The sequence below is a fragment of the Eggerthella sp. BIOML-A4 genome, from assembly GCF_009875575.1.
GTDB lineage: Bacteria > Actinomycetota > Coriobacteriia > Coriobacteriales > Eggerthellaceae > Eggerthella > Eggerthella lenta.
The window spans coordinates 148,901-264,243 of the sequence record NZ_WWRX01000004.1; the positions used below are offsets into that span (position 1 = coordinate 148,901).

The window sequence follows — 115,343 nt, forward strand, 5'->3', positions numbered from 1 at the left end:
GTCCCGTCGAGCTGGACGAGCACGTCGAGCACATCTGGATGGAGAAACTCCTGGATGAGACAGGGGGACGGGGCTAATGCCTCATTCCCTGTCGATACGGATGCGGTATGCTTGCGGAATGAGGCACTAACCTCGTCCCCCTGTCTCATCCAGGAGTTTCTCCATCCAGATGTGCTCGACGTGCTCGTCCAGCTCGACGGGACCGTACTGCGCGTAGCCCATACGCCCGTAGAACGGCGTGACGCGGCATTGGGCGTGCAGGTGCATTTCGGTCGCGCCGGCCTCGCGCGCCAGGCGCTCGGACTCGGCCAGCAGCGCGGCCCCGAAGCCGCCGCGGCGCGCCTCGGGAAGCACGGCCAGGCGGCCGAACACCCAGCGACCCGGCTGATCGGGGCGGTCGGGATCGGGGAAGGTGCGTGCGCAGCCGACAAGGGCGTTTGCGTCGTAAAGCGTTACGTGGATGGTGCGCGGATCGTCGTCGATGTCGTCGAACTCGTCCTGGAAACCCTGTTCCTCCATGAACACGCGTGTGCGTACGATGCGCGCGTCATCGAAGTTCCCATGCTCGAATCGCAATTCCATGCCGGTCCTTTCTCTCGTCGGTTGCTGGGTCACTGTACCATATGTGCGCAACGAAACGGAGATTATCCGAGGTCGTGTGTATGTTTTCTGCATAACGGGCGTTCGAGTGAAACGCGTGGGGGCTGCGTGCCCCAAACGCTCGGGAACATGGTAGAATCGTGAGACGTGTAAACGAAAGACCCATCCGCTAAGGAAAGATGCGTACCATGCAAATTCGCGAACAACTTGAACAGCTGATCGACGCGGCCGTCGCGGCCGCGTGCGAGGACGGAACGCTCACGCTCGAGCAGGCTCCCGAGGCGGCTCTCGAGCGCCCGCGCGACGAGAGCAACGGCGACTGGGCGTCCACCGTCGCCATGCGTTCGGCAAAGCTTGCCAAGAAGAATCCTCGCGAGATCGCTCAGATCATCGTCGACCACCTGCCCGAGAACGACATGATCGCTTCCGTCGACATCGCCGGCCCCGGCTTCATCAACATTCGTCTGGCGAACGCCGTCCTGCAGGGCGTCGTGGCGGCGGCTCGCGCCGAGAAGGACGACTTCGGCAAGGGCGAGATTCCCGAGGGCGAGCGCAAGATCAACCTGGAGTACATCTCGGCGAACCCCACCGGCCCCTTGCACGTGGGCCATGGCCGCTGGGCCGCGCTGGGCGATGCCACGGCGCGCGTCATGCGCCATGCGGGCTACGACGTGTTCGAAGAGTTCTACATCAACGATGCCGGCACGCAGATGGACAACTTCGGCGAGTCGGTGGCCGTGCGCTACCAGCAGCTGCTGGGCCGCGACGTGGAGATGCCCGAGGCGTGCTATGCAGGCTCTTACGTGAAGGATATCGCGCAGACCATCATCGATGAGGACGGCGACAAGTGGCTCGATGCCGACCCGAAGGAGCGCATGGAGAACTTCCGCGAGCGCGCCTATGCCTACGAGTTGGCCGAGCAGCACCGCGTCACCGAGCGGTTCGGCACCACCTTCGGATGCTGGTTCTCCGAGCGCTCGCTGTACGTGCCCGATGAGGACGGCTTGAGCGCGGTGGACCGCAGCCTCAAGGCCATGGACGAGAAGGGCTACATCTACGTCGAGGACGGCGCCACCTGGTTCAGGTCCAGCGCGTTCGACGACGAGAAGGATCGCGTGCTCATCAAGGCCAACGGCGAGATGACGTACTTCATGAGCGACGTGGCGTACCACTACAACAAGATGGAGCGCGGCTTCGACCACCTCATCAACATCTGGGGCGCCGACCACCACGGCTACATCGCCCGCTGCGAGGCCATGCTGGCCGCGTGGGGCTGGCCCGGCGCGCTCGAGATCATGCTCGGCCAGCTGGTGAACCTGTTCCGCGACGGCGAGGCCGTGCGCATGTCGAAGCGCACGGGCGAGATGATCACGTTCGAGGAGCTCATCGACGAGGTGGGCGTGGACGCCACCCGCTACCTCATGCTGGCGAAGTCCTCCGACCAGCCCATCGACTTCGACATCGAGGTGGCGAAGAAGAAGGACGCGTCGAACCCGGTGTACTACGTGCAGTACGCGCACGCGCGCATCTGCTCGATCCTGCGCAAGGCGGCCGACCCGGCCGATGCCGAAGCGGCCGCGAACGGCGACATGTCGATGGACGAGCTGGCCTCGAAGGTGATCCCGGCGAACGTGGACCTCTCGCCGCTCACGCACGAGTCCGAGCTGGCGCTGATGCGCAAGATGGACGACTTCGGCCCGCTCGTGGCTCAGGCGGCTCGCGACCGCGCGGCGTTCCGTTTGACGCACTACGCTCAGGATCTGGCCTCGCTGTTCCATTCGTTCTACACGAACTGCCACGTCATCGGCGAGGAGGAGGCTGTGACGAACGCGCGTCTTGCCCTCGTGGACGCCACGCGCATCGTGCTGGCCAAGACGCTGGACCTGCTGGGCGTTTCCGCTCCGGCCAAGATGTAGGTTTCGTTCGAAGGAAGGCCGCCCGATGGGCGGCCTTTTTTATACGTTGTCCTCCAGGTCGACCTGCATCAGGGCGACATTCTCGCGCAGGCGCTTGTACGAGGATCGGCACAGGTCGCCTTCTGAAAAATTTAGGATAACCGTATAGCGTCCTTCGCTGTATGCGATTGCTTCTGGTGTACAATCATTGTTGCCATATGTTGATAGTTTGCAATGCTATGAAGGAGGAGGTTGTGAGCGATGACGGCAATGGAATTGTTGACGATCCCCGGTCTGGACAACAGCAAAAAGCTAGAGAACGTCCGAAAGGACTCGATGGAGAAAGCCGTCTCGAACTTGGCCAGGATGAAAAGGGCTCGAATATCGGCAAGCAAGAAGCGCTTGATAAGCGTTCGGAAGAGCTCCTAGCCGCTGTTGACATTCTCGACGCTGCTTCAGAAGATGAACTCGAATCAGCTGGGATTATTTTGAGTTCCGAAAGCAAGTCTGTGTCGTTTTCGGGTCTATTGCCCCATCCGGATGTTCATAAGCTGTATGATCCTGAGACACGTGAGCGAATATGCAGATGGAATGACGCTTTTACCATTGACGAGTCGAAAAGGCAGGATAGGCTTGTTGACAATGAAATAGAGCAGGCAAAAAGAGGCCCGATCCTATCAATGATAATGCTCACTATATTTTCGTTGCTGGCGTTTGTTTCGTTCTTAGTAACGCGTGAAACGGCATCGTTCTGGTTTTTGGCGGTACCGGTTGTTTCCGTCATTGGAAACTTGATCGTTCCCGTGTTTTCGAAAAGCAGTAGAGGCAGACGGCGATAAAGCATTGGGAAGGCCACCCGATGACTTGGCCTCAAAAGCTGGACGGTGAATAGCCTAATCTAGACGACGCGAATGGGCTGGCATCGGAATCTTCCGGTGTCGGCCCATTCGGCCTTTCTTGGCGGCAGCGCTTGTTTCGATAGACGTGTTTTTCGGAGAACTGTCGCTCGATCTTGTCGGATTCTCTCGGTCTCCGCGTGGCTCGCGGCGCATGAAGCCCAGAACGAACCTGTGCCGCCAATGGTTTAACAACGGACGTTTAGGGTATGGTCACAATTGATACCTCAAACAATGATCGAAACATCCGTTTTCCGTGTCGAGCACACTGAAGATATGGGGTGATTCGATTAGCGGATGGCGATAGCTCTCATTACTTGACTTTAGTTTTATTAAAGAGTATCTTTAATAAAACTAAAGGAGGTGTGCACGTTGAGCATTGAAGTGGTTCCCGAATGGATGGTCGATCTCGACGACGAGGATGTCGCGTTCGTCAAGCGGTTCTTACTTGCGTCCGGTTCCTTGAAAGAGGTCGCGCGTCAGTACGGAGTCACCTATCCAACGGTCCGACTGCGGCTCGACCGGCTCATCCAGAAGATCAGGATAGGGGAGGATCGCGAGACCGATCCGTACATCGCCCTGATCAAGCGGCTCGCAGTGAACGAGCGCATCGACTTCGACGCCGCCAAAGTGCTCATATCCGAATATCGCAAGGTTCGCCACTTTGAAGGAGGATGACATGCTTTTCGGACCTGCTGCCTTCGTCATGCTGCTCGCCGCTGTCGCGCTGTTCGCCGGATTGGTGGCGCTTCAGTTCGCGGCCTCGAGGGCGAGAAACGCGATTGCGGGCTTGGTGCTGCCGATAGCGTCCCTCGTGGCCGCCATCGGCTTCTCCGCCCCGAACTTCATCGAGGCGTTTCGCGTCATGTTCTCTGCGGGAGCCTTTTTCGCCTCCGTTCTCGCCCTTGCCCTGTACTGCCTTCCTGCGGTCGTCTTCACGCTGGTGTATGTGCGCCAGCGCCGCAAGATGGAGATGTCGCGGCAGCTCAACAAGATGAACGTGCAGGATCTGTAGTCTGCCGTCTCTCGCTCGGGACGACGGACGGAGGCCGCATCCTATACGTTGTCCTCCAGGTCGACCTGCATCAGGGCGACATTCTCGCGCAGGCGCTTGTACGAGGATCGGCACAGGTCGCCGTCTTCGTAGCGCGCTTGGATCTGCTCGAGCTCGAGGCGCAAGCCGTAGCGTTCGATGTCTTGGGCCTTGCTTGCCGTGTTCGTGAGGGCGGTGATGGACGGGTTGGCATTGCGCAAGGCCGTGATGGAACGCTGGTATTCCAGCAAGAGCGTGCTGACGTCCTCGGCCGGTTCGTCCGATTCGGGGGAGGCCAGCTTCTGCTGCAGGCGCTCCACCACGTGCTCGGCGCATTGCATCTGCAGATCGCGGATGGCCTGCACGCGTTCCGTGACGTTGATGCCGGGCAGTCCGGCGACGATGCGGTGCCATCCCGAGCGCGCTATGGCTCGCAGGCGCAGCATGAAGTTCTGAGCCGACCAGCGGCCTCGATGATGCTTCAGCATGTTCTCGATGCGGGCGAGGCGGCTGAGGTACTGGTAGCCGATGATGGGGTAGATCTCCTCGTCGTCGATGAGCTTGAGCGCGAGCTCCTGCTCCCAGCGCACCGCTTGCAGGCGCAGGGCCGTGTTCGGCTCGTCCTCGATGTCGTTGCGGCTTTTGATGCGCGCGATGCGGTCGTTGTAGGAGCGGATCACCATCTGCGTGGCCGCACGGTTCTCGGCGGTCTGGCGCGCGGCCAAGTCCTCGATGACGGTGCGCAGTATCTCGATGCTCACCTCGGTCTCGTCGCAGCGCAGGTCCTCGTCGGTGGGCGGCTTCTTCGGTGCCAGCAGGGGCACGACGAACGTGGCCAGAAGCAGGGTTACTACGATCACGCCGCAGGCCATGAATATCATGAGGTCGCGCTGCGGCACCGCGTAGGATATGGTGAACGCCACGGCCAGCGTGATGGCTCCTTTCGGGCCGCCCAGGGTCATGACGGCAGCCGTGCGCACGTTCTCCAACCCGAACGGGCGATCTGCGCGTTCGGCGCGGCTGTGCACCCATTCCATGGCCATCACCCAAACGAATCGTGCGAAGATCACGATGAAGGCGAGACCCAGCACGTACGCGATGAGCTTGTCGTTCGAAACGGCCGTGCTTTCCCATGTTCCTTGAAAGGCGAGCGGCAGCTGCGTGCCCAGCAACACGAACACCACGCCGTTGAGCGCGAAGGACAGCACCCGCCAGACGCTTGTCGAGACGATGTTCATGCGCGAGATGGACGGCCCGATGATGCGCGGCGAGATGACGTTCACGAGACCTGCCGCCACCACGGCCAGGATGCCGCTCGTGTGCAGCGCGTTGGCCACAAGGTACACGATGAACGGCGTGAACACCTCGAACAACACGTGGAAGGTCGTGTTCTCCAGGCCCCACGAGCGAACCTTGCGCACTAGGAAGTTGCCCAGGTAGCCCAGGGCGATGCCCATGAGGATACCGCCGAAGAAGCTGAACAGGAAGTCGGCTGTGGCGTCGACGAGGGAGAACGTGCCGGTGACGGCGGCTGCGATGGCGAATTGGAACGCCACGATGCCCGAGGCGTCGTTGATGAGCGACTCGCCTTCGAGAATGCTCTTGGAACGTGAGGAGATGCTCGTTTCCTTGGAAAGCGACGCTACCGCCACGGCATCGGTCGGGCCGAGCGCCGCGCCCAGCGCGAAAGCGGCGAACAAGCTGATGGACGGCACGAGCCAGTGGACGGCGAACCCCACGACGAGCGCCGTGGCAAGCACCAGTCCGATGGCCAGCGACAGCACGGGCTTGCGGTTGCGCCACAGCGATGCCTTGTCGATGTTCTTGGCCTCGTCGTAGAGCAAAGGAGCGATGAACAGCACGAGGAACAGCTTGTCATCGAGTTCGATCTTGATTTGCGAGGAAGCGAGAAGCGCGATGCCGAGGCCAAGCAGGATCTGTATGAGGGGCGAGGAGATCTTGGGCACCAGCTGGTCGATGACCGACGAGACGAGGACGGCCGCCAGCAAGAGCAGGGCGAGCATGAGCGCTTCCAAGGGCTCCTCCATTCGTTGGGATGGGATCAACCCTTTTATTGTAACCGAGCCGGTCGCATCCGCTCGGCTTTGCGCACGAAATGAGCGGAAGGCGTTATTTGGGCCGCCCGCCCGCTACGGCGATGCTCGCTTTGATGTAGAGCGTGTAGGCGACAGCCGCCGTGGAAGCCAGCACCAGATCCCGCTCGAAATCCCCCTCATTTTCTCCGCTCATCAGGCCTTTCGGGCTGGTTGGAAGGGCTGCGAACAACGCTCGCAGCGCGGCTTCGAACGCATCGCAGTAGTAGTCGTAGGCCACGCGCGTGTCGAAGCTGGCGATTTGCATGCGGATGAGCCGGTCGATTTCCGCTATGGAGAACGTCTGCTTAAGGGTGCAGATGACGATGAGGTATGCGATGTGGGAGCGCGTGTACTTCTTGCCTGCGGCCGATGCCAGCACGCCCTGCTTCACGTAGTTGTTCACCATGGAACGCGTGATGATCTTCTCGCCGGGCTGGTACAGCGGAGCCAGCGTGTCTTCGAGAAAACCCACCAGTTGGTCCATGTACAGGTCGATGGAGGGTATCTCGTCGTAGCGAGGGAGGTGCAGGGAGACGAGATGCTCGGCATAGGTCGATGTGCTGACGGATGCGTCGTTCATGAAGGAGCCTTTCGCGCGCGTGCGGAGGAAACAAAACGAGCATAGCAAGGCGACCGTTTGGAGTCAATCTTTAGAACTGCTTGACATAGTACGTTTCAACCAATAATCTAGTTATTGATACTAGATAGTAACCCGGGCGATGCCCGGACGAACGAAAGCAGGTCGCATGGACACCTCTCGCATCGCTCTCGTCATCGACTCGTGCACCGACGTGCCGCCGGCGGACGTCGAGCGGTACGGCATGTACGTCGTGCCGTTGCAGGTGAACTACGAACGCGAGAGCTTTCTCGATAAAGTGACCATCACGCCGCAACAGGTATACGACCGCTTCTCCGAGGAGATCCCCACTACGTCCACGCCGACTCCTGCGATTGCGCGCGAGGTGCTGCAGCGCGTCGTGGACGACGGTTACGAGCAGGCCGTCATCGTCACTATCTCGAGCGGCCTGTCGGCCACATGCGAGCTCATGCGATCGATCACCGTCGGGATGCCCGAGCTGGACTGCTGCATCGTGGACACGAAGAACATCGGCATGGGCGCGGGCTTGGTCGCGCTTGCGGTGGCGCGCAGGCTGGCCGACGGCGCCACGCTCGACGACCTGCGACGCGACAGCGAGCGCATCGTGGAGAGCACGAAGGTGTTCTTCTGCGTGGACACGCTGGAATACCTGCATAAGGGCGGCCGCATAGGCAACGTGACGTACGCGGTGGGCAGTCTGCTGGACATGCGCCCGGTGATCACCTGCAACGAGAAGGGCGTGTACTGCACCGTGGCGAAGGCCAAGGGTCGCCGTCAATCGCTGAAGAAGGCCATGCGCTGCGCCGAGGAGGCAGCGGCGCGGTATCCGCGTTGCACGATGGCCGTGGTGAACGGCGATGCCGCTGCGGAGGCGGCCGAAGTAAAGCACGAGCTGGAGCAGCGCGTGCACAACGTGGACGCCTGGTACGAAGGGCAGATCAGCCCCGTGCTCGTGGTGCATACCGGCCCCGGCCTCATCGGCATCGGCGTCTGCGGAGCGTAAACCCTTCCGTCGCTACGCCAGCGGGAGGGCGAGGGTCACGGAGAAGCCTTCGCCCGGCGCGCCGTCGAGGGAGAGCGATCCCTCGTGCGCGCGGGCGATGCGGTCGACCAGAACGAGCCCCAGGCCGTGATCGCGGTTGAACGACCCAGCCGCGCTGCGCGCCGTGCGCGAGCGCGCGAGGCGCGCTTCGAGCGCGGCGAGGTCGGCAGCCGCGATTCCAGCACCGTCGTCGCTCACGCGGATCGTGCAGTACGCGTTGTCTCGCAGCGCCAGTTCGACGCTGATCGTGCATCCCTGCTCGTTGTGCAGCCGCGCGTTGGAGATGGCGTTCTCCACCGCGCGCGTGAGCAGCCTCTCGTCCCCCAGCACCACCGCGTTCAGCGCGTCCTCTGCGATGTCGAGCTCGATAGGATGCGCTTCGTCCAGCCCGCTGTTCGCATGCGCGGCCGCCACGGTGCGCAGCAGGCGCGCCGCATGCACGCGTTCCAGGCGCATCGGCTGCATGTCGTAGTCCAGCTGCGAGGCGGTGTTGAGATCGGTGACGAGGTCCTTGATCTTGAGCCCCTGCGCTCTGATGACCCGCGCGCTTGCGCGCGCCTCTTCGGCTGCGCCCTCGTCCTGCACGAGCGCGTCGGCGTAGCCGAGAATCATCGACAGCGGCGTGCGGATGTCGTGGGAGATGCCGCGAATCCAGCTTGCGCGCGCGGCGTCCTTCTGCTCGATGACGGCGCTCGTCTCGGTGATCTGGTCGCCGATGTCGCGCAGATCCCCTTTGAGGTGCAGCTCGGCCGCGCGCCCGTCAGACAGCGCGTCGAGCGCTTCGGCGATGGGAGCCACGGCGTTTTGCGTCCGGCGACGCGACACCGCGTAGATGGTGTACAAGATCCCGAGGTCGACTGCGAATATCAGCAGCACGTACAGCGGGAAGTTGCGCACGGTCGACGCGGGGTAGGTGAGCGTCATCGTCCAGAACTCGTTCTTCGGGAAACCCACGACCAGCAGGCCGTCGTCCCGATCCCAGAAAAACGCCGGATAGTCGGCGACGGCCGCATAATGCGCTGCCATCGCCACGTCGTTCACGCTGAACCGGTCGGGCACGTCCTCCGGCTTGTCCTGCGACCAGGCCACCGCGCCGTCCGTCCCGATGACGAGCGCCCAGGCGTCCTGCTGGCCGAGCGCCTCCAGGCCGTTCTCCCCAAGCGTCCATGAGCCGTCGGCATCCTGCTCGAGAGCTTGGTCGACTGCGCGCGTCGTGGACGCGGGCGTGCCGTCGTTGAAGTTCGAGTTCGATTCCCGGTAGGCGATGACGGCGTACAGGAAGAAGTCGATGACCACGATGAGCAGCGCCAGCGCCACGAACAGCAGCAGCTGCTTGGTGAAGAAGCGCGCGAAGCCCGCCGGTCGCCTTGTGCGACGGTCTCGAGCAGATGTGCGAGGGGCGCGGCCCATGAGCTAGCCGCGCTCGACCAGCTTGTAGCCCAGTCCGCGCGCCGTGACGAGCGAAACCGGCGCCGACGGGTCTGCCTCGATCTTCTCGCGCAGGCGACGGATGTGCGCCATGAGCGAGTTCTCGTAGCCGAACGACGTGCCCCAGCACGCCTCGCACAGGGAATCGATGGTGACGATGCGCCCGGCGTTGCGCGCGAGCACGCTCAGGATCTCGTGTTCTTTGGCGGTGAGCGGCACCGTCTGCCCGTCGGCGCGCTCCACCTCGGCGGTGGCGAAGTTCACGCGGCTCGCAGCCAGCTCCAACAGCGGGTTCTCGGCGGCATAGCAGCGGCGCAGCACGGCGGCGATGCGCAGCACCAGCTCTTGGGGCAGAAACGGCTTCGCGATGTAATCGTCGGCGCCCAACGTGAGTCCCGACACGCGATCGAAAGGCTCGTCTTTCGCCGTGAGGAACAGCGCGGGCGTCGAGGTGTGCGCGGGCAGCTGACGGATGCGTCCGAGCAGCTCGAAGCCGTCCATGCCGGGCATCATCACGTCGAGCACGAACAGCTGGTACGCGTGCTCGGGGGAGGCGCTGCGCGCCGCGATCGAGGAGAGCGCTTCGGCGCTGGAATTCGCGATGTCGACGGAGGCGAACCCCGCGCCGTGCAAGATGGTGGCCACCATGTCGGCCAGCTCGCGCTCGTCGTCCACCAGCAGGATGCGCTTGCCGCGCAAGTGCGTCTCCACCATGCCGAATGCGCCGGTCATCGTCGAACCCCTTTCTCTTTCGTGCTTGCCAGTATGACACATGCGGCCGAGCGCGGTAATCCGCTTCTTCGTATCGTAAGGCAGCCGCAAGGTGCGGTAAGGAAGCCGCAAGGCGCGCTGCAAGGCGCTGTAAGGAGCGGCTCGTAACCTGGGAGCAGGAGCAAAACGAGAAGAAGGAGCTGAATATGGATGCAAGGGACGTCGGCGCGTCGACGGTGGTGGAGGTGCGCGCTCTCAGCAAGCGCTACGGCGCCGAGGGGCGCAAGCACGACGGCAGCGTGACGCAGGCGCTCGACCGCGTGAGCTTCGCGGTGGCGTGCGGCGAGTTCACCGGCATCATGGGGCCCAGCGGGTCGGGCAAATCGACGCTACTGAACTGCCTGGCCACCATCGACAAGCCGTCGAGCGGCACCATCGTCGTCGGCGGGCGCGACGTGACCGCGCTCGCTGGCAAGGAGCTGGCGAAGTTCCGGCGCGAGGACCTGGGCTTCATCTTCCAGGACTCGAACCTGCTGGACACGCTCACGGCGTACGAGAACATCGCGCTGGCGCTGACCATCCAGAAGGCGCCCGTGCGCGAGATCGACCCGCGCGTGCGTGAGGCGGCGCGCACGCTGGGCATCGAGGATGTGCTGCAGAAGTACCCCTACCAGATGTCCGGCGGCCAGAAGCAGCGCGTGGCCGCGGCGCGCGCCACGGTGACCCGCCCGCATCTTGTGCTGGCCGACGAGCCCACCGGCGCGCTCGATTCGAAATCGGCGCGCCAGCTGCTCGAATCGCTTGCGCACCTCAACGAGCGGGGATCCACCATCCTCATGGTCACGCACGACTCGTTCTCGGCCAGCTACTGCAACCGCATCGTGTTCATCAAGGATGGCGGCCTGTACGGCGAGCTGCGCCGTAACGGCACGGAGCGTTCGGCGTTCTACCGCCGCATCGTGGACGTGGTCTCCAGCATGGGCGGCGCGGGCGAGGACGATGCCGCGGACGAGGTGACGCGCCATGCTTGCTAGGCTCGCGCTCGGCAACGTGCGCAAGTCGCTGGCGGACTTCGGCATCTACTTCCTCACGGTCATGCTGGGCGTGGCGGTGTTCTACGCGTTCAACTCCATGACGGCCCAGCAGGGCGTGCTCGCGTTCTCCGAGACGCAAAGCAAGATGTTCGATCTGCTGGGCATGGTCATCGGCGGCGTGTCGGTGTTCATTGCGTTCGTGCTCGTGTTCCTCGTGGTGTACGCGAACAGTTTCCTCATCAAGCGGCGCAAGCGCGAGTTCGGGGTGTACCTCGCCTTGGGCATGAGCACGGGCGACGTGGTGAAGATCGTGGCGCTGGAATCGCTGATCGCGGGCGCGGCCTCGCTTGCGGCGGGGCTCGTCGTGGGCATCGGGCTGTCGCAGCTTCTCTTGCAGCTGACGAGCGCGCTGTTCCAGGCCGACGTGGCCGAGGCGGGCGGCTTCGCGTTCGTGTTCTCGGCCGACGCGTTGGCGAAGACCGCCATCGTGTTCGCGGCCATCTTCCTGACGGCCGCGCTGTTGAACGCGCGCACGGTGGCGCGGGCGAAGCTTATCGACCTTCTGCACGCGCAGCGTAAGAACGAGGAGATGCGGCTGACCAGCTTGCCGCTGTCGCTCGCGCTGTTCGCGGCGTCGCTCGTGCTGATAGGCGTGTCGTACAAGCTGCTCATCGACAACGGGCTGATGGAGCCCTCGCCCGAATTCGCGGCGGCCACGTTGCTCGTGTGCGCAGGCACGGTGCTGTTCTTCTACGCGCTGTCGGGCTTCCTGTTGAAGCTGGTACAGCTGATCAAGCCGCTGTACCTGCGCGGGCTTAACATGTTCGCGCTGCGGCAGCTGAACGCGAAGGTGAACACCGCGTTCGCGTCGCTGTCGGTGGTGTGCCTCGTGCTGTTCCTGGCCATCACCAGCGTGTGCGGCGGCATCGGCATCCGCAACGCCATCGACGGCTCGCTGGACAAGAGCACCGGCTACAGCGCCAGCGTGTCCACGTCGTTCGGCTCGTACAACGCCGAGGCGGGCTATCAGCCTGCCGAACTGGGTGAATTCGGGGCCTTCGCCGAGCGGCAGGGCTACGATATGGCCGCGGGGCTGCGCGCGAGCGTGGCGGCCGTGGGCGCGGGCGACTTCGATGCGGCGGCGTCCCGCACGGCGCAGATCGACTTTTTGGTCGATCCGGCCGACGGCCTCGTGATGGACGACGTGGAGCGCGCGAGCGGCCTCAAGCTGTCCGACTACGCGGGCGCGTCCGTCAACAGCGGTTACGGCGCGTACCCCGTGTACCTGGCGAAGCTGTCGCAGGTGAACGCCGCGCTCGAGCTGGCGGGTCGACCGGCGCTCGAGCTGGGCGCGGGGGAGTGCGCGGTTTTCAGCGACTCCGACATCACGAGCGGGTTCTACCGCGACGCGGTGGATCGCGGCACCGTGCTGTCCGTGGGCGGGCGCGACCTGCGCGTGGCCGAATTCCGGGGCGAGAGCCTGCAGACCACGCCGTTTCCGATGAACACGGGCACGCTCGTGGTGCCCGACGAGGCGGTGCCGGCAGGATCGGCGATCCTCCAGTCCGTCCTCGACGTGCAGTGCGCAAGCGACGAGGACGAGGCCGCGTTCGGCGAGATGATGGACGCCGTGGCGGACACCGACAACCCCGACACCTGGCCGATCACGCTGTCCATGACGCGCGCCGAGGTGATCGACCAGAGCATCAGCCTGTCCACCATTGTGGCGTACCTGGCCATCTACCTGGGCTTCGTGCTGGTCATCGCCTGTGCGGCCATACTCGCCATCCAGCAGCTGTCCGACGCTTCCGATAACGCGCAGCGCTACGGGCTGCTGCGAAAGCTGGGGGCTCCCGAGGGCATGATCAGCAGCGCGCTGTTCGTTCAGGTGCTCGTGTACTTCCTGTTCCCGCTGCTGCTGGCCGTCGCGCACGCCGCGTGCGCGCTCGTGGTGGTCACCGACGTCGTGGCCGTGTTCGGGCACCTCGACATCACGTCGATGGCGTTGGCCTGCGCCGGCGCGTTCCTGGCGGTGTACGGCGCCTACTTCGCGGTGACGTACGTCGGCGCCCGGAAGCTCGTGCGCGAATAGGGGGGGGGAGCGAAGGAGCCCCCGCAGGCCGAGTCTGCGGGGGCTCCGCGATGAAGCGGCGGGGCAGCTAGATCTGCCCGCCGAGGGAGAAGGCCTGGGAGAACGGGCTGCCGTCGTCGGTCGGCACGAGCACCAGGTTTCCGCTCTCCAGGACGTACGTGGGCAGGACGCGCACCACGGTCAGCTGCACTGTGCCGCCCGGCGCGATGACGACGTGCTGGGGGTCGTCGGAGGGCACGGTGTCGCCCGTTGCCTCGAAGTCCAGATCGTAACCCGTCCGCACCATGTCGAGCGTTCCGTCATCGTTGCGCAGGGCGAAATCGTAGAGCACGGGCGTCCAAACGGGGACGGCCGTATCTTCAAGGTTGCGCAGCGTCACCGTCGTGGACGCGTAACGGTAGTCGTCGCTCGTAAGCGTGCCGTCGTCGTTGTAGCCGTAGCCCCACACCTCGCGCGAGCATTTGTCCATGTAGCGCGCGTTGCCCAGCCATCCGTCCACGACAAAGAGGCAGTCGTCGAGCGCCTTTCCGCCCGGAAGAGTGTCGGAGAGCGAGATGGAAGGGGAGCTCATGGCCAAGCGCGCGGTCGGCTGTTGCGAGCTTTCGGAGTCTGGGTGAGAGGAGCCGGTGCTTTCGTATCCGAAGTCGAACGCGACTTCGCCGTCGGACGGTGTGAGCGCGTTTTCGGGCAGGGTCGCGTCGACGCGCGCGCCGTTCTCCTCGACGGTTGCCCGCCAGGTATCGTCCTGGCGCTCGATGGTCGACGCGGGCAGCACTTCGTCGGCGCGGTCGTTCGCGTCGTCGAGCGGGAAGGGGAACGGGCCGCTTCCCGCTTTCACCACGATGCCGTAGAGCGATTTCGCTGCCGAGGGGGCTTCGGCGTCGTCTGCGGCGAGACGGGTGGTCAGGCGGGGGGTGCCGTCGACCATTTCGGTCTCGAAGTTGGCCGCGTGCAGCTCGATGGCCTGGGTGGACGTGCGCCCGTCCTCGAACGTCACGGTGACGGTGAGCGTCTGTCCTTCGAACAGGTCGATGACGGGGGATTGCAGGTCGCCCATGATGTTTTCAGGAGGCTCGCCCTCGTTCGTCCAGAGGCCGAAACTCGTCGTGCCGTCCGCGATGCCGGGGTCGTCGCTTGCGGAGACGTCGATGGTGGAACCCATGAGCTTCGCGAGGCTCAGCTTACTCTCTCCGTTCCGCATGGAGCTTCCGACGAAATCGTAGCCGCCGTAGTACTCGCCGGTACCGCGCGCCGTGGGCTTCCAGCTTGCCAGCTCGCCCATGCGCGGGTCGTCGGGGTCGGTCGGTCCGTCTTCGAACGTCACGCGGTACAGGGCTCCGCCCGTCAGGTTCGCCTGCACGCGGGAGATGCCCTCGCCCTCAACGTGGAAGAGGCAGCCGGTGAAGAAGCCGCTCACTTTGTAGTCGTCGCCTCCTGAGAAGCGGTAGCCCAAGTCGCGGTCGAACGCAACGGTGCCCCCCTCGCCGGGCGCGAGCGGCGCGCTGCCGTCGGAGGCGTAGGCGCGCACGGCGAAGCCGCTTGCCTGTTGGGCGTCGCTCAGGGAGATGGCCGTATGGCCGTCCGCGTCCATCGCGCCCATGACCATGGGCACGCCGCCGGCGACGATGGCCGCGGCGACGAGGCAGGCTGCGGCGGGCAGACCCCAGCGACGCGCAACTGCGACGCCGCCGCTGCGCGATCCGGCGCGCCGATGTGGGCGCTTGGCTGACGCGGTCGCGACCGGCTGAGCGGAGGAGGCGAAGCGGTCGGCTGCCCGCTCGGCGGCGGCTAGCGTGCGTTCTTTGAGATCGGACGACGCGCGCACCTGGTGCTGCATGCGCTCGTACTCCTTGCGGAAATCGTTTTCGTTCATGAGTGCGCTCCTAGATTGATCTTGAGGGCCTTGCGCGCGCGGTGGAGGTGGGATCGGACGGTGCCTGAGCGCTCGCCGGTGATCTGCGCTATCTCGTCGGTTGCATATCCTTCGAAGTAGAACAGGTGCACGGCGGTGCGCTGCTGGGGCGTGAGGCGGGCGAGAGCCGCGGCCAAGTCGCCGGGCTCGAGGTTGCGGTTGCCGAAAGCGTCGTCGGGCGCTTCGCGTCCCGGCTCGTCCAGCTCGGAGGCGCGCAACGTGGACAGCGTGGCATCGTCAAGCTCGGCGCGGCGCTTGCTCCAGGGGCTGCGGTGCACGTCGTTGCAGCAGTTGATCGTCACGCGCAGAAGCCACGCCTTCAGATGCTCGTCGTCGGTGAACCGCTCTCTCGATTGCAGCAGGCGCATGAACACGGTTTGAAACACGTCCTCAGCGTCGGCGACGCTGCCCATGCGGCTGGTAGCCAAGCGAAGCACGGTGTCGCCCCAGCGCTCCATGGCGCTTTCGAGCGCCACGGCGTCGAGGACGTGCACGGTTCCGCTCGGCTGGCCAGCGTGCGGTTTTCGTCCGTTCGCTGCAGCAAGCGGACGGTCGCTCCGGGACGTTCCGGCTCCCAGAGCCTCGCAACCTACATCCATATCCCATCTCCTTTCCGCTACCAACACGCGCGAAGGAGCGTTTTGTCGCAGATGCTTCCGCCATCATACACAAGGTGCCCACAATTCAGAGGAGAAGGGGGAAAATGAAAAAGGCCAGACATGATGTCTGACCTTTAGAATTCAAATGGTGGACTGTCGGGGACTCGAACCCCGGACCTTGGGATTAAGAGTCCCCTGCTCTACCAACTAAGCTAACAGTCCAGAAATAACGCCTATGTCAAAGTTCCAAGTGCGCAAAGCGCTGGATTATTTTAAAGCATGTTTCCAGCAATTGCAAGTACTTTTTTCAAACTCGCGCTGGGGTGGATGATGGGACTCGAACCCACGACCTCCAGAGCCACAATCTGGCGTTCTAGCCGACTGAACTACACCCACCAAGGCGCAAGGTGGTAGTATACGGATTTTCTACCGGGAGTGCAAGAGGAATATGAGCAAAATGTATCAACCATTTTGCAAACGCCTGTCGATCGCTTGCTTTCAAGTAGTATAGAATCATCCAAGACGTCGAAAACGGCTGCCTAGCGCGGCGCCCGAAGAAGAGTCGACGCCCGAGGGGCAGGGCATCCGGCCCTCCCGCAATCGGAATGAGGAGCACTACGTGGATATCAAGCAATCGTCTGAAAAGCGGTTCGCACTTTTGATCGATGCCGACAACGTGTCGGCGAAATATATAAAGCCCATCACCGACGAGCTGTCGAAGTACGGCACCGTCACCTACAAGCGCATCTACGGCGACTGGACGCTCACGCTCCATGCCAAGTGGAAAGACGCGCTGCTGGAGAACTCCATCACGCCCATCCAGCAGTTCGGCTACACTCAAGGCAAGAATGCCACCGACTCGGCCATGATCATCGACGCCATGGACATCCTGTACACGCGCTCGGTGGAGGGCTTCTGCATCGTGTCGAGCGACAGCGATTTCACGCGTCTGGCCAGCCGTATCCGCGAAAGCGGCCTCACGGTCATCGGCATGGGCGAGAAGAAGACGCCCACGCCGTTCAGAAAGGCATGCGACATTTTCACCACGCTGGAGCTTCTGCTGGGCGACACGGGCGGCAAGTCGGGCGGACGCAACAGGAACCGTCACGACCAGGGCTCGTCGTCGAACGGCCAGGGCGCTGGAACCACCACCATGAGCAAGGACGAGATCGAGCAGGCCGTGGTGAACATCATCACGGACAACCAGAACAACGGCAAGTCGACGGGGCTCGGAGAGGTGGGCAGCCGTCTGCTGAAGCGCTACCCCGACTTCGACGTGCGCAGCTACGGCACGAACCTGCTGTCGAAGCTGCTCGACGAGTTCGCCAGCGTGCAGATCATCAAGGACGGCAGCTCGGTGGCCGTGGTGCTGGCTGAGGGTGCGAACGCTCCGAAGGACGCTTCCCCGGAGGCAGAGCAGGCACCCGAGACCAAGCAGGCCGACGACGTGAAAGACGCGCCGGTTGCAGAATCTGAAGGATCGACGGACGCACAGGGCGCCGCTGAGGCGAAGCCGGTCGAGAAGAAGCCCGCGTCGCGCCGTCAGCCGCGTCGTCGCAAGGATCAGGTCGCGGCGCAGCAGGGATCCGAGGCTACCGAGGAGAAGCCGGTTCAGGAACCGGAACTCTCAGCGGAGCCCGCAGGCGAGCAGCATGATCGTCTGGCCGAACCTGTCGTCGAAGCCGAGCCTGCCGAGCAGCCTCCCTCGGACAACCGTCCCGGACGTGCCGCCCGCATGCGCGCGGCTGCTTCTCGCTCGAGAGGCTCGGAAGGGCGCAAGCAGGCGGGGAAGAAGCAGACCGAGAAGGGTGAGCGCTCGGACGGCGAGGTGCCTGCCCAGGCCGCCGCGCCAACCGAGGAGCAGAAGCCCGCTGCGAAGCCGAAGCGCAAGCCCGCGAGGGCGAAGGCCCCCAAGGCCGAGCAGCCGGTCGCCGAGGCTACGGCGACGCAGGAGGAGCCCGTCGGGGAAGCGCCGAAGCGGGAGTCCGAAGCGCCCGCGAAGCGCGCACCGAAGCGTCCAGCCAAAGCGACTGCGAAGGCTGTCGCCGAAGGCGCCGCTGCCCCGTCCGACCCCGAGGCGTTCATCCGCCAGACCGTGGCCGCCGCCGAGCCGGAGGGGATCGCGCTGTCCGTGCTGGGCAAGCGCGTGCGCGGCAAGTTCCGCACGTTCAAGCTGCGCGATCTGGGCTACGCGCAGTTCAGGCCCTATCTCGACGACCTGGACGGCATCAAGGTGGAGCAGCGCGACGGCCAATCCTACGCCCGCCTCGACCGATAAGCGCGAATCGCCCGCGAGGGGTTTCTCGTGCGGTGCCGCAGGGAGCCGCCCGATTACGGCTCGTGGTCTGCGCTCGGGGCGTCGAGCGGAATACCGCGCCCCCTTGGCAGAGGCGCGCATAAGTCGAGGACTTGGACTCCCTGCCCGATGCCGTGCGAACTCGCGGGCGCGGAAATGGACGAACGCGGCGGCGCATCCCGGCTCGTGACGGTCGGGCAACAACCGTTCGTTGAAGTCGTGAGGCGGCGTTTTCGGGTTCTTCTCCCATGATATCCTTGCAGCGTGAAAGCTGACGAGGTAGGAGAGGCATGAAGAAGATAGTCATGGTTATCGTCGCCGTCGCGCTGATCGCGGCCGGCGTGTTCGGAACGCTCGCCGTGCAGCGCACGTTCGAGCCCAGCATCTCGCTGTCGTCCACGTCCATCCAGGAGCAGCTGTCCGATTGCAGCGAGCTTGCCACGGCCAAGCTGGACTACCGCGGCCTCGTGCGCTACGAGAACGGCGACATCGACTTCATCACGAAGAAGGCCTTCACCATGGTCTACGATGCCGAGGTGCGCGCAGGCGTGGATCTGGCGCAGGCCCGCGTCGAGGTCAGCGGCAACGCCATCACGGTGAGCCTGCCGGCGCCGCAGCTTCTGGGCATCGAGATCGACCCGAACTCCCTCGAGTTCTACGATTCATCGTTCGCGCTGTTCAACTGGGAGAACAAGCAAGATACGGCCGAGGCGCTGAAGGTGGCGCAGCAAGATGCCGAGGGCAAGGTGAACCAGGCTAACATGCTGGAGCAAGCCAAGGCTCAGGCGCATACGCTGGTCGAGAACCTGCTGAAGCCCTTCACCGTCGGCGACAACGCCTATACGGTGACGGTGGTCGACCAATAGCAACGCGTGCAAGAAGAAGGGCGGCCCTGGAGCCGCCCTTCTTCTTGCAGAGGAACCGTTCCCCTTACGCCAGCTCGTTCTCGCTGAACGCATCCTCGCCGAACGTGATCTCCTTGCCGGCTTTGCGCCACTCGCGGTACTCCGACGTGGCGGTGAACAGCACGTCGGACGACGAGTTGAGCGCCGTCTCGCACGAATCCTGAACCACGCCGATGATGAAGCCGATGGCCACCACCTGCATAGCCACGTCGTTGCCGATGCCGAACAGCGAACATGCCAGCGGGATGAGCAGCAGCGACCCTCCTGCCACGCCCGACGCGCCGCAGGCGGACACCGCTGCCAGCGCGCTGAGGATGACGGCGGTGGGCAGATCGATGGACACGCCCATGGTGTGGGCGGCCGCCATGGCCATGACCGAGATGGTCACCGCAGCGCCCGCCATGTTTATGGTGGCTCCCAGCGGGATGGACACCGAGTAGTTGTCCTTGTCCAGCCCCAGCTTGCGGCACAGCTCCATGTTCACCGGGATGTTCGCCGCCGAGCTGCGCGTGAAGAACGCCGTGATGCCGCTGTCCTTCAGGCAGCGCAGCACGAGGGGGTAGGGGTTCTTGCGGATGCCCCAGAACACCAGCAGCGGGTTCGTGACGAACGCGATGAACAGCATGCAGCCCACCAGCACCAGCAGAAGCTGGCCGTACTCGGTGAATATCTCCAGGCCGTTCGCGCTCACCGTGGTGTACACGAGGCCCAAGATGCCGAAGGGCGCCAGCGAGATCACCCAGCGCACCACCTGCGACACGGCGTCGGACACGCTGGCGAACACGTCCTTCGTGCTCTGCGACGCGGCGCGCAGCGCGATGCCCAGCACCACGGCCCAAGCCAGGATGCCGATGTAGTTCGCGTTCATAAGCGCGTCCACCGGGTTCGACACCACGTTCATCACGAGCGCGCCCAGCACCTCCCCGATGCCCGACGGCGAGCTCTGGTCGGCCGCCGGAGCGCTCAGCGTGAGCTCGATGGGGAACAGGAAGCTGGCCACCACGGCCACGAGCGCCGCGACGAACGTGCTCACCACGTACAGGAGCACGACGGTTTTCATCGATCCGGCTGCGCGAGCGTTCGCAAGCGCGCTGATAACCAGGAAGAACACCAGAATCGGCGCGACGCCTTTCAGCGCCGACACGAACAGCGTGCCCAGCAGCTCGACGACCTCGATGTTCGGCACCGCCACGCCCAGCACGCCGCCGATCACCAGTCCGATGACGATGCGCTTCACCAGGCTGACCGAGTTCCACGCCTGGACGACCTTCTTGATTCCCATGATGCGTTCCTTTCCCGTTGAGTCGCATCATAGTAGCAGAAAGAGGGCGCGCGCACGAAAAGCGTTCGGACGACGGTTTTCTTTCCCGCCGTTTTTGGTATCATGGTCGCTGCGCGCTTTCGGGCGCGATGCAACGCGTGCGGGCGTGGCGGAATTGGCAGACGCGCCAGATTTAGGTTCTGGTGGGGAAACTCGTGAAGGTTCAAGTCCTTTCGCCCGCACCATCAAGATACGTCGCGGCGCGCTTCGCCCCAATGCGGGATGCGAAGGCTGCGCGTCCGTTTCCCATGCACGCTTTTGTCAAGCTAAACGCATCGTTGGACCCGCATGCGCTTGACAAAAGCGTGCATGAGCAGAAAAAGGCTCGCAGCTTCGGCGTTCGGGCGAGCTAGGCGAAGAACTTTCCCAACAGAAAGCCTATGACTACGCTGAGGGCGGCGAACAAAGCGGCGGTGCCCACGAGGCGCGTTTCGCGACGCTCGCGGCGCTTGCGCTCCTCTTCCTCCTGTTTGAGCATGGGAAAGTAGGAGTAGCCGTCCGACGTGATGGTGACCACGGTGCCGCGGCGGTCGTCGATTTTCTGCATGAGCGCGCCGTGCGCGATGAGCTCTACCTGCAGGTCGTCGTCGGGGCGATAGGGGAAGGCGCAGTGATACACGAGGTCGCCGTCGACGGTGCACGTTGCGCGCTCGTAGTCCAGCAAGCGCGCCAGCTCGCGTTCCTGCAATATGTTGAGATCGATGGTGGGCATGGAAGCCTCCGGCTGCTGCGTTTCGGGTGCGTTTCGCTTTCGGCTTCATGATACCGTGATCGGGCGATTAGCGGGAGGGCAAAATCGATTTGTAACCTTCGAGATTCGGGCAAGAGGCGCCTTCCTTGCCGTCCAATGGCGCTACGCTTCCGTTTCGACGGTGAGCTTGCCCGAATCGCCCGACTCGATCCGGAAGGGGTAGGCGATCAGTTCCAGGCCCAGCAACAGCACGTGGTGCTCGATGTTCGCGAACGGGCTGATGATAAGCAGCACGGCCAGCACCATCTCGAACACGGTGAATGCCAGCTTCAACGCGAAGGGCCTCCTTCCCTTGAGCGCGTGCACCACCTCGTCGATCTCGTCGGCGGCCTTGTACAGGCCCAGGAGGCCCCACATCACGCCGACGAAGCTGATGGAGGCATGTCCCTGCACGAGGATGACGCCGCCGAGCACGCACATGACCACGGCCCGCCCCAGCACGGCCGGTTCCTCGACGAGGCTGCGCGCGTCGGCTCGCGCGCCGCTCGCGTGCGCAACCGCGTACACGAGGCCCGCCGCGCCCGATACCGCCATGAGGCCTCCCAGCAGATACGGCAGCGCGTCGGTGACGGTGTCGGGGATCAGCAGGCAGCACATCCCCAAAAGCGGCAGGAGCAGCAGCGAGACCACCGACACCTGCTCGCTGCGGCTGCGGGATTTGATGGCTTTGAGGGTGCGGTCCTGGGGCATAAGGGGCTCCTTGCGTCCTTGTCGAAAGTCGTCTCATGGTAGCATGACTTTCGATGCCGGCGGAATTTTCAACGGGCGGTTCCCCGGTTTCGTTTCCGTTGCACCCTGGTTGCGTCCCGGTTTCGTCGGTTCTTCGTGAACCTGCCTCATCTTTACTTCCCGGCTGGGCGCATATGTGCGATAATTCCGTCTCGGTGTGCTTGGCTTGCTTTGCAGGTCGTAACGCATCGCTGCAAGGGAAGGCCAAGGCAGTCGCACCGAACGATGCCGCAAGGCGACATATGAATGATGGAGGATAGTTACGTGGAAACAAAAGTTGAGGCATTGGAAGATAACCGCACGAAAGTGACCGTTACCGTCGATGCCGCGGACATCGATGCCCGCATCAAGAAGACCTACAAGGACTTCGCCAACAAGTACAACTTCCCCGGGTTCCGCAAGGGCAAGGCCCCGCGCCCGATCATCGACAACGCCCTGGGCGCCGAAGCCGTGCGCGCGACGGTCACCGACGACGTGGTCAACGGCACCTATCCTCTCGCCATCGACGATTGCGACCTGTACCCCATCGCCAAGCCTGAATTCGACGAGACGGACCTCGTCGAGGCCGGCAAGCCCTACACCTTCTCGTTCACCGTCACGGTGAAGCCCGAGATCGAGATTTCCAGCTACGAGCCCGTCGAGATCGAGCTGCCCGCCGAAGGCACGACCGATGCCGAGATCGACGAGCAGATCGACGCCCTGCGCGAGCACTACTACTCGTTCGAGGACGCTTCCGCCGCCACGAAGGTGAAGGAAGACAGCTATATCGACCTGGCCATGAAGGCCACCGACGACAAGGGCGAGGAGATTCCGTCGCTCACGACCGAGAACCGTCCCTACGGCTTGGGCGCGAACCTGTTCCCGGCCGAGTTCGACGAGCAGCTGGTGGGCCTGAAGAAGGGCCAGACCGCTACGTTCACGCTGGACATGCCCGCCGATCCGCCCATCATGCTGTCCGCGCTGGCCGGCAAGACCGAGAAGATCAACTTCGAGGTCGAGGTCAAGGTCGTCAAGAAGAAGATCGTTCCCGAGGTCAACGACGAGTGGGCCAAGGAGCAGATGGGCTTCGAAAGCGTCGAGGACCTGCGTGCGCGCATCGCCGAGTCCGTCACCAGCCAGAAGGCCGACATGATGCCGCGCCTGAAGGAGAACGCCTGCCTGTACGCGCTCGCCGAGCGCGTGGAGGGCGACGTCCCCGAGGCCATGCTGGAGGACGCGGAGGCCAGCTTGATCCAGGACTTCTTCCAGCAGCTGCAGAGCCAGGGCATGACCTTCGACGTGTACCTCGCCCAGCAAGGCATCACGCCCGACCAGTTCAAGGAGGACGTGAAGAAGCAGGCCGAGGACATGTCCAAGCAGGATCTCGCGCTTGACGCGTGGGCCCGCCACTTCGGCATGGAGGCTACGGCCGAGGAGGTCACCGAGGAGTTCGTGAAGAGCGGCGTCGAGGATCCCGCGGCTCTGGAGGCCGAGTGGCGCTCGAACGGCCAGCTGCACATGGTGCGCCAGGGCGTGATCCGCACCAAGGCCGTGAAGGACATCATGGACAAGGCCGTCGTGACCGAGCTCGACCTCTCGAAGAAGAAGGACGAGGAAAAGAAGCCGGCCAAGAAGGCTGCGGCCAAGAAGACGGCCAAGAAGGACGAGGCCGCAGGCGACGAGCCCGCGAAGAAGCCCGCCAAGAAGGCCGCTCCGAAGAAGGCTGCGAAGAAGGACGAGGACGTCGAGGCCAAGGCCGACGACGCAGAATAGCACCGTGAGCACATCGAGCCGTCCGGCCGCGCATCCGCGCGTCGCCGGGCGGCTCGAGGTAACGAAACGGTACCCCGGCCTTGCACAGCGCAGCGATAAACCTCACTATGGCATAAACGCAAGCAGGCCGCCGAGCGGCCGCAAGAGACAAGCGAGGCAACCTTATGAGCTTTGATCCCAAATCAGCACTGATTCCCTACGTTATCGAGCAGTCCCCGCGCGGCGAGCGCAGCTACGACATCTACTCCCGCCTGCTCAACGATCGCGTTATCTTCCTGGGCGAGCAGATCGACGACAACGTGGCCAACTCTGTGGTGGCGCAGCTGCTGCACCTCGAGAGCGCCGATCCGGACAAGGACATCTCCCTGTACATCAACTCGCCGGGCGGCTCGGTGACCGCGGGTCTTGCCATCCTTGACACGATGGACTTCATCAAGTGCGATGTGTCCACCATCTGCCTGGGCGAGTGCGCCTCTATGGCCGCCGTGCTGCTGTCCAACGGCGCCAAGGGTAAGCGCCTGTGCCTGCCGAACTCCATGGTGCTCATCCACCAGCCGTCCGGCGGCGCGCAGGGCCAGCAGACCGAGATCGCCATCGTGGCCGACTTCATGCTGAAGACCCGCAACCGCCTGAACAAGATCCTCGCGGACAACACGGGCCAGACGCTGGAGACCATCCAGAACGACACCGAGCGCGACAACTATATGACCGCCGAAGAGGCCGTCGCCTACGGCCTGGTCGACCGCATCACCACCTCGCGCGCGGTTGCGCCGAGCACCGACGAGTAGAGAAGCGAACAGGATACATGAACGACAGACGCGACGACGAATTCGAAGGCCGAGACGCCGATATCGCCTGCGCCTTCTGCGGCAAGCAGCCGCATCAGGTGGCGGCCATGATATCGGGGCCGAACGGCATCTACATCTGCGACGAGTGCATCTCCGTGTGCGCCGATGCCATGATGCGCGACCTGGGGCTGAGCGTTCCGGGCCACGACGAGGCAGCAATGGCGGAGGGCTTCTCCCACGCCGAGGAGGGCCGTCACGCGCGGGTGGGCGACGGGGTCGTGACGGCTTCGGTCGCCGATCCGGCGCCGGAGGACGTGCTGGCCGACCTGCCCACGCCCCACGAGCTGTACGCCGAGCTCTCCGAGCACGTGGTGGGCCAGGAGCAGGCGAAGCGCGCGCTGTCGGTGGCGGTGTACAACCACTACAAGCGCATCAGCCTGGGCGCGGACGCCGTAGACGGCGACGTGGAGCTGGCGAAGAGCAACATCATGCTTCTGGGTCCCACGGGCTCGGGCAAGACGCTGCTTGCGCAGACGCTGGCCCGCACGTTGCGCGTGCCGTTCGCCATCGCCGACGCCACCACCCTCACCGAGGCGGGCTACGTGGGCGAGGATGTGGAGAACATCCTGCTCAAGCTCATGACCGCGGCCGACTTCGATATCCCGCGCGCCGAGATCGGCATCATCTACATCGACGAGATCGACAAGGTGGCCCGCAAGGCCGAGAACCTGTCCATCACGCGCGACGTGTCGGGCGAGGGCGTGCAGCAGGCGCTGCTGAAGATCGTGGAGGGCACGGAGGCCAGCGTGCCGCCGCAGGGCGGCCGCAAGCACCCGCAGCAGGAGCTCATCCATATCGACACCACGAACATCCTGTTCATCCTGGGCGGCGCGTTTGTCGGGCTTGCCGACATCATCGCCGACCGCGTGGGCAAGAAGGGCCTGGGCTTCAACGCCGAGCTGCCCGAGAGCAAGAAGCACGCCGAGGCCGAGCTTTTGGCGCGCGTGCTGCCGGAGGATCTGAACAAGTACGGCATGATCCCCGAGTTCGTGGGGCGCATCCCCGTGGTGACGTCGCTCAACGAGCTTTCCGAGGAAGATCTCGTGCGCATCCTCACCGAGCCGAAGAACGCTCTGGTGAAGCAGTACACCAAGATGTTCGAGTTCGAGGATTCCGTGCTGACGTTCGAGCCGGAAGCCTTGAAAGTCATCGCTCACGAAGCGGTGGAGCACGGCACGGGCGCCCGCGGTCTGCGCTCCATCTGCGAGCGCGTGCTGCAGGACGTGATGTACGACCTGCCCGAGCAGAAAGGCCCGTCGACGGTGACCATCCGTGCGACGGACATCACGGGGGAGACAAAGCCCGACATCGAGCCGACGGACGGGGCGGAAGCTCTTCCGGCGGGCGATGCGGCAAGCCTGCAAAGCGCGTAGCGCGGGCGCAGGATACGGTAAACGAGCGGGCGGATCGCGGACGAGCGGCGCGCCCGCTTTTCGGTTTGAGAGACTTTGAGGACGAAAGAGCAGATCATGGCCGATAACACGAACGACAAGAGCGGCAAGAAGATCGACTACGACTTCGCCGCCCACGAGCGCCCGCTTTTCGACGCGTGGATGGACGCGGGCTACTTCCAGCGCACGCCCGAGCTGGGCGCGGGCACGGGGCAGCCCTACACCATCGTCATCCCGCCGCCGAACATCACGGGCGTGCTGCACATGGGCCACGCCCTCAACGACACCATCCAGGACACGTGCATCCGCCGCGCCCGCATGCAGGGCCGTCCCACGCGCTGGATCCTCGGCACCGACCACGCCGGCATCTCCACGCAGACCAAGGTGGACAAGAAGCTGGCCGACCAGGGCATCAGCCGTTTGGAAATCGGCCGCGAGGCGTTCATCGAGGCGTGCTACGACTGGTACAAGGAGTACGGCACCACCATCGTGAACCAGATCAAGGGCATGGGCTGCTCGTGCGACTACGCCGACGAGCACTTCACGCTGGAGCCGGCCTACGTGAAGGCCGTGCGCAAGCTGTTCGTGGACTGGTACCACGACGACCTCATCTACAAGGGCAAGCGCATCGTGAACTGGTGCCCCCACTGCACGACGTCCATCTCCGACGACGAGGCCGAGTACGTGGACGAGGCGGGGCACCTGTGGTACCTGCGCTACCCGCTGACCGAGCCCGAGGACGGCCTGGAGTACCTCGTGGTGGCCACGACGCGCCCCGAGACGATGCTCGGCGACACGGGCGTGGCGGTGAACCCGAAGGACGAGCGCTTCAAGCACCTCGTGGGCAAGACGGTGAAACTGCCGCTCGTCGACCGCGAGATCCCCATCTTCGCCGACTGGCACGTGGACAGGGAGTTCGGTACCGGCTGCGTGAAGACCACGCCCGCGCACGACCCGAACGACTGGGCGATGGGCGAGCGCAACGGCCTCGAGCGCATCAATATCTTCGACGAGACCGCGCACGTGGTGGACGGCTTCGGCGCGTTCAGCGGCATGGACCGCGACGAGGCCCGCGAAGCCGTCGTGGCCGCGTTCGACGAGCTGGGCTTGCTGGAGAAGGTGGAGGACCACGACCACTCCGTCATGACGTGCTACCGCTGCCACACGAAGCTCGAGCCCTGGGAGTCCGAGCAGTGGTTCGTGGCCGTGGACGGCCTCAAGCAGGACGCGGCGCGCGTGGTGGAGGACGGCTCCATCCAGTTCCACCCCGAGCGCTGGAAGCAGGTGTACCTCGACTGGCTGGACAACCTCAAGGACTGGTGCATCTCGCGCCAGCTGTGGTGGGGCCACCGCATCCCCATGTTCTACTGCGACGAGTGCGGCTGGGAGGACGCGTCGGTGGAGGACGTCGAGACGTGCCCCGTGTGCGGGAAGCCCGTGCGCCAGGACGAGGACGTGCTGGACACGTGGTTCTCGTCGCAGCTGTGGCCGTTCGCCACGATGGGCTGGACCGAGGAGGGCATGGACGCGCCGCAGATGAAGCAGGCGTATCCCACCCAGGTGCTGTCCACGGCTCGCGACATCATGGGCTTGTGGGTGGCGCGCATGGTGATGGCATCCATGTACTGCACCGATCGCATCCCGTTCGAGCACGTCATCATCCATCCCACGGTGATGGCCGCCGACGGCAAGCCCATGTCGAAGAGCCGCGGCAACGGCGTGGACCCGCTGCGCCTCATGGAGGACTACGGAGCCGACGGCATGCGCTTCGGCCTGCTCATGCAGGTGACGGGTGCGCAGGACCTCAAGTTCAACGAGGCGAAGCTGGAAAGCTCGCGCAATTTCGCGAACAAGATCCGCAACGCGGCGCGCTTCGTGACGATGAACCTCGACGACTACGTGCCGGGCGCGCCCGAGCCCGTGACGCCGGCCGACCGTTGGATATTCTCGCGCCTGGCGGGGCTCGTGGCCCGCGTCGACGAGGCGTACGGGAACTTCGAGTTCGGCGAGATCACGCGCGAGCTGTTCTCGTTCTTCTGGAACGAGTTCTGCGACTGGTACATCGAGTTTTCGAAGGCGCGCCTGAACGGCTCGCCTGAGGATCGCGCGGCGTGCCAGCGTAACCTCGTGTTCGTGCTCGACCAGGCGCTGCGCCTGCTGCACCCCATCATGCCGTTCGTGACGGAAGAGATCTATCAGCAGCTGCCTATCGACCGCACGGAGGCGCCGTACCTCATCGTGGCCGCATGGCCCGATGCCGATGCGCTGGCGCAGTACGTGGACGCGGATGCCGAGCGTGCCATCGACATGGTGTGCGAGACGGTATCGGCCATCCGCAGCACGCGCGCCCGCTACGGCATCTCGCCGAAGACGCAGCTGGCCGTGGCCGTGAAAGCGGGGGAGGACGACATCGCGCGCTTGGAGGCGCAGCGCGGGCTGATCGAGGGCATGGGCAATGTGGCCTCGCTTCAGATGGCCGCCGACGTGGAGAAGCCGGCCGAGTCCAGCGTGACGCTGGCGCCGGGCCTCGAGGTGTACATCGTGCTGTCGGGCCTGGTGGACTTTGAAGCCGAGCGCGCCCGCCTGGAGAAGGAGCGCGTGAAGCTGGCCGCCGACGCCGCGAAGCTGGGCAAGAAGCTGTCGAACCCGGGCTTTTTGGCGAAGGCCGCGCCCGAGATCGTGGAGAAGGATCGCGCCAAGCATGCCGAGATGACCGACAAGCTGGCTCGCGTGGAAGCGCAGCTGGCGGAGCTGGGGTAGCCTGTGTTCCCGTACGCGAGCATCCATCCTGAGGTTGCGAGCGCCGCGACCGACCTGCTGAGATTCGATTATTACCGGTTGGTCGATCCGCGCGACCACCGGGTGTTCGCGTACGACCGCGATGGGGATCGTCTGATCGAGGTCGACGGTCCCTGCTACCAGCTGTGGAACCAGGACGATCCGTGTCTCAACTGCTCGTCGCGCGCTTGCCTGACGATGCAGGACGCCGTGTTCAAGATCGAGTACCTCGACGGTCGCGTGCTTCACGTGACCAGCGTGCCGATGGACATAGAGGGCGCCGAGCTTGTGCTCGAGCTGATCAAGGATGTGACGGACAGCCTGCTGGTGGCCGACATCGAGGTGCGCGACAACATCGAGATCACCCAAATGATCACGAAGTTCAACGAACTCGCCGTGCGCGACGGGTTCACGAAGCTGTACAACAAGACCTTCATCAACAACGAGCTGGAATCTCTCGTTCAGGCTGCACGTGGCGGATCGCCGGCGGGAGAGGCCGCCGTGGTTCTGCTCGACATCGATGGATTCAAGCAGATCAACGATACGTACGGGCATATTGCCGGCGACGACGCCTTGCAGTACTTCGCGAGCAAGATGCGCAGTTTCTCACGCTCTTTCGACGGGTGGGTCGGACGTTTCGGCGGCGATGAGTTCGTGCTGTGCGCGCCGAAAGGACTTTCGGAAGGCGATCTGGAGCGTCTGTTCGCTGAGATCGACGCGATCGAGCGCCATGCGTTCCAGGCTGAGGCGGGGTCGTTCTCGCTTGCGGCAAGTTGCGGCGTGTGCTTCGTGCGGCCGGATGACACCGTTCGCTCGCTGCTGGATCGCGCTGACGTTGCCATGTACCGGGCGAAGGAAAGCGGCCGAAGGTGGGTTGAGCGCTAGGGCGTGCGGAGCGCCGTCGAGGTGCGCGGTTGATTTTGCGATCCGGCGTTCGGCCATCGAGCCACTTGTCGAAGGAACCCGTGCGATTCGTCGTTCTGGACGAAGCCGCCAGGGCTCCGCACGTTGCCATCCTGAGCGAAACGACCGCAGGACGGTGCCATCATGGAGGCGATCAACGAGCGCTTCAAAGGTGGAAGCATCGCGGACTCATGTAGTCAGCTTTACTTGCGCCCCCTGTGCATCCCGAAGATGCACAGGGGGCGTTTTCGTGTTGCAGGGGCGACGGCTCTTTTGAATCGTATAGAAACCGCGTTGGATTTGTCGGTGAACCGCGTGTAATCCGCGTTGGATTCGTAGGTGCCGCGCGTGGAAACCGCGTTGGGGCGGCGTGGGAAAGGCGCTGGATTCAGGGGGAACCCGCGCTAGATCCCTGCCATCTGCGCGTGAGATCGCGTCGCTATCATTGAACGAGGAGGAATGCTGGACATAAAATAACGTGTGAGGTATATTATGGGGAACTGGGAAGTTGACCTGAGCCTGATAGCTCCATGGCTTAAGGAGCAGGATAAGGAGACGATCATCGGTGTGACGGTGGCGCTGAACGAGCTTCGCGATGTGGGCCCAGGACTGGGAAGGCCGCTTGTGGACACGGTGAAAGGTTCGTCGTTCAAGAACATGAAAGAGCTTAGACCTCCTTCTTCCGGCAGAAGCGAGATCAGGATATTGTTCGCGTTCGACCCGAAGCGGCGTGCGGTGACGCTGCTGGCGGGCGACAAATCGGCTGGCGGAACCCGCGAGCGATGGAATCGTTGGTATGCGCGGGCTATTCCGAGAGCCGATAGGCTTTACCGACAGCATTTGAGCGAGTTGGAGGATGAGAAATGAAGAAGAGCCTTTCCATCGAAGAATTTCTTGAAACGCGTCCTGACATCACTCCTGAAATGTTGGAGGAAGGCCGTCTTCTCGTCGAGGCGAAGATCAAGGGCTATGAGCTGCAGCAGGCGCGCAAGGCGTGCGGCATGACGCAGAAGGAGGTCGCCGCCAAGATGGGCGTCAGCCAGAAGCGCATCTCCGACCTGGAGAACGGCAGCATCGACGTCATGCAGGTGGAGACGCTGCGGCGCTACATCACCAGCCTGGGCGGCACCCTCGAGATCACGGCCAAACTTCCCGGTGTCTCGTTAGAGCTTCAGGGTCTGGGTACCGATCATCCGCTCTTCAAGCAAGAGGCGTGCGCCTTGGCGGCGGACTGACGGAGGGGATCGTCTCGACCAGCGACGGAGCCTCGCGATTCCGTTGCGCTGCGGGACGGCGTTGGTATGGCAATGCCGCTCGTTGCGGATTTATCGTCATTCGTTACCTTTTTGTTGTATTTATACAACATGTAGGTATAATAAAGACCGCGACGAACGAACCGCTGATCGAAATGGTCAGGTATTTGGGTCGACGCGGGGAATACCCTCGAAGAACTCGGAAAGCGTCATGTCGAACCCGTTCGCGATTTTCGCGAGGTTCTGCAGGGTGACGTTGCGCTGCCCGACCTCGATGGAGGCCAGATAGGTGCGGTCCATGCCGATTTTGTTGGCGAACCGCTCTTGGCTGACATCGTGGACGGCTCGCAGATCCTTGATGCGCAGACCGACTTTTATTTGAAGTATGTTTCGCATCGTCGCAGCGTATCGTGGATGTTGTGTATATAACAACGGACTATATACAACATTGCATGATCGTTAAGGGAGGGAAGGGCGCTCGTCGCCTTTTTCTTTCGCCGTGATTGTTGTATTTGAGCAACAAATACGGGAGTCGCAAGGCTCGTTACATATCTTGAGAAGGCGAAATCGTCGCAAAGCGCGTTCCGTCGATCGACAAGAGGATGAATAGATGCGCAGCCGGCTCTGCATGAGCGGCCGTTGCCTGAGGGCGGCGGCGGGGCGCAGCTATTCATCCTCTTTTCTTTTGACGGAGCGGTTCGACATGTGCGAGGGAAAGGAGCAGGCATGTGGTACGTGGCGCAAGTGCAAGCGGGTCGTGAGTCCTCGACGCTCGAGATGTGCCGCCGTTTGGTACCGCCCTCCGTCATGGAGGACTGCTTCATGCCCGAATACGAGGTCATGTGGAAGATCCGCGGCGAATGGCGCCTGGTGAAGCGGCTGCTGTTCCCGGGGTACCTGTTCTTCGTGACCGATGACCCCGAGGCTCTCAATAGGGAGCTGTCGCGCGTGCCCATGCCCATTCGTCTGCTGGGCAACGAGGAGAACTCGTTCTTCCCGCTCACTGGTAAGGAACGCGACTGGTTCCTGTCGTTCATGGACGGCAACCATACCGTGCGCATGAGCGAGGGCTACATAAGCGGTGACAAGATCACCGTCACGCGCGGTCCGCTCATGGGCTTCGAGGGCGACATCCGCAAGATCGACCGCCACAAGCGTCGCGCCTACATCGACGTCAGCCTGTTCGGTCGTACCGTCCCCGCCAGCGTCGGTCTGGAAATCGTGAGGAAGTCCGCATGAGGCTGAATCGCTCAACGGGGGGGGGGGTGCTGACCGCAAGGGTCGTGTGCTGGTGGTTGAAACTCAAACGACAACAGAAGATTTACTCGAAGGCGGCACGCTAGCGGCGGAAGCCGGGGAAAGCGCGTTCGCTGTTTCTGAGGAGGAGCACGTCGCTGAGACCGCCGGGAACGGTCTGGTCTACCGCTTTGTTAAACGCGCTTTCGATATAGCGTTCTCGCTGTGCGTGGTCGTTGTTGGCTTGGCGCCGATCGCGCTGCTCTTACTGATCATTCGCCTCGAATCCCCCGGTTCGCCGATATACCGCCAAGAGCGCATCGGCTATCGCGGCCAACCGTTACGCATCTTCAAGCTGCGCACCATGGTGGCCGACTCCGACGATGTCGAGAAGCATCTGAGCCCTGAGCAGCTGGCGCAGTGGAGAAGCGAGCGCAAGGTGGAGGACGATCCCCGCGTCACGCGAGTCGGGCGCTTCCTGCGCAGGACCTCCCTCGACGAGCTGCCCCAGTTCCTCAACGTGCTTGCTGGCTCTATGAGCATCGTGGGCCCGCGTCCCGTGGTGGCCGACGAGCTGCCTGCGTACGGTACGGATGTGGACGCTTTCCTGAGCATGAAGCCCGGCATCACCGGCTGGTGGCAGGTTCAAGCAAGAAACGATGCAACCTACGAAGACGGCAGTCGCCAACAACTTGAGCTGTACTACGTGCGGAACGCGAATCTCAAACTGGACGTGGTTGTATTTCTCGAAACATTCAAATCCATCATCAACAAGACGGGGGTATGAGCGTTGTCTTCTGAAGTGGAGTCTTTACGCGACGATAAGACGCGCGCCTTCGAAGTGCGAAAGTTCTGCTCCATACACGCCGGCGCTGACGAGCATCTGATCGAGTTTTGGGAATTCGGCGAGGCCGACGCCCCACTCGTGAGCATCATCATTCCTCTTTACAACTGCGAGCGATATCTGGCTGAAACATTGGATTCGATCGTATCTCAAAGCCTGTCTTCCTGGGAGGCGATTCTGGTTGACGACTGCAGTTCGGATGGATCGCTTGAGATAGCCCTTCAGTTTTCGGAGCGGGATCATCGTTTCGTCGTATTGAGAAACGATTGCAACAGGGGAGCGGCTTTTTCTAGGAACAGGGCTTTAGCGGCTGCGTGCGGCAGGTTTATTGCCTATTTGGATTCCGACGACTACTGGAAGAAAGAGAAGTTGGAGAGGCAGATCACCTTCATGACCGAGAACCGTTTCGGAGCATGCATGACGTCGTACGAGACGGTGAACGAAGACGGAAGCTTTCGCAACATCGTTCATATCGATGAGCGTCTCGACTATAAAAAATTTCTGAAAAAACCTCCCACCTGCTCGCACACGATCATGTTCGATACCGAGCTCGTCGATAAAAAAGCTCTCGTCATGCCGGATATACGAAAAAGGCAGGATGCCGCAACGTGGCTCCAGGTTATAAAGCTGTACGGATGTCTTCATGGGTTCGATGAAGTGTTGGCGGCGAATAGGAAGCGAAGCGATTCGCTCAGCGCGAATAAGGTTTCGGCAGTGAAGGGAACATGGTTCCTGTATACGGAGATTGAAGGTTTGAGCAAGCCATATGCAGGCTACTGCCTGTTTTGGCAGATGTTTCATGCAGTTCTGAAGAGAATAGGAAAACGGTAAAGTGAGCGTGTACCAAGATTTGGTCGAGCGGAAGACGAAGCTATCCCTTATCGGACTGGGATATGTTGGCATGCCGATAGCGGTTGAGTTCGCTAAGCATATCGAAGTTGTCGGATTCGATGTCAACGAAGAGAAAATCCGCTTGTACCGAAAGGGGGTCGATCCGACGAAAGAAGTAGGCGACGAGGCGATCAGCTCCACAGGCGTCGACTTCACGTCGAATCCCGAACGTTTACGGGAAGCGCGTTTTCATATAGTTGCTGTTCCTACTCCGATCAATCAGGACAAGACCCCCGATCTGTCGCCGGTTGTTGGGGCGTCGACCATGCTTGGCCGTCACCTTGAATGGGGTTCGATCGTGGTTTTCGAATCTACCGTCTATCCTGGGGTCACGGAGGACGTATGCGTTCCTATCCTTGAGAGGGAATCCGGATTGCGGTGCGGCGTTGATTTCAAAGTGGGTTACAGTCCTGAGCGAATCAACCCCGGGGACAAAGTCCATACCTTGACCACTATCCGAAAAATCGTTTCGGGCATGGATGATGAGTCCCTTGAAGAAATCAAACGCGTGTACGACATCGTGATAGAGGCAGGCACCTATCCGGTCTCCTCGATCAAAACAGCTGAAGCAATTAAGGTAGTGGAGAACTCCCAGCGCGATATCAATATTGCCTTCATGAACGAGCTTGCCATGGTCTTCGACCGCATGGGTATCGATACGAGCGAAGTCGTGGAGGGCATGAACACGAAGTGGAATGCGCTCGGCTTTAAACCAGGACTGGTTGGTGGGCATTGCATCGGCGTTGATCCGTATTACTTTACCTACGAGGCCGAGAAGCTCGGTTACCACTCTCAGATCATTCTTTCGGGCAGAAGAGTGAACGATGCCATGGGAGGGTTTGTTGCCGAGACGGCCATCAGGGAGATGGTGCGAGTTGGGCTTGCTCCCAAGTCCTCGAACGTGGTCGTCTTGGGCATTACCTTCAAAGAGAACTGTCCCGATGTTCGAAATTCCAAGGTGTACGACATTGTCATGAGGCTAAAGGAATATGGAGTCGAGCCGTCGGTGGTGGATCCTTGGGCTTCGGGAGACGAGGTGAAGCAGGTTTACGGCATGCAGCTACGCGAGTCGGGTGATATTGCGAACGCAGATTGCCTGATTGTCGCGGTTGCCCATGATGAGTTCAAAGAGCTGGGCTTCGAGCGTATTGATGCTTTCTTCGGAGACAAGCCCGACGAAAGCAAGGTGCTTTTGGATGTTAAAGGAATATTGGACGCGAAGCGCTTCTCGTCTTATGGAAGCTTTTGGCGGCTATGAGTTTGTTTACGGATTTGAACGAACCGGGCGTGGCTGGAGTGGATTACGGGAACAGGGTGCTTCTCGTGCAAGCGTTTCTTGCATTTGAGAATCGCCATGATGTTTTCAGTCGAAATGTCGATGGCATGCACTATTGGCATCTTCTGAGGAAGTGGCTGTTCGACTCGGTATGCAAGCAGGTTCGACGTTTCGAATTCGGTGGGCATCCTGATTTTCATGCGCAGTTTTCAAAGGCTAATATCGCAAGAAGCCTGCCTCGTCTCCTCATGCAGCTGGGTGAATCGCGGAGCGGTATCGAGACGGGGGTAAGGGAAGGCAAGAAGGTTGTCTTTTTAGGCAATTGGAAGAAAACCGCTGGTTCGAACGGCGTTTGCAACGTGTTCCTCGAGGATCTGGCTCGAGACCTTGCAGACGACTGCTCGATTCTGGAGCGTCCCCATAAGCTTGCCCATGTAAAAGACTCCCTTGAAGATCTTACGATATACACGGATATCCTAGAGGCTAGATGGCTTGTTGCTCTTGCAACAAGAAAGTGGGAGAAAGCGTCTCGTTGCGTTTTGTCCGACCTTGCGGAATTGGTGGGGCTGCTCGAGTGTGAATTCGATGTCGAGATTGATCGGGAGGCTCTGGCTAAAAGAACCTCTTACGTGGTGACTGGCTATTACGCGCTTTCGAAATCGTTTCGTGAAATCTTCTCAAGATGGCAACCTGAATGCGTCGTCGAGGTCGAGCATTACTCGGTGTTCTGTCTCGTCTGCAACGAAGTTCTTCATGAGCTGGGCATACCGGTAATCGAACTCCAGCATGGGCAAATAGGGCCTGGTCATATTGCGTACAATCTTGATGCGCCGGACTGCGGAAGATACCTTCCTGACCGTATCGCCGCATTCGGTCAGTATTGGATTGACGAATGCGTTGTGCCGGATTGGGGTCGACGGATGATCGCCGTAGGATCCATTCCGCTTGAGCGAGGGTTGAAAGCGTCTTTCGACATCGAAAAAGAACAGGTAGACGAGCACGTTCCTTTCGTCTTGGTGGTGTCTCAGGGTTATGACAACGGTGCGGTTTCCTCGTTCGTGTGCGATCTTGCTCGGGATCCGCGTGCGAACGAATACCGCATTGTCGTGAAACTGCATCCTTCCGAAAGAAACTCGTGGAGGATCGTCCATCCTGAATTGACGGAGGTCGGCACCAGGGTTGAGATCGCGGAGACCGGGGATATCGATTGGTATCTGCAAAGGGCGACAGTTGTCGTAGGGATATCGAGCACGGTGCTTTTCGAGGCTATAGCCTATAGAAAGCGCGTGTTCATCCTGGATACGGTTGACAGTGAAATTGCTCAACCGCTGATGAGGTCAGGTGCGGCCGAGCTTGTGAAGGACGCATCTGAATTTGTGGGGCGCATGAGCGTAGAGGTCGAATCCGTTTCTGACAGCTTGAAATCCTACGTCTGGCACGAGGCTGCGCTCGAGAATACGGAACGGCTCGTTAGAGGCTTTCTTGAGTCCTGATCGGGGCAAAACGGTTATTCGATGATCGTGAAACCATGAAAAAAGACTTCTTGAAAAAAGCATCGACCGATTTCGCTCTCACTATCGGTGCGACCGTGGTTCTCGTAGGGACGCTGCAGCTTCTCGTGTATCCGTTTTTGGCGTGGAAGCTTGACGGCGATCGATACGGTTTGTTCCTGGTGGCGATAGGGATCGTCAACGCGCTTGAGCCGTCGTTCGGGAGCACCTTGTGCAATACGAGGATTATTCGCAACGAACGCTATGAGAAAGCCGGAATAGGACCGGGAGACTTCAAATACCTCCTATCCATTTCTGCCCCCGTACTGGCAGTGGCGACTGCGATAGTGTGCTGGCAACTTCTATCGATGGATCTATTGATGGCGTTAGCTGTTGGGATCCTTACGGGTATGAGTATCGTGAAGGCGTATTGTCTCGTCGCGTTCAGGCTTCATTTCAATTCCAAGAAGCTGTTGCTAGTCAACCTCTTAACTGCTTTGGGTTATGTGGTAGGTATGGGCGTTGCTTTCGCAAGCGGATTCTGGCCTTTCGTGTTCATACTTGGAGAAGCATTTGCCCTCGCATGTTTTGCACGATGCTCAAACGTGTTTTCAGAACCGTATGGCAAAACAAGGCTTTTTGGGTCGTCGCTGCGCACCTATGTGTCTCTTATAGCGAGCAATCTCATCACCTATTCGTCGGTGTACGTTGATCGGTTGCTGCTGTATCCGGCCTTAGGGCCTTCGGCTGTGTCGACCTATTACGTTGCAACCTTTTTCGGCAAGACGTTCTCGTTTTTCTCCTCACCGATCAGTTCCATCATGCTCAGTTACATGAGCGACGGCGTAGTCAAGATAACCGTCCGCAGGTATCACTTAGTGAATCTGTTCATACTCGCAGTGGGGCTTTTCATGTATGCGATTGCCTTCTTCATTGGGCCGCTGTTCGCGATGATTCTCTATCCTACGCTTTATGACCAGGCCTTGTCGTTGATGCCGTTGGGAAATGCAGCATCGATATTTGCGGTTGTCAACTCGTTCAATATGGTCGTAGTTCTTAAAGTTGCCCCGCCCCGCCTTCAGGTTGTTTCGTCGCTGTTCCGTTTGGTTTTGTATGCCGCTTCGATTGCTTTCTCTTCTTGGGTCGGTAGTCTTTGGGTGCTTTGCCTTCTCATGCTCATTTCTAACGCGGTGTCCTACCTATTCACGTATTCAGTGGGGCTTTTCTATATGAAACGTTCAGGAGCTATGGTTCGTACAGGAGCAAATTCGTGATTGCGCAAAAAACTGATACTACAGCGCCGAGCGCGAGAAAAAGTCACATTGGCATTGTGTACTCAATCTTGATGGTTCTTTTGCTGCTTGTTCTTTTTCTCTTGTCGCCGGCAAACAAAGTTTATGCATCGGTGGTTCTTACCGCAGTATTGGTGATTGCGACCGGTCTCTTTGGAAGAGAAGAGCTGGACGAGACAAAGATGTCGTTGCCGATGATCCTTTGCCTTTTCGGCCTTGCTGGTTCGATTCTCCTCACGATGGCGATTTCTCCCTATTCCATGCGGGATTTGTTCATCGACACGAGTTTTCTCCTGCTAACGGTTCTTTTCTTCTATTGCATACGACCGTCCTCGTTCGAGATTAGTCCCTTCATGAAACGCGTCTTTTATTGCCTTGCCCTTGCGGTTGTGCTGGTTTCCGTTTTTCGCCGCGACGCGGAAACTCCTTATTATGTTTTTGGTTCGTACGACAAGAACTATTTTGGCGTGGTGCTGTTCCTGTTTTTCTGCTGGTGCTGGTACGAGAAGCGAAAGCTTGGCGTAGCGGTATGTGTAGTTGCGGCTCTCGTCCTCAACAGCAGGGGATATCAAATGATGCTTCTATGCTTTGCTTTAATAAATGCTGTGATATGGATCAGAGCGCGACGAAAGGGGTCGGTTTCTCAGCCTTCGAGATCCGTGCATCCTGTCGTGTTGTTTTTGCTCTTCGCTCTCATGTTCTTTTCAATCGTGACGTTTAGCTGGTGGTGGAGTACGGCTGTCGTCGGAGGCGATACCGTTTCGGCCTCTTTAGCATCGCGAGGTTTGAATGATACCTCTAATGCTATCAGGTTCAATTCCAATCTTTATGCTATCGAGCAGATTTCCAAGGATCCGCTTTTGATTTTTCGTGGATACGATATCGACATCCGGCGCGTCATGAACATTGGAAACCCTTTTGGCGATAAAGACACTTTGCTCGCGAGTGCTTCGTTGCATGGGTACAGGGTTGTGCAGCCGCACCACGCGGTCATCAACTTGCTTCTTAAGCACGGGGTTCTCTATACAATTTTTTACTTTGCTGTGTTCAGCATTGTCATCGCCCCTTATGCCAGAAAAGAGACGGCTGGCGTTTGGGTTCCGTTTTTTCTTGTCGGCATGGTGATGCATTCGACCATGACGAGTCATTACTTGCTGTTCTTTGTGTTCGTTCTAGCCACGTCGGCACATGATCAAGGTTTTTGTTGTGCGGATGCGAGTAGGGCTGCGAAGAAGTTGGAAAAGTCGCCGAATCAAAGGGTTGTTCGTCGACGTGTCGTCTCCAGGAAAGGTGCCTTCATTTGATGAATGTGGAGAGGAACGTGCTCGCTGTCATTCCTGCTCGAGGAGGCTCGAAAGGGATACCACGAAAGAATATGCGCCTTATGCACGGCAGGCCGTTGATTGACTATGCGATTTCATGTGCAGCAGAGAGCAGCTGTATCACCGATGTTGCCGTTAGCACTGATTCGAGAGAGATACTGGATTTCGTAGAACAGATCGATGGCGTTGTTGCTCTTGAGCGCAGCCCGGAACTTTCCGGAGACGATATTACGCTCGATCCGGTAGTGAATGACGCAGTGGTTCGTGTGGAAGCGTTGCGGGGTGTGCGATACGACATCGTCATCACGATGCAGCCTACCTCGCCTTTGCTAACAGTGCGCACTCTCGATACGGCGATTGAGCGGTTTTTGAATTCCGATTCGGATACGATGGTGAGTGCGACAAACGCTCCTCATTTGAGCTGGGGCAAAGACGGTCGGAATCGTTTTGTTCCGAATTACGAACGACGTCTCAATCGACAGGAGCTTCCGCCGAACTATGTTGAAACCGGTGCATTTTTGGTTTCGAAGCGTTCGTGTATCGGGCCTTCGTCTCGCATAGGGGACAACGTTACGGTTTTTGAGGTCCCTGCTGACGAAGCGGTCGACATCGACACGATGCAAGATTGGATCGTGTGCGAAGCCATGCTCTCTCGAAGGCTCATCGTGTTTCGGGTCGACGGGCATAAGGAGCTTGGCCTTGGGCATGTGTACCGTGCATTAACGCTTGGGTACGAACTGATAGAGCATGACGTCGTATTCGTATGCAATGCACGTCATAGAGAAGGAATCGCCAAGTTGAAATCGGCGAATATGCCGGTTTTAGAGGTGGAGGACGACGAAGAGATGCTCCGATGGCTGGAGGAGCGCCGTCCCGATGTATTCGTATACGATTGCCTTGATAGCGATGCCAGTCTTATGGCTGATGTGAAGAGGTATGTTAAGCGCTTGGTGACGTTCGAGGATTTGGGTGAAGGCGCAAGGTTGGCCGATGCTGTTGTCAACGCCATTTACGAAGGGGCGTCTCCGCATGGAAACGTGTATTCGGGTAAGGGGTACGTCTGCTTGCGGGACGAGTTCCTTATAACGCAGCCTTCGGAAGATTCGGATGAGGTGCGCCGGATTCTCGTCACGTTTGGAGGAACGGATCCGCTCGATTTGACGGCGCGGGTGTACGAACTGGCAAAAAGGCATAATGCAGAGGCAGTGGACGTGACGTTTGATTTCGTTCTCGGCTCGGGATACGACAATCCTGCGGTGCAAAGCGTTCCTGAGTGCGGGATAGAGGTGAGTCGCAACGTGTTGCGCATGAGCGACCATATGCGTAAGGCCGACATGGCTCTTTCCTCCCAAGGGCGCACCACGTTCGAGCTTGCCTGCATGGGCGTGCCTACAATTGTTCTCGCGGAGAACGAACGCGAGCAGCTCCACACGTTTGCTCAAATGGATAACGGGTTCATCAACCTGGGGCTCGGAAGCGAGGTTTCCGACGAAGACCTCGCTTCAACAATAGCGTGGCTTGCGGGGGCGAGGTCCGTACGGCGAGAGATGCGCAAGCTGATGCTTGAGAACGATTTGAGATTAGGGATACGAAGAGTAAAGAGGATCGTTTTGGGAGACGTACTATGAACTTAGAGGATAGGATTGCAAGCGGGGCGTTTACACTCATAGCTGAGATCGGCGTCAATTATTACGATATCGCTCGGCAGCGTGGCATCAGCCCTATGGAGGCGGCAAAGCTCATGTGCAAAGAAGCGAGCGAAGCTGGCGTTCATGCGGTGAAATTTCAGACGTACAAGGCCGAATCGCTCGCTTCCCGACATTCTCCTTCGTATTGGGATACGAGCGAGGAATCCTCAACGAGCCAATACGAGCTTTTCAAGCGATACGACTCGTTTGGAGAGAGGGAGTATCGAGAACTTTCCGTCTATTGCGACTCGATCGGGATAGGTTTCTGCTCGACCCCCTTTGATTTCGAGTCGGCTGATTATCTAGAACCCCTGATGGGGGTATACAAAGTGTCTTCATCCGACCTGACGAACATCCCTTTCATCGAGCATCAGGCTCGAAAAGGCAAGCCTATGATTCTTTCGGTTGGGGCTGGCGACTTGACCGAGATGCGTTCTGCCGTTCAGGCGGTACGCGCCGTGAACGACAGTCCGCTCGCTCTGCTGCATTGCGTGCTCGAATATCCAACGCCGTACGAGCATGCTAATTTGAGCAGGATTGCATCGATCACCCGGGAATTTCCAGACGTAATTGTGGGGTATTCGGACCATTGTAAGCCCGACCCCTCTGCCGAGGTTGTCAAGACGGCTTACGTGCTTGGAGCTCGCATTGTGGAGAAGCACTTCACGCTCGATAAGACGCTTCCAGGAAATGACCATTACCACGCCATGGATCCCTCTGATGCCCGAACGATCCTCGAAGGCGTGTGCTTCGTTGAAACACTACTTGGCGATTCCTCGTTACGACATAGCGAATCGGAAACTGCTGCAAGGGCCAATGCTCGTCGGTCTCTTGTCGCGGCGGCGGATATACCCGCTGGAAGCGTGATAGATAAGGGGATGCTCACGTTTAAGAGACCGGGCACGGGCATCTCGCCCTCGTTGGTGGGGGAAGTCGTGGGAAGGGTTGCTCGCGTGGATATTCCTGCGGATGTCTTGATAGACATGACAATGCTCTCGGATTCTCGTTATTTGAACGGTGCGAGTGACCAATAGATTTGAGAGAGGATGCTGAGTGAAACGGTTGATTTCGAAAGTAAAGCAGGTGCTTTTCGGTGCGGTCGTGAGAACCCGTGCGCGTACGGTGGGCAAAGGTCTCAAAGTGAATCGCTATTCATGGGTATCGAAAAGCGTCGTTCTGGGAGACAACGTTAACTTTAACGGTATGAGAATTGTTGGCGAAGGAGAAATTCGGATCGGGAGCAATTTTCATTCGGGAAGAGGGTGTTCGATAATTGGTTCGTTTCATGACTTCGACTACGGTGATGCCGTTCCGTATGGTATGGCGAAGATTGATAAAGATGTGGTGATTGAAGACAACGTATGGCTTGGGGATCAAGTCATCGTTCTTGGAGGGGCTCATATCGGAGAGGGCGCTGTTATACAGGCTGGGAGTGTCGTCGTCGATCATGTTCCAAAGGGTGCTGTTGCCGGAGGTCATCCTGCCAAAATGTTCAAGATGCGAGATATGGATCATTACGAAGCTCTGAAAGCACAAGGTCGGTTCTTTTGATTTTTCGACAAAGAGCAGGAAAAAAGGGTTGGATCGCGTCTGATAACGAGGTGAACTCATGGAGATATCACGCAGGCGTGATGCTTCGATAGCTTTTTTCTCGGTTATGAAAGGCGATCTGGTCGAGTCGTATCACGGGGAGCTTCGTCGAATTTATCGGAGGCGGCTTCGGTCGTGAGCGCGCAGTAGTCTAGCAGGCAGGAGATCAGCCTTATGGTGTCGGGCTCGTGCATGCCGCTGTTCGCAAGCGCCAGGGTTAAAGAGGCTAGGCCGCTGAGCGTCATGCGCACGTCGGTGAGTTCGTCGACGGCATCGGCTATAGTTTCGATGATCGGTAACTGTCGGAACATCTTAACCTCAAATCCGAATCTAATGAAATAAATCTGTATATTCGGATATTCTAATCCAGAGCTGATGAAAAGGAAATAGTGCTTTTAATCCTCGGCTTTTCGACGCTGCGGTTTGCTGGTAGTCTGTCAGCAGCGAGGAGGAACAATGATGGCTTCCATTAGGTTTTTCAAGCTTTTCGATATGCTTGCGCGGATGGGGTATAAAAAGACCGATCTCAAAACAGAGATAGGGCTTTCGTCAACTACCATCGCCAAGCTCTCCAAAGGGGAGTCCGTCACCACGGACACCATCCTTCGCATCTGCGAGCGATTCGACGTGCAGCCGGGCGACATCATGGAGTACGTCCCCGACGAGGATCAATCCTAGAAGTTCGCTACCCACCTTCAATGCTTTCTTTGTGAGTTGCGTCCGTCACTATCGCTATCCTTCGACTTGCCGCACTCGCTCAGGACGACGGGGGATGGATGGGGCGCTGACCCCGTTCTCTTGTCTTGTTCGGCATCGCGCGGTATTTCGTCCGGCGTTTTTCCAGATCGTGCGATTTGGGAACCGTTTTCGGCACGGTTGACGAGGCTAACATTGTCATGGAAGTTGATTCGCGTCCGCCTCCGCACGGTTTCGCTTGTCGAGGTGCAGCAAGATCGTCGGTTTGGCACATCTCGACGAACTTCGGCCTCGTTTCCCGAAAAAGGCCGAAGCGAAACCCCAGATCGTGTTCGGCGGCCTCCTGGGAATATGGCATCCGGGCGGGTCTGGCGTGCCAAACCGGCGATTTTGCTGCACGCAGGCACTCCGAAACCGTGCGTCGGCCCGGCTCGACCGCGAACCCGCTCATCGGCTCGGCTCGGCCGCGCTTCCGTGCGCCCGGGCTTAGCTTCAGAGTCTGGTAGGGGGCGGCTCTCGAACCAGCCCTCGAATTCAACAGCTTGCGGAAATTACCTGCACGTGAGCTTGTTTTTCGGCAACTTTGCTATAATGACTGATCGTGTGCATGTATTGCGCGTTTTCCATACCTGTGCACCAGTCGCTGAATATACAAGAAAACGAGGTTGAAATGAGCGAACTGCTTAACCAGCTGTGGACTCCTGAACTGCAAGCCGCGTTCACCGTGGTTGTGGTGCTGCTGGTCATCCTGTATGTGCTGTCCATCGTCTGGGTGGTGCGCGATGCGTACCTGCGCGGTTCCTACTGGTACGTGTGGGCTATCGTGGCGCTCGTCCCGTTGCTCGGCATCATCGCGTACTGCTTGCTGCGCCCGCCGCTGCTGCAGATCGACCGCGACGAGCAGGAGCTGGAGATCGCGCTGAAGCAGCGCGAGCTCATGAAGTACGGCGAGTGCGCGAACTGCGGCTACCCGGTGGAAGCCGACTTCGTGCTGTGCCCGAACTGCCACCAGCGTCTCAAGAACCTTTGCGGCACCTGCAACCACGCGCTCGACCCCACCTGGACCGTGTGCCCGTACTGCGCCACGCCCGTTGCCGGTGGTCCGCGCACGCGTCGTGCCCCGCAGCAGCGCGGCGCTCGAACGCAGCAGCCGCAGCAGGCGGCGACCCAGCAGCAGACGAGGCAGGCGCGCCCCGCTCAGTCCGAGCACGGCGTGCAGTAACCACTTCGCAATGCAATCGAAGCCGCCTCGCGAACAACGGGGCGGCTTCGTTGTTTTGTCGCAAAGGCGGGCACAAGGCGCGCTCGCTGCGAACCGATCGTGCAGGCGCTTTGTGCGCGCCCGGCACAGGAAAGGAACAGATATGAACATCGTACTTCCCGACGGCTCGAAGAAAGAGCTCGCAGACGGCTCCACCGTCGCCGACGTGGCCGCGTCCATCGGCGCCGGCCTGGCGAAGGCCGCGCTCGCGGGCATCGTGAACGACCAGCCGGTCGACCTCTCGGCTCCCGTGGCCGAAGGCGACTCGGTTGCCATCGTCACGGCCAAGAGCGACGAGGGGCTGGAGCTTCTGCGCCACTCCACCGCGCACGTCATGGCCGCCGCGCTCGTCGACCTCTACGGCGACGTGCAGTTCGGTGTGGGGCCGGCCATCGAGGACGGTTTCTACTACGACGTGAAGCTCGACCGCGCGCTGTCGCCGGACGACTTTGCCGCCATCGAGGCCCGCATGGCCGAGATCGTGAAGGCCGACGAAGCCTTCGAGCGCCGCGTGGTCACGCGCGCCGAGGCCGAGGAGATCTTCGCGAGCCAGCCGTTCAAGCTGGAGCTCATCGCCGAGCTGCCGGAGGACGCCGTCATCACCACGTACACCATCGGCAAGTTCACCGACCTGTGCCGCGGCCCGCACCTGCCCTCTACCGGCAAGCTGGGCGCGTTCAAGTTGACCAAGCTGGCCGGCGCGTACTGGCGCGGCGATGCCGAGCGCGAGATGCTCACCCGCATCTACGGCACCGCCTTCTTCAAGCAGAAGGAGCTGGACGAGCACCTGCGCAACCTGGAGGAGGCCGAGAAGCGCGACCATCGCAAGCTGGGCCGCGAGCTGGGCATCTACACCATGGACCCGCTGGCCGGCGTGGGTCTGCCCATGTACCTGCCCAAGGGCGCGCGCGTGATCCGCACCATGCAGGAGTGGCTGCGCCGCGACCTGTACGAGCGCGGCTACGAGGAGGTCATCACGCCGCACGTGTACAACGCCGACGTGTGGAAGACCTCGGGCCACTACGGCTTCTACAAAGAGAACATGTACTTCTTCAACATCAACGAGGGCACCGACGAGGATCCGCGCCTCACCGAGTACGCCGTGAAGCCCATGAACTGCCCGGGCCACGTGATGCTGTACAAGAGCGAGCTGCATTCCTACCGCGACCTGCCGCTGCGCTACTTCGAGTTCGGCACCGTGTACCGCCACGAGATGAGCGGCGTCGTGCACGGCCTGCTGCGCGCCCGCGGCTTCACTCAGGACGACGCGCACGTGTTCTGCACGCGCGACCAGGTAGTGGACGAGGTGGTGGCCATCCTCGACCTCGTGGACCACATCATGTCCACGTTCGGGTTCCAGTACGAGGCCGAGATCTCCACGCGCCCGGAGAAGAGCATCGGAACCGACGACATGTGGGAGCACGCCACCAACGCGCTCAAGGAAGCCTGCGCGCGCCACGAGCTGGCCTACGACATCAACGAGGGCGACGGCGCGTTCTACGGCCCGAAGATCGACATCAAGGTGAAGGACGCCATCGGGCGCACCTGGCAGTGCTCCACCGTGCAGGTGGACTTCAACATGCCCGAGCGCTTCGAACTGACCTACCGCACCGAGGACAACACCGAGGAGCGCCCCTGGATGCTCCATCGCGCCATCTTCGGCTCCATCGAGCGCTTCCTCGGCATCCTCATCGAGCACTACGCCGGGGCGCTGCCGCTGTGGCTGGCCCCCGTGCAGGTGGCCGTGCTGCCGCTGGCCGACCGTCACAACGAGGCCGCGGCCGAGCTGGCGAAGCAGCTGAAGGCCGCGGGCGGCCGCATCGAGGTGTACGACCAGAACGAGCCCATGCGCGTGAAGATCGCGAAGGCGCAAAGCCAGAAGATCCCGTACATGGTGGTGCTGGGCGACAAGGAGATCGAGAACGGCACGGTCAGCGTGCGCGAGCGCCACGAGGGCGACCTCGGCGCGTGGCCGGTCGAGCAGCTGGTGGAGAAGCTGCGCGAGGCCGCGCTGTAGACGCTTGCTCCCCATCCTCCGCGTGACAGCGACCTCGGCAGCGTGCCGGGGTCGCTTTCTTTTTCACGGTTGCGTACTATATCGGCTTCCGATATACTGACTATATCGGAAGCCGATATAGTTTTGGAACGGAGGGAACCGTGGAATCGATCGCGCTGACCGAGGCGGTGTTCTACATCCTGCTCTCGCTCGACGAGCCGCTGCACGGCTACGGCATCATGCAAAACGCCGAGCGCCTGAGCAACGGCCGCGTGCGCCTGGCGGCGGGCACCCTGTACGGCGCGCTCGACACGCTGCAGAAACGGCGCTGGATCGAGCCGGCGCCCGGCGCAGGGTCGGGGCGCAAGAAGGAGTACCGGTTGACGGGCGCCGGCCGCGATGCGGTGCGGGTCGAGCTCGACCGGCTGCGCGAGCTGGTGGGAAACGGCGAGGAGATCGTGGGGAGGTGGTCGGCATGAAGCGGGTCATGCACCGGCTGTTCTGGGCATGGGATTTCGACCGCGAGGAGGACTGGCTGAACGCCTGGGCCGCGCGCGGGCTGGCCCTCGTCGACGTATGCGGGATCCGCTACGTGTTCGAGGAGGGAGCGCCGGGGGAGTACGAGTACCGTCTGGAGCTGCTGGAGCATACGGCGGGCAGCTCCGAGGGCCGCTGTTATCTGGACTTCCTGCGCGATCTGGACATCGAGTGCGTCGGAACGTACGGCCGCTGGGCGTACCTGCGCCGCCCGCGCGATGGCGCGCCCTTCGACCTGTTCTCCGACATCGACTCCAAGATCGCGCATCTGCGCCGCATCGAGGTGCTGGTGCTGGCCGTGCTCCTCGTCCAGGTGACGACAGCGGCGAGCCTGCTGCATAGAGGCAGTTTCCTGCCGGAAATGCTGCCGATCGCCGTGCTGTGGGCGGCGATCATGATCCTCATGGCGTGCGGGTTCGTCCGCATCGCCCGCAAGCTTCGCCGGTTGAAGCGCGAGCGCGCCGTGCGCGAGTAACTACGCCCTAGGTTGTCATCCTGAGCGCAGCGCTGCAAGGCGCGGAGTCGAAGGATCCCATGCGGCGACAGCAGGAAGCGCCACGGCTGGCGCCGCGCGGGATCCTTCGACTCCGGCGGCTTCGCCGCCTGCGCTCAGGATGACGGAGGGCGCGCGCCCTAGCCGAGCCAGAGGCGATAGATGGTGGGCGGGTCGTAGTCGGCCAAAGCGACGCAGAAGCGGGACGGGTCGATGTTCTCGTAGGCCGCCGGATCGCGGAACGTGTTCTCGTAGATGAGGGACGGTACGGTCCAACTGCGCGTTTCTCCGGGCTCGAGCACGTTCCAGCCATCGGGTAGGTGCTTTTCCACGAGGCCGCGGTCGGAGGATTCGCCGTACATTTCTTCGAACAGGTATTTGTCGCTGCCCATCCCATTTTCCAGCGTGTCGTTCGCTCCGTTGGCGTCCTCGCTCCATAGAACGAAACGGGGGAGCGTTTGGGCATGATCGCTTGTGTTCGTCATCGCGATATCGACGAGCAGTACCTTGCATGCGTGCTTGCGTGCCTCGGTGTAGCCCGTCGTCTCCGCATAATGAGGGTACCACTCCGCGAAAGCCTCCAGCGAGACCGTCTTGAGTCCCTGTGCGGCGAACTCGATGCCGCTGGAGTCGTAGAGGTACGATTCAGACGCGAGGCGTTGCTCGCGCTCCTCGTCGGACCAGGAGCTCCGTTCATCCTCGCTGACGCTGAACCATTTACCCCAGGTCAATCCATCGGTTTTGTAAGTTTGCCCGAAGGGGATGTCGACAATCCCTTCTGCGACGTATCGGCTGTTTCCGCTGGCTTCGATGGACGACGCGTAGCTCTCGTCTCCGACGGTCAGCTCGCGCGGCTCGCCGGGGGCGAACTGGAAGGCGAACCAGACGAACGCGCAGGTGGCCGCCCCGATGCAGGCGGCGCCGATCAGGGTCCGTGCGATTCTGCTGCGTGCTGCGCTCATAAGGCTCTCCTTCTTCGTGTTCTTCTGCATCCAACCTAGCACGACCCTCGGCGATGCGGCAATGATGAAGTTTTTCATCACCGGTTCTGCCGGCCGCGCCGGGCGGCTTGCGCTATGCTGGGACGATCCAAGCGGCAAAAGGGAAGGGGCGGCGATGGTTTCGTGGTTGACGGTGGCGGTGCTGGCGCTGACGTGCGTCGTGTACGCCGCGTTCTGCGCGGCGGTGGTGCGGGCGTTTTTCCGCACGCGCGTCAACCGCACGGCGTATCGGGCGGCGGGCGCGTGGGCTGCCTGCTTCGGCGTGACCCTTGTCGGATCGCTTATGGCGCTCGATACGCGGGGCGTCGATGCGGCCGCGACGTTCGCCGCCTGCGCGTGTCTCTTGTCGTTCCCGTCGTGCCTGCTGCTCGAGCGCCGCTGGCGCAACCGCGACATGGCCGCTGCCGTGGCTTATCTGCAGCTCCATCGGCCGGCTCCCCGACCTGCAACGCCGGCTGCCGCGCCGGGGTCGGAATGGGGCACCGGCCTCGACGCCACTTGCGCGCGCCTCGCGCGCTCCTACGACCTGACGCGCCGCGAGGAGGACGTGCTGCGCCTGCTCATGGAGGGCCGCACGTTCGCCGAGGCCGCCGACGAGTTGGTGGTGTCGCTCAACACGGTGAAGAGCCACGTGCGCCGCATCTACGCGAAGATGGGCGTCAACGGCAAAGCCGATTTGCTGGAAAAGGTGTCATCGGCCATCTAGCCCCAACTGGGGCGCGCGGGACGGCTGCGCTTGGTGTACCATACGTTGGACGAAACGGCGCGGCGACGGCGGGGAGGTGCGCGCATGGCGCAGAGGGAACTTGCGAGCTATCGGGATAAGCTCGCTCAGACGAACAGGGAGGCGAAGGCCACGGCGGCAGCGCTGGCCGTCATCGTGGCGGTGTGGCTCGTGGGCGGGTTCGGGCTCGCAGGCTTCGACGTCCAGCTGTTCGGCACGCCTTTGTGGATAATCGCGGGGTGCATGGGCACATGGGTCGCCGCGGTCATCGCCGCCATCGTGCTGGCGCGGTTCGTGTTCGCCGACTTCCCGCTGGACGACGAGGAGGGCCTCGATGGGTAACCTCGCCGCGCTCGTCCCCGTCGCGCTGTTCCTCGCGTTCGCCGTAGGGCTCAGCGTGGTCGTGCGCCACCGCACGCAGAGCGCGTCGGACGGCGGCGGCTTCGTGAAGGAGTACTTCATCGGCAACCGCGGCCTGGGCGGCTTCGTGCTGGCCATGACCACCATCGCCACGTACGGGTCGGTGAGCTCGTTCGTGGGCGGTCCGGGCCAGGCGTGGAGCATCGGCTTCGGCTGGGTGTACATGGCCGTGGTGCAGGTGACGGCGCTCGTTCTGCTGTACGGCATCGTGGGCAAGAAGATGGCGCTCATCGCGCGCAAGCTCGATGCGATCACGGTGGCCGACGTCATCCGGGCTCGCTACGGATCGAACGCGCTCGCGAACTTGTCGGCCGCCATCGTCGTCGTGTTCTTCGGCGCCACCATGATCGCGCAGTTCGTGGGCGGTGCGAAGCTGTTCGAGGCCGTGACCGGCTACTCCTACGTGTTCGGCCTCGTGCTCTTCGGCGTTGCCGTGATCCTGTTCACCACCATCGGCGGCTTCCGCGGCGTGGCGCTGACCGATGCGCTCTGCGGCATCGCCATGCTCGTGGGCATCGTGGTCCTGGCCGCGGGCATCCTGGACGCCGGCGGCGGCTACGAGGCCATCATGGGCTCGATCGCGCAGAATCACCCCGAGATGCTGGAGCCCACGTCCGGCGGCAACATGCCGCCGTCGCTGTACCTTACCCAGTGGCTACTCGTGGGCGTGTTCACGTTCGTCCTGCCGCAGTCGGTGGTGCGCACGATGGGGTACAAGGACGTGAAATCGCTCCACCGCGCCATGATCGTGGGCACCGTCATCATCGGCGCCATGATGATCGGCGTCACGGCGCTCGGCGTGTTGGCCGCCGGCGTGCTCACCGAGGATCTGGCGGCCTACGGCGGCAGCGTGGACAACATCATCCCGCTGGCCATCTCGCGGACGTTGCCGCCGGTGCTGGCGGGCATCGCCATCATAGGGCCGGTGGCCGCCTCCATCTCCACCGTGTCCTCGCTGCTTATCTCGTCATCCTCGGCGCTGGTCAAGGACGTGTGGATGCATTACGCCGAAGCGCGCGGCCGCCGCATGGGGGAGCGTGCGCTGTCCGTGTCGAGCCAGGCGGTTACGCTGGGGCTGGGCGCGGTGGTGTTCGTGCTGGCCGTCGTGCCGCCCGACGTCATATGGAAGATCAACATGTTCGCCTTCGGCGGCCTTGAGACGGCGTTTTTCTGGGTGATGGTGTGCGGCCTGTTCTGGAGGCGGGCGAACCGGACGGGTGCGCTGTGGTCGATGGCGGGCGGTATGCTGGCGTATTGCGCAACGATGGCGCTCGGCTTCAAAGTGGCCGATCTGCATCAGATCGTCATAGGCATCGTCGTGGCTGGCGTGTGCATGGTCGCAGGCTCGCTGGCCGGCAAGCAGGCGCCGGCCAGCCGCATGGAGGTGTTCTTCCCTGATTGCGACAGCGGCGCGGAGGCTGCGAACGGGTCCTCGGCCCGCCGCGCGGGCTAGCGCCGCCGGCCGTCGCGTTCGTCGGGGTGCTCGTCGCGACGTTGTCGCGCGTCCTCGAACATCTGCCTGACGTCGTCTTCGCTCAGTCCCATCCGCTCTGCCGCACGACCCATCTCGTCCATGCGCCGACGGTACTCGCGCACAACGCGCTCGGCCATGCGACGCCGCCGCTCTTCGCGATGCTGCAGAGCCTGCGCCAGCAGCGGGTCGTCTCCGTCGGGACGGGCATCGGGTGCCAGCTCGCGACGCGCTATCTCCTGCGCGGCCAGGTCGAGCGCCTCGTCGATGGCGCGCTTGCGGGCCGAGCGACGTTGCAGCAGCGCCGCTTGCTCCTCCCAGGACTCGCCGTCTCGGCCGCGCTCCTCGCGCCGTGCCGCCAGCCGCTCGAGCGCCTCCTTGCGTGCCAGCATGCGCTCCAGCTCCCAGTGCTCGCGCAGGATGTCGCCGATGTCGCGCGGGTTGCGGCTGATCTCCTTCACGGCCTCGATGGGCTTCGCGTCGGCCACGCGATAAGTGAGCATGCCCATCAGCGGCATGAGGAACACGGTGATGGCTCCGGCGGCCACCAGCACGCTGGCCGTCTCCTGCGACATGGCGTTTGCGCTCACGGCTACCGAGGTCACCGCCACGATGATGGGCAGCGCCGTGGTGCAGTACAGGGCGATGGTCAAGCGGTTGTGCGTGGAGATGCTGCGCGTGTCCTTGCCGGTGGCGAGTGCGACGAATATGGGCACGGTGCGGATGAGCAGGAGCAGCACGATGAACCCGACCAGCACCACAGGCTGTTGGAACACGGCCATGAGGTCGATCTTCGCGCCCGAGGCGACGAAGAACACGGGAATGAGGAAGCCGTACGCCACGCCGTCCAGCTTATGCTCCAGCGCGTGATCGCCCTCGGGAATGATGTAGCGCAGCACGAACCCGGCGGCGAACGCGCCCAGCACGATGTCGAGGTCGAACGCCGCGGAGAGCGCCACCAGCCCCACCAGCAGCAGCACGGTGACGCGCATCATGGTCTGGGAGGTGCCTTCCGCGTTCTCGGTGAGGAAGTTGAACAGCTTGTGCCCGGCCTTCTTCGCCTTCGCGGGAACGACGGCCGCCACCACGCACAAGGCGACGAACGCGAGCAGGATGAGAACGGTCTTCCATTCCGCGCGCGTGGACAAGAGCAGCGCCATGGCCAGCACCGGGCCCAGCTCGCCCCAGGTGCCGTAAGCGAGGACGGATTCGCCCACCTGCGTTCCCATGAGCCCGCGCTCCTTCAGGATGGGCATGAGCGTGCCCAACGCCGTCGTGGTCAACGCGATGGCGATGGCAACCGACTCGAGCTCGTTGGAAAACAGGCCGCTGGCGAAATGCACGAAGAGGAACGCCAGGACGATGGATACGCACCAGGTTGCCAGCCCGCGCTTGCCCTGGCTCCCGGTGAGGCTCTTCGGATTGATCTCGTAGCCGGCTAGCAGGAACAAAAACGCCAGGCCGAGGTCGGACAGCAGCCCTACCGCGTCGGTGAGCACGATGGCGCCCGTCATGTTCGGCCCCAGCAACGCTCCGGCGATGAGCAGGAACACCGTCTCGGGAACCAGCTTGTTGGGGATGAGTTTGGCGACGATCGGGCAGGCTGCCGCGACGAGCGCGATGATGGCGAGCGAAACGAGGTCGACGGTCATAGGTTGCCTTTCGTGCATGTTTGGCATAGGTGCAGGTAAACGTTGCTATTGTACACCCTCGGCTCCGCGCTGATCGTGGTATGCTAACGGACACGCAAAGCGCATCGGTTCGCTCGTCCGTTGAAAGGAACGCCCATGATCGTGACCACTACCCCCTCCGTCGAAGGCTACCGCATCACCGGCTACTACGGCATCGTGTTCGGCGAGGTTATCACCGGCATCAACTTCCTGCGCGATTTCGGCGCGGGCATCCGCAACATCGTGGGCGGCCGCAGCGAGGGCTACGAGCAGGAGCTTCTGCAGACCCGCAACGAGGCTCTGCAGGAGCTGGAGCAGCGTGCGGCCTCCATGGGCGCGCACGCCGTGGTGGGCGTGGACATGGATTACGAGGTGCTGGGTCAAGGCAACATGCTTATGGTGACCGCCTCCGGCACCGCCGTGACCCTCGAGCAGGCGTAAGGGGCCGACGCGATGGGCGCAGCGAGGCGAAACGCAGGGCACGCGGGGGGTGCGCGGGATGCGAAGCGCGCGCCCCGCCGCGCCCCCTCGGCGTTCAAGCGGCAGGCGTACTTTGCGCTCGAGGACGTGCGGCGCGGCAACGCCGTCGCGCGCATCGTGGGCATCGCGCTGTTCGCGCTCATCGTCGCGAACGCGATCCTCGTGTTCGCCGAGACGCAGCCCGGCATCCCGGCCGGGGTGTCGGCGGCGCTTCTGGCCTTCGGGCTGGCGTCCAGCGTGTGCTTCGGCTTGGAGTACGCTGCGCGCCTGTGGACTGCCGACCTCGTCCATCCCGACGCATCGCCCGCTCGCGCACGCATGCGCTACGCGCTGTCGCCGATGGGGATCATCGACCTGCTGGCCTTCGCGCCCGGTTTGCTCGTGCTGTTCGTGCCCGTGTCGTCCCCCATGCTGAACGCGGCTCGCATCGTCCGCCTCGTGCGCCTTATCAAGCTGTCGCGCTACATGCGCGGTCTGCGCTCCATCGCGTGCGTGTTCCGAAAGCGCCGCCCGGAGATCGTGGCGGCATTCATGGTGCTCGCCCTGCTCACCGTAACGGCCAGCGTGCTCATGTACGAAATCGAGCATCCCGTGCAGCCCGAGAAGTTCGACAGCGTGTTCACGGGCATGTACTGGGCGATGACCACCATCACCACCACGGGCTACGGCGACCTCGTGCCCGTCACGGCCGCCGGGCGCCTCGTCGGCTTCTGCACGATGCTCCTGTCAATCGGCGTGGTGGCCATTCCGGCCGGCATCTTCTCAGCTGGGTTCGTGTCCGAGTTCCGGGCTCAGGATGCGCGCGACCGGCTCGATGCCGACGCGTTGCAAGGAGGCTTCGACGAGCGCGCTGCGGAAGGCGGGCCGGCCGAAGGCGGGGAAGCGGACCGCGACGCCTAGGGAGCCTGCGTTCCCGTCAGACCCTCTGGAGCGCCGCACCCGCGCGCCTGGTCCCCGCGCGCCTGGTCCGTCCGCGTGTGATTTTTCGGCACGCGGCACCTGCGCGCGGCCAAGATGCTTCGCGTGAAACATTTGCTCTCAAGCGCCCGATTGCTTCACGTGAAATAATCGGGCGCGTCGAAGCGGGGTGCAGGGTGGAGCCCGTGTTGGCATAGGCTCTACGGCGGGTCGCCCGTGCCCCCGCTCGCGTCGCCTCTGCATGCCTCTGCATGGCAGAGATTGCACGCTATGCACGATTCGCCGCCATCGCCGTTTCTTCCGACCTGGGTTTTCTTCCTACGCCTTTGACGACGGACCCAAATAATCGTGCATAGCGTGCAATCTCTGCCATCCCGCTTGCCAGCCTGTCGTCAGGCCGATGCTGAAGCGAGCCCATTCGCGTCGGACGCGACGGCTTGCCCTCCCGCCCCGCGCGCCCCGCGCTCCGCCCGCGAGTCCCGCGCGCCCTGCGCTTTGCCTGCCCGTCCCGCGCGCCTCGCGCTCCGCCCGCGAGTCCCGCCCCCGCATGCCGCGAAAGAGGGGGCACCGGGATCGAGCCGCCCTTGGCGAACCGCTAGAAACGGCGAAGGATCCGAATGTTTCACGTGAAACATCTGTTCTCAAGCACCAGATTGTTTCACGTGAAACATTTGAGCGCATCAGGGTGCCTCGAGGCGAGGAGGGGTCGGAGCCGGATCGCGTCGCCCGCGCGGGCTCCGCCGGTTCTGCGCATCCGTGGTGCGGTGGGGGCGCGGGCGCGGTTCTACACGGGCGCGAGCGCGACGCGACGTCCTGCGGCTTCGATGCGGGCGAGAGCGTGGCGCGACGTCCTGCGGCTTCGGCGCGGGCGCGCCGCTGTGCGCCGGACAACTGCGCGGGAAGAGGGCCACATGCGCAGGCCGTTCGTGCGAACGGGACGCCTTGCGATGCGGGTGCGCTGAGCCGGCCTTTACGCCTCCAGGTACGCCTGGAGCGCGGGCCAGCGACGGGCCGCTTCGGCGTAGCCCTGCTCGTAGAGCGCGAACAGCTTGTCGGCGTCGCGCTCCATGCTGCCCACGGTAACCGGCTCGGGAGGCCTGATGAGGAACAGCTTTCCGGCATCGTGCAGGCGAGGCAGCGCGCGGTACGTGCGGTTGTACTCGTAGTGGCGGTGCTGCAGGCGCTCGAGGTAGTGGGGGTACAGTCCATAGCGCTGGCGCAGGATGGCCATGAGCTTGTTCGGTCCTTTCACGTAGTCGGTCGCCTGCGTGAGCACCACGATGTGCTTGCGCGCGCCCGTCAGCATCGAGTACATAATGGGCACGCTGTCGCAGGTGCCGCCGTCCAGCAGCAGCTTGCCGTCGACGTCCACGATCTGGCTGACCAGCGGCATGGACGACGACGCGATGAGGTAGGGCAGGTCGGCCAGCGAGTCGGCGAAGGGGTGGTAGTCCGCCTCGCCGGTGACGAGGTCGCTGGAAACGGCGATCAGCTGCATGGGCGACTGGTCGAACCCGGCGTAGTCGAACGGCTCCAGGCGGTTGGGGATCTCGTCGAAGGCGAACTCGCGCCCGCAGGCGTTGCCGGTGCGCACGAAGCTCTTCATGGACAGATAACGCCAGTCGTCGCAGTACTTCGTGTTGAGGTAGCACGTGCGGCCGTCTTCGCCGGCCACGTAGTTGTAGCCGCACAGCGCACCCGCCGACACGCCGATGACGCGCTCGCAGAACAGCTTCTGATCCATGAAGAAGTCCAGCACGCCGGCCGTGAACTGGCCGCGCATGGCGCCGCCTTCCAGCACGAGGTTCACCGGGACGGTGCCGTGTCCGCGCCAAGCGGGCACGTGCGACGATGCGGGCGAGGAGGCGGGTGCTGCGAAGGCGTGCTCGGTCGTTTCGCTCATGCGGGTTCCTTTCTGTGGGTCGTCTCCGATTATATCTCAGCGCGCCCGCCCCTCGAGCATTCGCAGGCAAGACGTGCAACAAGGCCGCCGTCTGTGGAGCAACGATGGAGGAGACCGTCCTCGACGACCGTTCACCGGGCGAAAATGTCGGGAATGTCGAGATTCATGCTCCGAACCGTAACAATTTGATGCACAGTTGAGCAAACGCGTTTACAATACGATGCGAACAAGAATTGCCGCGGGTGAGAGATGCGCGCGGCCCCTACAAAGGAGGCTTTAACATGAGCGAGGTCGTTTCTTCTTCCGATTTCCAGTCCAAGGTGCTTGATGCGCAGGGTCCCGTTCTCGTGGACTTCTTCGCCACGTGGTGCGGTCCGTGCAAGATGCTCGCGCCCACGCTCGACGAGGTTGCCGCCGAGACGGCCGGCAAGGCAGCCGTCTACAAGCTCGACATCGACCAGAGCCCCGACATCGCGCAGAAGTACGGCGTCATGAGCGTGCCCACTCTCATGGTGTTCGAAAACGGCCAGGTGAAGAACCAGGCCGTGGGCGTGCAGCCCAAGCAGAACATCCTCTCGATGATCGGCTAGCTTCTTCCTCGGCCTGAGGCGGCGAAGCCCTCTCCGCTCGGAGGGGGCTTTTTTGCGCCCGCATGCCGGATGTCGCCCGGGCTTACCGGTCGTCTGCGGGATCGCGCGGCGTTTCCCCCACCACCCAGGCGCGATGGCAGTCCCAGCGTCCTGTTTCGTCCGATGCCGTCAGAAGGTAGTTTCCCACCACCGCCTGAGGCTCGATGCCTTGGCGGGAGGCTTCGGCGAACAGCGCGGCGGCGTTGCTGGCGTCGGCAGTGGGGGACACTTTGAGCAGGCACTCCCGGCAGGTCGTCTCGTCGTGAGCGCTCGATCGGCGCCAAAGCACGGCACCGTCCTGCGCGCCTGCGTCCACGGCCGACTCGTAAACCTCGTCAGGCTTGTCCGCAAAGACGACCACCCCGTAGCGCCAGGGCTCCTCCACGAGCAGCTTCCAGGGAGCCGCGGCATCGTAGTCGATGGCGCTCAGGCTGCCGATGGCCGGGGAGCCGGGCTGCATGCCCGCCCGTCGCAGCTCCTCGGCTTTCGCGTTGAGCGCGCGCTGGCGGGCGAGGCGCGCCTTCGTGGCTTCCAGCTCGGCGATGCGCTGCTCGACGCCGTCCTCGGTGCGCGCGAGGGCCTCGTCCAGGCTGCGCGCCGAAAGCGCTCGGTACCCCCGCAGCTCCTTGACCGGCACGCCCAGTTTGCGGTAGAACGCGATCTCGCTGGCCTCGATGAGATCGTGCAGCGAATACTGGCGGTAGCCGTTCGCTTCGCCCCGTCCGGCTTGCACGAGGCCCTCGCTTTCCCAATAGCGCAGCGTGGAGGAGGCGACGCCCAGGTAGCGGGCTGCTTCTTTGATGTCGTAGAGGCGGGGCAAGGTCATGGGCGCGTTCCTTATCGATGGTCTGAAGATTCGGCGAATCCCGCACATTGCGGGCTTTACCTTAAAGCAGCTTTAAGGTTTAGAGTACCATGCGGAAAAAATCTCAGCAAATTGCATATCGGAGCGACATGACATGATTACTAGAGGCATGCTCAAAGAGTATTTGAAATACATCGTCCCCACGATGATCACGTTCACGCTGGGCGGCGTGTACAGCATCATCGACGGCGTGTTCGTGGGACACGCGGTAGGAGACGCGGGCCTGGCCGGCATCAACGTAGCCTTCCCGCTGGTGGCGTTCATCATGGCCGTGGGCACGGGCGTCGGCATGGGCGGCGGCGTGATCTCGTCCATCGCGCGCGGCGCCGGAAACGAGGCGAAGGCGCGGCGCGCCATGGGCACCACGCTCACGATGCTCGCGCTGTCCGCCGTGCCCATCATGGCGCTGCTGTTCACGCTGGCGACGCCCATTTGCGAGCTTTTAGGAGGCCAGGGCGAGACGCTGGCGCAGGCGGCGGCGTACACGGGCGTCATCGCCTGGGGCGTCCCGTTCCAGATCCTCGTGACCGGCTGCACGCCGCTTATCCGCAACCAGGGGAAAGTGGCCTACGCGATGGCCGTGCAGGTGTTCGCCGGCTTGATGAACGTGGCGCTTGACTACGTGTTCGTCATCTTGCTGGGCATGGGCACCGCCGGTGCGGCGGCGGCCACCGTGGTCTCGCAGGTTTCGGCGTTTCTGCTGGTGCTGGGCTTTTTCCTGAAAAGGGAGAACCGCATCGCCGTGGCCGACTTGCGTCCCGACCGGCATATCGCGCTGCATGCGCTGCGGTTGGGGCTGGCGCCGTTCGGGCTGACCCTTTTGCCCGAGGCCACGGTGGTGGCCATCAACGTGAACCTGTCGATGTACGGCGGCGAGCAGGCGCTGGCGGCCTACGCAGTGGTGTCGTACACCGCCTGCGTCATCCAGATGCTCATCCAGGGCGTGGGCGACGGCTCGCAGCCGCTCATCTCCAAGCACTACGGCGCGGGCGACGCCGACGGCGTGCGCCGCTTCCGCAACACGAACTACCTGATCACCATCAGCCTGGGCGTGTTGGGGTTGGCGGCCATGTACCTGCTGCGGAATCAGGTGCCGCTGCTGTTCGGGGCGTCCGACGAGACGGCAGGGCTCATCGCGTACGCGCTGCCCGTCTTCTCCACCGCGTACGTGTTCTACGGGTTCACCCATGCGTCCACTTCGTATTTCTACGCGGTGGACGACGCGAAGGCGTCGAGCGCCATCGTGTACGGCGAGGCGCTGCTGGTCGTCCTCATCGTGTTCGGCGCGGCGCGCCTGTTCGGGCTCGACGGCATCTGGCTGTCGGTGACCGCCGTGCAGATGGTGCTGTCCGTGGCGGCCGCCGCTCTGCTGCGCTACCGTCATCGCGCGCGTCGGCCCGATCGCGCGGCAGAGCCCGCGGCAAGCGAGGCCTGCTAGCGGGCGCCCTGTCATCCTGAGCGAGCGCAGGGAGGCCCCGCGCAGCGGGGACGCGAAGGATCCCGTGCGGCGCCAGCCGTGAGATTCCCCGCTGGCGCCGCACGGGATCCTTCGACTTCGCGGCTTCCGCTGCTTCGCTCAGGATGATGCGGGGTCGAGCTCTTGCTCGACGAGGGGCTTGAGGTAGCCGTAGCCTTCGGCGTCCATGCGCGCGTAGGGCACGAAGCGCAGCGCTGCGCTGTTGATGCAGTAGCGCAACCCGCCCGTCTCGGCCGGGCCGTCGGTGAACACGTGGCCGAGATGAGCATCGCCCGCACGGCTGCGGACCTCGGTTCGATAGGTGCCCAGCGGCCGGTCGAGGCGCTCGGTGACCACCTCGCGCGCGATGGGGCGCGAGAAGGCGGGCCAGCCGCATCCGGCATCGAACTTGTCGGCCGAGGAGAACAGCGGCTCGCCGCTGGTCACGTCCACGTAGATGCCCGGTTCGAACGTGCGGTCGTAGGCGTTGCGGAAGGGCGGCTCGGTAGCGTTCATGCGCGTAACGCGGTACTGGTCGGCCGACAGCATGCGGCGCAGCTCGTCGTCGGAGGGGGCGGCGTAGCCCGCCTCGCGGATGAGCGCGTCCACGTCCGCATCTGCAAGGCCGTCTTCGTTGCGCGGCCCGTCTGCGCGACGCGACACGGACGGCGCGGGGATGTCCTCGCGCTCGACCGCGCCCGCCGTCGCGGCGCCCTCGCCCAACGCGAGCGGTTCGCACAGCCCGTCCACCTGCACGCAGGCCCGGCCTTCCTCGAGTCCCATGCGCTCGGCGAACGCGTCGGCGCTGCGAACGTCGATGTGGCAGTAGCCGCCCGGGTTCTTCTCGAGGTAGTTCTGGTGGTACTCCTCGGCGGGGTAGAAGCCGTCGAGCGGCTCCACCTCGGTGACGATGGGGCTCGTATAGCGCGCCTGCTGGCGCAGCAGCGACGCCTCGATGGCGGGCAGGTCGGCCTCGTCGGTCCAATAGATGCCCGAGCGGTACTGGGTGCCGCGGTCGTTTCCCTGACGGTCGACCGACGTGGGGTCGATGGCCTCGAAGAAGGCGTCCAGCAGCACGTCGGTGGGCAGCACGCGCGGGTCGTAGGTTACGGCCACGGTTTCGGCGTGACCCGTGTTCCAGCGACATACGTCGTGATAGCTGGGGTTCTCGGTGGAACCGTTCGCGTAGCCGACGACGGTTCCGCGAACGCCCGGCAGTCGTTTCAGATAGGCTTCGAGCCCCCAGAAGCATCCTCCGGCAAGATACAGGGTGCGTAGCTCGGCGGGGGTTTCGCTCCCTGCCGAATCCGCGTTCGTCATGTTGCTCGCGTGATTCATGCCCGGTCCTTTCGATAGCGATCGCATTCATGGTAGTGCGGAGGGGGCGGACGCGGGGCGCATGCTGGAATCCGTCACGCATGCGTTGCCGGTCGCGCTCCGTTCCTGCCGTTTTAGCGCATATTGGTGCCAAGTTTGTGACATTTAGGCGACGTACCTTATACTTACACTCGGAAAACACGGATACCCGCGAAACCAGGAGGCATGCATGACCGAGGAAACCGCGAGCAACGAAACATCTGCCGCGTGCAAGGCGGCATCGACGAACGACGTCATCGACGTCGCCGTCATCGGAGCCGGTCCGGCCGGGCTCACGGCGGGACTGTACGCCGCGCGCGCAGGCTTGAACGTGGTGCTGTTCGAGCGCATCTCGCCGGGCGGACAGCTTGCTCAGACCGAGCACATGGAGAACTACCCGGGCTTTCCCGAGGGAACGGGAGGCTTCGAACTGGCCTTCGCCATGAAGCAGCAGGCCGATCGTTTCGGCGCGAGCAACGTCGGCGAAGAGGTGGTGTCGGTCGACTTCACCCAGAACCCGAAGGTTCTGACCACCGCGTTCAACGAGTACCGCGCCAAGAGCGTGATCATCGCCACGGGCGCGCGCCCGCGCAAGCTGGGACTCGAGCTGGAGGAGGACCTGCAAGGGCGCGGCGTGTCGTACTGCGCCACGTGCGACGGCAACTTCTTCCGCGACAAGGAGGTCATGGTGGTGGGCGGCGGCAACACGGCCGCGGGCGACGCCATCTATCTGTCGCGCATTTGCAAGAAAGTGTACCTCGTGCACCGGCGCGACAAGCTGCGCGCCACGGCCATCTACCACAAGCGCCTGGAGGACCTGCCGAACCTCGAGTTCGTGTGGAACGCCGTGCCCCGCAAGCTCGTGGCCGACGAGGGCAAGCTGGCCGGCGTGCGCCTCGAGATGCTCGAGACGGGCGAGGAGCGCGACATCGCCGTGGACGGCCTGTTCGTGGCCGTTGGCACCGAGCCCAACACCGAGTTTCTGGGCGGCGCGCTGCAGTGCGACGAAACGGGATACATCGTGGCCGATGAGTCGTGCGCGACCGAGGTGCCCGGCGTGTTCGCCGCGGGCGACGTGCGCACGAAGTTCCTGCACCAGGTGGTGACCGCCGTGTCCGACGGCGCCGTCTGCGCCGAAGAGGCCGCAGAGTATCTGGCGATCTAGGATAAGATGCGGATCGACGGTCGATCTGCTATCATAAACCAGTTACAGCATAGGCGCCCGCTCCGCATGCTTGGAGCGGGCGTTCTTGGCGCGCGGGGCGCGCGAGCACGGGAACCACGTCGAAAAGGACAGCACCCATCATGCAGGATAACGATATGCGCGAGAAGCTGACGAAGATCATCGAAGCCTACGAGGATGTGCAGGCGAAGATGGGCGATCCGGCAGTCCTCGCAGATCAGAAGGAATACAACCGCCTGGCCAAAGAGTACGCCAACCAGGGTCCTCTGGCGAAGAAGGCGCGCGAGTACGTGCAGGCGGCCGACGATCTGGCCGAAGCCAGGGAGATGCTGGCCGATCCGGACATGAAGGAATTCGCGTTGGAGGAAATCGCCGGCATCGAGGCGAAGCTGCCGGCGCTCGAAGAGGATATCAAGTTCATGCTGATCCCGGCCGACCCGGCCGACGACAAGGACATCATCGTAGAGATCCGCGCAGCTGCCGGCGGCGACGAGGCGGCCATCTTCGCGGGCGAGCTGTACAAGATGTACGAGCGGTTCGCGAGCGCGCAAGGCTGGAAGACCGAGACGATGGACATGTCGGCCTCCGAAGCCGGCGGCTTCAAGGAGATCCAGTTCAAGGTCAAAGGCGACCACGTGTACTCGGTCATGAAGTTCGAGAGCGGCGTGCACCGCGTGCAACGCGTTCCGAAGACCGAGAGCCAGGGCCGCATCCACACCTCCACGGCCACCGTGGCCGTGCTGCCCGAGGCCGACGAGGTGGAGGTCGAGATCAACGAGAACGATCTGCGCATCGACGTGTACCGCGCCGGCGGCCCGGGCGGCCAGTGCGTGAACACCACCGACTCGGCCGTGCGCATCACGCACCTGCCTTCGGGCCTCGTGGTGCAGTCGCAGGATCAGAAGTCGCAGCTGCAGAACAAGATCGCGGCCATGGCCGTGCTGCGCGCCCGTCTGTACGAGAAGATGTTGGCCGAGCAGCAGGCCGCCGAGGGCGCGAAGCGCCTCGCGCAGATCGGATCGGGCGACCGCTCCGAGAAGATCCGCACGTACAACGGCCCGCAGGACCGCGTGACCGACCACCGCATCGGCTTCAACGGCACGTACAACGGCGTGCTTCTGGGCGACGGCCTGGGAGACGTGATCACCGCTCTGCAGGCCGCCGACCGCGCGCAGAAGCTGGAAGCCGCGGTCTAGATTGAACGACATCTGGACCATTCAGGCCGCCCTTGATTGGACGGTGGGCTACCTCGAGCGCAAGGGCGACGAGAACCCGCGGCTGTCCGCGCAGTGGCTGCTGTCCGAAGCGACCGGCCTTTCCCGCATCGAGCTGTACGCGAATTTCGAGCAGCCGCTGTCGATGGAGGAGCGCGATGTGCTGCGCGCCTACGTCACGCGCCGCGGCAAGGGCGAGCCTCTGCAGTACATCACGGGCGAGGTCGGATTTCGCCATATCACGGTGAAGGTTCGCCCCGGCGTGCTGATCCCGCGCCCCGAGACCGAGGTGCTGGTCAGTGAAGCCTTGGCGCTGCTGCCGGCGGCGCCGAAGCGGGTGGCGCAGCATGCATGGCCGGAAGACGACCTTCCCCCTGTCCCTTGGCCGGAAGGCGAAGCCGGGGAGCAACGCCCCGAGCGAACGGCCGACCAGGGCGTCGCCGAGGATGAATCGACGCCGGCCGTCGCCTCGGGTGAACCCGCTCCCGAGCCCCCCGAGCTGCTCGTGGCCGACCTCTGCACCGGTTCCGGCTGCATCGCCTGCTCCGTCGCCTACGAGCATCCGCTCGCGCGCGTGGTGGCGACCGACATCGTGCCCGAGGCCGTCGCGCTCGCTCGCGACAACGTGGCTGCCCTCGAGCTGGGCGACCGCGTCGAGGTGCTGTCGTGCGATCTGGGCGAGGGCGTCGATCCTACGCTCATGGGCGCGTTCGACCTCGTGGTGTCCAACCCGCCGTACGTGCCCACGGCCGTCATGGACGATATCCCCCGCGAGGTGGCCGAATTCGAGCCTGCGCTCGCGCTCGACGGCGGCGCCGACGGGCTTGACGTGCTGCGCCGCCTGCTTCCCTGGTGCCGCCGCGCCCTCAAGGAGGGCGGCGGCTTCGCCTTCGAGCTGCACGAGACCTGCCTGGACGAGGCCGCCCGCCTTGCCGAAGAGGCCGGCTTCTCCGATGTTCGCGTCACGGCCGATCTCGCCGGGCGCCCCCGCGTCCTCACCGCCCGAAAGCGCGCCGTGTAGACGGATCTTCGGGGCGGCGCGGTTTCCGTGCGAGCCCCGGCGCTTCCGGCAGGACGCGGCGTCCCGCGCGGGCAGGACAGGCTTATGCGCTGCCGGTTGCACGGTTTCGCCCTCGGATGTGCGGCAAAAACGAGGTTTTGGCAGTCATCGGCCGGTTCCCAGCTCCTTCTTCGAAGGATGCCGAAGCGAAACCCCAGGTCGCGGTTCGCGATCCCTGCAAAACGCGGTGTCCGGGCGGGTCGTCGGTGCCAAAACCTCGATTTTGCTGCACGTGACCCCAGCGAAACGGTGCGCGAGGCCCGTCGGCGCCGCCTCCGCGCAAAATCGGCGCTCGTGGAACCCGCCGGAACTGCCGAACCCGCGCCGAACCCGCCGAGATCGCTGCTGCGAGCGTCCGTCCGTCCCGGACGCTCGCGCGTGGACGGCTATAATAGGACGAAACCTACGAACGGAGGGCTTCCATGCTTGAACGCAACATCCTCGACGACAACCTGACGCTTTCGGCCTACGTGCTGCGCCAGCGGCTGGAAGGTCGCGAACCGACGATCGGCCTCGTGCTGGGTTCGGGCCTGAATCCGCTGGCGAACGAGATCGCCGATGCGGCGAGCATCCCCTACGCGGAGGTGCCGCGCATGAAGACGAGTACGGCCGAAAGCCATGTGGGCCGCTTCGTCTGCGGCACGCTGGGCGGCAAGTGCGTGCTGGCCATGCAGGGTCGTCTGCACGCCTACGAGGGGAACAGCGCCCAGGAGGTGGCCTACCCGGTGTGGCTCATGGAGCGCCTGGGCGTGCGCACGCTTATCACCACGAACGCGGCCGGTGCGCTCAACCCGAACTACGAGGTGGGCGATTTCTGTATCATGGCCGATCAGATCAATTTCACGGGGCGCAATCCCATCGCCGCGCCCGACCCGGCGAACTTGTCGGACCGCTTCTTCTCCATGCTGGACGCGTTCGACCCCGAGCTGCGCGCCATCGCCCACGACGTGGCGGCCGAGCGCGGCGTGCGGGTGCGAGAGGGCGTGTACCTGGGCGCGCTCGGACCCAGCTTCGAGACGCCGGCCGAGATCCGCATGTTCCGTTCGTGGGGCGCCGATACGGTGGCGATGAGCGTGTGCGAGGAAGTCATCGCCGCGCGGCACGTGGGGATGCGCGTGCTGGGCATCTCGCTGGTGTCGAACATGGGCTGCGGCATCGAGGGCGCAAGCCCCACGGGACTCGAGGTGCTGGACGTGGCGAAGACGCGCGAGGGCGATTTCTCGCGCCTGATCACGGGCATCGTCGAGCAGCTGTAGTAGGAGAGGGGGAGCCGCTGCGAAGGAAGCGGCTGTGAAGGGAGCGCCGGCGCGAGCGGCTGCGCATGCGCCGGCGCTCCGTGCTGGCGCCTTACGCCTCCAGCAGTAGATCCCCTTCGGCGATGAGGCCGGCCTTGCGCATGAGCGCGCCCACGGCCCAGGCGATAAGCGCCGGCAGAACGAAGCAGACCAGCGCGAGGCCGATCCAGTCGAACGCGCCGGGCGCGGCCGCCCCGGCCTCCATGCCCGATATCCAGCCGGTGTACACGCCGATGGGGCCTACGAGCCCGCACGTTCCCATGCCCGATGCCACGGCGGGTCCGTTCTGGCTCAGCTGGAACACGCACGTGGCCACCGGCCCGGTGACGGCCGAGGCGACGATGGCCGGCACCCAGATCAGCGGCTTCTTCACGATGTTTCCCATCTGCAGCATGGAGGTTCCCAGACCCTGCGACAGCAGGCCGCCCCAGCGATTCTCGCGGAAGCTCAGCACGGCGAAGCCCACCATCTGGGCACAGCACCCTGCCAGCGCCGCGCCGCCCGCGAGCCCCGTCAGCCCGAGAGCGGCGCAGATGGCCGCCGACGAGATGGGCAGCGTCAGCGCGATGCCGATGACAACCGACACGATGACGCCCATGAAGAAGGGCTGCAGCTCGGTGGCCCACATGATGAACCCGCCCACCGACGAGGCCAGCGCGCCGATCCACGGTGCAGCCATCAGAGCCAGCCCGCAGCCTCCTAGGATGGTGACGGCGGGCGTGACGATGATGTCCACTTTCGTCTCCTTGGACACGGCCTTGCCCAGCTCGGAGGCGACCACGGCGACGACCAGCACGGCCAAGGGGCCGCCCGCGCCGCCTGCGTCGTTGGCGGCGAAGCCCACAGCGGCCAGCGAGAACAGCACGAGCGGCGGGGTGTGCAGCGCGTATCCGATGGCGATGGCCATGGCCGGCCCCGCCACGCTTTTGGCGAACGTGCCGATTTGGTTGAAGAACGCCAAGCCCGAAAGATCGCCCACGGTGCTCAGGATGGTGCCGATGAGAAGCGAAGCGAACAGACCCTGCGCCATGGCCGACAACGCGTCGATGGCGTAGCGTTGGAAAGTGACCTCGATATCCTTGCGCTCTAGAAACGCTGCGACAGTTGATGCCATGATACCCCGTCCCCCTTGGTTCGACCTGCATGTTCGTATGAGGAACCATAGTAGGCGAAACGGGCGGCGCGGGGAACCGTTGATTCCCGATCGGCGGCAATTCCGCCCGCGCGCGGCGCGTTTTGAAAGGAAAAACCCGGGCAGGAACCGTGCCATTCGGGACGCCCTTTTGAGCGTTTGGGGATGCGGGGCGCGAGGGGCGCGCATTCGGGTACAATCGGAGGCCGACTGAGACACCGAGAAGAGATGCGGGAAGCGAACCCTATGAACCAACGACTTGCATTGCACGTGCTGGCCAGCGGAAGCCGCGGCAACGCGGCCGTAGTCGAGGATACCGCCACGGGCAAGGGCGTGCTCGTGGATTGCGGCATCTGCAAGCGCGATTTCTTCGCGCGTTGCGACGAGGCCGGGTTCGATCCGGCGAACCTCGAGGCCGTCCTCATCACGCACGACCATACCGACCATACGAAGGGCCTCGGCGTGGTGCTGCGCGGCCTGGCGAAGCTGGGCATCGAGCCCGCGGTGTTCGCCGACGACGCCGTGCGCGCGGCCAGCAAGGAGATCATCGTGCTGGAGGGCGCATGCGACCTACGGGCGTTCTCCTCGGGCGACGCGCTGTCGCTGGCGGGCATGCAGGTGCACGCCTTCCGCACGTCTCACGACGCGGCATCGTCGTGCGGGTTCCGGGTCGAGGCCGACGGAGACGCGGTAGGGTTCATGACCGACACGGGTATCGTCACCGGCGAGGCCGACGAGGCGTTGCGCGATGTGCGCATCCTCGCACTGGAGAGCAACCACGATGTGCAGATGCTCAAAGACGGGCCCTACCCGTATCCGGTGAAGCGGCGCGTGGGCTCGGATACGGGCCACTTGTCGAACGTGCAGGCCGCAGACGAGCTGGAGGCGCTGTTGAGCGACGCGCTCGAGCAGGTGGTGGCCATGCATATCTCGCAGAACAACAACACGTACCGTCTGCCAGGCGAGGCGCTGACCGCCGTGGTTCGGCGCGCCGGGCATCCGGCAACGGTGCAGGTCGCGTATCAGACCATGCTGGTGAGCGCGCGCTGAGGCGCGCTCCGCTCAGGATGACAGGAGGGCCGGATCCTGAGCCAGCGCTACATGATCCGCTGCATGCGGGCGATCTGCGCGAAATAGACGATCGAGGCTACGACCTCGACGGCGATGATCGTGAGCACGCCGGCCGTGCTGATCTGCTCGAAGGCGTACAGCGCGAGCGCCGCCAAAGGCGCAAGCATGGAGAACGCCTCGAAGGCGCACAGTCCCGCTTTCCCGTTGATGGCCGCATTGCGCTCGTCGCCCTGCTCGATGATCTGCTGCGGCGTGGGCTTGTGGGCCAGCGCGAAGGCGCCGCAAACGAGCAGCGCGGCCGCGCATCCGGCGAAGCCCCACACGCCCTTCGCGGCGATGGGCAGGACCGAGGAGATCCCGCCGAGGTCGAGAGCCAGCGCGACGGCGACGATCGCGCAGGCGATTCCGATGGACAGCGTGAGGACAGCGGACTTCCTATTCATGGTCTTCCTCCTGGTAGATGAACACGTCTTCGATCTGCAAGCCGAAGCGGCGGGCTATTTTGAACGCGAGCAGGATGGAAGGGTTGTAGCGCCCCTTCTCGAGCGAGCTGATGGTCTGGCGCGACACGCCCAGCTCCAACGCGAGATCCTCTTGCTTGATGCCGCGCGCCTTGCGGATCTCCTCCAACCGGTTCTCCATGGCGCTCCTCTCCGATGCGAATATGTAAAGCTAGCTTTCCATCAAGTATAGACCCCTGCGCCAGCAATGTAAAGCATGCTTTCCATAAAAGAAAAGCGCGCCCATCGGGCGCGCTGAATGGCGGGGAGAGCGGCGGACTTTACGCGGCCGCCGTGTAGGACCAGAGGCCGGTGGCTTGCGAGATGATCTCGTCGAACGTCCAATGGCGGCTTGTCCGATCGCGGCTGAGCGGATCGACCACCGCCAGTTCGCCGTGCTCGTCGATGCCGGTGACCACGATGTAGGTGTCCGACGATCCGAACGAGCCTGCTTTCATGGAGGCGATGATGGGACGGTCTCCCACGAGCTCGCGTCGCATGGCCAACTCGTTCGCATCGATCTCTCGCGATGCGAGCCCTAGTTGGGCTGCGCCGTCGGTCAGGAGCCCGGTGGCTTCAACGGTGTCGGCATAGCCGCTGCTCTGCGAGAGGGAGGCCACTTCGACGGGCCCCATGCTGGCGTCCCCGGTGGCTTCGATGCGCACCATGGCCAGGCACAGCGGGGCGGCGCCCGCATCGCCGACGGTCCTCGATCCGTAGGGGCGATCGGCCCATTGCGGGTCGTCCTGATACAGGGTGGGCACGACGCCTTGTTCCCATGACGATCGAGGGGTGCTGAAGCCGTCTTCGGCGGTGGCGGCGTCGGCCGATCCTATGAGGGGAAAGGCTCCGTCGTCGATCGCGGCGGACAGGGCGTGCGCGGCGAAGATTCCGAGAAACGCAGACAGGACGGCGACGAGCACCATGGCGAACACCGCTTTGAGCATGCGCTGCGGCTCGACGCTTCGGCTTGCTTGGCTGGCGGCGGTGGTTGAGCTTGCGCATACGGGGCGCACCGTCTCGGAGGGAGCGTAGGTCCTGATGCAGGTGGAACGTTTCGGCGCGGATGCGTAGCGGATGCCGTGCGTGCGGTTCGGGAGGCTGCGGCGTTCCGTCGCGTACGGGTCGGAGCGGTAATCGGAGCTGGCGCTTTGGGAAACGAAATAGAGTAAGCCTCGATACGGCATGAACGCCTCCTTTCGGATAGAGGGGTGAAGATAGGTCGAACCGCTCCTCGCGCTCGGCGGGAAGCGGTTCTCGGGTTCGTTCGCGTGAGGCGAGTCTAGTCGCCGTATGGGGTTTCTCGTGCGAGCTGGGACGATCGTTTCCCCTCTATGGGCGATCGGTCAGCAATCCGACAAGTTATCGGCTGGGATGCAAAGGTATTCGAAATGATGGAGGTGCGCCGGGGAGGACGAGTTTCCGGCTTCGGTTACTCGATCACCCAGGTTCCGAGGAGGGCGAAGTGGTCCGAGCCCTGCACGTTGACGGTCTCGAGATCGCCGACGGACATACCGCTGTTCTTCGAGTACACGATGTGGTCGATCTCGATCATGGGCGGCACGGGAACCATGGCATAGTGGGGTTCCGACGGATACGTCATGTGGAAGCCTTCGCCCGCTTGCTCGGAGGCGTCCACCAGCGTGTCTCCCAGCATCTTGCGGTAGCGGGAGTGATCCCAGGTGGAGTTGAAGTCTCCCATGATCAGGTATTCATCGCTGTATCGGCGCAAGGTTCCCAAGTTGGTGAGGCTCTCGTTCCAGAAGCCGAGCGTGCCCGTCTTGGGCGATGTGGGATGCGCGCTGACGAGGCGCACCTCGTGGGATCCGGCGGTTATCGTGCAGGCCGGCACGGCAGATCCGGTGAGGGGCAAGATGCTTTCCGAAGCGTTGCGCATGGGCGCGAGCGTGTAGATGACGTTGACGCCGCCGTTGTCGCCCGCTCCTGCCAAGCCGATGACGCGCGAGGGCAAAAGCTCGTCCAGTCCGGCGGCGGAAAGCCGTTCGATCAGCGAGCCGCTGACCTCTTGCATGGCGAGTACTTCCACGTGCTGGTCGCGGACGATCGAGACGATCTGCTCGGCATCGGCGTTTCCGTTCTTCGTGTTGAGCGTCATCACGCGCATGACGGTGTCTCGCGGGGTGGTCTGCTCCGGGACGGCTTCGACCGCCTCCTCGGCGATGCGGGGCGCGGGCAAGAAGAAGCCGACATGCCACACGATCTGGCAGACAAGGCAGAGAACGGTGACGGCGGAAAGTACTTTCCGCCTGGTCAACGCTGCGATTATGAGAACGAGGACGCTGAGAAGGGCCAGCCACGGGATGAATGCTGCCGCCTCCGGGATGAGCCTGCCGTTGCTCAGGGCTGAAGGTGCGAAGCGTGCGGCCATGATGACGACAACGCATGCCGTGACCGCCCATAGCAGCGTCGATATCGCTATGCGGACGGGGGAGCGTCGGGGCCGCTGCGTCGAGGTCGTTTTGCTATGCGCCGGTGCCGGGTTCATAATCGCTCCTGCTTTGTTTTCGGATATTTGCAGATACCAATTTATCATCCGAATCGTCATCGTGTGACGGAAAATCGCCGCTCATCTTTCAAATGGCCATGAACGCCCGTTTCGGGCGCACGAACGCCTTTTCCGTCTGAGCGAGATGCGTCGGAAAGACGAGCGGCTGGCCGCATGCCTTGCAAAGCGACATCGAGACCTCGCGGCGTCCGTCAAGATTGAGATGATGGAGAAGCTTATAAATTATGGAGAACTCCCCCCCCCCCCCCCCCCCCCCCCCCCCCCCCCCCCCCCGGTTCACTGTTGCACTTCCGGCGCTCTGCCGTTATCATCTTGTAAAACAACGCTGCGCGCCGAACGGGTTTTTGTTACATGTTACCGGTCTTTTGTGTCGAGGCGTCTTGCAATGACGTGAGCCTATGGTTAAATAGAGCGCGCTTTACAAACGAGTAACGGTTAGGGTACAAGTTTATGGGCTTTCCGGCTTCAACATATCGCTTCATCGATGAGCATGCAAGCTCGTCGACGGAGCAGTGCGCCCTGGCTCGCCCTGCTTCTGCAATCTGCGATGACATGCTGACCCAAAAACCGTCCGGGGGGGGGGCAGTCTGAGAAAGACTGTCGCGAGCCGCATCGAATAGGCGGCGTCGCTCGCGCCGCGTCCGTCGGATGCGTCGTTCGAGAACCCCGCGTCATCAGGATCTCTCCAACTGAATCGATCGAGCCGCCCGTGCCTTCGCGCGGTCGGGCTCGCTATGTGCTGCAGGTGGTGCCGGGCAGGGAGCGCGCCGTGGCCGAGCGCGTCAAGGCGCTTGCCGGTCCGGAGCTGGTGCGCGACTGCTTCGCGCTGAGCTACTGCATCCTCAAGAAGAACCAGGGCGTTTGGCGTCTGCTCACGGAGACCATGTTCCCGGGTTACCTGTTCGTAGCTTCCGACGACATCGAGGCTTTCGAGAAAACCATCAAACGTTCCACTGCGTTCGCGCGCCTTCTGGGCGCCGAGCGGCGCGCTTTCGCGCTGCGGCCCGAGGAGGCCTCGTTCGTGCATGATTTCGGCGGGCCGAGCCACGTGGTGGGCTTTTCCCGCGGCACGATAGACAACGGCCGCACCATCATCGACGAAGGGCCGCTACGCGGTCACGTCGACCGCATCAAGAAGATCGACCGTCACAAGCGCATCGCCTACCTGGACATCGGCCTGCTCGATCAGAAGCAGGTGAGGGTGGGACTTGAGATCGTGCGCAAAACCTGACCTCGCCCTTCGCAGCTTGAACCAGCTTGCTGCGAGGAGCTCGACGGATAGGCGCCGACGGCGAAACCCCTCCTTCGATCTCCCCGCAGGAAACTGCATGCGCCTTTACGGGCGCGACCGAACATACTTCGATGCGCGAAAACGATGCCGCGTGTGCGTTTCGCCAGCTTCGAAGGGATGAATACCCCCGTCATACGTGCGCGTCGGCGGCGCAGCCGAAGGGCGAAGCCATGCCGTCGCGCGTTGAGGAGCCGTGCATGTGGTACGTGGTGCAGACGGTGGCAGGGCGCGAGTTCGCCGTATGCCGCCTGATAGAGAGCTTGGTCGAGGACGATGTGCTGCAGGAGTGCTTCGTGCCGCGCTACGAGGTGCAAAAGCAGTTCCGCGGCCAGTGGCGCACCTGTACGGCCACGCTGTTCCCCGGCTACCTGATCGTGGTGACCGACCGCGTGGACGAGCTGGAATCGCAGCTTCGGCGCGTGCCGGCGTTCGCCTGGGTGCTGAGCAACGACGGGGGTTTCGTTCCTTTGGAGCGCGACGAGGTGGCGTGGATCGACGCGTTCACCGAGAAGGGGCATCGGACGGTGGGCGTGTCCGAGGGTGTGATCGAGGGCGACCGGATCATCGTGCTGAAGGGCCCGCTGGTGGGCCGCGAGGGCTGGATCAGGAAGATCAACCGTCGCAAGCGCACCGCGTATCTGGAGATCGATATGTTCGGGCGAACCATCCAAACGAAAATCGGATTGGGAATTGTCAGAAAACGAACTTGAAAACGGAATAACGGCAGTGGACGCCGGGGGAGCGGTTGCCCTGGACGACGGCTGCTGCCCTGAGCGTGGAGCTGCCGCCCCCGGTCATCCTAAAAACGCGACCGGAGGGGTCCGCCAGGCTGTCATCCTGAGCGAAGCGACCGTAGGGAGCGAAGTCGAAGGATCCCGAGCGGCGCCGGCCGAAAGCGTACGCGAGTACGAACCGCTGGCTGTCGAGGGGCGGCTGGGGTACCACTTCGTGAAGCGGGCGTTCGATATCGTGTTCTCGGCGTGCGCGACGATCGTAGGGTTGATTCCGGTCGCTCTTCTTTGCCTGGTTATCCGCCTGGAATCCCCCGGCTCCCCAATATACCTCCAAGAGCGCGTCGGCTATCGCGGCAAGCCGCTTCGCATCCTCAAGCTGCGCACCATGGTGGCCGACTCCGACGACGTGGAGAAGCACCTGAGTCCCGAGCAGCTAACGCAATGGGAGCGCGAGCGCAAGGTGGACGACGACCCCCGCGTCACGCGTGTCGGGCGCTTTCTGCGCAAGACCTCCCTCGACGAGCTCCCTCAGTTTCTGAACGTACTCGCCGGCCAGATCCCTTTGCGCATATTAAAAACGCGCCCGGAGTTCTCTGAGAAATCCATGGGTGCGTTCGCGCTTCCCGCCAAATCTAGCACGAACAAAGGAAAGGCGTTTTCGCAGGTCGTGAGCTGTTTTGCGAACGGCCTGCGGATGCGTCGCATCTCTAAATTCAATTGTAACCGCATCCGTGGCATGGAAGCCCAATTTCTTGCAAAACCCGTTTTCGGGGCGGTGTGCGCATAGTGGCCAGGAAGGTTTTGGCCCTAGCTTTCAGGAACGCTATCGCCTCTCCCGGGGCTAATCCGGGTCGTGCTGTAGCGTGTGCTTCTGGACTAGATGAGGATAGGCTTATCGATATCAGAAATGATGAGGGCGCAGGGAGCTCATGCGAATGCAACTCCGCAATTGGATGTTACATGTCTACCAAGAATTCGAATTGCGTGGAGTGTTGCACACCAAATGGGGCGTATAAGGCTCCTGCGCCTGATTCAAGCGTGGCTGCTCCCAAAAAAGGTGGCGTTGGCTATCTCGTAGCAAAGAGAGTTTTTGACATTGCGTTTAGCGCGGGGGTGTGTTTGGTGCTAGCTGTTCCCGTAGCTGTTGCATGTGCTGCGATCTGTGTCGATACGCCGGGTAAGCCATTTTTTAGGCAGGAGCGTATTGGGCAGGGAGGTAAGAAGATTTACATCTTCAAGCTGCGGACGATGGTCTCTGACGCCCATGACCATCCTGAGAGGTATATGTCTTCAGCTCAGCTTGAGACTTGGAGGCGCGAGCAGAAGCTTGACGATGATCCGCGTATCACCCGTGTGGGGCGAATCCTGCGACGCACGTCGCTCGATGAGCTGCCTCAGTTCCTGAACGTACTATCTGGGGATTTGTCAGTGATAGGGCCCCGTCCCGTGACGTTGCAAGAAACATACGAATACGGTGACGCTCGCGAAGAAGTCTTGTCCTGTAAGCCGGGCATCACGGGTTGGTGGGCAGTGACTGATCGAAATAACTCGACTTGGCAGAGCGGTCAGAGGCAAGCCCGCGAGTTGTTTTATGTACGTCATCAGTCGCTTGGGTTGGACGCCCGTGTGTTCGTGAAGACCTTCAAGGCGATGAGGAGGGGCAAGTAATGCAACCTTCCGCTTGCGTTCGTTTGATCGAAAGGAGCTCTTTGAAGCTGCGGCGTAATCACTCGCAATGGGTGTGTGGGCTCGATTTGTTCGGCATAAGAAGCATTTTGTCGTGAGCGATTTCAGATGAAGCGCACAAACCGTAGGCGTCGTGTTGTCGGCGCAAAGAAACTAACCATGTTAGCATCGAATTAGATGAGACTGAAATGCGTATCCTGTATTTTTCGCAGTTTTATAAACCTGAGAATATCGCTGCATCATTCAGGGCGACCGAGCATTCGCGTATCTGGGTGCGTGAGAGCCATGATGTAACTGTGTTCACCGGATGGCCGAATTATCCCGTTGGTCGCTTGTTCGACGGCTATGAGATGAAACCTCTAGTTGAGGAATTGATTGATGGTGTTAGAGTCTTTCGTTCCGCGTCAAAGATTCAGCCAAACACAAGCTTTGCGAAGCGAATAGAGAGCGGTGTCAGTTTCATCGCTAATGGCCTGAAAAACCTGGGTAAGAAATCGCCTGTTGGTAGTAATTATGATGTAGTGCTCGTCACATGCGGGACCGTCTTCGCTGCGTGGCTCGGCGTTCACTATGCAAAGAAGTGCCGCCTGCCCCTTGTGGTTGAGTTTCGCGATCTTACTTACAAGCAGATGCTGGCGACAGGCAGCAGGGGCGCAAAGGTAGCTGCGATGAAATCACTGGAGTTATCTTTCTGCAAAGCTGCAGATTGCGTCGTTGCGCTTACCGATGGGTTTAAGAAAGACCTTGAGGCGGCTGGTGTTCCGGGCGACAGTATCGTTATTGTTCCCAATGGAGCCGATGTTGTTGCATGTAAACACATGTGGGATGGCCCTTTGCGTTTCGGTTACTTTGGGACTATGGGATTATCTCAGGACGTGTCTGCGACGGTGGAGTACGTGAAGCGAATCGTTAACCTTGGGCTTGCATCAAGCTATGAGCTTATAGGCGAGGGTGCTGCTCGCGACGAGCTAGAGCAGTTGGTTGCTACTGGAGACTACGGTTTTCTCAAACTTGAGCATGGTGTTCCAATGGCCGAGCTTGAACCGCGCTACGCAGGGGTTCACATGACCGTTGTCTCGCTCCAAAAGAGCGCTGAATTCTCGGGAACCATTCCATCGAAGATATTCCAGTCGTTTGCCCGAGGTGTGCCTGTTCTGTTCGTAGGCCCGGAAGGTGATGCATCTGAGCTCGTTCGTAGGAGCGGTGCTGGTATTGCTTTGTGTGGAAGCGAGGAGGAAGACATCAGCGAACTCGAGGCTTTTGCCTCGAGGGCTGATCGTGCGCGCAATCTCGCCAGAATGAGCGAAGCGGCGGTTGATTTCATGAATCGGGAGTACTCAAGAAAGCTTATGGCGGATAAGATGATCGCTGTTTTATCCGATGCCGTATATAAGACCAAACAAACAAATGAAAGGATTAAAATCAATGGTTAACGTCATCGGTCTCGGCTATATCGGACTGCCCACCGCGCTCATGATGGCCACGCACGGCGTGGAGGTCGTGGGAACCGACTACAACGAAGAACTCGTGGCAACCCTGAACGCCGGCCACACTACCTTCAAGGAGGAGGGGCTTGACGAGCTGTTCGCCGACGCGTTGAAATCTGGCATCAAATTCACGACCGAGTATCAGGTGTGCGATACCTACATCGTGAGCGTGCCGACGCCCTACGATAAGCTGGACAAGAAGATCGACCCCTGCTATGTGATTGCCGCCTGCAAGACGGTGCTCGAGGTCGCCCCGAAGGGCGCCGTGCTCGTAATCGAGTCGACTATTTCGCCCAACACGGTGGATCGCTTTGTGCGCCCGCTGCTCATCGAGGCCGAGCGTGAGGATGTTAAGCTCGTGCACGCCCCGGAGCGCATCATCCCCGGAAACATGGTTTACGAGCTGCTGCACAACAACCGTACGATTGGTGCGGACGACCTCGAGGTGGGCGAGGAGGTTGCTAAGATTTACGCAACCTTCTGCCAGGGCGAAATCAGCGTGACCGACATCCGTACCGCTGAGATGACCAAAGTCGTCGAGAACACCTTCCGCGCAATTAACATCGCATTCTCCAACGAGCTTGCCAAGATCTGCCGTATCGGCGGCATGGACGTGGCGGAGGTCATCCGCATCTCCAACAAGCACCCGCGCGTGAACATCCTGCAGCCCGGCCCCGGCGTTGGCGGCCACTGCATCCCCGTCGACCCGTGGTTCCTGGTGGGCGACTACCCCGAAACGGCAAACTTCATCCGTCTGGCGCTTCAGACCAACGCGGGCATGCCTGAGTATGTGCTGCATCGTGCCCACGAGGTTATGGCCGAGCGTGGGATCAAGGATGCCTCCAAGGTGGGCATCTACGGCCTGACCTACAAGGAGGACGTTGACGACGTGCGCGAGAGCCCCACGCTGCAGATGCTCGAGTCCATGGAAGAGCACCTGTGCGGCGGTGGCGTGAAGGTGTACGACCCGTGGGTCGAGCGCGACGAGGTTCCGGGCCAGGTGCACTCCATGGAGGAGTTCCTGGATGGCCTGGAGATGGTTATCGTAATGGTGGGCCATTCCCAGATCAAGGGCAAGCCCGAAGTGTTCGGCGACCGCATCCTCATCGACCCGCGCAACGTGTGTGGTGACGGTGAGAACGTCTACAAGCTGTAAGTCATTAAAGAGATGCAGGGAGAAGCAGGTTTGAAGAAAGTGATGCTCGTCTTCGGGACGCGCCCGGAGGCCATCAAGATGTGCCCGCTCGTGAACGAGCTCAAGAGCCGCCCCGACGAGTTTCAGACGGTTGTGACCGTGACAGGTCAGCACCGCGAGATGCTCGATCAGGTTCTGCGCGTCTTCGGCGTAACGCCCGACCATGACTTGGCAATCATGAAGCCGGGCCAGACGCTATTCGACGTCACGTGCGACGTACTGCTGAAGCTGAAGGCCGTTCTCGAGGAGGAAGGGCCTGACGTGGTGCTCGTGCACGGCGACACGACCACAAGCTTTGCTGCAGCGCTCGCCTGCTTCTACCTGCAGATTCCCGTGGGGCATGTGGAGGCGGGGCTTCGCACCCACGACATATACAGTCCCTGGCCCGAGGAGTTCAATCGTCAGGCCGTGGATATCGTCAGCGAGTACTACTTTGCGCCCACCAAGGCGAGTAAGCAGAACCTGCTCGACGAGGGCAAGCGTGCCGAGAAGATATGGGTGACCGGCAACACCGGCATCGACGCCCTGCGCACCACGGTGCGCGAGGACTATACCCATCCGGAGTTGGAATGGGCCAGCGACAGCCGCCTGATCTTAATCACTGCACATCGTCGTGAGAACCTTGGCGAGCCCATGCATCGCATGTTCCGCGCGATCAGGCGCGTGATGGAGGAGCACCCCGACACCAAGGCGATCTATCCTATTCACATGAACCCACTCGTACGCAAGGCGGCTCACGAGGAGCTGGACGGCTTCGATCGTCTCCATATCATCAATCCTCTGGAGGTACTTGACTTCCATAACTTCCTGGCTGCGAGTCATCTCATTCTTACCGATTCGGGCGGCATACAGGAGGAAGCTCCTAGCTTGGGCAAGCCGGTGTTGGTGATGCGAGACACCACCGAGCGACCTGAGGGGGTTGCCGCGGGCACGTTGAAGCTTGTGGGCACTGAGGAGGACGTTATCTATCTTGAGTTTTCCCGTCTGCTGTCCGACGAAGAGGAGTATGCGGCAATGAGCCGGGCTTCGAACCCGTATGGGGATGGGCATGCGAGCGAGCGAATTGCGAGCGTGCTCGGTAAATAGGGGAGATTAAAGAATTGTCAAAGCTGCGGCTTTATATAGACACCGCGCTGCACCTCAAGCCTAGTCAGATTGCCTATAGAATCTGGCGAAAGCTTGGGGGCAGCACGCGTTTGCATGTTGGTTACAGGCCTTGCCCCGATGCGGACAAGGCGGATATTCGCCGCGTTCCCGCATTATCGGAGATTGACTTCGATCCAGTTTTTCTAGCGCGTTTTGATGTGGATGCTCTTCTTGATGACAGGGTGGAACTCCTAAATCATGAGGAGCGCATGGATTGGCGCGAATCGTGGCACGCAGAGCTCTCGACCCCGCTCTGGCGTTTTAACCTGCATTACCACGAATACTTGCTTCCTCTTGCGAAGGCTTTCCTTGATGAGGGTGATAAGCGATACCTTGATAAAGCCAAAGCTATCGTGGACAGCTGGATAGATGCCTGCCCGCGGGAGCGCGGAGGCGTCGCCTGGGATCCATACGTCATATCGATGCGCATCGTTAGCTGGCTTGCTTTTAGAGCTGAGCTTGATGACGCATTGAGGACGGATGATGCCTTTTGCGAGCGAATTAACGCATCGCTGGCCGAGCAGTACGTACATCTTTCTCAGCACCTGGAGAAGGACCTCCTGGCCAATCACTATCTAGAGAACTTGAAGGCCCTTGCTATCCTTGCGTGTTATTTTGGCGACCGCAAGACGCTCGAGCTTGCTTTGCCTATGCTAAAGGCGCAGGTAAACGAGCAGGTGCTCGATGACGGAATGCACTTCGAGCTGAGCCCGATGTATCAGAAGATTGTGCTTGAGGATCTGATGCGCGCTGCAATTGTCTTGCGCGACTCGGGCTTTGGTGAGCATGCTGAAGCTTTTAAACTTCAGCAGATGTGCGACTGCCTTTACTCCATGGAGCGCGGGATTGATAGGACTCCACTGTTCAACGATTGCGGCGACAACGTGGCAAAGAGTCGCGACGCGCTGTTGCTTTGCGCTCGCGAGCGTTTCGGCGTTGTACCGGAATTTCATGGTGTGCTAAAGAATTCAGGCTACTGCATTCTCGAACGGCAGACCAAGGCGGGCTTCGTCAAGGTGATTTTCGATGCCGGCAAGCCGGGCCCGGCCTATGCCATGGGGCACGTTCATTGCGACGCATTGAGTTTCGAGTGCTTTGTGGATGGAGGGCCGTGGATTGTGAACTGCGGCACCTTTGCCTATCAGGATGCGAAAAGGCTTGAGTTCAAGAAGACGCATTCGCACAGTACCGTGATGGTGAATGGTGAGGAACAGCACGAGTGCTGGGCGCCATTCCGGGTTGCCAGGTACAGTACGGGCGCTGTTGAGGATTCGGCGGCAACGATAGTACGCGGTGCTCTTCTTCAATGTGGTGGGAAGTGCAAAGTGGTTCGAGAGATTGTGCTTGAGGCGGATGGGCTACGTGTTGTCGACCACCTTGTAGGCGACGGGTGCATTGAGAGTGCCTTTGTCTTTGCTCGTGACGTTCCCGAAGCCGATGGGCAAATAGACGAGGTCGCATATGCGCCAGAATTTGGCGTGTACCGCGACTCCTGTCGGATCATTAGCCAACCCGCCAATTCCCACGAGGTTTATTTTACGTATCCCCGCTACAAAAAGGCAGTTATATAATATGGATAAGATGAAGCTCTATAATGCCATGCCGATTTTCGTGCAAAACATCGGTTGTCGCCGTGAAGGTGGGCGACTTGCCGAGCTAAGATTCGGCGGGGACTTTAAGTCGCGTCTAGCCGATTACAACTCGCGCATCGCTTGCTCGCGTGACGAGCTACTTGATATTAGGGACCGTAAGCTTCGGAAGATGGTGCAGTTCTGCTATGACGAGGTTCCTTTCTATACGAATATGTTTGATGAGGGCGGAGTCAACCCTGCGTCTATCAAGACCGCTGACGATCTCGCCGCTCTTCCAATTCTTGACAAGCAGACCGTTCGGGACAATGTTGAGCTGTTGAAACCTAAGAGTCTCGAGCAGATTCCTCATATCACTGAACACACGAGCGGATCGACGGGGTCGAGTCTCATCTTTCCGCAATCGGTCGACAATGTTCGCGATCTTTGGGCGGCTTTTTGGCGCTTCTGGAACCGTATTGGCATTGAATACGGCACGAGGTATGCCGACTTCGGCAGCAGGACCATTGTGCCGCCGAACCAGAGAAAGCCGCCTTTTTGGCGGGAGTGTCAGCCGCTTTTCCAGATTAAGTTCTCGGCTTTCCACGGCAACGATGAAAACTACATGGCTTACTTCAAAGCAATTAATGATTACGGACTAACCTGGATCCACGGGTATCCTTCGTGCATCATGCCGTTTGCGTCATTCGTTGCGCAAAACGGTCTGACTTTCGATAAGCCTATCAAGGCCGTGACGGCGAGTGCCGAGAACTTATATGGTTATCAGCGGTCCATCATAGAGAAGGCGTTCGGGGTACAGCCCCATGCTCTGTACGGCCTCACTGAGGCGGTAGCGTGCATTGGAGAGGACGCCGACCATGATTACATTGTTGACGAGGATTACTCCGCCGTTGAGTTCATTGAATGCGGCGATTATTCGCGAATCGTTGGTAGTAACCTTACCAATTTCGCCTTCCCACTCTTGCGTTATGACACCGGTGACCTTGCCATTACCACCGATAGGCTAAAGAACGGCCGAAGGGTAATCGAGCGGATCGATGGGCGGACTGGCGAACTTTTGTCGCTTCCCGACGGAGGCAAGGTCGGCGCGCTCTCTGCTTTGTTTACTGAGTCGGCGACGATCAAGGAAGCTCAGATTCATCAGCTAGAGGACTACTCGGTCGAAATTAGCTTTGTTCCTCTTTCGGATAACTACACTGAGGACATCGCCGAGGCGGAGAAACGCTTCCGCGACAGGACCAAGGGAATGCTCCCCGTATCCTTCAAGCGCGTCGACGGAATCGAACGCACGAAGCGCGGAAAGCTTCGCTACGTTGTGTCGGACATCAAATAACTGGACGGTTGGAGGATGATGAAAATGGCTAGACGAATCGCATTGCTTTGCGGTGGCGCCAGCGGGGAGCGCGAGGTCTCGCTCTTATCGGCCGCAGCCGTGGAAGAGGCTCTGGAAAAGCGTTACGAGGTCATAAAGATAGACACAGGCGTTGAGGGCTGGGCTCATACGCTCCTCGACTCTTCTGTCGAAGGCGTCTTCATTTGCCTTCACGGAGGGGCTGGGGAGAACGGGTCGATCCAGGGGTTCTGTGAAAGCGTTGGCTTGCCCTATACGGGGCCGGGCGTTCTCTCCAGCGCGATTGCAATGGACAAATTTGTGGCAAAACTGTTGGTCGAATCTTTCCGCATCCCAACACCTGGATACATCAGGGTGCTTCGTGGTGAGGAATGCAATATAGAAGACATTAGGACCAAACTGGGAGGCAAGCTTGTCGTAAAGCCTTCAACCGAAGGGTCCGCCCTCGGCGTCTCCATCGTCGACAATGGAGACGATCTCGCTTGTGCGATTGACACTGCGCTGGAGCTTGCTCCCTCGGTTCTGGTTGAGCAGTTTATTTCAGGCAGGGAGCTGACGGTCGCGGTGCTGGGCGGGGAGAAGCCTCGCGTTCTTCCTCCCATTGAAATAATCCCGGCTAATGAATTCTATGATTACGAGGCAAAATACGAGCAGGGCATGGCGCAGCACATTTGTCCGGCAAATCTCACTGAAGAAGAACTTAGGCAGTGCGAGGAGATGGCGTTGGGAGCCCATGACGCCCTCGGCTGCTATGGTGTGTCCAGAACCGATTGTATTCTGGACGAGCGCAATCGCCTCTGGTATCTGGAAACGAACACCATTCCCGGCATGACCGGGACCTCGTTGCTTCCTGATGCAGCAAAGGCTGTTGGCATCACTTTTGATGAGCTCTGTTGGAATATCATGGAAGATGCCTGGAGTAGGTGCTAGCAGTTGAAGGTCTACTATCTGGGACAATTCCCTCCTCCGTACGGCGGAGTGACGGTTAAGAACGCCTTGCTCGCTGAGGCGCTTGCTGATCGCGTCCCCGTCGAGAAGGTCGGCTTCAGGGATGTGGGAACCGTCAAGATCGTTCGGCTTCTGATGACGTCGAAGGACGGCCTTTTCATGCTCGGGTTCGGTAACGCGAGGATACAAAGGGCTCTACTTTGTTTGCTCTCAATCGTTAGACCGAGCGTTCTCTCTCGGTGCTATCTAATGGCAATGGGGGGCCTTCTTCCGAGCCATTTGTCGAGCGATTTAGCATATAGGAAAGCCTGTGCGAAGCTGGGTCGTATTTACGTTGAAACCAAGACCATGTGTAATGCAACAAGGAATCTTGGCTTGGATAATGTGTCGATTTACCCTAACTGCCGTAACAGGCCGACTGCTACGGTCTTGCCGCATAAAACGGGCGGCGTCCTTAAATGTGTCAGCTTCTCGCTAATTGGACCAGCGAAGGGGGCTGACGTCATTCTGGACTGCGCCGAGCGCCTTGCGGGCGTTGAATTCTACTTCTATGGGCGTGTTGAGGAGACATTCAAGGATGCTTTCGAAGCGCGGGTTTCGGCGCTTCCGAACGTTTTCTATCATGGTGTCTTCGACTCAGTGACAAATGATGCGGTTTCCGAGCTCTCTAGGTATGACTTGCATCTTTTTCCCAGTAAATGGGCAGCAGAAGGCGTTCCGGGCGTTTTGGTTGAGACAAAGATGGCAGCGGTGCCGACCGTTGCGAGCAATATTGGCTACAATGCCGAGCTTGTCGCGTCTGGTAAGGACGGCATCGTTCTTGATGAGTGTACGGCTGAAGCGATGTGCGACGCAATAAAAGCTTTGGACAGGGATCGCGAGCGTCTTGTTTCGATGAAGGAGGCGGCGCTCGCGTCGGCGGAGTATTTTTGTGTAGACCACTACCTCGAGGAGCTGGTCGCGGATTTGGACAATGGGCGGAAGGGGGCCCTTAGATGAGCTCTTTTATGAATGCGGCGAACAAGCAGAGAAGAGCGCATTAGCGGTATTGGCATAAACTCAAGCCTTTCGAGGCTATATGAGACGTAGATTTATCTTTTCGCAATTTGTTAACCTCGCTCAGTGTGAAATTGGCTAGGGTTCAACCTGCGGCTGCAAGGGCGTAGGCGTAGTGGCGCATAAGCGTGCGAAGATTGGCAAGAGTTGCGTGATTGCGCGACGGCGGGCGTAGAGGGCGTTGCGAGGCGTCTGCTGTCGGCGATAATTAGCACATCGGCGCGGGTGTGAAGGTGCTCGGTCCGATTGTGAATGGTGACAATATGATGATTGGGGCGAATGCTGTGATGATCAAGGATGCTCCCTTTGGGTCTGTTCAGGGGGGTGCCTACGAAATGTCTAGATCGGGCACCGAAGGAGGACGTCGACTGAGCGTTCTGTTCACTTCCGCAATTGACTTTAACTCAAACTCATCTCTCGGCATCTCTGCTAAGGTGATGTCTCAGGCGAAGGCTTCCGAGGAGGCTGGACACGACGTCTATATAAGTAAGGACTACGGCTTAGAAACGAGGATAGAGCGACCTAGTAGCGGGGAAGTCGTTGCCAGCCATGTTCGGAAGACCGCGGGAGATCGCAGAAGCAAATATGCTTTTCTGAGCAATTGGTCTCTTGCGAACGGTGTTGAGGCAGTGGTTATTCGTTTTGACCACCTTGATAACGTTTTCTGCTCGTTCTCGAAACAGCTTCGAAGCAATGGGGTTGTCCTTGCGGTGGAGTTTCCCACCTTCCCCTTTGAGATGGAAAGGGATGCGCGCCATAAAAGGCTTCTCGAATCGCGCAAGTATTTGAGCTATGTCGTACATAGGGCATATGCGTGGCTGGAATCCCTTAGGGCGAAACATGCCCCGCGCTACTTCGACTACGCCATCACTTACCTTGATGACGACACTATCTGGGGAGTGCCGAACATCACCTACGACAATGGAATTGACCTTGGAGCTATTCCATTGAGGAAGGCTGGCGCGCCTTGCGAAGCCGTGAGGCTTCTTGCTGTCGCCAAGTTCTCCCCTCATCATGGTGTTGACAGGCTCATTCGCGGGCTTGCTGAGTATAAGGGCGCCCGACCCGTGCTGCTTACGCTCGTTGGTGTGGGTGCAGAGAATCCTTCCTTGGAGAAGCTTGTTTCCGAGCTGAAGCTAGAAGATTTTATTGTATTTGCGGGTGCTGCGACCGGAAGCAAGCTTGACGCTTTCTTTGATGACGCGGATGTTGCTGTCGGTTCTCTTGGATTGCATAGAATCGGGATTTCCCTCGGTTCAACGATGAAATCCAGGGAGTATTGTGCCAGAGGCATACCGTTTATCTATTCGTTCCCCGAGAAAGGTTTTAACGGGGACGAGGAGTTCACTCTCCTGCTTCCCAGCAATGACGACCCGATACCCATTGACAAGGTTGTCGCTTTTGCAAATAGGACGGCTACAGACCCGGAGACTGGCAGCAAGATGCGTGCCTTCGCCGAGAAGCAGTTCGACTGGAAAGTGCAGATGGATAAGGTGCTGAAGGTTCTAGAAGCGGAAGTTACGGATAAGAGAGGCAAGAAAGGCTAACATGGTTCAGCGTATATGCCGGCGTCTTGCCGTTGCGGTCGCCAACAGGACCACGCGTAAGGTTAAGAGGCAGATATATAAGAGTAGTAGCAGCGCCATCCGCCAGAAGGCATCTTGTTTAGGTAACGAGCTTGCCGAGGGTTTTAACGGGCGCATTTTTGTCGATAGTGGCTCTGCTGGATTCAAGTCCTTCGATATCGAGATCCGGAGAGCTGCCGAGAGGATAATCGGTGGCTCCTTCGTGCTTTTCGGGGAATGGTTCGATCTGCCAAGAGATATTACCGTGGAAGACGAATGGCGTACTGATTTCGTTGCTGGATATCGTTTTCCAGATGGGCCTTACGATGCCATTAAACCGGAATCTGGAGTTGCCGACATAAAGGTGCCATGGGAATACGGAAGGATGCAGTACCTTCTCCCCCTTGCGGCGGCATTTCGCCAAACAGGCGATGCAAGGTTCCTTGATTGTTATCGTGCCAAAGTGGGCTCTTTTGCCTCTGTGAACCCTATGGGGAGGGGTGTCCAGTGGACGTGCACTATGGAAGTCGGCATTCGCGTGTTCAACCTACTTTCCTCATACGAGCTGTTGCGGTGCGGGCTTTGCGAGGACGACCCAATGCATACGGTGATTGCGGAGCTTGCTTTCTGCCATGGTGAGCATATTTGGGCAAACCTCGAGACATCAGCTAGATTGCAAGAGAACAACCACTACATCGCCGACCTGCTTGGACTTGCTGCTGTCGTTGCGGCCTACCCCAACCTGCCCAAAGCACGGAAGTGGGGGGAATACACCCACAACGAGCTGATGAGATGCGTGCGGAAACAGGTTCTCGACGACGGTTGTTGCTTCGAGCGCAGCACCCGCTATACACGCCTGATGGGAGAGATGCTCTTCTTCGCGGGCAAGTGCTTTGCTGAAACGCCCTATAAGCTGCCAGCGGAGTATTTTGAGCGTCTTTCGATTCTCGGTCGTTTTCTTGATGCCGTAACAAACAAAGATGGGCGTTCCCTGCAGGTAGGAGATAACGATTCAGGACGCGTAGTGTGTATTTCACCCGAGCGCTATGATGACTTACGCCTCGTGAGTAGGCTGGTTGACAGGGAAATCGGTCCGGATGCTCCTGATGAAGCGTTCTTCGCCGAAGAAGAGCTGTTTTACGGTGCTTCCGGCCGTGTTGCATGTTTTCCCTCATGGCGCGGAGGGGCGAGAACGTTTTATGATGCGGGTATGGCTCTTGCTAGGTATGGAGACTGGTCGTTGGGATTCTTCGCTTCTGATGGCTTTGTCGATGAGTCCGAGCCTGGACATACGCATAACGATAAGCTTTCCTTCACGCTTGGCTTCAAGGGCGTGCCGTTTTTTGTGGACCCCGGTTCTGGTGTTTATACGCGCGATCCCAAGGTGCGCAATATCCTTCGCGGTACCGCACAACACTCGACGTTGCGGTTTGGGAATCTTGAGCAAAATGAATTCCGAGGGTTGTTTGGGTATACGAGGTGCGGCGGCGCGAGCCTTGATGTTGCGGAGGCTGATGGGACGGTTGTTTTCAGGGGCGCGACGGATTGCTGGGCCACGCGTCTTGGCGTGACTCACAAGAGGGTTGTGGAGGTTGGATCGGAGGGGGTTGCGGTCAAGGATGACGTTGAGGGCGCTGCGCCCGCCGTTGCTGCGACGAGATCATTCGTTCTTGCTCCGGAGGTCGATGTTTCCGTTGTGGGACGCAAAGAGGCGGTCCTAACGTGTCGGGGTGTTTCGGTGGTCTTTTGCGCCGAAAGCGATATTAGCGTTCGGGAGGGGCTTTATTCCCCACATTATGGCGCCGTCATAAAGAGCTCGATTCTTGATGTTCCTTTTGAATATGGCAGGACTAATGTGATTACTGTTAGGGAGATCCTTAATGAAGACTAGAACCTCTAGTGTTTCTTACGTGCCGAATGCGGATCTAACAGGGCTTGTCTTCTGCTTCTCTCTGATAATACTTCTCTTCTCTAGTATTTCGCTGCCGGCAGGTTCTCCTATTGGCTCTGTGGTTGGAGAGGTTCTAGGGTCGCTTCCTGGCGTTGCTGTGGTGGCGAATGTCGACTCGTTTTCCCTTACGCAGGTTCGTTATTCTGACCTGAACGTTGCGATACCGGTGGCTTTTCTTCTCATGGTGGTTGTTCTCGTTCGTAATGGCAAACGAACTCTGAGTCTGAGGATGAATATTGCCTACGCTTTCCTCCTAGTTTTCGCGTTGATTGCTGGGACTTCCGCGCTTTTCTATAAGGAGTACGTGGAAGCCCTGAAGCTTGCGGTTTATGTGGTAGGCATCGCTTGCTTCTTCTCGTTCGAAGACGAAGAGAGGAAGGGCATCGCTAGAAAACTGCTCTCCATATGTCTAGTAGCTGGTATCGTGAACGCCGGCATAACAATTTGGCAGTATGGTTCTATGGCCAGTTGGGAGTTCTCTCCATCGACGATTCGCCTTTATAGACCGGATGGGATTTTTGGCGACTCGATCATTTCTGCTCTGTTTAGCAATGTGACTATTGCGGTTTTGGCTTTGGGTGCCACGCGGCTTAAAGCGCCTGTGCGCATCATTGTAATTTTGCTGTGCATGGTTGCTGGCGTTGTCACCGGTGCGAGAACTTTCTATTATCTGCTGGTAATCGTTGGCGCTTACCTGATGCTGGCTAAGACTCGTGATGTCTCGCTTGAGAAAAAGGCACTCCTGCTCTGTTTGATGATTGCCGTCGTTGCCGTCGTTGCTAGTCCGCTCGGACAGTCGATGATCGATTCCCTGACGTTTCAAGATATCGTTTCAAGTCGAGATATCAAGAGGCAACTGGCGATAGAGCAGTTTGGCAACTCTCCCGTTTTTGGCATCGGCACCGGGCAGTACGCTATTTACGAGGCTTCGCTTGGCATGCCGGCCAACTCCGGTCTTCACGGAACGAACCCACATAATGTCTATGTGCAGGTTCTTTGCGAGAATGGACTGGTTGGATTTATCCCCTTTGTTCTAGGTCTAATTTGTTCCCTTTGGCTGGCGTTCAAAAGAAAGAACGCTTTGGCCGTTGTGTTGCTGGTCATTTACACGGCGATTGGCTGGTCATTGGGCATTCTGTATTCAATTGCGTTCACCTCGTTCTTTGTTGTTTTCGTCTGCTCCCTTCTAGGGACTTCGGAGGATTAATCTTGAAGATTAAGCAGGTTATACCGCGGGACTTTTCGGTTGTGACTATGTTTAACATGGCCGCAAGGGCGCTACAGCTGGTTGTGACCGTCGCATTGGTACGGATACTTTCAGTTGAGGATTACGCAAGCTACACTGTGTTCTTCACAACTTCGTCGACTATTTTAGGGATTGCCGGGCAAAGTATCGCGCTTGCCTATGTTCGCTACAATACCGAGAGGATGACCAAGGATCGTGCATACCGCGATTCACTTATTTTTATTTCGCATGCGATTAACGTAGCTTGCCTTGTCCTTCTTCTTGTCGGGTCTTACCCTATGGCTGAAGCTATGGGAGTCGCCCATCCAGTCATGCTGGCCGCTATCGTTTACGGCTTTTTGCTGGGTACTGTGCAGCTGAATATCGCCTTCTTCCAATCCCGTGAACTCTATGCTAAGTCCGGTGTTGTCGAGAATGCGAAGCAGTTGACCCTGCTCGCCTGCATTGCGCTTGCGGTTGTATTGGCGGCGGGTTCGTTGGAGAGCATTCTTGCATCGTACTGCTTTTCGGGATTAGCCTGTTTTGTGATTTCGCTTACTATGATAGGGAAGCTTGTTAGGCACGGCGATGCGGCTATCGCGGTCGACTTCAAGGCTGGTAGGGAGTTCCTGGCTGTTTCTGCTTGGTTGATTCTCTATAGCGTTGCCACGCAATTGTACAACCAGGCGAATATCACTATGCTGGCGTCCTTTGGGTCTACCCAGGCGGTCGCCGAGTTCGGCGTTGCATCGAAGTACTTTAACATGGTGCTGCTCTTCCTGCCTTCCATTAAGACCGTCCTTCGCGTTAGGATGTCCAAGGCGGAGATGACCGAGAGTACCGAGAAACAGCGCGAGTTTGCCATCAAGTGGTTCAAGAAGACTACCGTGCCATTCGGGGCTTTGGTTGCAATTTGCTGTGTCGGGGCTCAGCTTGTTTTCCCTGTTTTGAACGGTGATGGATACGATGCCTCTATACCAATGTTTCAAATACTGTGCATCAACGCATTTTCGGCCTATGTCTTTGCGCCGGCGTCCGCGCTCATCATGTCGCTGAATCGCTATGGTCTTCAGTTTGCCATAGCGCTTATCTCCCTTGCCATCAACCTTGTGGGCAACTATCTTCTGATACCTCTGTACGGCGGCATCGGTACTTCAATTGCCACAACAATATCGCAGATAGCGCTCAATGTGATGATGACGGTTGTCGTATTCAGGGTTGGTGCCAAGAGTATCAAGTTGGGGTAGGCGCCTAAAAGCCATCTGGGCAATAGTTGCTGTTTGGAATTCGTTTTAGAGGGGTTGGGCGAACGAAGTTCAATGTTGAAGGTGTTGTCCAGGAGATCGCCAGGATGGCTGACGGCCCGGCCGTCGACATAGATCCCTTGACCTATCGCAACGTTGAACTGTGGTGAGGTGCGAGCGGCAACGTAAGCATGGGGAAGAGGTGACAAGGTGCCGCACCGAGCTCGAGCACGCTGAGAAAGACGCCGAGTTCGGAAGTGCCATCAATGATATGCTTGCGAATATGTAGGCTCTTGAAGAAAGGACTCTGCGTTGGATTCTTGCAGCCTAAGCGCCGTTCTGGACACCTTGACCCCAGCGCTCCCGTCGCTTGTTGGCACGCTTATCGGCGGGGCCGTGACGCTACTTGCGGCTTGCATGACGGCAAGGCACCAGAACAAGCTCGAGGACAAGAGGCTCGACGCCTCTCGCGAGGATGAGTGGAGGCGCTTCGAGCGCGACAATCTGGTGGGACTGCAAGAAGCTGTCCAGTGCGGTATGAGGGCCACGGGGAAATGCTGCCTCCAGATGGATAAGCTTGCTACCGAGGGGAAGGAATGGGCGGATTGGATTGTTGATCCTGCGGACTCGGAAATGCAGCGCCAGTCGCTGGAGGATATCCTGTTGCTTTCGTGTAGGATCGACGACGTCGAGCTGGTAAAAGCCCTCTCGCTATTTCGCCAGAAGGCTCATAACGTCACTTCTGACTCAAGGACCCGTACTCAGCTGTTCGATTCGATGAGGGAGCTATCCGATGCCTACGATGCCGCTATGGAGGTCATCAGCGAGAAGCTGAAAGACTGCGTTAGGGGTCGCTGAGCCGGATGAATGGGGACGGAGGCGCGTTCGCTCTTGATGAGTTTTGGAGCGTGAGGCCGTGTGGCTCATGCTATATCGGGTTCCGCAATGTCGAGAAGGCCTCATTTCATCCGATATTATGTGACCGATTGCGAAGATTGGGCTGATACTTAAGGCAGCTGCTTTAAGTATCAGCCCCTATTGATCGACTTCGACCTCTAGTGTTTACTTGCCCCGCAACTCAAGCCGAGTTGCGGGGTTTCTTGGTCTTTGGGCGGATTATTCGCTGCTGGTTAACGGCCGTTAACTACTGGGGGGTGACAATCGTCAAAAGGCCCTCTTTCGTCGTGGCCACCGCTCGCCCTTAGGGCACGTCCAAAATACTTCGTTCTCCGCCTCTGGGCAGGAGCGCAATCCCGCGCTCCCTGACCCAGGGGAGGAAACATGCCCTCATCGCGAAGCTGCCGCAGCAGCTATGACTGCATCGTCAAGATCAAGGGCGTCACCATGCGCCCGATACTGTTTAGCCAGCTCATGCGGAGCGACGGGGAGGGGGCGATGAACCCCGAGGAACTGTTCGCAGACGACCGCAGCCCCGCCTCCGAGCAGGAGCGCGTCCACGAGGACGAATTGCACTCGCTCATGCGCAGCATACTGGACTGGGCGATATCCTTTCTGAGCGAGTCCAGCCAGGGTACCATCCGCGCCATCTACTTCGAAGGCAAGACCGTCAAGCAGCACAGCGAGGAGGAGTACGTCACCGTCTACGCGATTTACAAGCGCCTGGCGCGCTCGTACCCCGTCATCAAGGAGATCGTCCTCGAGGAATTGGAGGGGCTCGACGACGAGACGCGCGCCGAGCTCGAGGCCATGTTCGGGATTGGCGGTCGCGATGAGAAATGAACAGGTGGAAGCCGTGCAGGGCGAGATGCTCCATCGCGATAGCGACGAGCCGCTTGTTGCCAGCGAGCTGAACGAAGCGGCGACTACTGCCGCGCTGCCGCGCGAGCTTCGGCAGGATGCTTCTGCAGCGGCTTGCGATGAGCCTTGCGCACGATGCGGATCAATCGGCGTGCGCGTGTCCTACGCCGGGGAGTGCAGCATCGAGGAAGCTGTGTCGCGCTACCTGGCCGCGCGCGAGAACGTGCGCGACGTCATAGGCGACGGGCCTGCGTGACGCGATTCGGCCGGCATCGGCCAACGCTCCATCAACCCTGAGATTTCCGCCTTCGCCGGCGCCGAGTCGCCGAAGGCGTGGTACGATTGCGCCAGACGCATACAAGGGCCCTCGGCGTCGGTTGTTTTTTTCTTGGCGGGAAGCGCAGCGCATCCCGAGGGCATCCTCAGAGCCTCCTGGCGCACGTACAAGCACGTGCAAAAGGAGGCCTTTTCATGCCCAAAACCAAAACGCCAAAAACAGCGGCCAGGGTCTATCGCGCCGCCAGCTACGCCAGGCTCTCCGTCGACGACGAGAGCTACGGCACCAGCGGCTCGGTGCTCAACCAGCACGCCATGATCCGCGACTTCGCCGACGCGAACGGAGGCCTGAGCATCGTCGCCGAGTACTCCGACGACGGCTTCTCGGGCTCCACCTTCGAGAACCGCCCCGGCTGGGGCAGCCTACTCGCCGACGTGGAGGCCGGCAAGATCGACTGCATCGTCGTCAAGGACCTGAGTCGCCTCGGCCGCAACTACCTGGACGTGTCGCGCTACCTGGACCAGGTGTTCCCGGCGCTCGGCGTGCGCGTGATGGCCATCACCGACGGCTACGACTCCGCAGCCGAGAAGACGCCGGCCGACGCGCTGATGCTGCCGGTGAAGAACCTCTTCAACGATATGTACTGCCGCGACGCCTCCGCCAAGACCAAGGCGTCGCTTTCCGCCAAGCGCCGCCGCGGCGAGTTCGTTGGCGCATTCGCCCCCTATGGCTACGCCAAGGGGTCGGGCCCCGACCGCGGCAGGCTTGTGGTCGACCCGGAACCCGCCGGTGTTGTGCGCGGCATCTTCGATGCGCGCATCGGCGGCATGAGCGCCGCCGGCATAGCCGCCATGCTCAATGAGAGCCTTGTGCCAAGCCCCTACGAGTATTTCGCGGCGAAGGGCGCGGCGCGCAGCTCGAACTTCTGCAAGGGGGAGAGGACCGCCTGGGACGCGCGCACGGTGCTGCGCATCCTGTCGAACGAGACCTATGCGGGCACGCTCGTGCAGGGCAAGACCTGCAAGCCCGATTTCCGGCGCAAGGCGGTGCTCCTCGTCGACGAGTCCGAGTGGGACCGCTCGCCCGGCGCGCACGAGGCGATAGTGGACCCGGCCACCTTCGGCCTGGTGCGCAAGCTGGCGCGGCGCGATATGCGCCTGTCGCCCGGCGCCAAGCGGTCGCTGCCGCTGTCGGGGTTCCTCTTCTGCGCGGATTGCGGCGCGACGATGGCGCGGCATGCGAGCCGCCGCTCCAGCGGCAAACGCTTCTACTATTCCTGCGAGACGCATAGGAAGAACCGTGCCGAGTGCGGCATGCACAAGGTGTGGGAGGACGAGCTTTCGGCGGCGGTGATGCGGGCAGTGCACGGGCACGCCCTCGCGGCGGTCGACGGCGATGGCGCGGTGAGGGGTGCCGAGGCGTACCGCCACGACAGGCGCGCCGAGCTCGCCTGCCGCCTGGAGTCGGTGGAGGGGCGCATCGAGCACAACGGCGACTTGCGGCTGCGCATGTACTCCGATTACGCGGCGGGCGTCATTGACAAGGCGCAGTACGCCGAGCTCGCTCGGGCCGTCGACGCCAGGCTGCAGGAGCTGAAGGGCGAGAAGGCCGGTATCGAGCGGGAATCGGCCCAGTTGGATGACGTGCGCGCGGAGACCTGGGAGCAAACCTTGGCGCGCTACCGCGACGCCGAGGGCCTCGAGCGCGTGATGGTCGTAGAGCTCATCGACAGGGTGCTCGTCGGCGAGGGCGGCGACATCGAGGTGGTCTTCCGGTTCGGCGACCCCGTCGCCGCATGCGCCTCGAAGCAAGAGGGGGTGGCGTGATGGCGGGCTTCGACCTCTCTGACGTGCTGGCGGCGGCGCGCGGTATCCCCGGGGCGCGCGAGGACGGCAGATGGCGCTGCGTCGTGTACCTTTCTGCCTATGACTGGATGAGCGGCTGGCTTCGCGTCCCCGATATGGCGGCGCAGTCGGCGGCGTGCAAGGCATGGCTTTCCGCCCACGGGGATGTGCGCAAGGCGGAGACCATCAGGAACCGCAACGCCGTGCGCAACGTGCGCGCCGCCTTCGACGAGCTCATGCGCGTTATTGAGAACCGCAGGGCCGACTGCGTGGTCGTGCCCGACATAGCGGTGTTCGCGCCGTGCTTCTCGGAGGCCCGCTTCTACGTCGAGGAGGTTCTGATGCCCATGGGCTTCCGCTTCGTGGACTGCGCGCGCGGCTTTGACACGCAGGGCGGCGACGTGCGGGCGTACTTCAAGGGGCTGCAGACAGAGATGTCCGATGCGCTGGCCCTGCATGCCGAGCACGACAGGCTCGCCTCCGGCGGGCTTATAAGGCGCAACGTCCCCTTCGGCTACGTCTTCGACGAGGACGCGCCCTGCGGCGCGCGCGTGGACGGCGAGGTGGCGGCCTTCGTCCCCAGAATCTTCGAGCTTGCCGCCCAGGGGCGCTGGTGGCGCAGCAAGCTGGAGGGCCAGGTGCGCGAGCTTGGGTGCCCCGGGCCCAGGCAGAGGGCCAACGAGCTCTACGGCCACAATCGGCACGCCATTGAAGGCTGGGATTACGCCGCCATCAGGAGCATGGTGACCAACCCCTTCTACACGGGGGACTTCGCCCCCGAGCGCCTCGCCAGCATCCGCATGCGCAAAAGCGGCATCCCGATCGGGTCGTTCCCTGTCATCGAAGGGCACCACCCGGCGCTGGTCGGCCGCGAGCTGTTCGAGGAGGCCAACGAGGGGCTTGCGCGCAACCGCTACGCCTGCCCGACTAAGGCCGAGGGAAGGAGGCCCTGCCGTGGCTAGGAAGTCGAGGAAGACGGCAGCAAGCGTCGCGGCGGTTTCTGCGGCGCCTGCGGCAAAGGTGTGGAGCTGCGCCGTCTACGCGCGGCTGAGCTGCAGGAACAACGGGCAGGCGGGCGACGGCAGCCTGCGGGCCCAGGTCGATTTCGTGCGCGACAGCTTGTCGGGCATGGAGGGCGTGGAGGTGGTCGGCGTCTACGAGGACAATGGCCGCACAGGCACCACGTTCGAGGGCAGGGCCGCGTTCGACGCGCTCATGGACGAGGTGCGCGCAGGCGCCGTCGACTGCATCGCCGTGAAGGATTTGAGCCGTTTCGGGCGCAATATGTACGAGACGAGCACGTACCTGGAGCGCATCTTCCCGTTTCTGGGCGTGCGCTTCATCGCGGTGAACGACGGGCTCGACACGCTGCAGGGCGACGGCGGCATCGTCGTGCCCTTCAAGGGGCTGGTCAACGAGATGTACGCGGTGGAGACGTCCCGCAAGGTGTCGGCGGTGAAGCACCGCCAGATGGAGGAGGGGGAGGTCATCTACGGCAACACGTGCTACGGCTACCGCGTGGTGCGCGGCGAGGGCAGGCTTGACGTCGACGACGCCACTGCGCCGTTCGTGCCGCTGGCCTTCTCCATGTTCCTCGACGGCGAGCGGTTGGTCGACATCGCGTCAGCGCTTGCGGAAATGGGCGCGCCAACGCCCGTCGACCACCTGGACGCCCAGTCGTCGGCGGGCTACGCGGGCGTCTGGCGCGACAGGCCGTGGTCGGCGCGCTACGTCGCCAAGATGCTCGACAACCCCGTCTACGTCGGCACGCTCGTGCTTGGCAACACCTACCGGTCGCTTTACGACGGGATTCCCGCGCACACGGTGCCCGAGGGCGAGCGCCTGGTCTTCCCCGATGCGCACCCGGCGCTCGTGCCGGCCGAGGTGTTCGGCCGCGTCCGCGCCAAGCGGCGCGCCCAGAAGGCGGCGAAGCGGGCGCAGGTGGCGGCCAAGGAGGCCGACCGCAATGCCATGCCCGACGAGCTGGCGGGCGTGTTGTTCTGCGCCGAGTGCGGTGGCCGCATGATCCTCGACCGCAGGTTCAACCCGAAGACGGGGGAGGCCCGGGGCAGCGTGTACAAGTGCCGGCGGCACCATGGGCGCGGCTGCGGCAACGACGTGCGCGTCGCCGAGCGCGCGCTGCGCATAGCCATCATGGACGAGGTCAGGGTTCAGGTCTCGACGGCGCTGGAGCTCGATCGGGTGCTCCCCGGGCTCAGGGGTAGCGAGGCTGCGGTCGACGAGAGGAGGCGGCTGCAGGCGTCCGTCGACGCACTGGCCTCGCGGGCCGCCGCGTTGTCGCGCGAGCGGCAGCGGCTCTACGAGCTGTACGCATGCGGTGGTGTGACGCTGGCCGAGTACAAGGAGATGCAGGCCGAGGCCGACGGGAGGGCGGCCGATTGCCGGGCTGCGCTCGATGCGGCCAACCGCGAGCTCGCGGACTTCGACGCGCTGCTCGCCTCAGACGGCGCGTTCAAGGAGGCGGTCGCGGCGCTTGAGGACCTGTTCACGTTCAGCCGCGACCTGGTGCTGGCGCTGGTGAGGCGCATAGAGGTGAGCCGCGACGGCGGCATCGAGATCCAGTTCATGTTCGGCGACTGGCGCGACAGGGTGGCTTCTATAGAGCGGAGGCTCGCATGATCGCACTGTACATGAGGCTCTCGAGAGCCGACGGCGACCTGGAGGGCGTCGGCGCGGTGAGCAACTCCATCGCCAACCAGCGGGCCATGCTGCGCTCCTTCGTCGAGCGCGACCCCGGGCTCGCCTGCCAGCCCGTCGAGGAGTTCGTCGACGACGGCTTCAGCGGGTCGAGCTTCGAACGGCCCGAGGTCCGGCGGATGCTAGCCCTGTGCAAGGAGGGGCGCGTATCCTGCGTAATCGTGAAGGATTTGAGCCGCTTCGCCAGGGAGTACATCGACGCCGGCACCTACATCGAGCAGGTCTTCCCCTTTCTGCGCGTGAGGTTCGTGAGCATCGCCGAGGGCTACGACTCGGCGGCGTGCAGCCTTGACTCTGCGGCGCCGGGCATAGCCATACGCAACATAGCCAACGCCGCCTACTGCCGGGACACGTCGATCCGCGTGCGCAGCGCGCTCCAGACGAAGTGGCGGCGCGGGCGGCGGCCGCACCCCACGCCGCCGTTCGGCTACATGGTGGACCCGGCCGACCGCATGAGGCTGGCCCCGGACGAGCGCTTCGCCCCCGGCGTGCGCAGACTGTTCGAGCTCGCGGCCGAGCTTGCCGACCCGAGGCTCGTCGCCGCGGCGCTCGACGCCGACGGCATCGAGACGCCGGGCGTGGCGTACCGCAGGCTCGGGCTGTACGGGTACGGCAAGCGCCCCGAGCCGAAGAGCCGCCGCTGGACCGGCACGCAGGTGCAGAAGATCGTGGGCGACCCGGTGTACACGGGGACGCTCGTGACCGGCAAGACGCGTAGGCGCGTCATGAACAGGCATCCGGTCGACGTGGTGCCTGAATCGGAACGCTACGTCACCGAGGGCGCGCATCCCGCGTTGGTCGCAGACGGGCTCTGGCGGGCCGCGCAGGCGTGTCTTAGGACCAAGGAGCACCTCAAGGGAGTGGGGAAGTCTGCGCCGAAAAGCCCGTTCGCGCGTGGACTTCTCAGGCGGGCCGAGTGCGGGCACTCGCTCAGCTACCGCGCATGGAAGGCGGGCGGCGCCTTCACCTGCAAGTGCGACTGCGCCGGCGGCGACAGGCGGCGGGTGACGGAGGATGAGGTCGCAGACGCCATCGCGGCTGCCATGAGGGAAGGCGGTTCAACGTCGCGGCCTTGCGCCGAGCATGAACCCGACCGGAGGCCGAAGCCCCGCGTCACGGCGGCGGCGAAGCTCGCGGCCTACGAGCGCTACGCTTTCGGGAAGGCGACGGCCGCCGACCTCGAAGTCCTCGGCACTCCGGCGACGGCCGCGGCGCAGCACGCCGCCGCGTCGGCCTCGCTGCTCCCGTCCGGCGCGGACAGGCTGCTCGAGGCCGACGGCGAGAAGGAGCGGGCGGCGCTTCTCTCCGCTTTGGAGGAGCACAGGCTCGATGACGTCGACAGGGCGCTGCTCAGGCGCATCGTCGAGAAGGTGCTGGTGCGCGAAGGCCCGCGCCTGGAGGTCGTGATGCGCTGATCGTCATCTCCGCATTGTCCAAATAGCCACGCCCTTGGCCAGAAGGCGTCAAGGGGCAGGACAACTGCGCTCCTCAAAGCCTGTGGCTGAGGAGCGCAGTGCTTCCGAGCCTGCGGCAAACTCGTCAGCAGCTCGCCAGCGTCGCCCGATGGCCCTCAGCTGCGCATTGCGAGGCGATAGCGCTGGCGCGCACCTTGGGCCATTCCCGATTTTCTCCAGCATTTCCTTTGCCGACGGGCTGGCGCGGCGCCGCCCGTTCGCCCGCTTGCGCCCATCCGATGTCCAAAACTTGCGCGGACGCGCCCTTTGGTTGGGGAAACCCAGGGAAAACCAACGAGGAAAGGCGCAGATATGGGAACGGCTCTCTTGTGGCTCGCCGCGGGCTACGCACTGGGGGCGGCGTCGGCCGCCATGGCGCTTGCGGCGTGGGCGGTGCTGAGGACGTCGTCGGAGTGCTCGCGCGCCGAGGAGGCCGCGATGCTTCCGCCGGCGTCCAGCGGCTTTCGCGGGGGCGATCCGTCGTGACGGTGTTCCGCGTCGAGAAGAACGCCAACTACACGGTGATGTCCAACGAGCACCTGCGCAACCGCGAACTGTCGCTAAAGGCCAAGGGGCTGCTCTCGCAGATGCTGAGCCTGCCCGAGGAGTGGGACTACTCGCTCGAGGGCCTGTCCCGCATAAACCGCGAGGGCGTCGACGCCATCCGCACCGGCATACGCGAGCTCGAGGAGCACGGCTACCTCGAGCGGCGGCGCCTGCGCGACGGCTCCGGCCGCCTGGCCGGCACCGAGTACGTTGTGCACGAGCGCGCCGTCGCCAGGCCCTCGCTGCCAGAGTCCGACGAGCCTGCGTTGGGTTTTCCAATGCAGGCTCCCCCTGCGCAGGAACGGCCTGCGTTGGCGAACCCGAGGCAATTAAGTAAAGAGAAATCAAGTAAAGACCCATCTAACACGTACCCATCAAAGGGCGCGGGGCCGCGTGCGAGGCGTGGCCTGCCCGAGTACGCCTGCGTGGCAGGTGACGTCCTATGAGGGCGGACAGGCCTACGGCCATGGACCCGACCCTCGTCAGCTGCGAGATCGACGAGGGCGACTTCGTCGGCGACGACGGGCTGCTGCGCTGCGGCAAGTGCGGCGCCGGGAAGCAGGTGCGCGTGGATTGGGGCGGCCAGACGGCGATCATGCCCGTGATGTGCAGGTGCCAGGTCGAGGAGGCCGACCGGCTCGATGCCGCGCGCAGGGCCGCGGCCCACGTCAGGTCCGTGGAGGGCTCGCCTTCGCACAAGCTCTGCCTCCCCTTGGACCCCGGGCACGAGTTCGGGCTGGGGCGCGACGACAGGCGGGGCTTCCGCATCGTGCGCGAGTACGCCCGCCATTGGAGGCAGATGGCCGAGGGAGGCCACGGGCTTGTCCTGATCGGGCCTCCGGGCACGGGCAAGACCTTCGCAGCTGGCTGCCTGGCCAACTTCTTGATCCACGACGGCAAGGTGCCGCTCGTGACCAGCGTCTCCAGGGCGGAAAACGTGCTCTGGGACGCCAAGGGCGATGAGCGGACGCGCGTGCTTGAGGGCATCCGCTCCTACGACCTGGTGGTCATCGACGACCTGGGCGCCGAGCGGGACTCGTCCTACATGGACTCCAAGGCTTTCGACTTGGTGGACGCGTGCTACCGCAGCGGCAGGCCGTTGGTGGTCACCACCAACGTGCCGCTCGCGCAGCTGAAGAATCCCAGGGGGCTCGCCCGCACGCGCATATACGACCGAGTGCTTGAGCGGTGCCAGCCGGTGATATTCGACGGGCCCAGCTTCAGGGCGGCGAAGGCGGAGGAGAACCGCGCCGCGGTGCGGCGGATCCTCGACGGCGTCAGGTAAACGGGAAGAAAGGATTTCGAGATGGCGGATGATTTCGGCGACTACTCGGGCGAGAAGCTCTTCGACTGGATCTTGCGCATGGGCCAGGACGCCGGAGGGTCGGCGGCCATGGCCGCGGCGGACAAGCTCAAGGCGGCGCTGGACAACGCGCGCAAGGGCGCGGGCGCCCAAGGCCGCGAGGCCGCCGGCATGGAAGCCTGCGGGCGGGAGGCGGGAGGGACCGCGGAATGGGCGAAGCTCGACATGCACGAGTTCACCTCCATCGAGGACTGGCCGACGCTGCAGGACATCATCGACGGCAAGCTGGACGACTGCGGCATCGCGCACGACTGGCACAAGGAGGCCCAGGGCAAGACCTACCTGCTGTTCAGGGCGGAGGACGCGCCGTCGTTGGTGAGGGCTTTCGACGAGATGTCCCGGGCGGTAGACGCCGCCAAGGAGAAGGCCTCGGCGGAGCTTGCGGCGGAGTTCGCAAGGGCAAGGGAGCGCGCACGGGACCTGGGCAAGGACCGCGCGCACGGCGATCATGCGAGGACCGGCGCGAACGAGAGGCTCGCCGACAAGGCCGAGATGGCCAAGGCCGCCGCCGAGGAGCTGCGCAAGAACGCCCACGAGGTTCCCGATAGGGAGAGAACGTTCAACAGGGAGAGGGCCCAGGGCCGATGAAGGGCTATTCGAAAGAAGGCCTCATTGCCGCCGGCCTGCTCTCCGCCGCGGCCTTCGCGTTGGGCGACCTCTGGGCGGCAGCGCTCCGCTCCATGGAGGGGCCTTGGCTGCAGAACGTCGGAGCGGCCATGGAGGCCGTGCCGTCCGTCTTGGCGACGCAGGGCATCTCCGCCGAGCCGAACGCCCTGCTCGGCGGATCCATCTGCTTCCTCGCGGTGTGGCTTGCATGGGCCTACCTGGTGCGATCGCAGGGCAACCGCCGAATCGGCGAAGAGCACGGATCCGCGCGTTGGGGCACCAAGGCGGAGGGCCTGAGGTTCGCGGACACCGAGGATCCCTTCAACAACGTCATCCTCACAGAGAACTACGGGCTCGCGGTCGACCCCGGCAAGCGCAGGGGCAAGAGGCTGGAGGAGCGGCCCCGAAACGTCCTCGTCATCGGGGGCACCGGCGCCGGCAAGACCTGGAGGTACTCCATACCCAACATCCTGCAGATGAACGCGGACTACTTCGTCATCGACTCGAAGGGCACGCAGCTGCCGCTGCTCGGCAACGCGCTGGTGGGGAGCGGCTACGAGATCAGCTGCATGAACCTGGTGCGCATGTCGGCCTCCGCCGGCGTGAACCCCTTCTCGCTCATCCGCGACGAGGTGGGGATCATCGAGTTCGCGGAGTGCTTCATCGCCAACACCACCGGCGACAAGGACCACGTCGGAGACCAGTTCTGGGTGCAGGCCGAGCGGCTGCTCTACACCGCCCTCATCGGCTACCTGATGTTCTACTGCCCGTCCGAGGACCGTAACTTCGGCGGGCTCGTCACGCTGCTCTCGCTGGCGCAGGCCAGGGAGGACGACGATGACTACACGAGCCCGCTGGACCTGCTGTTCAGGGAGATCGAGACGGGCATGCGCCTGGTGGAGACGGGCGGCGCGCCGGCGGGCGACGGCGCGAGGAAGCCGGGCCGCGCGTTCGGCCGCCAGGCGTCCTCGGGCTTCAGATGGGTGCAGGTCGGCGAGCCGGTGGGCGTGGACGACGACTTCGTGCTGTGGTGCTACAAGGCCTTCAAGGACGCCGCCGGCAAGACCATGAAGGGCATCCTCATCAGCTGCAACACGCGGCTCATGCCCTTCTCCGTGCCGCAGCTGCGCAACCTCACCGACCACGACGAGCTGGAGCTCTCGAAGCTGGGCGACGCGGGCGGCAAGCGCGCGGTCTTCGTGGTGAGCTCCGACACGTCCTCCACCTTCAGCTTCATGCTGGCCATCACGCTGTGGCAGACGGTGAACATGCTCTGCGACAAGGCGGACGCGCTGCCCGGCGGCTCCCTGGCGCGCCCCGTGCATTTCATCTGCGACGAGTTCGCCAACGTGGGCAGGCTGCCGGACATCGAGCACGTGGTCTCGGTCATCCGCAGCCGCAACGTCTACATGTCCATCATCCTGCAGAGCTTCGCCCAGCTCAAGAGCGCCTACGGCGACGATGCGCAGACCATCGTGGACAACTGCGACACGCTGCTCTACCTGGGCGGCAAGAGCGTTGACACCCAGAAGATGATCTCCGAGATGATCGGCAAGGAGACCGTCGAGGTCAACGCGCAGAACGTGAGCCGCGGCAACGGCGGCTCGACCACCACCAACACCAGCTACATCGAGCGCGACCTGATGCAGGCCTCTGAAGTTGGCCGCATGGGCAGGGACAGGGCGCTCGTGCTGTTCAGCAACGCCGCGCCGCTGCGCGACTCCAAGTACCCCACGCAGAGGCACCCGCGATACGAGCTGCTGGCGGGGCATCCGGGCAGCAGGTACCCCGGGCGATTCGACTACGGGGCGTACCTGCAGGAGAGGAGGCGGCAGCAGCAGGAAGCGACCTCCTCCTAGAACCGAGCGCAACGCAGGCAGCTGCCCGATGCGGGCGGCACACGACAGAAGGGAATCCATATGCTATCGAACATCATCAGCCTGGTCTCCGGGTGCATCACCTTCCTGGGCGGCTTCGTTGTCGTCTGGGGGGCGGTGAGCCTGGGGCTGGCCATCAAGGACGAGACCCGCGGCGGCGCGCAGATCGCGGGGGCCATCTCCACCATCGCGGGCGGGGCCATCATCATCGCGGCTGCCGTGTACTTCGGCCAGCTGGACACCTCGTGGATGCCCAACTAGGGGGCGCCCATGCAGGTGGTCTACGTGCACAAGGACATCAGCGAGTACGAGGAGAAGGTCGTCGGCAAGCTCTCCGCCCGCGTGGCCGCCTGCGTAGGCGGCGGCATCGCGGCCAGCGTGGCGGCCGCCGCCTTCGCGCACCTGGTCGTCGGGGTGGAGGTGGCAGATGCCACCATGCCCGTGATGATGTGCTCGATGCCGTTCTGGCTGGCGGCCTTCTGGAGGCCCAAGGGCATGAAGCCCGAGGAATTCGTCCCGCTGGCATACCGGCATTGGGCCGAGGACGGCGTCGTCACCTACGAGCCCGGGTTCTCCCTGGCCGCGGACGCATGGCCCGACGAGAAATGCAGGAGATTCAAAGATCGGAACAGGCTGGCCAGGGGCTGGCGGAAGGGAGGAGAGCGCTATGAGCCCTCGAAAGGCCGGTAAGGAGGACGTCGCCGCCGCCAAGCGGGCCGTCAAGGACGCCAAGGCCGCGGCGAAGGCCGCCGACAAGGAGGCCAAGGCGGCCGCAAAGCGCGCCAGGAAAAGCAAGAGGGCTGCGGCGAGGCCCGGGCATCAGGGCGGCAGGTACGTCCCGATCGAGAAGCGGCTCAAGAACCAGCGGCGCGAGCGCGCCGCCGGCGAGGCCGCGGCCGAGAGGGCCCGCCGCGCAGCCAAGGACGTCTACAGGCTCATCGGCTTCGACGCCCTGTACGCCGACGGCATCGCGCAGGTGGAGCCGGGGCTGTTCAGCCAGACGGTCAGCTTCGGCGACATCAGCTACCAGAGCATGGGAGACGAGTCGCAGAAGTCGGTGTGCCGCCAGATGCGCAAGCTCTACGACGGCCTGACGCCGGACGTGGGGCTGCAGCTCCTGCTGTTCAACCGCCCGCTCACCAAGGGCGAGATGTCGAACCGCAGGTTCTTCGGCCGCGTGGAGGGGCCCGCCGCTCCCTACGCCGCCGAGTACAGCCGCATCCTCAACGACAAGATGGCCGAAGGCGTGTCCAACATCATGCGCGAGCGCTACCTGACGTTCTCCGTCTCCGCCGACACGGTGGAGGAATCCGTTCCCAAGCTGGCGCGCCTGCGCTCCATGGCGGACGGCGTGCTTTCGGGCATGCGCAGCGGCACCCGCGTGCTGCGGGGCGAGGAGCGCCTGCAGCTGATACGGTCGATGACGCGGCCGGGGCGCGAGCGCGCCGAGTTCGGCTACGACGACCTGGGCGTCACCCGCGGGATCACGGCAAAGGACCTGGCGTGCCCCGACACCATGGAGTTCAAGCCCGGCGGCTCGGCCAGCTGCTTCACCAGCGACGGCGTATGGTGCCAGGTGCTGGCGTTCCGCAGCTTCGAGAGCAACCTGACCGACCGCTGCCTGGCGGACATGGTGGACCTTCCCATGCCGTTGGCCATCAGCTTCCACGTGAGGGCCATGAACCCGCGCTGGTCCAAGGACTACGTCCGCCGCCGCTTGAAGTGGATCGACAAGGAGATGTCCGAGGACCAGATGGACGCCGTGAGCAAGGGCTACGACTTCAACCTCATCCCCAGCGAGCTGAAGTTCACCCGCGAGGAGGCCCAGGACGTCTACGAGTGCCTGAAGGGCGACAGCCAGCGGATGTTCCGCTACACGGGGCTGGTGTTCACCTACGCCCCCACCCGCGAAGAGCTGGACGAGCAGGCGATGCACCTGATATCGGTGGCGCAGGCGCAGGGCATAGAGCTCGCGAACCTGGACTACCGGCAGCGCGAGGGGCTGAACTCCGTGCTGCCGCTGGGACGCAACCACGTGAAGGTGGGGCGCTTGATGCTCACCGACGAGATAGCCATCCAGTCCCCCTTCGCCACCTTGGAGCTGAACGACTTCGGGGGCGGCTACTACGGGCAGAACAAGGGCAGCCGCAACCTGGTGATGCTCAACCGCAAGAGCCTGGCCAGCCGAAACGGCATCATAAGCGGCATGCCGGGCAGCGGCAAGTCCTTCGGCGCCAAGCGCGAGATGACCAACACGGCGCTGCTCTACCCCGAGGACGACGTCGTCATCATCGACCCCGCCGGCGAGTTCGGCCTGCTGGCCGAGGCCTTCGGCGGCCGCAACGTGGCGTTCGGCCCGGACTCGGAGACGTACCTGAACCCGCTCGACCTAAGCGACGTCTCCGAGCTTTTGGAGACGACCCAGCTGGCCTACAAGATCGAGGCGGTGCTAGCGCTGTCCGCCGCGTCCATGGCGGAGGGCAACGAGGGCCTCTCGGACGTCGAGCGCTCGATCATCAGCCGCTGCGTGGAGAAGGCGTACCTGACCTGCGGCAAGAGCGGAGCCGTCCCGCAGCTGCAGGACCTTTACGACATCCTGCGGCAGCAGCCGGAGCCCGAGGCCGAGATCGTCGCGCTGCGGTTCGAGCGATACGTCTCCGGGGCCCTCTCCATCTTCAACCACCAGAGCAACGTCGCCTTCGACAGGCGCATCACCTGCGTGGGGCTCAAAGACCTGCCCGACAACATGCGCGCCTTCGGCATCATCGCGGTGCTGGAAGCGGTGCGCAACCGCATGTACGCGAACTTCGAGCGCGGCGTGACGACCTGGCTCTACATCGACGAGGTCCAGAGCCTCTTCGGGCACCCTGCCACCATCAGCTACTTCAGCCGGTTCTGGGCGGAGGGGCGCAAGTTCAACCTGATCTGCACCGGCATCACCCAGAACTGCACCTACCTGCTGAGCCACAAGGACGGCCGCAACCTGATCCTGAACTCCGACTTCCTCATGCTGCACAGGCAGTCGTTCGCCGACAAGGCCAAGTGGTCGGAGCTGCTGAACCTCTCGGAGCAGGAGGAGGGCTACATCGACGAGTCGGTCAACCCCGGCGACGGCCTGCTCATAGCGGGCGGGTCCCGCGTGCCCATCGTGGACGACTTCCCCAAGGGCGCGCTCTACGACCTGTTCAACACCAAGCCCGACGAGATCGCCGAGCGCAAGCGCGCCGCCTACTTCGCCAAACGCGCGGCGGGGTCCGCGGCCGGCGCCGACGAGGCCGAGGCGGCGGGCGATGTCGGGTAGGGGGTCCGGCGCCCGCAGGCAGGGCTTCGCCAGCGCGGAGTCGGTGGAGGCCGGCAACGCCAGGTTCGAGAGCAGGGGCGGCGGCACGTTCAAGGTACCCGACCAAGGCTCCTTCGCCGAGGGCGGCAAGGGCGGCGTTTGCGGAGCGGCCGATGGCGCCCCCGACGCCGCCGCGGCCAAAGACGGGTTCGCCGGCAGGGCCGGGAGCATCATCGCGGCCGGCTTCGTCGGGGAGCTCGACGACAGCGACGAGCTCTCCGGGTCCGAAGGCGCCTACCGCGCAGGAAGGGCGGCTGCGGACATCCGGAAGCGGCGCAGGGCAAGGCCCGGGCCCGACCCGTTCGCGCCTGTGGAGGACGCTGTCGACGCCAACGCCGTCGCGGCAAAGGAGACGAAGCGCGCCGTCGGAGAAGCCAGGGCCGTTGCCGGGCCGGGCGGTTCCTCAGAAAGCGCGCCCCGCTCGAAATCCCTGCTGGCAAGGGCCAAGGAGGGCCTTGGCGGCAAGGCCGCCCGCAGATCTGCCACCACCGGCGGAAAGGCCGCCGGCGGCAGCGCCCTGGGCGAGGCCCAGGCCGCGTCCAACTACGCCAGGTCGCGCGCCGCCCTGCAGGCCGCCGAGGCTGGGCCCGCCGCAGCGAAGGCCGGAGCCGGCGGAAGGCTCGCGGCGGCCGTCTCGACCGCCGCGCCCGTTCTGGGCGGGGTCTTGGCGGGCGTCGCCGCCTTCGTAGCAGCGAGCCTCATCCTCTCGACGCTCCTGGGCGCGATCGCCGGCTTCTGGCAAGACGAGCAGGACAGGGCCATGATCGAGGGCCTTCCCGGCTTCATCGCCTACGACATGGTGCTCGAGGCGCTGGAGTGCCAGGAGGAGTACGGGCATCCCGCAGGCTGCACCATCGCGCAGATCATCTGCGAGAGCGGCCAGGGCGACGCCATGAGCCAGCTGGCCACCAGGGACCACAACCTCTTCGGCATCAAGTGGGCATCGAGCTTCGCCAGCTGCCCGGAGGTCGCCGGCAAGGCGAGCTGGGCCACCCACGAGGAGGTGGACGGCCAGGCCGTCACGGTCATGGCCGACTTCACCGTGTTCAAGAGCGACGCGGACTGCATCAGGTTCAGGAGCAGGGTTCTCCTGCAGAACAGCCGCTATGCGGACAACGCGTTCATCAAGGAGGCCATCGCCGACCATGACTCGGACAAGATGGCCGAGGGCCTGAAGGACGCGGGCTACGCCACGAGCTCGGAGTACGTGGAGAGCCTGAAGTCGGTCATGAGGACCTACAACCTGTACCGTTTCGACGGCATGGGCGTCGACGACTTCGAGAAGGGCGCGGCCGGCGGCGACGCCATCGTGCAGGCCGCCTACAGCCAGCTGGGCGTGCCCTACGTCTGGGGCGGCTCGACGCCCGGCGTGGGGTTGGACTGCAGCGGCCTCACCCAGTACTGCTACCGGCAGGCGGGCATAAGCATCAGCCATTACACGGAAGACCAGCTCAAGGAGCTCACCGTCGTGCCGCTGTCGCAGGCGCGGCCGGGCGACATCCTCTACAAGTACGGCCACGTGGCCATCTACGTGGGGGGCGACGAGTACATACACGAACCGCGCACGGGCGACGTGTGCAGGAAGGCGACGGGGATCTCGTTCTTCACCTGCGCCCTCAGATACACCGGATAAGGAGATTTCGAAATGGAGAAGAAGACGAAGGCACTGGCCGCCATCGCGGCGGGCGCGCTGGCCATCGGGATCGCGCTGTCGGTCGCGAGCTGCGCCCTGCGCTCGGCGGAGACGGACCAGCAGACCGTGCAGGAGGAGGCGCCCGCCGAGGAGGCCGCTCAAGGCCAGGGCGCCGCGGCGCCCGCGGCGCTCACGTCCTACGAGCTCGCCTGCTCCAAGGGCTGGAAGAGCGACGCGGGCTCGCTGCAGATGTCCAAGGGCATGGTCATCGAGAAGGGCGCGGACGGCAAGATCCACGTGCTGACCGTTTCCGAGGTGGAGGAGGCCGACGCCGGCAAGCAGGCCGTGTTCACGGTCGCCGGCACCGACGAGGATTCGCAGGACAGCGTCACCTGGACGCTGATATTCGACCGGTCCGGCGGCGCGGCAACCATGTCCAGCGACGACTTCAAGGTGAGCAAGAAGTATTCGGAGGGCGTCGCCGAAGGCACCGTATCCGTCAGCGGGATGGACGAGGCATACATAGGCCTCGTCGGAGGCGACGCGGAGCCGCTGCGCAAGGCGCTGGCTGCCTACATGGCCAAGAACGTGCCCCAGGCGTCATCGGCCTCCTTCGACGGCGAGGCGTCCGTCGACTTCAACGCCAAGACCGTCTCGGCGTCGTTCCACGCCGACGACGCCGCAAGGACCGTCCTCGTGGTGACGTACGCCGACGGCAAGTTCACCGTGTCGGGCTAGGGGGTCGCTTTGCTTGAGAGAATCGGACGGGCGGCGCCTGCGCAGCGGAGGTTCCTGCTCTCGCTCGCGGGCAGCGCGCTCTTCTGCGCGGCGATGCTCTGGCTGCCGCAGCCTGCGCACGCCGACATCGCCGACACCGTCAACTCGTGGCTTTGCGGCATGCTGCGGGACTTCTGCAACTGGATCTTCGGAGCCCAGGTGGACGTGCTCAGGTCCATCGGCGCCGAGGGCGTGCTCTCCGCCAGCTTCGAGACCATGCTGGGCGGCTCCGGCACCGTGAGCATGTACGACATCGTTCACGGCGTGTGGGAGAGCGCCATCCTGCCAATCGGCTGCGGGGTGCTCTCCTTCGTGTTCACCGTGCAGCTCATCAAGATCAGCCAGCGCATGGACGGCAGCTCCAGCATGCCGGCGGTGAAGGAGGTCGTCTTCCTGCTGGTGTTCTTCGCTGTGTTCCTGTTCCTGGTGCAGCACTCCTTCGAGCTCATGCAGGCGCTCTACGAGGTGACGCGCATCGCCATCCAGCGGGTGACCGACCTCTTCGGCAACGGCGCGGAGCTCGACATGGGCAAGGTGTCCATCACCACCACCGACGACGACGTGCCAGCGCTTTTGGGGATGGCCGTGGTGGCGCTGGTCAGCTGGGTCGTGGTGCTGGTGGCCTATATCGTGGCGCTTGTGGTGAGCTGGGCCCGCGCCATCCAGCTCTACCTGATGGCGGCGTTCAGCCCCATACCGTTGAGCCTCATGGGCCTGGAGGACACCAGGCAGATCGGCATCGGGTACCTGCGCAGCTTCGCCAGCGTGTGCCTGGCGGGCGTCATCATCCTCGTGATCCTCGTAAGCTTCCCCGTGGTGCTGGGCGGGCTCGATGCCGTGAACGCCGGCACGGGCACGCCGATGGACAGCGTCGTCGGAGGCCTGAGCTACGCGCTGCAGTACCTGGCCGTCTGCGTCCTGCTGATACTCAGCCTGGTGAAGAGCGGGGCCTGGGCCCGCGACGTCATGGGCGGATAGGGGTGGGGCGCGAGTCTTCGAAAGGCCCGACCACACGGAGAAGCCAAGGGCGGCACGGACTCCCGTGCCGCCCTTTTTTCGGCGCGCCTTGTCCAAACGGCGGCCTTTCCCGACTTGGGGTAGGGCGGCGCGCCCGCGGACCTTTCCCGGGAAGGAGGGCTTTCTGCCCGCGAGCGCGCCGCCCGTCCGACGAGGCGGGCCGCACGGCCCGCCCGAACCGTTTTGAAAGGAAGGGCGCATGCCTAACGAGAGCAAGAGCGTCTACGTGACGCTCCACAAGAACTTCGTGAGGGAGGGAATCCCCTACACGGATCGCGAGACGGGCGAACAGCGCACGTTCAACTCGGCAACCATGCCCAGGGGCACGTCGATCGACGGCCGGGACGTGAGCTTCTTCGAGTTCTCCCCGCTGTACGTGAACGAGTCGCGCAAGGGGGAGGACTATCGCGACATCCCGTTGCTGAAGGGCCGCGAGGTGTGGCTGCAGAAGACCGTTCTCGGCGAGGACGGGAAGCCGGTGCTGGACGCCGACGGCGGCAAGGTGCGCGAGACGGTCAAGGTCATGCCGGAGCAGGTTCGCCTCGCCTTGGACCAGCAGCGGCAGGACTACCTCGCCTCCTTGAAGCAGCGAAGTCTCCACGACCGGGCCGATGCGGCCACCCGCGGCGCGCTCGGCCGCGCGCAGGACGACCAGCCGCGCCGGCAGGGCCTGGCGCACGACGATATCCCGTTCTAAGGAGGCGGCCATGACAGCGAGAGCAACAGAGACCGCCGCCTTGTCGAAGATCGTTCGGATCATGATGAGCGTGGCTCTGCTCGTCGGCATGTGCGCATCGGCGCCCATGCAGGCGCAGGCCTCCGAGTCCGTCGAGGTGACCGTCGGCGACGACGTCCCCTACGCCGGCTACTTCACGACGCGCATGTGGGCCGACGGCGAGGTGGCCTACTGCGCCGAACCCGCGGCGGGCACGCCCGCGCCGGGGACCTACTCTAAGTCGGGCATCTCCGACGGCGACCTGGCCGCCGCGATGTGGTTCAGCTACGGCGCGCCGGGCTTCGACGAGTCCGTGTTCCCGGAAAGGTGGTACGACGGCACGGGTTGGAGCGAGGATAAGTACCTGGTGGCGAGCCACGTGCTGCTGTCGTTCGCCTACCAGGGCTCGCGCGGCGAGGCGGCTTACGGGACCAACGCGCAGTTCGAGAAGTGGGCCAAGGACGAGCTCCTCGGCGACACCTGGTCCAAGGTAAAGAACCGTGCGGACGAGGTGTCCACGGGCTTTGAGGCCTTCTCGGTGAAGACCGGCTCCGCGACGCAGGTGCTCATGAGCTTCACCTGGAAGACGGGAGGCCTCAAGGTCGCCAAGGAAGACTCGCAGGCAGGCAGCGCGCCCCAGGGCGACGCCAGCCTCGCCGGAGCGAGGTTCGATATCGTCAACGCCTCCGGAAAGAGCGCGCTGGTCGACGGAAGGTCCTACGGCGACGGCGAGGTCGTGAAAACCATCGAGGCAGAGTGGGACGCTGCGGCGAAGGCGTACGTGGCCGCCACCGGGTCAGGCGACCTGCCGTGCGGCGTCTACAAGGTCGTCGAGTCGCAGGCCCCCGAGGGGTACCTCGCCTCGGATTGGTCGAAGACGGCGAAGATCAAGGAGAACGGCGAGGTCGTCGACCTGACGGGCGGCCCCTGCAAGGACGACGTCGCCCGCGGCGGCGTGCAGGTCACGAAGTCCGACAGGGAGCTCGGCAAGTCCGAGGCTCTGGGCGGCGACTCCCACGGTGCGTTGGGCTGCGGCTCCACGCTCTCCGGCATCGAGTTCGCCATAACCAACGAGTCGGCGTCCAAGGTGCTGGTCGGCGGCGAGTGGTTCGAGCCTGGCGAGACGGTGGCCACCGTGACCACGGCGTGGAACGAGGAGGCGGGCGCCTACACCGCGCAGACCGCCGCCGACGCGCTGCCCTACGGCACCTACGCGATCCGAGAGACCAAGAGCAACGACTCCTACCTGCTGACCGACGGCGAGCCCAAGACGTTCCAGGTCCGCGAGAACGGCGCCATCGCAAAGGCCTCCTCGGGCGGCGGCGAGCTCGAGTTCTTCGACCAGGTCATCCGCAACGACCTCGAGATAGCGAAGATGGCCGAGGACACCAACGAGTCCCTGCAGGTCGCCTTCAAGGTGACCAACGAGGCGACGGGCGAGGCCCATGTTGTCGTGACCGACAAGAACGGCAACGTCTCCACGGCGTCCTCCTGGAACAAGCACAGCGCCAACACCAACGGCAACGACCGGCTGCTGGGCGTCGGAGCGGTCAACGCCTCGGACATGGATTCCAAGGCGGGCGTGTGGTTCTCCCTCGGCGAGGACGGCTCCGTCGCCGAAGTCGACGACGGTCTGGCGGCGCTGCCCTTCGGCAGGTACACGCTCGAGGAGCTGCGCAGCGACGCCAACGAGGGCTACGACCTGATCAAGAAGACGTTCGTCATCGAGCGCGACTCCTCCGCCGCCAAGGCGGTGTGGATGAGCCTCGACGACAAGGAGGGTCCCAAGGTCCAGACCGAGGCCACGGACGCGTCCGACGGCGACCATGTGGCTCAAGCCTCTGGCGAAGTCACACTGTCAGACACCGTGTACTACGAGAACCTCAAGACCGACGGCACCGAGTACACCGTCACGGGCACCCTCATGCTCAAATCCACCGGCGAGGCGCTCGTCGGCGTCGACGGCAACCCCGTGACCGCGAGCAAGACCTTCAGGCCCAAGCAGCGCTCCGGCGAGGTGGAGCTTCAATTCGCCTTCGACGGGAGCCTGCTGGCGGGCGAGGACGTCGTGGCCTTCGAATCCCTGACGTCGGGCGGCGTGGAGGTGGCGGTCCATGCCGACATCGACGATGAGGGGCAGACCGTTCGCCTCGTGGGCATCGGCACCACGGCGACCGACAAAGCGGACGGCGACAAGCTCGTCACCGGTGCCGAAATCACCATCGTCGACGAGGTCGCATACGAGGGACTGACCCCCGGCGTCGAGTACACGCTCGAGGCTGCGCTGATGGATGCCGAGACCGGCGACCCCGTGACCGTCGGCGGCAAGCAGGTTGCCGGAACCGCAACGTTCGCCCCCGACGAAGCCGACGGCGTCCAGGCGGTGGAGCTCGCATTCGACGGCACCGGCTTGGGCGGTAAGGGCGTCGTGGTGTTCGAGAAGCTCTTCGCCGCCGGCGCGCAGCTCGCAGCACACGAGGACCTTTCCGACGAGGGGCAAACCGTCACCGTCGTCGAGATAGGCACGAAGCTCACCGACGCCGAGGATGGCGACCAAGTCGTCGCCAGCGGCAAGGTCAAGCTCGTCGACACCGTGGAGTACAAGGGCCTCGTCCCTGGCGAGACCTACACCGCAAACGGTGCGCTCGTCGACAAGTCGACCGGCGAGACGCTGGTCGACGCCGGCGGCAACCCCGTGACCGCCACCGCCGAGTTCGCCCCCGAGGCGGCCGAGGGCGTTGTGGAGGTCGCCTTCGAGTTCGACGCGTCCCATCTCGAGGAGGGGGCGGCCCTCGTGGCCTTCGAGCGCTGCCTCGATGCCAAGGGCAACGTCGTCGCCGTCCACGAGGACGTCGACGACGAAGGCCAGACGGTGGTGGTCGACAACCCCGACACCCCCGAAGTTCCCGATGCGCCAGGCGAGAAGCTGGACAAGACCGGCGTGGACCTCATGCCCTATATGCTGGGCGCCGGTATGGCCCTCGCGGCTGCCTTGGCGCTCGCTGCATACGGTCTGCAGAGGCGCAACCCCGACGATCCCGACCCCGACGACCTCGGGCGCGGAGAGGAAGCGGCGGAGCGCGAGGCCTAAGGCCGACGCCCGCTCGAAAGCAGGAAGGCGGCCTCGGGCCGCCTTCCTTGCGGATATGGAGGAAACCATGGAAGGAACCACCCGAGAACCCGGCGTCGAGGACGTCGCGGGAGCGTTGGAGAAGACGGGAAGCGGCGGCAAGCGCTCCGATGGCGGGCATCGATGAAGGGCAAGGCCAAATCGCGCATCGCCCTCGTCCTCGCCGCGGCGCTCGCCTTGGGGGCCGTGGGCGTGCTGTCGTCCATGGCCTGGCTGACCGAGAGGGCGAGCAACCTCGACCCCGATCCGAGCGGGGTCGAGGCAATCGGCGCCGAAGACGAGGCGGCCGGAGAAAACGACGGCTCCGGGGGCGTCGACTGGGGCTACTGGCAGGGCGTCAACCCGGACATCATCGGATGGGTCACCGTGCCGGGCGCCGGCATCGACTACCCGATCGTCCAGGCCCATGAGGGCGACCCCGACCACTACCTCCGCTACGACGCGTACGGCGGCTGGAACTACCACGGCGTGCCCTACCTGCACTGGAAGTGCGCAGATGATGGCCTGCTGGGCGCCGGCAACGCCCTGGTGTTCGGCCACCACCTCGACGACGGCACGATGTTCTCCGCGTTGGCGTGTTTCTCGGACGCCGGTTACGCGGAGGGGCATTCCCCGATCATCCTGCAGACCCCCGAGGGCGACGCCGGGCTGAGGGTGCTTGCGGTCGACGTCGTCGATGCCGGCCGCGAGGGCGCCAAGGTTGAGTTCGCCGACGACGCCGAGCATGCGCAATGGCTTGCCCGGGTCGTGGCCGACGCCGACCTGAGCCTCGTCGGAGAGGGCTTCGACTTCTCGTCCGTGAAAAGCGTCGTCACCCTCTGCACCTGCAGCTACAACCGCTGGGGCAACGAGCGCACGCTGGTGATATGCGCCGTCGACGCGCTCGGGTGATGCAGGGGCGGGCGCGTTCGGCGCCGATGCGCGCCTGTCGCACGAAGCACGGGCGCGTGCGATGTGAATCATGGAAGTCCGCACGTGAAAGGCGAGATCGATGGCAAAAGGCAAGGCAAGAGGCGGCGCCGAGGCCGCAGCGAAGCGCGACGAGGAGCTCAGGCGGACCATGGAGCGCCTCGAGGAGGGCGTGAGGGGCGTCTTCGAGTCGGCAAGGTATCGCCGCTACCTTGCCGTCATGTCGCGATTCCACAGCTACAGCGCCAACAACTGCCTGCTCATCGCGATGCAACGCCCGGACGCGACGCTGGTAGCGGGCTATCGGGCCTGGCAGGACAAGTTCGGCAGGCAGGTGAGGAAGGGCGAGCGCGGCATGAGAATCCTCAGCCCGGTCGTGGTCATGGTGAAAGGGGAGGGCGACGACGTCGGCGAAGCGCTTGACGGCAGCGCCGGAGATGGGCCCAGGCGCAGGCTCGCGGGCTTCCGCCTGGCCACCGTGTTCGACGTGAGCCAGACCGAGGGAAGGGAGCTGCCTGCCTTGGGGGTCGACGAGCTGACGGGCGGCGTCGCCCGGTACGAGGCCGCCATGCGCGCCGTCTCGGAAGTCAGCAGGTACCCCGTTTCGTTCGAGGACATCCCGGGCGGCGCGAAGGGATTCTTCTCGAGGTCCGAGCCCAAGCGCATCGTGATCCAGAAGGGCATGTCCCAAGCGCAGACCCTCAAGACCGCCATCCACGAGCTCGCCCACAGCGTCATGCACGATTCCGGGTCGGAAGGGGAGGGGCCCGCCCTGCCGGGCCGCGCGACTCGCGAGGTCCAGGCCGAGAGCGTCGCCTTCATCGTCTCGAGCTGGCTTGGGCTCGACACCGGCGACTACAGCTTCGGGTACGTGGCCGGGTGGAGCGAGGGCAAGAACCTCTCCGAGCTGAGGGCCTCGCTCGACGAGATACGCGGCGCGGCCCATGGCATCATCGGCGGCATGGAGCAGAAGATGGCCGAGAACCGTGAAACAGAAGGGCTCGAGCGCGTTCGCGCCATCGAGCACGAGCCTGACGCAGCCTGCAGGAGCCTGTCCGAGCGCGCGGCCATCGCCAGGAGGGCGTCCGCCCGCGACGACCGCGCGCCGCGCCTCCCCGACAGGTCCGATAGGTGAGCGCCGGGGCGCTGCATCGCGATGATGCGCGTCCTTGATTTTGCCCTATAAGCCTGATTTTGGGCAAAAAAATAGGGCAGTTTGGCTTTCACCATCCCACCCCTAAAACCCGAAGGTTTTGCGATCTACCGTAAGTCTAGCAATCCAAGGCTCTTTGTCAAGGATCTTATGAAGTTTATCGCGGCTGCCGCTGTCGCGTCCGGGCCTGTTTTTGGCAAAAGGTCGCCGGCTCCCTCGACCGCGTTAAAGAAGCCCCTGAGCTTCTCCGCGTCTCTCTTTCTGGCTGAGCAGCTAGGGACGTCTTGCGCGTAGCGCACCAAGGTGATGGCGATCTCCTGCGCGGCGGCGTTGCGAAGCCATTTCTGTCTCGTCGGCTTGGACAGCCCCAGCTTCGCTACGGCTTCCAAGGTCTTCCTCGACGTGGTGCGCCGGGAGTTCGCGCCCTCAGCGAACGTGTTTATGATGCACGAGCCGTGGGCTGCGCAGTTCCTCACCGACTTTACCTTCTTTAGGTCGTAGTGGGATTGCTCGAAGTCCTTGTCGTCCCACCGTGCGCCGCAGAATCGGATGAAGTCGACGAGCGTGCCGAACGGCACCAGCTCGAGGAAAACCCAAGACGGCATGCGCTTCTCGTATTTCTCGTAAACGGCTTTGGTGTACTTGTTTCTGCCGTTCCTCTCGAGCTCGGCTTCGCGGTAGCTCCTGCTTTTCGGAGTGAGCGAGGCCATGTAGTCGGCGACGATGGCGTACCCGTCTTCGTCGTTGCGTTCGGAGATGTTGCGCTTCAAGTCGACCTTGCAGGAGTGCTCGATGTGCCTCGTCATAACGAACAAGACCTCGCGAAGCATCTCGTCCAGTTCAGCGAAGATGACCAGTTGGGCGAAGTCGAGGTTGGCGTACTCTCCGTTGCGCTTCCCGCCTTGGCGCTTGGCGAACAGCTTTCTGTAGGACGTAAGCTCATAGAAGTCGCACTCGTCCGAGAGATAGGCTGCCGCCCTCTCTTTGCTATATCTATCGAATGTGACGCCCTTTGCCTCCAGATGGGCTATCTGCTGGGCAATGGTGAGCTTTGGCTTGTCGTGATATCCATTGCCGCTTTCGCTCGTCTGCTCGGGCTTGCCATTCATTTTGCCCCCTGCTTGTCATTGGCCTCTTATATTTTGATTATATCTGCGAATCGCGGCCTTCTGGCCGGCGCGGCCTCACATGAACCATCTGAACACGGCCCGGAATAGCCATACGAGGAACGCCCCCGCGGCGACGATGGCCCGCTTAATCCATTTCATCGAAACCTCCCTCCCCGCAATCCGCGCCGCCTGCCTGGGCCATCTCCTCGTTCTCGGCCTCCCTGAAGGCGGCGACAGGGTAGCCGAACAGCGGGCATATCTCGGCCTCGTCGCTGGCGAGCTCGGGGCGGGCCCGCTCC

At 62.4% G+C, this 115,343-nt stretch carries 105 protein-coding genes and 3 tRNA genes (1 of these 108 cut by a window edge); 82 read left to right on the forward strand and 26 right to left on the reverse strand.

Going from position 1 to position 115,343, the window contains the following annotated elements:
• Positions 1-126 precede the first annotated feature (126 nt).
• Positions 127-582 (reverse strand): GNAT family N-acetyltransferase, encoded by a 456-nt coding sequence (locus tag GT613_RS04645; RefSeq protein WP_015760855.1) that lies wholly within the window; start codon positions 580-582, stop codon positions 127-129.
• 206 nt (positions 583-788) lie between these two features.
• Here GT613_RS04645 and argS point away from each other — a divergent pair, with 206 nt between their 5' ends.
• The 4 genes from argS to GT613_RS04665 all read left to right on the forward strand — a co-directional run bounded on the left by argS (position 789) and on the right by GT613_RS04665 (position 4,406).
• The gene (gene argS, locus GT613_RS04650) at positions 789-2,516 is read left to right on the forward strand and encodes an arginine--tRNA ligase (RefSeq protein ID WP_015760854.1); all 1,728 of its coding nucleotides are present in this window, start codon (positions 789-791) and stop codon (positions 2,514-2,516) included.
• A gap of 233 nt (positions 2,517-2,749) precedes the next feature.
• The gene (locus GT613_RS04655) at positions 2,750-3,334 is read left to right on the forward strand and encodes a hypothetical protein (protein WP_009304193.1); all 585 of its coding nucleotides are present in this window, start codon (positions 2,750-2,752) and stop codon (positions 3,332-3,334) included.
• A 420-nt stretch (positions 3,335-3,754) separates the two neighbouring features.
• Entirely contained in the window at positions 3,755-4,069 is a 315-nt protein-coding gene (locus GT613_RS04660) for a DUF2089 family protein (RefSeq protein WP_226844372.1), read from the forward strand.
• Position 4,070: 1 nt separating this feature from the next.
• Positions 4,071-4,406: a hypothetical protein gene (locus GT613_RS04665; protein WP_009304195.1), complete on the forward strand. Its 336-nt coding sequence runs from the start codon at positions 4,071-4,073 to the stop codon at positions 4,404-4,406.
• Positions 4,407-4,447: 41 nt separating this feature from the next.
• On the opposite strand, the gene GT613_RS04670 is transcribed toward GT613_RS04665, so the two are convergent.
• Both GT613_RS04670 and GT613_RS04675 read right to left on the reverse strand, forming a co-directional pair.
• Entirely contained in the window at positions 4,448-6,472 is a 2,025-nt protein-coding gene (locus GT613_RS04670) for a sodium:proton antiporter (RefSeq protein ID WP_258773783.1), read from the reverse strand.
• An 82-nt stretch (positions 6,473-6,554) separates the two neighbouring features.
• Positions 6,555-7,100 (reverse strand): DUF1836 domain-containing protein, encoded by a 546-nt coding sequence (locus tag GT613_RS04675; protein ID WP_015760852.1) that lies wholly within the window; start codon positions 7,098-7,100, stop codon positions 6,555-6,557.
• A 166-nt stretch (positions 7,101-7,266) separates the two neighbouring features.
• Between GT613_RS04675 and GT613_RS04680 the strand changes: the two genes are divergently transcribed.
• Positions 7,267-8,121 (forward strand): DegV family protein, encoded by an 855-nt coding sequence (locus tag GT613_RS04680; protein WP_009304198.1) that lies wholly within the window; start codon positions 7,267-7,269, stop codon positions 8,119-8,121.
• Between the two features lie 12 nt (positions 8,122-8,133).
• On the opposite strand, the gene GT613_RS04685 is transcribed toward GT613_RS04680, so the two are convergent.
• A complete protein-coding gene (locus tag GT613_RS04685; RefSeq protein ID WP_009304199.1) occupies positions 8,134-9,570 on the reverse strand; it encodes a sensor histidine kinase KdpD in 1,437 nt (478 codons plus the stop codon).
• Positions 9,571-9,573: 3 nt separating this feature from the next.
• Entirely contained in the window at positions 9,574-10,320 is a 747-nt protein-coding gene (locus GT613_RS04690; RefSeq protein WP_009304200.1) for a response regulator transcription factor, read from the reverse strand.
• Positions 10,321-10,505: 185 nt separating this feature from the next.
• Between GT613_RS04690 and GT613_RS04695 the strand changes: the two genes are divergently transcribed.
• Together GT613_RS04695 and GT613_RS04700 are read left to right on the forward strand one after the other, a co-directional pair.
• Positions 10,506-11,333 carry an ABC transporter ATP-binding protein gene (locus tag GT613_RS04695; RefSeq protein ID WP_009304201.1) on the forward strand — a complete coding sequence of 276 codons (828 nt, stop codon included), beginning with the start codon at positions 10,506-10,508 and terminating at the stop codon, positions 11,331-11,333.
• Positions 11,323-13,425: an FtsX-like permease family protein gene (locus GT613_RS04700; RefSeq protein ID WP_009304202.1), complete on the forward strand. Its 2,103-nt coding sequence runs from the start codon at positions 11,323-11,325 to the stop codon at positions 13,423-13,425. The genes GT613_RS04695 and GT613_RS04700 overlap by 11 nt, the downstream gene beginning before the upstream one ends.
• Before the next feature lie 67 nt (positions 13,426-13,492).
• Here GT613_RS04700 and GT613_RS04705 read toward each other — a convergent pair whose 3' ends face one another.
• The 4 genes from GT613_RS04705 to GT613_RS04720 form a co-directional block, all read right to left on the reverse strand.
• Entirely contained in the window at positions 13,493-15,298 is a 1,806-nt protein-coding gene (locus tag GT613_RS04705; RefSeq protein ID WP_009608276.1) for a hypothetical protein, read from the reverse strand.
• Positions 15,295-15,936, reverse strand: coding sequence for an RNA polymerase sigma factor (locus GT613_RS04710; RefSeq protein ID WP_009608270.1), 642 nt, complete (start codon positions 15,934-15,936; stop codon positions 15,295-15,297). The genes GT613_RS04705 and GT613_RS04710 overlap by 4 nt, the downstream gene beginning before the upstream one ends.
• A gap of 146 nt (positions 15,937-16,082) precedes the next feature.
• Positions 16,083-16,158: transfer RNA gene (locus GT613_RS04715), tRNA-Lys, on the reverse strand.
• A gap of 97 nt (positions 16,159-16,255) precedes the next feature.
• A tRNA-His gene (locus tag GT613_RS04720) sits at positions 16,256-16,332 on the reverse strand.
• Positions 16,333-16,555: 223 nt separating this feature from the next.
• Here GT613_RS04720 and GT613_RS04725 point away from each other — a divergent pair.
• Complete coding sequence (locus GT613_RS04725; RefSeq protein WP_009304206.1) at positions 16,556-18,214, forward strand: NYN domain-containing protein; 1,659 nt, start codon at positions 16,556-16,558, stop codon at positions 18,212-18,214.
• A gap of 308 nt (positions 18,215-18,522) precedes the next feature.
• Entirely contained in the window at positions 18,523-19,098 is a 576-nt protein-coding gene (locus GT613_RS04730) for a DUF4230 domain-containing protein (protein ID WP_009304207.1), read from the forward strand.
• Positions 19,099-19,162: 64 nt separating this feature from the next.
• Here GT613_RS04730 and sstT read toward each other — a convergent pair whose 3' ends face one another.
• Entirely contained in the window at positions 19,163-20,419 is a 1,257-nt protein-coding gene (gene sstT / locus GT613_RS04735; protein ID WP_009304208.1) for a serine/threonine transporter SstT, read from the reverse strand.
• Positions 20,420-20,558: 139 nt separating this feature from the next.
• Between sstT and GT613_RS04740 the strand changes: the two genes are divergently transcribed.
• Positions 20,559-20,643: transfer RNA gene (locus tag GT613_RS04740), tRNA-Leu, on the forward strand.
• A gap of 164 nt (positions 20,644-20,807) precedes the next feature.
• Here GT613_RS04740 and GT613_RS04745 read toward each other — a convergent pair.
• Both GT613_RS04745 and GT613_RS04750 read right to left on the reverse strand, forming a co-directional pair.
• Positions 20,808-21,170 carry a hypothetical protein gene (locus GT613_RS04745; RefSeq protein ID WP_009304209.1) on the reverse strand — a complete coding sequence of 121 codons (363 nt, stop codon included), beginning with the start codon at positions 21,168-21,170 and terminating at the stop codon, positions 20,808-20,810.
• Between the two features lie 141 nt (positions 21,171-21,311).
• Positions 21,312-21,899, reverse strand: coding sequence for a DUF308 domain-containing protein (locus GT613_RS04750; RefSeq protein ID WP_009304210.1), 588 nt, complete (start codon positions 21,897-21,899; stop codon positions 21,312-21,314).
• Between the two features lie 303 nt (positions 21,900-22,202).
• Here GT613_RS04750 and tig point away from each other — a divergent pair, with 303 nt between their 5' ends.
• From tig to GT613_RS04790, 8 genes are all read left to right on the forward strand, one after another.
• Complete coding sequence (gene tig / locus GT613_RS04755; protein WP_009304211.1) at positions 22,203-23,690, forward strand: trigger factor; 1,488 nt, start codon at positions 22,203-22,205, stop codon at positions 23,688-23,690.
• Between the two features lie 164 nt (positions 23,691-23,854).
• The gene (locus tag GT613_RS04760) at positions 23,855-24,478 is read left to right on the forward strand and encodes an ATP-dependent Clp protease proteolytic subunit (protein WP_009304212.1); all 624 of its coding nucleotides are present in this window, start codon (positions 23,855-23,857) and stop codon (positions 24,476-24,478) included.
• A gap of 17 nt (positions 24,479-24,495) precedes the next feature.
• Positions 24,496-25,911 (forward strand): ATP-dependent Clp protease ATP-binding subunit ClpX, encoded by a 1,416-nt coding sequence (gene clpX, locus GT613_RS04765; protein WP_009304213.1) that lies wholly within the window; start codon positions 24,496-24,498, stop codon positions 25,909-25,911.
• Positions 25,912-26,007: 96 nt separating this feature from the next.
• Positions 26,008-28,689: a valine--tRNA ligase gene (locus GT613_RS04770; RefSeq protein WP_009304214.1), complete on the forward strand. Its 2,682-nt coding sequence runs from the start codon at positions 26,008-26,010 to the stop codon at positions 28,687-28,689.
• Positions 28,690-28,692: 3 nt separating this feature from the next.
• Positions 28,693-29,592 carry a GGDEF domain-containing protein gene (locus tag GT613_RS04775; protein ID WP_009608261.1) on the forward strand — a complete coding sequence of 300 codons (900 nt, stop codon included), beginning with the start codon at positions 28,693-28,695 and terminating at the stop codon, positions 29,590-29,592.
• Between the two features lie 162 nt (positions 29,593-29,754).
• Positions 29,755-29,931: a hypothetical protein gene (locus GT613_RS04780; protein ID WP_015760849.1), complete on the forward strand. Its 177-nt coding sequence runs from the start codon at positions 29,755-29,757 to the stop codon at positions 29,929-29,931.
• Between the two features lie 171 nt (positions 29,932-30,102).
• Entirely contained in the window at positions 30,103-30,477 is a 375-nt protein-coding gene (locus GT613_RS04785; protein ID WP_015760848.1) for a type II toxin-antitoxin system RelE/ParE family toxin, read from the forward strand.
• Positions 30,474-30,845 (forward strand): helix-turn-helix domain-containing protein, encoded by a 372-nt coding sequence (locus GT613_RS04790; RefSeq protein WP_009304217.1) that lies wholly within the window; start codon positions 30,474-30,476, stop codon positions 30,843-30,845. Before GT613_RS04785 ends, GT613_RS04790 begins: the two co-directional genes overlap by 4 nt.
• 177 nt (positions 30,846-31,022) lie before the next feature.
• On the opposite strand, the gene GT613_RS04795 is transcribed toward GT613_RS04790, so the two are convergent.
• Entirely contained in the window at positions 31,023-31,259 is a 237-nt protein-coding gene (locus GT613_RS04795) for a helix-turn-helix domain-containing protein (protein ID WP_009304218.1), read from the reverse strand.
• Positions 31,260-31,589: 330 nt separating this feature from the next.
• Here GT613_RS04795 and loaP (GT613_RS04800) point away from each other — a divergent pair, with 330 nt between their 5' ends.
• From loaP (GT613_RS04800) to GT613_RS04845, 10 genes are read left to right on the forward strand one after another with little or no spacing between them, the layout of a single operon-like run.
• A complete protein-coding gene (gene loaP / locus GT613_RS04800; protein ID WP_009304219.1) occupies positions 31,590-32,102 on the forward strand; it encodes an antiterminator LoaP in 513 nt (170 codons plus the stop codon).
• 46 nt (positions 32,103-32,148) lie between these two features.
• Positions 32,149-32,886, forward strand: a complete 738-nt coding sequence (locus tag GT613_RS04805) for a sugar transferase (RefSeq protein ID WP_009608291.1) — start codon at positions 32,149-32,151, stop codon at positions 32,884-32,886.
• A 3-nt stretch (positions 32,887-32,889) separates the two neighbouring features.
• Entirely contained in the window at positions 32,890-33,774 is an 885-nt protein-coding gene (locus tag GT613_RS04810; protein WP_009304221.1) for a glycosyltransferase family 2 protein, read from the forward strand.
• A 1-nt stretch (position 33,775) separates the two neighbouring features.
• Complete coding sequence (locus tag GT613_RS04815; RefSeq protein WP_009304222.1) at positions 33,776-35,092, forward strand: nucleotide sugar dehydrogenase; 1,317 nt, start codon at positions 33,776-33,778, stop codon at positions 35,090-35,092.
• Positions 35,093-35,121: 29 nt separating this feature from the next.
• Positions 35,122-36,603 carry a capsular biosynthesis protein gene (locus GT613_RS04820; protein WP_256179036.1) on the forward strand — a complete coding sequence of 494 codons (1,482 nt, stop codon included), beginning with the start codon at positions 35,122-35,124 and terminating at the stop codon, positions 36,601-36,603.
• A gap of 35 nt (positions 36,604-36,638) precedes the next feature.
• Complete coding sequence (locus GT613_RS04825) at positions 36,639-37,874, forward strand: hypothetical protein (protein ID WP_009304224.1); 1,236 nt, start codon at positions 36,639-36,641, stop codon at positions 37,872-37,874.
• Positions 37,871-39,196 (forward strand): hypothetical protein, encoded by a 1,326-nt coding sequence (locus tag GT613_RS04830; RefSeq protein ID WP_009304225.1) that lies wholly within the window; start codon positions 37,871-37,873, stop codon positions 39,194-39,196. Before GT613_RS04825 ends, GT613_RS04830 begins: the two co-directional genes overlap by 4 nt.
• Positions 39,196-40,842 carry a cytidylyltransferase domain-containing protein gene (locus GT613_RS04835; protein WP_015760845.1) on the forward strand — a complete coding sequence of 549 codons (1,647 nt, stop codon included), beginning with the start codon at positions 39,196-39,198 and terminating at the stop codon, positions 40,840-40,842. The genes GT613_RS04830 and GT613_RS04835 overlap by 1 nt, the downstream gene beginning before the upstream one ends.
• Positions 40,839-41,936 carry an N-acetylneuraminate synthase family protein gene (locus tag GT613_RS04840; RefSeq protein ID WP_009304227.1) on the forward strand — a complete coding sequence of 366 codons (1,098 nt, stop codon included), beginning with the start codon at positions 40,839-40,841 and terminating at the stop codon, positions 41,934-41,936. Before GT613_RS04835 ends, GT613_RS04840 begins: the two co-directional genes overlap by 4 nt.
• A 19-nt stretch (positions 41,937-41,955) precedes the next feature.
• Positions 41,956-42,453, forward strand: a complete 498-nt coding sequence (locus tag GT613_RS04845; protein WP_081434197.1) for an acyltransferase — start codon at positions 41,956-41,958, stop codon at positions 42,451-42,453.
• Between the two features lie 104 nt (positions 42,454-42,557).
• Here the strand turns inward: GT613_RS04845 and GT613_RS15350 are convergent, their stop codons facing one another.
• Positions 42,558-42,803 carry a hypothetical protein gene (locus tag GT613_RS15350; RefSeq protein ID WP_009304228.1) on the reverse strand — a complete coding sequence of 82 codons (246 nt, stop codon included), beginning with the start codon at positions 42,801-42,803 and terminating at the stop codon, positions 42,558-42,560.
• A gap of 145 nt (positions 42,804-42,948) precedes the next feature.
• Between GT613_RS15350 and GT613_RS04855 the strand changes: the two genes are divergently transcribed.
• From GT613_RS04855 to GT613_RS04875, 5 genes are all read left to right on the forward strand, one after another.
• Positions 42,949-43,170, forward strand: coding sequence for a helix-turn-helix transcriptional regulator (locus GT613_RS04855; RefSeq protein ID WP_009608286.1), 222 nt, complete (start codon positions 42,949-42,951; stop codon positions 43,168-43,170).
• Between the two features lie 688 nt (positions 43,171-43,858).
• Positions 43,859-44,410, forward strand: coding sequence for a zinc ribbon domain-containing protein (locus GT613_RS04860; RefSeq protein ID WP_009304230.1), 552 nt, complete (start codon positions 43,859-43,861; stop codon positions 44,408-44,410).
• Between the two features lie 142 nt (positions 44,411-44,552).
• Entirely contained in the window at positions 44,553-46,466 is a 1,914-nt protein-coding gene (gene thrS / locus GT613_RS04865; protein ID WP_035585128.1) for a threonine--tRNA ligase, read from the forward strand.
• A gap of 140 nt (positions 46,467-46,606) precedes the next feature.
• A complete protein-coding gene (locus GT613_RS04870; RefSeq protein WP_015760842.1) occupies positions 46,607-46,924 on the forward strand; it encodes a PadR family transcriptional regulator in 318 nt (105 codons plus the stop codon).
• On the forward strand, positions 46,921-47,457 hold the full coding sequence (locus GT613_RS04875; RefSeq protein WP_035585535.1) for a DUF2812 domain-containing protein: 537 nt from the start codon (positions 46,921-46,923) through the stop codon (positions 47,455-47,457). Before GT613_RS04870 ends, GT613_RS04875 begins: the two co-directional genes overlap by 4 nt.
• Before the next feature lie 158 nt (positions 47,458-47,615).
• Here GT613_RS04875 and GT613_RS04880 read toward each other — a convergent pair whose 3' ends face one another.
• Positions 47,616-48,437, reverse strand: a complete 822-nt coding sequence (locus GT613_RS04880) for a hypothetical protein (RefSeq protein ID WP_015760840.1) — start codon at positions 48,435-48,437, stop codon at positions 47,616-47,618.
• A gap of 154 nt (positions 48,438-48,591) precedes the next feature.
• Here GT613_RS04880 and GT613_RS04885 point away from each other — a divergent pair, with 154 nt between their 5' ends.
• From GT613_RS04885 to panF, 3 genes are all read left to right on the forward strand, one after another.
• Positions 48,592-49,182: a response regulator transcription factor gene (locus tag GT613_RS04885; RefSeq protein WP_015760839.1), complete on the forward strand. Its 591-nt coding sequence runs from the start codon at positions 48,592-48,594 to the stop codon at positions 49,180-49,182.
• 84 nt (positions 49,183-49,266) lie between these two features.
• Positions 49,267-49,542: a YhdT family protein gene (locus tag GT613_RS04890; protein ID WP_015760838.1), complete on the forward strand. Its 276-nt coding sequence runs from the start codon at positions 49,267-49,269 to the stop codon at positions 49,540-49,542.
• Complete coding sequence (panF, locus tag GT613_RS04895) at positions 49,535-51,073, forward strand: sodium/pantothenate symporter (RefSeq protein WP_114519827.1); 1,539 nt, start codon at positions 49,535-49,537, stop codon at positions 51,071-51,073. The genes GT613_RS04890 and panF overlap by 8 nt, the downstream gene beginning before the upstream one ends.
• Here panF and GT613_RS04900 read toward each other — a convergent pair.
• A complete protein-coding gene (locus GT613_RS04900; RefSeq protein WP_035585136.1) occupies positions 51,070-52,743 on the reverse strand; it encodes a cation:proton antiporter in 1,674 nt (557 codons plus the stop codon). The genes panF and GT613_RS04900 overlap by 4 nt on opposite strands.
• A 135-nt stretch (positions 52,744-52,878) precedes the next feature.
• On the opposite strand from GT613_RS04900, the gene GT613_RS04905 reads away from it, so the two are divergent.
• Complete coding sequence (locus GT613_RS04905; protein WP_009608252.1) at positions 52,879-53,202, forward strand: heavy metal-binding domain-containing protein; 324 nt, start codon at positions 52,879-52,881, stop codon at positions 53,200-53,202.
• 12 nt (positions 53,203-53,214) lie between these two features.
• Positions 53,215-54,141: an ion transporter gene (locus tag GT613_RS04910; protein WP_009608260.1), complete on the forward strand. Its 927-nt coding sequence runs from the start codon at positions 53,215-53,217 to the stop codon at positions 54,139-54,141.
• Between the two features lie 988 nt (positions 54,142-55,129).
• On the opposite strand, the gene GT613_RS04915 is transcribed toward GT613_RS04910, so the two are convergent.
• Entirely contained in the window at positions 55,130-56,062 is a 933-nt protein-coding gene (locus GT613_RS04915; protein WP_114516725.1) for a patatin family protein, read from the reverse strand.
• Between the two features lie 281 nt (positions 56,063-56,343).
• Here GT613_RS04915 and trxA point away from each other — a divergent pair, with 281 nt between their 5' ends.
• Complete coding sequence (gene trxA / locus GT613_RS04920; RefSeq protein ID WP_009304247.1) at positions 56,344-56,652, forward strand: thioredoxin; 309 nt, start codon at positions 56,344-56,346, stop codon at positions 56,650-56,652.
• Positions 56,653-56,734: 82 nt separating this feature from the next.
• On the opposite strand, the gene GT613_RS04925 is transcribed toward trxA, so the two are convergent.
• Positions 56,735-57,517: a MerR family transcriptional regulator gene (locus tag GT613_RS04925; protein WP_009608283.1), complete on the reverse strand. Its 783-nt coding sequence runs from the start codon at positions 57,515-57,517 to the stop codon at positions 56,735-56,737.
• A gap of 133 nt (positions 57,518-57,650) precedes the next feature.
• Here GT613_RS04925 and GT613_RS04930 point away from each other — a divergent pair, with 133 nt between their 5' ends.
• Entirely contained in the window at positions 57,651-58,994 is a 1,344-nt protein-coding gene (locus GT613_RS04930; protein WP_009304249.1) for an MATE family efflux transporter, read from the forward strand.
• 138 nt (positions 58,995-59,132) lie between these two features.
• On the opposite strand, the gene msrA is transcribed toward GT613_RS04930, so the two are convergent.
• Positions 59,133-60,350 (reverse strand): peptide-methionine (S)-S-oxide reductase MsrA, encoded by a 1,218-nt coding sequence (gene msrA / locus GT613_RS04935; protein WP_161172522.1) that lies wholly within the window; start codon positions 60,348-60,350, stop codon positions 59,133-59,135.
• Positions 60,351-60,558: 208 nt separating this feature from the next.
• Here msrA and trxB point away from each other — a divergent pair, with 208 nt between their 5' ends.
• The 4 genes from trxB (at position 60,559) to GT613_RS04955 (ending at position 65,081) form a co-directional block, all read left to right on the forward strand.
• Complete coding sequence (gene trxB, locus GT613_RS04940; protein WP_009304251.1) at positions 60,559-61,533, forward strand: thioredoxin-disulfide reductase; 975 nt, start codon at positions 60,559-60,561, stop codon at positions 61,531-61,533.
• A gap of 140 nt (positions 61,534-61,673) precedes the next feature.
• Positions 61,674-62,747, forward strand: a complete 1,074-nt coding sequence (gene prfA, locus GT613_RS04945; RefSeq protein WP_009304252.1) for a peptide chain release factor 1 — start codon at positions 61,674-61,676, stop codon at positions 62,745-62,747.
• Position 62,748: 1 nt separating this feature from the next.
• The gene (locus GT613_RS04950; protein WP_015760832.1) at positions 62,749-63,786 is read left to right on the forward strand and encodes a HemK/PrmC family methyltransferase; all 1,038 of its coding nucleotides are present in this window, start codon (positions 62,749-62,751) and stop codon (positions 63,784-63,786) included.
• Between the two features lie 461 nt (positions 63,787-64,247).
• A complete protein-coding gene (locus GT613_RS04955; RefSeq protein WP_009304254.1) occupies positions 64,248-65,081 on the forward strand; it encodes a purine-nucleoside phosphorylase in 834 nt (277 codons plus the stop codon).
• A 91-nt stretch (positions 65,082-65,172) separates the two neighbouring features.
• Here the strand turns inward: GT613_RS04955 and GT613_RS04960 are convergent, their stop codons facing one another.
• Positions 65,173-66,234 (reverse strand): PTS transporter subunit IIC, encoded by a 1,062-nt coding sequence (locus GT613_RS04960; protein WP_015760831.1) that lies wholly within the window; start codon positions 66,232-66,234, stop codon positions 65,173-65,175.
• Positions 66,235-66,498: 264 nt separating this feature from the next.
• Here GT613_RS04960 and GT613_RS04965 point away from each other — a divergent pair, with 264 nt between their 5' ends.
• Complete coding sequence (locus tag GT613_RS04965; protein WP_035585138.1) at positions 66,499-67,302, forward strand: MBL fold metallo-hydrolase; 804 nt, start codon at positions 66,499-66,501, stop codon at positions 67,300-67,302.
• Between the two features lie 47 nt (positions 67,303-67,349).
• On the opposite strand, the gene GT613_RS04970 is transcribed toward GT613_RS04965, so the two are convergent.
• From GT613_RS04970 to GT613_RS04985, 4 genes are all read right to left on the reverse strand, one after another.
• A complete protein-coding gene (locus GT613_RS04970; RefSeq protein ID WP_015760829.1) occupies positions 67,350-67,766 on the reverse strand; it encodes a hypothetical protein in 417 nt (138 codons plus the stop codon).
• Positions 67,759-67,965, reverse strand: a complete 207-nt coding sequence (locus GT613_RS04975; protein ID WP_009304258.1) for a helix-turn-helix transcriptional regulator — start codon at positions 67,963-67,965, stop codon at positions 67,759-67,761. Before GT613_RS04975 ends, GT613_RS04970 begins: the two co-directional genes overlap by 8 nt.
• A 139-nt stretch (positions 67,966-68,104) precedes the next feature.
• Positions 68,105-69,010, reverse strand: coding sequence for a papain-like cysteine protease family protein (locus GT613_RS04980; protein ID WP_009304259.1), 906 nt, complete (start codon positions 69,008-69,010; stop codon positions 68,105-68,107).
• Positions 69,011-69,255: 245 nt separating this feature from the next.
• On the reverse strand, positions 69,256-70,329 hold the full coding sequence (locus tag GT613_RS04985; RefSeq protein ID WP_015760828.1) for an endonuclease/exonuclease/phosphatase family protein: 1,074 nt from the start codon (positions 70,327-70,329) through the stop codon (positions 69,256-69,258).
• 730 nt (positions 70,330-71,059) lie between these two features.
• On the opposite strand from GT613_RS04985, the gene GT613_RS04990 reads away from it, so the two are divergent.
• From GT613_RS04990 to GT613_RS05170, 37 genes are all read left to right on the forward strand, one after another.
• Positions 71,060-71,581, forward strand: a complete 522-nt coding sequence (locus GT613_RS04990) for a transcription termination/antitermination NusG family protein (protein ID WP_015760826.1) — start codon at positions 71,060-71,062, stop codon at positions 71,579-71,581.
• A 257-nt stretch (positions 71,582-71,838) separates the two neighbouring features.
• Entirely contained in the window at positions 71,839-72,351 is a 513-nt protein-coding gene (gene loaP / locus GT613_RS04995) for an antiterminator LoaP (protein WP_015760825.1), read from the forward strand.
• A gap of 238 nt (positions 72,352-72,589) precedes the next feature.
• Complete coding sequence (locus GT613_RS15635; protein WP_258553932.1) at positions 72,590-73,162, forward strand: sugar transferase; 573 nt, start codon at positions 72,590-72,592, stop codon at positions 73,160-73,162.
• 173 nt (positions 73,163-73,335) lie between these two features.
• Positions 73,336-74,043, forward strand: coding sequence for a sugar transferase (locus tag GT613_RS15745; protein WP_114513253.1), 708 nt, complete (start codon positions 73,336-73,338; stop codon positions 74,041-74,043).
• A 206-nt stretch (positions 74,044-74,249) separates the two neighbouring features.
• Positions 74,250-75,494, forward strand: coding sequence for a glycosyltransferase family 4 protein (locus GT613_RS05010; RefSeq protein ID WP_161172523.1), 1,245 nt, complete (start codon positions 74,250-74,252; stop codon positions 75,492-75,494).
• On the forward strand, positions 75,487-76,704 hold the full coding sequence (locus GT613_RS05015; RefSeq protein WP_161172524.1) for a nucleotide sugar dehydrogenase: 1,218 nt from the start codon (positions 75,487-75,489) through the stop codon (positions 76,702-76,704). The genes GT613_RS05010 and GT613_RS05015 overlap by 8 nt, the downstream gene beginning before the upstream one ends.
• A gap of 30 nt (positions 76,705-76,734) precedes the next feature.
• The gene (gene wecB, locus GT613_RS05020) at positions 76,735-77,829 is read left to right on the forward strand and encodes a non-hydrolyzing UDP-N-acetylglucosamine 2-epimerase (protein WP_161172525.1); all 1,095 of its coding nucleotides are present in this window, start codon (positions 76,735-76,737) and stop codon (positions 77,827-77,829) included.
• Positions 77,830-77,843: 14 nt separating this feature from the next.
• Positions 77,844-79,460 carry a heparinase II/III family protein gene (locus GT613_RS05025; RefSeq protein ID WP_114516464.1) on the forward strand — a complete coding sequence of 539 codons (1,617 nt, stop codon included), beginning with the start codon at positions 77,844-77,846 and terminating at the stop codon, positions 79,458-79,460.
• A 1-nt stretch (position 79,461) separates the two neighbouring features.
• On the forward strand, positions 79,462-80,811 hold the full coding sequence (locus GT613_RS05030) for a phenylacetate--CoA ligase family protein (RefSeq protein ID WP_114513249.1): 1,350 nt from the start codon (positions 79,462-79,464) through the stop codon (positions 80,809-80,811).
• A 24-nt stretch (positions 80,812-80,835) separates the two neighbouring features.
• Positions 80,836-81,759, forward strand: coding sequence for a D-alanine--D-alanine ligase (locus GT613_RS05035; RefSeq protein ID WP_227111447.1), 924 nt, complete (start codon positions 80,836-80,838; stop codon positions 81,757-81,759).
• 3 nt (positions 81,760-81,762) lie between these two features.
• The gene (locus GT613_RS05040; RefSeq protein ID WP_041239416.1) at positions 81,763-82,776 is read left to right on the forward strand and encodes a glycosyltransferase; all 1,014 of its coding nucleotides are present in this window, start codon (positions 81,763-81,765) and stop codon (positions 82,774-82,776) included.
• Positions 82,777-83,096: 320 nt separating this feature from the next.
• Positions 83,097-84,380, forward strand: a complete 1,284-nt coding sequence (locus GT613_RS05045; protein ID WP_015539761.1) for a glycosyltransferase family 4 protein — start codon at positions 83,097-83,099, stop codon at positions 84,378-84,380.
• Position 84,381: 1 nt separating this feature from the next.
• Positions 84,382-86,289: an alginate lyase family protein gene (locus tag GT613_RS05050; protein ID WP_114513247.1), complete on the forward strand. Its 1,908-nt coding sequence runs from the start codon at positions 84,382-84,384 to the stop codon at positions 86,287-86,289.
• Positions 86,279-87,556, forward strand: a complete 1,278-nt coding sequence (locus tag GT613_RS05055) for an O-antigen ligase (RefSeq protein ID WP_114513246.1) — start codon at positions 86,279-86,281, stop codon at positions 87,554-87,556. The genes GT613_RS05050 and GT613_RS05055 overlap by 11 nt, the downstream gene beginning before the upstream one ends.
• Positions 87,557-87,558: 2 nt before the next feature.
• Complete coding sequence (locus GT613_RS05060) at positions 87,559-88,821, forward strand: oligosaccharide flippase family protein (protein WP_114513245.1); 1,263 nt, start codon at positions 87,559-87,561, stop codon at positions 88,819-88,821.
• Positions 88,822-89,130: 309 nt separating this feature from the next.
• Positions 89,131-89,676 carry a hypothetical protein gene (locus GT613_RS05065; RefSeq protein ID WP_114513244.1) on the forward strand — a complete coding sequence of 182 codons (546 nt, stop codon included), beginning with the start codon at positions 89,131-89,133 and terminating at the stop codon, positions 89,674-89,676.
• A 423-nt stretch (positions 89,677-90,099) separates the two neighbouring features.
• Positions 90,100-90,558, forward strand: a complete 459-nt coding sequence (locus GT613_RS05070; protein ID WP_114513243.1) for a hypothetical protein — start codon at positions 90,100-90,102, stop codon at positions 90,556-90,558.
• Positions 90,548-90,832, forward strand: coding sequence for a hypothetical protein (locus tag GT613_RS05075; RefSeq protein WP_147271551.1), 285 nt, complete (start codon positions 90,548-90,550; stop codon positions 90,830-90,832). Before GT613_RS05070 ends, GT613_RS05075 begins: the two co-directional genes overlap by 11 nt.
• A 215-nt stretch (positions 90,833-91,047) precedes the next feature.
• Positions 91,048-92,679 (forward strand): recombinase family protein, encoded by a 1,632-nt coding sequence (locus GT613_RS05080; RefSeq protein ID WP_161172526.1) that lies wholly within the window; start codon positions 91,048-91,050, stop codon positions 92,677-92,679.
• Positions 92,679-93,659 carry a recombinase family protein gene (locus GT613_RS05085; protein ID WP_161172527.1) on the forward strand — a complete coding sequence of 327 codons (981 nt, stop codon included), beginning with the start codon at positions 92,679-92,681 and terminating at the stop codon, positions 93,657-93,659. The genes GT613_RS05080 and GT613_RS05085 overlap by 1 nt, the downstream gene beginning before the upstream one ends.
• A complete protein-coding gene (locus GT613_RS05090; RefSeq protein ID WP_147271568.1) occupies positions 93,652-95,337 on the forward strand; it encodes a recombinase family protein in 1,686 nt (561 codons plus the stop codon). The genes GT613_RS05085 and GT613_RS05090 overlap by 8 nt, the downstream gene beginning before the upstream one ends.
• Positions 95,334-96,830 carry a recombinase family protein gene (locus GT613_RS05095; RefSeq protein WP_161172528.1) on the forward strand — a complete coding sequence of 499 codons (1,497 nt, stop codon included), beginning with the start codon at positions 95,334-95,336 and terminating at the stop codon, positions 96,828-96,830. The genes GT613_RS05090 and GT613_RS05095 overlap by 4 nt, the downstream gene beginning before the upstream one ends.
• 351 nt (positions 96,831-97,181) lie before the next feature.
• Positions 97,182-97,355, forward strand: coding sequence for a hypothetical protein (locus GT613_RS05100; RefSeq protein WP_156996143.1), 174 nt, complete (start codon positions 97,182-97,184; stop codon positions 97,353-97,355).
• Positions 97,352-97,861, forward strand: coding sequence for a helix-turn-helix domain-containing protein (locus GT613_RS15690; protein WP_114513237.1), 510 nt, complete (start codon positions 97,352-97,354; stop codon positions 97,859-97,861). Before GT613_RS05100 ends, GT613_RS15690 begins: the two co-directional genes overlap by 4 nt.
• Positions 97,858-98,700, forward strand: a complete 843-nt coding sequence (locus GT613_RS05110) for an ATP-binding protein (RefSeq protein ID WP_114513236.1) — start codon at positions 97,858-97,860, stop codon at positions 98,698-98,700. The genes GT613_RS15690 and GT613_RS05110 overlap by 4 nt, the downstream gene beginning before the upstream one ends.
• A gap of 21 nt (positions 98,701-98,721) precedes the next feature.
• Entirely contained in the window at positions 98,722-99,366 is a 645-nt protein-coding gene (locus GT613_RS05115) for a DUF3801 domain-containing protein (RefSeq protein ID WP_114513235.1), read from the forward strand.
• Entirely contained in the window at positions 99,363-101,243 is a 1,881-nt protein-coding gene (locus GT613_RS05120; RefSeq protein WP_114513234.1) for a VirD4-like conjugal transfer protein, CD1115 family, read from the forward strand. Before GT613_RS05115 ends, GT613_RS05120 begins: the two co-directional genes overlap by 4 nt.
• A gap of 60 nt (positions 101,244-101,303) precedes the next feature.
• Positions 101,304-101,522 carry a hypothetical protein gene (locus GT613_RS05125; RefSeq protein WP_114513233.1) on the forward strand — a complete coding sequence of 73 codons (219 nt, stop codon included), beginning with the start codon at positions 101,304-101,306 and terminating at the stop codon, positions 101,520-101,522.
• A 9-nt stretch (positions 101,523-101,531) separates the two neighbouring features.
• Positions 101,532-101,951: a PrgI family protein gene (locus GT613_RS05130; RefSeq protein ID WP_114513232.1), complete on the forward strand. Its 420-nt coding sequence runs from the start codon at positions 101,532-101,534 to the stop codon at positions 101,949-101,951.
• Positions 101,929-104,562, forward strand: coding sequence for a VirB4-like conjugal transfer ATPase, CD1110 family (locus tag GT613_RS05135; RefSeq protein ID WP_240132862.1), 2,634 nt, complete (start codon positions 101,929-101,931; stop codon positions 104,560-104,562). The genes GT613_RS05130 and GT613_RS05135 overlap by 23 nt, the downstream gene beginning before the upstream one ends.
• Positions 104,552-106,234, forward strand: a complete 1,683-nt coding sequence (locus GT613_RS15695) for a glucosaminidase domain-containing protein (RefSeq protein WP_161172529.1) — start codon at positions 104,552-104,554, stop codon at positions 106,232-106,234. The genes GT613_RS05135 and GT613_RS15695 overlap by 11 nt, the downstream gene beginning before the upstream one ends.
• A gap of 12 nt (positions 106,235-106,246) precedes the next feature.
• Entirely contained in the window at positions 106,247-106,972 is a 726-nt protein-coding gene (locus tag GT613_RS05145; RefSeq protein WP_161172530.1) for a hypothetical protein, read from the forward strand.
• 93 nt (positions 106,973-107,065) lie between these two features.
• Entirely contained in the window at positions 107,066-107,989 is a 924-nt protein-coding gene (locus GT613_RS05150) for a conjugal transfer protein TrbL (RefSeq protein ID WP_166521669.1), read from the forward strand.
• A gap of 238 nt (positions 107,990-108,227) precedes the next feature.
• Positions 108,228-108,725 carry a DNA gyrase gene (locus GT613_RS05155; protein ID WP_114550332.1) on the forward strand — a complete coding sequence of 166 codons (498 nt, stop codon included), beginning with the start codon at positions 108,228-108,230 and terminating at the stop codon, positions 108,723-108,725.
• A 10-nt stretch (positions 108,726-108,735) separates the two neighbouring features.
• On the forward strand, positions 108,736-111,834 hold the full coding sequence (locus GT613_RS05160; RefSeq protein ID WP_161172531.1) for a VaFE repeat-containing surface-anchored protein: 3,099 nt from the start codon (positions 108,736-108,738) through the stop codon (positions 111,832-111,834).
• Between the two features lie 162 nt (positions 111,835-111,996).
• Positions 111,997-112,764: a class B sortase gene (locus GT613_RS05165; protein WP_161172532.1), complete on the forward strand. Its 768-nt coding sequence runs from the start codon at positions 111,997-111,999 to the stop codon at positions 112,762-112,764.
• A 100-nt stretch (positions 112,765-112,864) separates the two neighbouring features.
• Positions 112,865-113,917 carry an ArdC-like ssDNA-binding domain-containing protein gene (locus GT613_RS05170; RefSeq protein WP_161172533.1) on the forward strand — a complete coding sequence of 351 codons (1,053 nt, stop codon included), beginning with the start codon at positions 112,865-112,867 and terminating at the stop codon, positions 113,915-113,917.
• A 125-nt stretch (positions 113,918-114,042) separates the two neighbouring features.
• On the opposite strand, the gene GT613_RS05175 is transcribed toward GT613_RS05170, so the two are convergent.
• Both GT613_RS05175 and GT613_RS05180 read right to left on the reverse strand, forming a co-directional pair.
• The gene (locus GT613_RS05175) at positions 114,043-115,044 is read right to left on the reverse strand and encodes an Abi family protein (protein WP_114513226.1); all 1,002 of its coding nucleotides are present in this window, start codon (positions 115,042-115,044) and stop codon (positions 114,043-114,045) included.
• A gap of 145 nt (positions 115,045-115,189) precedes the next feature.
• Positions 115,190-115,343, reverse strand: partial view of a hypothetical protein gene (locus GT613_RS05180; RefSeq protein ID WP_161172534.1) — the 3' end only. Its footprint extends 416 nt past the window's final position; 154 of the gene's 570 nt are visible here — the last part of the coding sequence; the start codon falls outside the window, past its right edge — the gene reads right to left on this strand; its stop codon occupies positions 115,190-115,192.

Coding starts and splice junctions, on each gene's coding strand:
- GT613_RS04645 (WP_015760855.1), bottom strand. CDS start 582: ATGGAATTGCGATTCGAGCATGGGAACTTCGATGACGCGCGCATCGTA.
- argS (WP_015760854.1), top strand. CDS start 789: ATGCAAATTCGCGAACAACTTGAACAGCTGATCGACGCGGCCGTCGCG.
- GT613_RS04665 (WP_009304195.1), top strand. CDS start 4,071: ATGCTTTTCGGACCTGCTGCCTTCGTCATGCTGCTCGCCGCTGTCGCG.
- GT613_RS04670 (WP_258773783.1), bottom strand. CDS start 6,472: ATGGAGGAGCCCTTGGAAGCGCTCATGCTCGCCCTGCTCTTGCTGGCG.
- GT613_RS04675 (WP_015760852.1), bottom strand. CDS start 7,100: ATGAACGACGCATCCGTCAGCACATCGACCTATGCCGAGCATCTCGTC.
- GT613_RS04680 (WP_009304198.1), top strand. CDS start 7,267: ATGGACACCTCTCGCATCGCTCTCGTCATCGACTCGTGCACCGACGTG.
- GT613_RS04685 (WP_009304199.1), bottom strand. CDS start 9,570: ATGGGCCGCGCCCCTCGCACATCTGCTCGAGACCGTCGCACAAGGCGA.
- GT613_RS04690 (WP_009304200.1), bottom strand. CDS start 10,320: ATGACCGGCGCATTCGGCATGGTGGAGACGCACTTGCGCGGCAAGCGC.
- GT613_RS04695 (WP_009304201.1), top strand. CDS start 10,506: ATGGATGCAAGGGACGTCGGCGCGTCGACGGTGGTGGAGGTGCGCGCT.
- GT613_RS04700 (WP_009304202.1), top strand. CDS start 11,323: ATGCTTGCTAGGCTCGCGCTCGGCAACGTGCGCAAGTCGCTGGCGGAC.
- GT613_RS04705 (WP_009608276.1), bottom strand. CDS start 15,298: ATGAACGAAAACGATTTCCGCAAGGAGTACGAGCGCATGCAGCACCAG.
- GT613_RS04710 (WP_009608270.1), bottom strand. CDS start 15,936: ATGGATGTAGGTTGCGAGGCTCTGGGAGCCGGAACGTCCCGGAGCGAC.
- GT613_RS04730 (WP_009304207.1), top strand. CDS start 18,523: ATGAAGAAGATAGTCATGGTTATCGTCGCCGTCGCGCTGATCGCGGCC.
- sstT (WP_009304208.1), bottom strand. CDS start 20,419: ATGGGAATCAAGAAGGTCGTCCAGGCGTGGAACTCGGTCAGCCTGGTG.
- GT613_RS04745 (WP_009304209.1), bottom strand. CDS start 21,170: ATGCCCACCATCGATCTCAACATATTGCAGGAACGCGAGCTGGCGCGC.
- GT613_RS04750 (WP_009304210.1), bottom strand. CDS start 21,899: ATGCCCCAGGACCGCACCCTCAAAGCCATCAAATCCCGCAGCCGCAGC.
- GT613_RS04760 (WP_009304212.1), top strand. CDS start 23,855: ATGAGCTTTGATCCCAAATCAGCACTGATTCCCTACGTTATCGAGCAG.
- clpX (WP_009304213.1), top strand. CDS start 24,496: ATGAACGACAGACGCGACGACGAATTCGAAGGCCGAGACGCCGATATC.
- GT613_RS04770 (WP_009304214.1), top strand. CDS start 26,008: ATGGCCGATAACACGAACGACAAGAGCGGCAAGAAGATCGACTACGAC.
- GT613_RS04780 (WP_015760849.1), top strand. CDS start 29,755: ATGGAGGCGATCAACGAGCGCTTCAAAGGTGGAAGCATCGCGGACTCA.
- GT613_RS04785 (WP_015760848.1), top strand. CDS start 30,103: ATGGGGAACTGGGAAGTTGACCTGAGCCTGATAGCTCCATGGCTTAAG.
- GT613_RS04790 (WP_009304217.1), top strand. CDS start 30,474: ATGAAGAAGAGCCTTTCCATCGAAGAATTTCTTGAAACGCGTCCTGAC.
- GT613_RS04795 (WP_009304218.1), bottom strand. CDS start 31,259: ATGCGAAACATACTTCAAATAAAAGTCGGTCTGCGCATCAAGGATCTG.
- loaP (WP_009304219.1), top strand. CDS start 31,590: ATGTGGTACGTGGCGCAAGTGCAAGCGGGTCGTGAGTCCTCGACGCTC.
- GT613_RS04825 (WP_009304224.1), top strand. CDS start 36,639: ATGAAAAAAGACTTCTTGAAAAAAGCATCGACCGATTTCGCTCTCACT.
- GT613_RS04835 (WP_015760845.1), top strand. CDS start 39,196: ATGAATGTGGAGAGGAACGTGCTCGCTGTCATTCCTGCTCGAGGAGGC.
- GT613_RS04840 (WP_009304227.1), top strand. CDS start 40,839: ATGAACTTAGAGGATAGGATTGCAAGCGGGGCGTTTACACTCATAGCT.
- GT613_RS15350 (WP_009304228.1), bottom strand. CDS start 42,803: ATGTTCCGACAGTTACCGATCATCGAAACTATAGCCGATGCCGTCGAC.
- GT613_RS04855 (WP_009608286.1), top strand. CDS start 42,949: ATGATGGCTTCCATTAGGTTTTTCAAGCTTTTCGATATGCTTGCGCGG.
- GT613_RS04860 (WP_009304230.1), top strand. CDS start 43,859: ATGAGCGAACTGCTTAACCAGCTGTGGACTCCTGAACTGCAAGCCGCG.
- thrS (WP_035585128.1), top strand. CDS start 44,553: ATGAACATCGTACTTCCCGACGGCTCGAAGAAAGAGCTCGCAGACGGC.
- GT613_RS04875 (WP_035585535.1), top strand. CDS start 46,921: ATGAAGCGGGTCATGCACCGGCTGTTCTGGGCATGGGATTTCGACCGC.
- GT613_RS04880 (WP_015760840.1), bottom strand. CDS start 48,437: ATGAGCGCAGCACGCAGCAGAATCGCACGGACCCTGATCGGCGCCGCC.
- GT613_RS04885 (WP_015760839.1), top strand. CDS start 48,592: ATGGTTTCGTGGTTGACGGTGGCGGTGCTGGCGCTGACGTGCGTCGTG.
- GT613_RS04890 (WP_015760838.1), top strand. CDS start 49,267: ATGGCGCAGAGGGAACTTGCGAGCTATCGGGATAAGCTCGCTCAGACG.
- panF (WP_114519827.1), top strand. CDS start 49,535: ATGGGTAACCTCGCCGCGCTCGTCCCCGTCGCGCTGTTCCTCGCGTTC.
- GT613_RS04900 (WP_035585136.1), bottom strand. CDS start 52,743: ATGACCGTCGACCTCGTTTCGCTCGCCATCATCGCGCTCGTCGCGGCA.
- GT613_RS04905 (WP_009608252.1), top strand. CDS start 52,879: ATGATCGTGACCACTACCCCCTCCGTCGAAGGCTACCGCATCACCGGC.
- GT613_RS04910 (WP_009608260.1), top strand. CDS start 53,215: ATGGGCGCAGCGAGGCGAAACGCAGGGCACGCGGGGGGTGCGCGGGAT.
- GT613_RS04915 (WP_114516725.1), bottom strand. CDS start 56,062: ATGAGCGAAACGACCGAGCACGCCTTCGCAGCACCCGCCTCCTCGCCC.
- trxA (WP_009304247.1), top strand. CDS start 56,344: ATGAGCGAGGTCGTTTCTTCTTCCGATTTCCAGTCCAAGGTGCTTGAT.
- GT613_RS04925 (WP_009608283.1), bottom strand. CDS start 57,517: ATGACCTTGCCCCGCCTCTACGACATCAAAGAAGCAGCCCGCTACCTG.
- GT613_RS04930 (WP_009304249.1), top strand. CDS start 57,651: ATGATTACTAGAGGCATGCTCAAAGAGTATTTGAAATACATCGTCCCC.
- msrA (WP_161172522.1), bottom strand. CDS start 60,350: ATGAATCACGCGAGCAACATGACGAACGCGGATTCGGCAGGGAGCGAA.
- trxB (WP_009304251.1), top strand. CDS start 60,559: ATGACCGAGGAAACCGCGAGCAACGAAACATCTGCCGCGTGCAAGGCG.
- prfA (WP_009304252.1), top strand. CDS start 61,674: ATGCAGGATAACGATATGCGCGAGAAGCTGACGAAGATCATCGAAGCC.
- GT613_RS04955 (WP_009304254.1), top strand. CDS start 64,248: ATGCTTGAACGCAACATCCTCGACGACAACCTGACGCTTTCGGCCTAC.
- GT613_RS04960 (WP_015760831.1), bottom strand. CDS start 66,234: ATGGCATCAACTGTCGCAGCGTTTCTAGAGCGCAAGGATATCGAGGTC.
- GT613_RS04965 (WP_035585138.1), top strand. CDS start 66,499: ATGAACCAACGACTTGCATTGCACGTGCTGGCCAGCGGAAGCCGCGGC.
- GT613_RS04970 (WP_015760829.1), bottom strand. CDS start 67,766: ATGAATAGGAAGTCCGCTGTCCTCACGCTGTCCATCGGAATCGCCTGC.
- GT613_RS04975 (WP_009304258.1), bottom strand. CDS start 67,965: ATGGAGAACCGGTTGGAGGAGATCCGCAAGGCGCGCGGCATCAAGCAA.
- GT613_RS04980 (WP_009304259.1), bottom strand. CDS start 69,010: ATGCCGTATCGAGGCTTACTCTATTTCGTTTCCCAAAGCGCCAGCTCC.
- GT613_RS04985 (WP_015760828.1), bottom strand. CDS start 70,329: ATGAACCCGGCACCGGCGCATAGCAAAACGACCTCGACGCAGCGGCCC.
- loaP (WP_015760825.1), top strand. CDS start 71,839: ATGTGGTACGTGGTGCAGACGGTGGCAGGGCGCGAGTTCGCCGTATGC.
- GT613_RS15745 (WP_114513253.1), top strand. CDS start 73,336: ATGTCTACCAAGAATTCGAATTGCGTGGAGTGTTGCACACCAAATGGG.
- GT613_RS05010 (WP_161172523.1), top strand. CDS start 74,250: ATGCGTATCCTGTATTTTTCGCAGTTTTATAAACCTGAGAATATCGCT.
- GT613_RS05015 (WP_161172524.1), top strand. CDS start 75,487: ATGGTTAACGTCATCGGTCTCGGCTATATCGGACTGCCCACCGCGCTC.
- GT613_RS05030 (WP_114513249.1), top strand. CDS start 79,462: ATGGATAAGATGAAGCTCTATAATGCCATGCCGATTTTCGTGCAAAAC.
- GT613_RS05035 (WP_227111447.1), top strand. CDS start 80,836: ATGGCTAGACGAATCGCATTGCTTTGCGGTGGCGCCAGCGGGGAGCGC.
- GT613_RS05045 (WP_015539761.1), top strand. CDS start 83,097: ATGATGATTGGGGCGAATGCTGTGATGATCAAGGATGCTCCCTTTGGG.
- GT613_RS05050 (WP_114513247.1), top strand. CDS start 84,382: ATGGTTCAGCGTATATGCCGGCGTCTTGCCGTTGCGGTCGCCAACAGG.
- GT613_RS05055 (WP_114513246.1), top strand. CDS start 86,279: ATGAAGACTAGAACCTCTAGTGTTTCTTACGTGCCGAATGCGGATCTA.
- GT613_RS05070 (WP_114513243.1), top strand. CDS start 90,100: ATGCCCTCATCGCGAAGCTGCCGCAGCAGCTATGACTGCATCGTCAAG.
- GT613_RS05075 (WP_147271551.1), top strand. CDS start 90,548: ATGAGAAATGAACAGGTGGAAGCCGTGCAGGGCGAGATGCTCCATCGC.
- GT613_RS05080 (WP_161172526.1), top strand. CDS start 91,048: ATGCCCAAAACCAAAACGCCAAAAACAGCGGCCAGGGTCTATCGCGCC.
- GT613_RS05085 (WP_161172527.1), top strand. CDS start 92,679: ATGGCGGGCTTCGACCTCTCTGACGTGCTGGCGGCGGCGCGCGGTATC.
- GT613_RS05095 (WP_161172528.1), top strand. CDS start 95,334: ATGATCGCACTGTACATGAGGCTCTCGAGAGCCGACGGCGACCTGGAG.
- GT613_RS05100 (WP_156996143.1), top strand. CDS start 97,182: ATGGGAACGGCTCTCTTGTGGCTCGCCGCGGGCTACGCACTGGGGGCG.
- GT613_RS05110 (WP_114513236.1), top strand. CDS start 97,858: ATGAGGGCGGACAGGCCTACGGCCATGGACCCGACCCTCGTCAGCTGC.
- GT613_RS05115 (WP_114513235.1), top strand. CDS start 98,722: ATGGCGGATGATTTCGGCGACTACTCGGGCGAGAAGCTCTTCGACTGG.
- GT613_RS05120 (WP_114513234.1), top strand. CDS start 99,363: ATGAAGGGCTATTCGAAAGAAGGCCTCATTGCCGCCGGCCTGCTCTCC.
- GT613_RS05125 (WP_114513233.1), top strand. CDS start 101,304: ATGCTATCGAACATCATCAGCCTGGTCTCCGGGTGCATCACCTTCCTG.
- GT613_RS05130 (WP_114513232.1), top strand. CDS start 101,532: ATGCAGGTGGTCTACGTGCACAAGGACATCAGCGAGTACGAGGAGAAG.
- GT613_RS05135 (WP_240132862.1), top strand. CDS start 101,929: ATGAGCCCTCGAAAGGCCGGTAAGGAGGACGTCGCCGCCGCCAAGCGG.
- GT613_RS15695 (WP_161172529.1), top strand. CDS start 104,552: ATGTCGGGTAGGGGGTCCGGCGCCCGCAGGCAGGGCTTCGCCAGCGCG.
- GT613_RS05145 (WP_161172530.1), top strand. CDS start 106,247: ATGGAGAAGAAGACGAAGGCACTGGCCGCCATCGCGGCGGGCGCGCTG.
- GT613_RS05150 (WP_166521669.1), top strand. CDS start 107,066: ATGCTCTGGCTGCCGCAGCCTGCGCACGCCGACATCGCCGACACCGTC.
- GT613_RS05155 (WP_114550332.1), top strand. CDS start 108,228: ATGCCTAACGAGAGCAAGAGCGTCTACGTGACGCTCCACAAGAACTTC.
- GT613_RS05160 (WP_161172531.1), top strand. CDS start 108,736: ATGACAGCGAGAGCAACAGAGACCGCCGCCTTGTCGAAGATCGTTCGG.
- GT613_RS05165 (WP_161172532.1), top strand. CDS start 111,997: ATGAAGGGCAAGGCCAAATCGCGCATCGCCCTCGTCCTCGCCGCGGCG.
- GT613_RS05170 (WP_161172533.1), top strand. CDS start 112,865: ATGGCAAAAGGCAAGGCAAGAGGCGGCGCCGAGGCCGCAGCGAAGCGC.
- GT613_RS05175 (WP_114513226.1), bottom strand. CDS start 115,044: ATGAATGGCAAGCCCGAGCAGACGAGCGAAAGCGGCAATGGATATCAC.